The sequence below is a fragment of the Sulfitobacter sp. 1A13368 genome, assembly GCF_043557275.1.
Classification (GTDB): Bacteria; Pseudomonadota; Alphaproteobacteria; order Rhodobacterales; family Rhodobacteraceae; genus Sulfitobacter; species Sulfitobacter faviae.
In genome coordinates this window covers 612,426-716,480 of sequence record NZ_JBIFFR010000001.1, presented here as the reverse complement: position 1 = coordinate 716,480, position 104,055 = coordinate 612,426, and the positions used below count along the sequence as shown (strand labels likewise).

Here is a 104,055-nt window from a genome sequence, read left to right as displayed (position 1 = left end):
GTGTCCTTCGGCGTTGAGCTGATCGCACCGATCGCCATGGAAAACGGCCTGCGCTTCGCGATCCGCGAAGGTGGCCGGACTGTTGGCGCGGGCGTCGTTTCCAAAATCACTGAGTGATTTTGGATCGGGCTCTCAAGCCTGACGTCTGAAGGAATCGAAAGGCCGCAGCGTTTGCTGCGGCCTTTTGCGTTGGCGGGAGGGGGTACGGAGTGCGCCTGATACGGAGGGGGCGGCGCGTTTTCCGGTTGTGATTGAACGCTGACGGGGTGCGCGGTCACGCCGTGTCCGGCATGACTTTGCGCACGGGTTCTAAAAACACGGGGGTTTTTAGAACCCTCTTGCCACTTGCTTTGATTCCCCCTATAGGACGCGCATCGAACCGGGGTGCGTTAGACGCGCCCCGTTTGATTTATTACCAAGGCGCGAAGAGGGGGTCGGATGAGCCTGCTTCCTCCAATCCGTTAGAATCCCAAAACAAGGGATATGCATATGGCCGTTCAAAGCCAGAACATCCGCATTCGCCTGAAGGCGTTTGACTACCGGGTGCTCGATGCCTCCACTCAGGAAATCGTCAGCACCGCCAAGCGCACAGGCGCTTCGGTTCGCGGTCCCATTCCGCTGCCGAACAAGATCGAGAAATTCACCGTTCTTCGTGGTCCCCACGTCGACAAGAAATCCCGTGACCAGTTTGAAATCCGCACGCACAAGCGTCTGCTGGATATCATCGATCCAACCCCCCAGACCGTGGACGCGCTGATGAAGCTCGACCTCGCCGCTGGCGTGGACGTCGAGATCAAGCTGCAATCGTAAAGCCGGGAGGGTAATCATATGTTGCGCTCAGGCGTTATTGCAAAAAAAGTCGGCATGACCCGGCTGTTCATGGAAGACGGCAAGCAGATTCCTGTGACCGTTCTTCAGTTGGACAAGCTTCAGGTTGTCGCACAGCGCACCGCGGACCGTGACGGCTACACCGCCGTTCAGCTCGGTGCCGGTTCGGCGAAAGCCAAACGTACAAGCCAAGCCATGCGTGGTCACTTCGCCGCGGCGAAAGTGGAACCCAAGCGCAAGCTAGCCGAGTTCCGCGTCGACGCAGACGCGATGATCAACGTGGGTGAGGAAATCACCGCTGACCATTACTTCGCCGGTCAGTATGTCGACGTTGCGGGCACATCCATCGGTAAAGGTTTTGCCGGTGCGATGAAGCGTCACAACTTCGGCGGTCTGCGCGCCTCGCACGGTGTGTCGATCTCTCACCGTTCGCACGGCTCCACAGGCCAGTGTCAGGATCCCGGCAAGGTTTTCAAAGGTAAGAAAATGGCCGGTCACATGGGTGCTGCCCGTGTCACCACGCAGAACCTTGAAGTCGTCAAGACCGACAGCGCGCGTGGCCTGATCATGGTCAAAGGCGCCGTTCCCGGCTCCAAGGGTGGCTGGGTCACCGTCAAGGATGCGGTCAAAAAGCCGTTTCCGGAAGACGCGATCCTGCCCGCCGCTCTGAAATCCGCCGCTGACGAAGCCGCGAAAGCTGCCGAAGAGGCCGCCGCCGCAGCCGCCGCAGAGGCAGAAGCCGAAGCCAAGCGTTTGGCCGAAGAGCAAGCCGCACAGGAAGCTGAAGCGCTGAAAGCCGCAGAAGCCGAAATCGCAGCTGAAGGTTCGGATGCCGACAATTCCGATGCCGACGCTGACAAGAAAGAAGGTGACGCATGAAACTCGATGTCATCAAACTCGACGGTGGCAAAGCCGGGTCCGTAGACCTGGACGAAGCCCTGTTCGGCCTGGAGCCGCGTGCCGATATCCTGCACCGCGTCGTGCGCTGGCAGCGTAACAACGCGCAGCAGGGTACGCACAAGGTCAAGACCCGGTCCGAGACCAGCTACTCGACCAAGAAGATCTATCGCCAGAAGGGCACCGGCGGCGCACGCCACGGTGACCGCAATGCGCCGATCTTCCGCAAGGGTGGTATCTACAAAGGTCCGACCCCGCGCAGCCACGGCCACGAGCTGACCAAGAAGTTCCGCAAGCTGGGCCTGCGCCACGCGCTGTCCGCCAAAGCAAAAGCCGGTTCGCTGGTCATCATCGACGAAGCAACTTCCGAGGGCAAAACCGCCGCTCTGGCCAAGCAGGTCTCGAACCTGGGCTGGAAACGCGCGCTGGTCATCGATGGCGCTTCGGTCAACGAGAACTTCGCACAGGCCGCGCGCAACATCGATGGGTTGGACATCCTGCCGTCGATGGGCGCAAACGTCTATGACATCCTCAAGCGTGACACCCTGGTGATCACCAAAGCGGGGATCGAAGCATTGGAGGCACGCCTGAAATGAGCGCCAAGCATCAACACTACGACGTGATCCGCAAGCCGGTCATCACCGAGAAGGCAACCATGGCGTCCGAACAGAACGCCGTCGTCTTTGAAGTCGCGATCGACAGCAACAAGCCGATGATCAAAGAGGCCGTCGAGGCGCTCTTCAACGTCAAGGTGAAGGCCGTGAACACGACCATCACCAAAGGCAAGGTCAAGCGTTTCCGGGGCCAGATGGGCCGCCGCAAAGACGTGAAAAAGGCTTATGTGACGCTCGAAGAGGGCAACACGATCGACGTCTCCACCGGGCTCTGATTGCCGGTTAGACATTTGGAAGAGGCCTCCGCATTGCGGGGGCCTTTTTCGTTTCGGGGATGCGCCGGGGCCCGGGACAAGCCGCAGGCGCCGGGCCATCGCCTGCTCCCCCGGACGGGTAGGCGATTTGGTGAGGCTGGACGTGACCTCGCAAAAGCACATCTCGGTTGAACCATAAAGTGGCACCAAGGTCCATCAGATCGCCGACCCGCGGGCAGGCGCTGGCCCTCGGACCATGAATGCCACACCGGCCATGGACTAGCCGCAGGCTCAACCCTCCCCCAAAGGAGGCTGTTTCCAGCCTAAATGCCGCGACGTAACGGCAAAGGGTGACGCGGGCGTTGCTTGCGGCGTGCTTTCCTCTACAAGACTTCGGATAACGACAAAAAGCAGGTCCATGTCCCACGAAAAATCTACCTCCGGCGCGTCTGTGGACGTGTCGAACGCGCGCGACTGGGTGCGCGTGCTGGCCCGTTACCGCGAGCCGAGCACTTGGCGCAGCAGTTTTGAACTGGCGATCACGCTCGGCCCCTTCATCCTCCTTTGGGCGCTGGCTTGGTGGGCGCTCTCGATCAGCGGCTGGTTGGCCCTTGCGATCTCGCTGATGAACGCGGGCTTCTTGCTGCGGCTCTTCGCGATCCAACACGACTGCGGCCATGCGGCCTTTTTCAGCAGCCGTCGCACAAGCGATTGGGTGGGCCGCGTGTTGGGGGTGCTGACGCTGACGCCCTATGATGTCTGGCGACGGACCCATTCGATCCACCATTCCTCGGCCGGGAACCTTGGCCGTCGCGGAATCGGCGACATCCATACACTCACCGTGGCGGAGTATCGCGAGCTCGGGCTGTTCGGGCGTTTGCACTATCGCCTCTACCGCAATCCGATCGTGCTCTTCGGTCTTGGGCCGAGCTATCTGTTTTTCGTGCAGAACCGCGTCCCGCTGGGGCTGATGGCGCAGACACGCTATTGGCTGAGCGCGATGGGCACCAACCTGACGATCCTCGTAGCACTTGCGGTGATCTTCTGCTTCGGGGGGATCATGCCCATTCTGCTGATCTTCGTGCCCAGCACCCTTCTGGCGGCCACGGCGGGCATGTGGTTGTTCTATGTGCAGCACCAGTTCGAGACGACCCATTGGGAGGAGAACGACGCTTGGGACCTGCATGATGCGGCTTTTCACGGCTCTTCGCATTACATCCTGCCGCGCCCGCTGCAGTGGCTGAGCGCCAATATCGGCATTCACCATGTGCACCACCTCTACAGCCGCATTCCCTTCTATCGCCTGCCGGAAGTGCTGCGCGATCATGTCGCCTTGGCGGAGGGGAACCGGATGACGATCCGCGAGAGCCTCGCCAACGCGCGGCTGCATCTGTGGGATGAGAAAAGCAAGCGCCTGTTGTCCTTCGCGCAGGCGCGCCGGGTCGCCTGAAGAAGCAGGATTTGGCTATGATCTAGGCCCCCGCTTTGGCGGGGGTCTTTGCATTTGGAGGGCTGTCATTACCTTTGCGGGATCCTCTCGGCTGCGCGTTCAATCATGCGGCGACCCCGGAAAAGTTCCGAAAAAAAGCCATCAATTTATTCGGAACAGAGCAGAAAGCTGCCGGTTGTCTCACCGTGGAAGACGGGGTGCTGCGCGCCTCATTTATCGTAAACGAACACGGGAGAGACCTAATGATCTATACCAAAACACTCATGGCTGGCGTATCCGCCGTTGCCCTTTTTGCGGCCGCTCCGGTTCTGGCGCAGGATGCGACAGAGAACGTCGAAGAGACCATCGAGCGCAATGCCGAAGTCGAAGCCGAGATGGAAGCCGAAGTCGAAGGTGGCGCAGCCGCGACCGCGAATGTTGCTGGCGGCCAAGTGGTTGTCGAGCAGGAAGACGCCGAAGTTGACGTGACCGTTCCCGAGCCCGATGTGAATGTCTCGCAGGACGCGCCCGTTGTGACCGTTGAGCAGGGCCAGCCCGAAGTGAACGTCGCCGTTCCCGAGCCGACCGTTCGCGTGCAGCAGCAGGCCCCAATCATCACGGTAGAGCAGGCACAGCCGCAGGTCACCGTGCGCATCCCCGAGCCGGTCGTGACCGTTCAGGTGCCGAAGCCGCAGGTTGACGTGGACACCGGCGAGCCGATCGTTGATCTTGAGCAGCCCGAACCCGTCGTGAAGTTCGTGCGCCCCGAGCCGAAAGTCACCATCGAAGAAGCCGAGCCGCGCGTGACCGTTGAGCAGGCCGAAGCCGATGTGAACGTGGCCGAATCCGAAGAAGCCCGCGTCGACGTTGAGCAGCAAGAAGCCAACGTGAACGTGCAGCAGGGCGAAGACGCGAATGTCGTCGTCGAAGAAGCCGAAGCACCGCAGGTTAACGTTGAAGGTGCCGAGGGCGCCGAGATCGACGTCGAGCAAGAGCAAGCGCGCGTGTTGATGGAAGACTTCAACGCTGACGAGCAGGGCAATATGGCCGAAGAAGACCGTGCCCGCTATCAGGAGAACGTGCAGCGTCTGCCGATCTTCAACCTGACCGCCGAAGAACTGACTGGCCGCAGCGTTGCAACCGAGACCGGTGAAGACGTTGGCGAAATCGACTTCATCGGCGTCCGTGGTGACACCGTTGTTGCGATCATCGGCGTTGGTGGTTTCCTTGGTATGGGCGAAAACGAAGTCGCCATTCCGGTTGAGAAGCTGATCATGCGTGAAGACGAAGTCATCGTCCCCGGCGTGACCGAAGAGCGTCTGGAAAGCATGCCGGAATTCAACGAAGCCGAAGTTGAAATCCTCGACCCCGGTATGCGTCTGGCCGAGAGCGTTGGCCTTGACTAATACCCACCTTGGGTAACTGCTAAACCAATAGAAGAAGGCGCTTCGGCGCCTTCTTTTCTTTTGTGCGGGGCAGGGGAGAGGATTTTCGCCATGCCCACTGGACGGGCTGTTGCGAACCTGTTAGGTCGCCACATCGGCTCAGACCCCGGATTCGTCCGGGGTTTGGCTATTTGAACGATCCCGGTGGTTGGGATGCCTGCCTCGCAAGAGATTTAAACCCATCCACCACTCCCACAGGGGACCTTCGGGGCCCTATAACCAACGCGCTTTCACCTCGGTGCGAGCGTGCCTAGCAAACGGAAGACAGAGAACATGGCACTCAAGTCGTACAAACCGACGACGCCAGGCCAGCGTGGACTGGTACTGATCGACCGTTCGGAGCTGTGGAAAGGCCGCCCGGTCAAAGCCCTTACTCAGGGTCTGACCAAATCCGGTGGCCGGAACAACACCGGACGAATCACAATGCGTCGTACAGGTGGTGGTGCAAAGCGCCTCTACCGTATCGTTGATTTCAAGCGTAACAAGCTGGACATGTCCGCTGTTGTCGCGCGGATCGAATATGACCCCAACCGCACAGCCTTCATCGCACTGATCCAGTACGAAGACGGCGAGCAGGCCTACATCCTGGCCCCGCAGCGTTTGGCCATTGGCGACAAGATCATCGCCGGCGCCAAAGTGGACATCAAGCCCGGCAACGCGATGCCTTTCTCGGGCATGCCGATCGGTACGATCGTCCACAACATCGAGATGAAGCCCGGCAAAGGCGGTCAGATCGCCCGTGCCGCCGGCACCTACGCCCAGTTCGTGGGTCGTGACGGTGGCTACGCTCAGATCCGTCTGAGCTCCGGCGAGCTGCGTCTCGTGCGTCAGGAATGCATGGCCACCGTTGGTGCCGTCAGCAACCCCGACAACTCCAACCAGAACTACGGTAAAGCGGGCCGCATGCGTCACAAGGGCATCCGTCCCTCTGTGCGCGGTGTGGTGATGAACCCGATCGACCACCCGCACGGCGGTGGTGAAGGCCGGACCTCTGGTGGTCGTCACCCGGTTACTCCTTGGGGTAAGCCGACGAAGGGTGCCAAGACCCGCAACAAGAACAAAGCGTCCAGCAAGCTTATCATCCGCTCGCGTCACGCCAAGAAGAAGGGGCGTTAATCAATGGCTCGTTCAGTATGGAAAGGTCCTTTTGTTGACTCTTATGTCCTCAAAAAGGCAGAGGCTTCCCGCGAGGGCGGCCGTAACGAAGTGATCAAGATCTGGTCGCGCCGCAGCACGATCCTGCCCCAGTTCGTGGGCCTGACGTTCGGCGTCTACAACGGTCACAAGCACATTCCTGTCAACGTCAGCGAAGAAATGATCGGTCAGAAGTTCGGTGAATACTCCCCGACTCGCACCTACTACGGTCATGCCGCCGACAAAAAAGCGAAGCGGAAATAAGCCATGAGCAAGGATAAGAATCCCCGCCGCGTGGCAGACAACGAAGCAATGGCAAAGCTGCGCATGCTTCGTACGAGCCCGCAGAAACTGAACCTGGTTGCTGCCCTCATCCGTGGCAAGTCCGTGGACAAGGCGCTGACCGACCTGACCTTCTCCAAGAAGCGGGTCGCGCAGGACGTGAAGAAATGCCTTCAGTCCGCCATCGCCAACGCGGAAAACAACCACAACCTGGACGTCGATGAGCTGATCGTGGCCGAGGCCTATGTCGGCAAGAACCTGACCATGAAGCGCGGTCGCCCGCGGGCCCGTGGCCGGTTCGGCAAGATCATCAAGCCGTTTGCCGAGATCACGATCAAAGTGCGTCAAGTTGAGGAGCAAGCCTGATGGGTAACAAAGTCAATCCGATCGGTATGCGCCTTCAGGTGAACCGCACCTGGGACAGCCGCTGGTACGCCGACACCAAGGATTACGGTGATCTTCTGCTCGAAGACCTCGCAATCCGCGACTTCATCAAGAAAGAGTGCCATCAGGCCGGTGTTGCCCGTGTGATCATCGAACGTCCGCACAAGAAGTGCCGCGTCACGATCCACACAGCACGCCCCGGTGTCATCATCGGCAAGAAAGGCGCGGACATCGAGACGCTGCGCCAGAAGATTGCCAAGATGACAAACTCGGAACTGCACCTCAACATCGTTGAGGTCCGCAAGCCCGAGCTGGACGCACATCTGGTTGGTGAGAGCATTGCACAGCAGCTGGAGCGCCGGGTGTCTTTCCGCCGCGCCATGAAACGTGCCGTGCAGAACGCCATGCGCATGGGCGCACTGGGCATCCGCGTGAACCTCGCGGGTCGTCTGGGTGGTGCCGAGATCGCGCGTACCGAATGGTACCGCGAAGGTCGCGTGCCGCTGCACACATTGCGTGCCGACATCGATTACGCGCATGTCGAGGCGTCCACCGCCTACGGCATCATCGGGATCAAAACCTGGATCTTCAAAGGCGAGATCATGGAACATGACCCCGCCGCGCGTGACCGCAAGGCACAGGAACTCCAAGACGGCCCAGCACCTCGCGGTGCCGGCGGTCGTCGCTAAGGGGGAATGAGAAATGCTTCAACCAAAGCGTACTAAATTCCGCAAGCAGTTCAAAGGCTCGATCAAGGGTCTGGCGAAGGGCGGGTCTGACCTGAACTTCGGCACCTACGGCCTGAAGGCGCTGCAGCCGGAGCGGGTTACAGCCCGTCAAATCGAAGCGGCACGCCGCGCCATGACGCGTCATATGAAGCGTCAGGGCCGTGTCTGGATCCGCATCTTCCCGGACGTTCCGGTCACCTCCAAGCCCGTCGAAGTTCGTATGGGTAAAGGTAAAGGTTCCGTTGACTTCTGGGCCGCCAAGGTCAAGCCGGGCCGCATCATGTTCGAGATCGACGGTGTCGGCGAAGACGTGGCGCGCGAAGCCCTGCGTCTGGCAGCGATGAAGCTGCCGATCAAGACCCGGGTTGTGGTCCGCGAGGACTGGTAAGCCCGTAGCCCCGCAAGGGGCGGCTGAGAGAAAAGAAACCCCCGTCGAGCGATCGGCGGGGGTTTTGCTTTGTCAGTCTTCGCGGTCCAGTGCGAGCCAGAGTTTCCCGCCCCGGTAGCCGCCTTTCACCAGATGGCCCGGGGTGCCGATCTCGGGGTGGGCCTCGCTCCAATCCCGGAACTGGTCCCGGCTGACGATCCGGCCGCGGTGATCGCGGGCCGCTTTCAAAATGTAGGGGTCGGCGGGCGTGCCTTTCGGGACGACCATCACGCGGCTTGCGGGCAGGTCGAGTTGGTCGCTCAGCGCCTTGTCGTGTTGGTACCGGCCAATGAGGCGGTATCCCGCGTTGGCGTCGAAGACCACGCAAGGGGATTGTCCGCGCGCGCGGAGTGCGTCCACCACCTCGCGCACGGCGCGGATGTCAGGTGCTCCGGTTTTCCAGAACATGACGTTGGAGCCGTCGACGAAGACCCAGTCTTTTCGCCCTCGGCGGAGCGACCGCAGTAGGAGGATCGCGCTGGCGAAGGCGCAGGGCAGCGCAATGAGCAGAAGGTCGCGGAATGCAGGGTTTATGAAAGCAGCAGCCGTGGCGGCGGCAGAGGCGAGGAGAGGGATGCGGAGAAACATGGCGACGCGAATGACCTTTTAAATGCGATCAACTGTCGGGCAAGTTTTCCATCAGGGCAAGAAGCATGTCATGGCCACCCCGGCCCGGACTCAGGCCGCAGGTGCCGAACCTCAGCTCTCCCAGTTGTAGTTAAAACTGACCGACACCCGATCTTCCTCGATCATGTTCATCGGCACCTCGTGCCGCAGCCAGCTTTCCCACAGCAGCACGTCGCCCGCGTTGGGTGCCACATAGATGAAGGGCCGCAGTTCCTCGCGCGCGTCCTTCGCCCGGCCCGGCGCGGCCATCATCATCGGCAGGCGCGGGTCTTCGAAACGGATCGCGCTGGCGCCCTCGGGCATGGTCACATAGGTCGTGCCTGAAATCACCGAATGCGGGTGGATATGCGAGGTGTGGATGCCGCCCTCAGGCAGGATGTTCAGCCAAAGCGAGTCGAGCACCAACTTGCGGTCACCCAGATCGAACTGCAGATCCTCGACAAAGGCCGCAACATGTGCGTCCAGCACCTTCTTCAGATCCGCGAAGATCGGAAAGCGGTAGGGCAGGTCATCCAGCGAGGCATAAGAGGTGTAGCCCGCATAGCCATTCTCCTCGCACCAGTCCTGACCGGCCTCATCATCCTCGGCTATCGAGAAGCAGGAGGCGGCCAGTTCATCGGTGTCGATGGGCTTGCCGTGGTCCGACAAGGCGGCGTGATAGAGGCGGGTGGCGAAAAGCGATTTGATGTTTGACATGGAACCTCCTTACGCCGAACATACACCCATCGCCAGCCTATTTGCGCCAAAAGCGCAGATGCGGGCCAACGGGGGTTGCCATGTGCGACCTCAACGCGTATTGGCACCTTTCATCATGAACTCCACCAGAATCATGGTCACCCTGACAGGGGCCTACTGGTGATGTTGAAAGGAAGAGGCCGTGAAAGCCAGCGAACTGCACGACAAGACGCCGGACCAGCTCCGCGACGAACTTGTGAACCTGAAAAAAGAATCCTTCAACTTGCGTTTCCAGCAGGCCACCGGCCAGCTGGAGAACTCCGCACGTCTGAAGACTGTTAAGCGTGACGTGGCCCGTGTCCACACCGTGCTGAACCAGAAAGCCGCTGCTGCGGCAGCCGAATAATAGGAGCCTGAAACATGCCCAAGCGTATCCTTACAGGCACCGTGACATCGGACGCCAACGCACAAACAGTTTCCGTTTCCGTAGAGCGCCGCTTTACGCATCCGGTTCTGAAAAAGACCATCCGTAAGTCCAAAAAGTACCGGGCTCACGATGAGAACAACACGTTCAAGGTGGGCGACACTGTGCGCATCATCGAATGTGCCCCCAAGTCGAAAACCAAACGTTGGGAAGTTCTGACTTCGGACAAAGCCGAGGCCTGAGCCCCTTAAACGAAACCCTGGGATGAGGGCCGCATCGCCCCCCAGAAGGTCGGGAGAAACCAAATGATCCAGATGCAGACCAACCTGGATGTTGCTGACAACAGCGGCGCGCGCCGTGTTCAGTGCATCAAGGTCCTGGGTGGTTCCAAGCGTAAATACGCGTCCGTCGGCGACATCATCGTCGTGTCGGTCAAGGAAGCCATCCCACGTGGTCGTGTGAAAAAGGGCGACGTCCGCAAGGCCGTCGTCGTTCGCACCGCCAAAGAAGTTCGTCGTGAAGATGGCACCGCCATCCGCTTCGACCGCAACGCCGCTGTTATCCTGAATAACAACAACGAACCCGTCGGCACCCGTATCTTCGGGCCGGTCGTTCGTGAGCTGCGCGCGAAGAACTTCATGAAAATCATCTCGCTCGCTCCGGAGGTGCTGTAATCATGGCTGCTAAACTTCGCAAAGGTGACAAGGTCATCGTCCTGTCCGGCAAGGACAAAGGCAAGACGGGCACCATCTCGTCCGTTGACCCCAAGTCGAACAAGGCCATCGTTGACGGCGTGAAAATCGCCATCCGCGCCACGCGCCAGACACAGACATCTCAAGGCGGCCGCATCCCCAAGGCGATGCCGATCGACCTGAGCAACCTCGCACTGGTGGATGCCAATGGCAAAGCCACCCGCGTGGGTTTCAAAATCGAAGGCGACAAGAAAGTGCGCTTTGCCAAGACCACGGGGGACGTGATCGATGCTTGATACCGCAACCTACACACCCCGCCTTCAGGCCGAATACCGCGAGAAGATCCGCGCCGCCCTGAAAGAGGAATTCGGCTACAAGAACGACATGATGATCCCCAAGCTGGACAAGATCGTTCTGAACATCGGCTGCGGTGCCGAAGCCGTGCGCGACAGCAAGAAAGCCAAATCGGCTCAGGAAGACCTGACTGCGATTGCAGGCCAGAAGGCTCTGACAACCGTGGCCAAGAAATCCATCGCTGGTTTCCGCGTGCGTGAGGACATGCCTTTGGGTGCGAAAGTGACCCTGCGTGGCGACCGTATGTACGAATTCCTTGATCGTCTGATCACGATCGCAATGCCCCGTATCCGCGACTTCCGCGGCATCTCGGGCAAGAGCTTTGACGGCCGTGGCAACTACGCCATGGGCTTGAAAGAGCATATCGTGTTCCCCGAAATCGACTTCGACAAAGTTGACGAGACTTGGGGTATGGACATCGTGATCGCCACCACGGCGAAAACCGACGCTGAAGCCAAGGCGCTGTTGAAAGCATTCAACATGCCCTTCAATTCATAAGCGCGGGAAGGATTAGAAATGGCTAAGAAATCCATGATTGAGCGCGAGAAGAAGCGCGAAGCACTGGTTAAGAAGTACGCTGACAAGCGCGCGGCTCTGAAAGAGATCGTGAGCGACGAAAGCAAACCGATGGAAGAGCGTTTCCGCGCTTCCCTGAAGCTGGCGAAACTGCCGCGCAACAGCTCTGCTGTGCGTCTGCACAACCGTTGCCAGCTGACGGGCCGCCCGCACGCCTACTATCGTAAACTGAAAATTTCGCGGATCGCGCTGCGGGACCTTGGCTCTTCCGGCCAGATTCCCGGCATGGTCAAGTCGAGCTGGTAAGGAGCGCATCAGATGAACGATCCTATCGCAGATATGCTGACACGCATCCGTAACTCTTCGCTGCGCGGCAAATCCACCGTCATGACACCGGCCTCCAAGCTGCGTGCATGGGTTCTGGACGTGCTGGCCGACGAAGGCTACATCCGCGGCTATGAAAAAGTCACGGGCGCCGATGGCCACCCCGCCATCGAGATCAGCCTCAAGTACTACGAAGGCGAACCTGTTATTCGCGAGCTGAAGCGGGTTTCCAAGCCCGGTCGCCGCGTCTACATGGCCGTCAATGACATTCCCGTCGTCCGTCAGGGCCTCGGCGTGTCGATTGTCTCCACCTCCAAAGGTGTGATGTCGGACGCATCTGCACGGTCTGCCAATGTTGGCGGCGAAGTGCTCTGCACCGTATTCTAAGGAGAAGACAATGTCTCGTATCGGTAAGAAACCAGTCGCTATGCCTTCGGGTGTCTCGGCAGAGGTGAGCGGTCAGACCATCGAAGTGAAGGGCCCCAAGGGCACCCGCAGCTTCCGTGCCACTGATGACGTGAGCCTCGCGGTCGAAGACAACGCAATCACTGTGACACCGCGCGGCAAGTCCAAGCGCGCCCGTCAGCAGTGGGGCATGTCCCGCACCATGATCGAAAACCTGGTGACCGGCGTCACCACGGGCTTCAAGAAAGAGCTTGAAATCCAGGGTGTTGGTTATCGTGCGGCCATGAACGGCAACACGCTGAAACTGAACCTCGGCCTGAGCCACGATGTCGACTACGTTGCGCCCGAGGGCGTGACCGTGACGGCACCCAAGCAGACCGAAATCGTTGTGGAAGGCATCGACGAACAGCTCGTTGGTCAGGTTGCCGCGAACATCCGCGCATGGCGCAAGCCCGAGCCCTATAAGGGCAAAGGCATCCGCTATAAGGGCGAGTTCATCTTCCGCAAAGAAGGCAAGAAGAAGTAAGGAACGGATTGATGGCAAATACCAAACGACAGCTGTTCCTGAAGCGCCGCATGCGCGTTCGGAACAAACTCCGCAAAGTCAACGCCGGGCGTCTTCGCCTGTCGGTACACCGTTCGTCCAAGAACATCTCGGCCCAGCTGATCGACGATGTGAACGGCGTGACACTGGCCTCCGCCTCCTCCATGGAGAAGGATCTGGGCGTGGTTGGCAAAAACAACATCGAAGCAGCGACCAAAGTCGGTGCCGCGATTGCCGAACGTGCCAAGAAAGCTGGCGTCGAAGAAGCATACTTCGACCGTGGCGGCTTCCTCTTCCACGGCAAGGTGAAGGCTCTGGCCGACGCCGCGCGTGAAGGCGGTTTGAAGATCTGATTGTGCGGTGCGTGGGCAACCACGCACCCGCTCTCATACGAAGGCTATGCCCCGCGCATAGCTTTCCTGCGAAGAGGGCCCGGTTGGCCCTCTCGATGATCCGGGGGCCATCGGCCCACCAGGATTGATCCTAAGGGCCGCATAAGGCCACAGAAAAAGGAAGATGCCAGATGGCAAGAGATGACAACCGTGGGGGCAACCGCCGCAACCAACGCGACGAGACCCCGGAATTCGCTGACCGTCTGGTCGCGATCAACCGCGTGTCCAAGACCGTTAAGGGTGGTAAGCGTTTCGGCTTCGCCGCACTCGTGGTCGTGGGCGATCAGAAAGGCCGCGTCGGCTTTGGTAAGGGTAAAGCGAAAGAAGTGCCCGAGGCCATCCGCAAGGCGACCGAGCAAGCCAAGCGTCAGATGATCCGCGTTCAGCTGCGCGAAGGCCGCACTCTGCACCACGACATGCATGGTCGTCACGGCGCAGGCCGCGTCATCATGCGCACAGCACCTGAAGGTACCGGTATCATCGCCGGTGGTCCGATGCGTGCCGTGTTCGAGATGCTGGGCGTGAAAGACGTTGTGTCCAAATCGGTCGGTTCGCAGAACCCCTACAACATGATCCGCGCCACTTTGGACGGTCTGAAGAAAGAGCAATCGCCCCGTTCCGTCGCGCAGCGTCGCGGCAAGAAAGTGGCTGACATTCTGCCCAAGCGTGAAGACAACGTAGAGTCCTCCGCACAAGTGGCTGAGGAGGCATAAGCATGGCCAAGACACTCGTAATCAAGCAGGTCGGTTCGCCGATCCGCCGCCCCGCCAAACAGCGCGCAACGCTGGTCGGCCTCGGCCTCAACAAAATGGGTCGCACCCGTGAGCTGGAAGATACACCTTCCGTGCGCGGCATGATCAACAAGGTCTCGCATATGGTCGAGATCGTTGAAGAGAAAGGCTGAACCTAGGGTTCAGCGGTAGGGCGGGGGACCGTCCTACGAAGACGCCTCGCAGGGAACTGCGGGGCGTTTTGCGTTGTGGGATTTGCGGGTTTGGCAGGCGAATGCTGAGGCGCGCTTGGTACGCGTTCGGTCCGCTTACTGGGGGGATTCGAGAGGTCGGTTCCTTCGCCCACTCGTTTTCAACACTTGTTAATATTTCGTTAACATTTACCGTTGAATGGCCTCACGCATTTTTTCGGGGCGTAAACGGATAGGATTAACGATGAAACCCTTTGCTATACTCGCCGTTATATTTGTGGCGGCTGGTGGGCCGTCCTTCGCGTCGGTTCAGATGCAAACCAGCCAACTAAGTACCCCCGACGGCCCCGCCCATGGGGGCGGATGTAGAAAATCCTCACCGCCGGGGCGATGTTGCCATGCCGGATCAAAGCCATATCATTGCCACTAGCCGGTGGGATTAGGTCGACAGGGGGGAGGCGCTGGAGGTAGTCGCCACGCCCCCCTTGTCACGCCCCCCGCCATCCCCTATACGCCCCCGGTGGCCCGTGTTGGGTCGCAATGGAATCGCAACGCCGCGTTTGGCCACTCCCGTCGCTGGGGGCCATTTCCGGCATAAGGAGAAGCGACATGAAACTGCACGAACTTTCCGACAACGAAGGCGCAGCCAAGAAGCGTATGCGCGTTGGCCGTGGTCCCGGCTCTGGCAAGGGTAAAATGGGTGGCCGTGGTATCAAGGGTCAGAAGTCCCGCTCGGGTGTGAGCATCAACGGCTACGAAGGCGGCCAGATGCCCATCTACCAGCGTCTGCCCAAGCGCGGCTTCAACAAGCCGAACCGCAAGTCTTTCGCTGTTGTGAACCTGGGCTTGATCCAGAAATTCATCGACGCCAAGAAGCTTGACGCGGGCAACACCATTGACGGTGCGGCGCTGGTCGCTTCCGGTCTGGTCCGTCGTGAACTGGACGGTATCCGCGTTCTGGCCAAGGGTGACATCACCTCCAAGATCGACCTGAACGTCGCTGGCGCCTCCAAGTCCGCCATCGAGGCGGTCGAGAAGGCAGGCGGCAAGGTGACCGTGACCGCCCCCAAGGCGGCCGAGGCATCCGAGTAAAGCGGCCTTAAGGCTTGTGAGCGGCGCGCCAGCCGCTTACATAACCTCAAGTTTTCCCGAACGCCGCCCGCCGGAAAACGGCCCGGGCGGCGTTTTCGCAACAAAAGAAGAGACCCCTCATGGTATCTGCCGTCGAAAACATGGCCGCGAACACGAGCTGGTCCGCATTGGGCAAGGCAACAGACCTGCGCAACCGGATTCTGTTCACGCTCGGGCTGCTTATCGTTTACCGCCTTGGCACCTTCATTCCGGTTCCCGGCATCGACGGTGGCGCACTGCGTGACTTTATGGAGAGCGCGGGCCAGGGCATCGGCGGCATGGTGTCGATGTTCACCGGCGGCGCGCTTGGCCGGATGGGTATCTTCGCTCTGGGCATCATGCCCTATATCTCGGCCTCGATCATCGTTCAGCTGCTGACCTCCATGGTGCCTGCGCTGGAACAGCTGAAGAAAGAGGGCGAGCAGGGGCGCAAGAAGATTAACCAGTATACACGCTACGGCACCGTGGCGCTGGCGACTTTGCAGTCCTACGGCCTCGCCGTGAGCCTTCAGGCCGGTGACATTGTGGCCGATGGCCAGATGGGCTTCGGCTTTATCGCGGCCTGTATGATTACCCTCGTGGGCGGCACCATGTTCCTGATGTGGCTGGGTGAGCAGATCACCGCACGCGGCATCGGCAACGGCATCTCGCTCATCATCTTCGTCGGCATCATCGCCGAGGTTCCCGCCGCCATTGCGCAGTTCTTCGCCTCGGGCCGTTCGGGCGCCATCAGCCCCGCCGTCATCGTGGGCGTCTTGGTCATGGTGATCGCGACGATCATGTTCGTGGTCTTCATGGAGCGGGCCCTGCGCAAGATCCACATTCAATACCCCCGCCGCCAGGTCGGCATGAAGATGTACGACGGCGGCACCAGCCACCTGCCGGTGAAGGTGAACCCGGCGGGCGTGATCCCGGCGATCTTCGCCTCCTCGCTGCTGCTGCTGCCGGTCACGGTTAGCACCTTCTCGGGCAATTCTACCAGCCCAGTGATGTCTTGGCTCTTGGCGAACTTCGGCCCCGGTCAGCCGCTTTACCTGCTGTTCTTCGTTGGCATGATCGTCTTCTTCGCCTATTTCTACACCTTCAACGTCAGCTTCAAACCTGATGATGTGGCCGACAACCTGAAGAACCAGAACGGCTTTGTTCCCGGCATTCGTCCCGGCAAGCGCACGGCTGAGTATCTGGAGTATGTGGTCAACCGCATCCTTGTCCTCGGGTCGGCCTATCTGGCGGCGGTCTGTGTTCTGCCCGAGATTCTGCGCGGCCAGTTCGCCATTCCCTTCTACTTTGGTGGCACATCGGTGCTGATCGTCGTCTCGGTCACCATGGACACGATCCAACAGGTTCAAAGCCATCTGCTGGCGCACCAGTATGAAGGTCTGCTTGAGAAGTCTCAGCTGCGCGGCAAGGGCGCGGGCAAAGGCAAAGGTACACGCAAGAAACGGAGCCCCGTACGTCGATGAATATTATCCTACTCGGGCCTCCGGGCGCAGGCAAAGGCACCCAAGCACGTCATCTGGTCGAGACCCGCAACATGGTTCAGCTCTCCACCGGCGACATGCTGCGTGAAGCCAAGGACAGCGGCACGGAGATGGGCAAGATCGTGGCTGACGTCATGGACCGCGGCGCGCTGGTCACCGACGAAATTGTCATCGGCCTGATCCGCGAAAAGTTGACCGACAAGGCCGAGCATGGCGGCTTCATCTTTGACGGTTTCCCCCGCACGCTGGCGCAAGCTGATGCGCTGGCCGATTTGATGGCGCAAGAGGGCCAGACCCTCGACGCTGTGATCGAGATGAAGGTCGACGATGAGGCGCTGGTGGCGCGCATCACCGCCCGTTCCACCTGCGCAAGCTGTGGCGAGGTTTATAACGACCTGACCAAACCGATCCCCGAAGATGGTAAGTGCACCAACTGCGGCGAGACCGAGTTCAAGCGCCGCGCAGACGACAATGAGGAAAGCCTCAAAACCCGGCTGATGGCCTATTACAAACAGACCTCTCCGCTGATCGGCTACTACTATGCCAAAGACATGCTCAGCGGCGTGAACGGTCTGGGCCAGATCGAAGAAGTGCGCGGCGCGATCGCGCAGGTTCTCGACAAGTGATTTCCCGGCCGCGCGGGGCAGGGGGCGCTGTCCTTTGCCTTCGCGCGGCGGAGCAGCGTAGAGTTTTGTGCGGGCCTTGACGCCCTGCGCAAAACCTCATAGTCACCCCTATCTCGTAAGAGAATCAAACTGCGGCAAGGGTTCCGCCCGACCCCGCAAGATCACCTGATCAGCCTTAGCCCGATGGTCTTACCGCCTCGGGCTTGTGTTGTGAAAAAAGGGTCTGGAATCACGGACCCGCAACGAAAAGGAATAGCTAACGTGGCACGTATTGCCGGCGTAAACATCCCGACTGCAAAGCGGGTTCCCATCGCCCTCACCTATATCACCGGTATTGGCAGCTCCTCCGCCAAGGCCATCTGCGAAGCTGTCGGCATCGACGAGACCCGCCGGGTCAACGAGCTGTCCGACGCCGAAGTTCTGGCCGTGCGTGAGCACATCGACGCCAACTACACCGTCGAAGGCGACCTGCGTCGTGACACGCAGATGAACATCAAGCGCCTGATGGACCTCGGCTGCTACCGTGGCCTGCGCCACCGTCGCAACCTGCCGGTTCGCGGCCAGCGCACCCATACCAACGCACGCACACGCAAAGGCCCCGCAAAGGCCATTGCTGGCAAGAAGAAATAAGGGAGGGTCCGATCAATGGCACGCGATAAGACACGCACCAAGCGTAAGGTCTCCAAGAACATCGCCGCAGGCGTGGCGCATGTGAACTCGAGCTTCAACAACACCAAGATCCTGATCTCGGACGTGCAGGGCAACGCGATCTCCTGGTCGTCTGCTGGCACCATGGGCTTCAAGGGTTCGCGCAAGTCGACACCCTATGCCGCCCAGATGGCCGCCGAAGACGCGGGCCGCAAGGCACAGGATCACGGCGTCAAGACGCTGGAAGTCGAAGTGCAGGGCCCCGGTTCGGGCCGCGAGAGCGCCCTGCGCGCCCTTGCTGCCGCCGGTTTCAACATCACCTCGATCCGTGATGTGACCCCGATGGCCCACAACGGCTGCCGCCCGCCCAAACGCCGCCGCGTTTAAGCCGGGATTGTTTTACATGGGGTCGCGCCTTGCGTGCGGCCCCATACCGCTTTTCAGAAACCTCGAGCGTTTGTGTCATTTGGACATGAGGCACAAACAAGGATGGAGGGACGCATGATCCACAAGAATTGGGCTGAATTGATCAAGCCGCAACAGCTTGACGTCAAGCCGGGCAACGACCCCGCACGTCAGGCAACCGTCATGGCCGAACCGCTGGAGCGGGGCTTCGGTCTGACCCTCGGCAACGCGCTGCGCCGCGTGCTGATGTCCTCGCTGCAGGGCGCGGCAATCACCTCCGTGCAGATCGACAACGTGCTGCACGAGTTCTCCTCCGTCGCCGGTGTGCGCGAAGACGTGACCGACATCATCCTGAACCTCAAGGGCGTCAGCCTGCGCATGGAAGTCGAAGGGCCGAAGCGCCTGTCGATCTCCGCCAAGGGCCCGGGCGTCGTCACCGCCGGTGACATCTCCGAATCCGCCGGTATCGAGATTCTGAACCGCGAGCATGTGATCTGCCACCTCGACGATGGTGCAGATGTCTACATGGAGCTGACCGTTAACACCGGCAAGGGCTATGTCTCTGCCGACAAGAACAAGCCCGAAGATGCGCCTATCGGTCTCATTCCGATCGACGCGATCTATTCGCCGGTCAAGAAGGTCTCCTATGACGTGCAGCCCACCCGTGAGGGCCAGGTGCTGGACTATGACAAGCTGACCATGAAGGTCGAAACAGACGGCTCCATCACGCCGGACGACGCCGTGGCCTTCGCCGCGCGCATCCTGCAGGACCAGCTTGGCATCTTCGTCAACTTCGACGAGCCGGAATCGGCGTCCCGTCAGGACGACGACGACGGTCTCGAGTTCAACCCGCTGCTGCTGAAGAAGGTCGACGAACTGGAGCTCTCGGTCCGTTCGGCGAACTGCCTGAAGAACGACAACATCGTCTACATCGGCGACCTGATCCAGAAGACCGAAGCCGAGATGCTGCGCACCCCGAACTTCGGCCGCAAGTCCTTGAACGAGATCAAGGAAGTGCTGTCGGGCATGGGTCTGCACCTTGGCATGGACGTCGAGGACTGGCCGCCAGAGAACATCGAAGACCTCGCCAAGAAGTTCGAGGATTCGTTCTAAGATACGGTGCCCGGAAACTTTCAAAGTTTCCGGGGCCGATTTCTTTCAAAGAAATCGGGTGCCGTGAAGACCGGGCACACGCCCCAAGGAGAGCTCGTGACACGCATCGCGGGCCAGACAAAGCAAAACCGCCCGTAGAGGGCATCACGATTGGAGTAAGACAATGCGTCACGCACGTGGATACCGCCGCCTGAACCGTACACATGAACACCGCAAGGCGCTGTTCTCGAACATGGCAGGCTCGCTCATCGAGCATGAGCAGATCAAGACCACCTTGCCGAAAGCCAAGGAACTGAAGCCGATCATCGAAAAGATGATCACGCTGGCCAAGCGCGGCGACCTGCACGCCCGCCGTCAGGCCGCGTCGAAGCTGAAAGAAGACCAGTATGTCGCCAAGCTGTTCGACGTGCTGGGCCCGCGCTACAAGGACCGTCAGGGTGGCTACGTCCGTGTTCTGAAGGCCGGCTTCCGCTATGGTGACATGGCGCCGATGGCGATCATCGAATTCGTCGACCGCGACCGCGAAGCCAAGGGCGCTGCTGACAAGGCGCGTCTGGCCGAGGAAGAAGCGGCAGAATAAGATCCCCGCCTATCGCGGATCGGAAAGCCCTGCCATTCGGCGGGGCTTTTTCTTTTCCGGGCCCTCGCGCAGAGAAATCGCAGTTGCACCGGGCCGGGACCCTGCGCATATCTGGGGGTATGAGATACCTCCTGCTGATCCTGATGTTGCTCGCCGCCCCCCTGGCGGCGCAGCAGGTGCCAAGCTCGGCCGCGCAGATGCAGTTGAGTTTCGTGCCGCTGGTCAAAGAGGCCGCGCCGGCGGTCGTGAACATCTACGCCCGCACCATCACCGAAGCGCGCCGCACGCCGCTGCAGGCCGACCCTTTCTTCGAAAGGTTCTTTCGCGATCCTTTCTCCGAGCGGCCCCGGGTGCAGAACTCGCTCGGCTCGGGCGTGATCCTCTCTGCTGACGGGATCGTCGTGTCGAACTACCACGTCGTCGGCACCGCCACCGACATCCGCGTCGTGCTGAACGACCGGCGCGAGTACAGCGCCCGGGTGCTTCTGGGCGATGCCGACAGCGATCTTGCGATCCTCAAACTCGAAGGCTCGGAGGACCTGCCCTTTCTCAAGCTGCGCGACAGCGACGCGGTAGAGGTGGGCGAGTTGACGCTGGCCATCGGCAACCCCTTCGGCGTGGGCCAGACCGTGTCGAGCGGGATCGTCTCGGGGCTGGCCCGCTCTGGCGCCGCGGGCGGGGGAGGTCAGGGCTATTTCATCCAGACCGACGCGCCGATCAACCCGGGCAATTCCGGCGGGGCGCTCATTGACATGGGCGGAAGGCTCATCGGAGTGAACACCTCGATCCTGACCCGCTCGGGCGGCAGCAACGGCATCGGTTTCGCCATTCCCGCCGATCTGGTCGCCGCCTTCGTCGCACAGGCCCGCGCCGGGGAGACCGCTTTCCAGCGCCCCTGGGCGGGGCTTTCAGGCCAGCCAGTCGATGCCGACATGGCGGGGCCCTTGGGGCTGGACCGTCCGGGCGGGATCATCGTTTCCGGGCTGCATCCCGCCAGCCCCTTCAACGGCGCGGGGTTGAAGGTTGGCGACGTGATCGTCAGCGTCGACGACCAGCCGGTGAATACGCCCGCCGAGATGATCTACCGCATGTCGGTGGCGGGGCTGGGCCATTCTGCGCGCGTGGGTGTCATGCGCGAGGGGCGGCTGCAAGAGGTGACCGTGGCTCTGATCGCCGCGCCCGACGTGCCGGACCGTGCCGAGGTCACCTTGGGCGCGCGCAGCCTGCTGCCGGGCCTCAAAGCGGCGCGGATCAACCCGGCGGTCATTGCCGAGATGAACCTGCCCTTGGAAAGCGCGGGCGTCGTGGTGCTCGACGCCGGACGCTTCGGCCCGCGCGTGGGGCTCAGCGATGGCGACGTGATACTCTCGGTCAACGGCGTGGCGGTGGAAGATACCGCCGCCCTCGCGGCGCTGCTCTCGGGGCAGGTGCGCCGCATCCAGATGGTGATACAACGGGGCGACCGGCGCATGGCGCTGCGGTTCAGGGGGTAGCGTGGCGGATCTGTTCGGAGAGACGGGAAAAGCGGAAGAGGGCGGCCACCGCCCTCTTGCCGACCGGCTGCGGCCGAAATCCCTTGCCGAGGTGATCGGGCAGGAAAAAGTGCTGGGGCCCGACGCGCCGCTGACGGTGATGCTGGCAGCCGGCGCGTTGTCTTCGTTGATCTTCTGGGGCCCGCCCGGCGTGGGCAAGACCACCATCGCGCGGCTTTTGGCGGATGAGACCGATCTGCATTTCGTGCAGATCAGCGCGATCTTCTCGGGCGTGCCGGAACTGCGCAAGGTCTTCGAGGCCGCCAAGATGCGCCGCCGTCAGGGGCAGGGGACGCTTCTTTTCGTCGACGAGATTCACCGTTTCAACAAGGCCCAGCAGGACGGCTTCCTGCCGCATATGGAGGATGGCACCATCCTTCTGGTCGGCGCCACCACCGAGAATCCCAGTTTCGAGTTAAACGCCGCCGTGCTGAGCCGCGCACAGGTGCTGGTGCTGGAACGCCTGCCGCATGAGGATCTGGAGCGTCTGGCGCAGCGGGCGGAACGCGAGCAGGGCAAACCCCTGCCGCTGCAACCCGAGGCGCGCGAGGCGCTTTTGGAGATGGCCGACGGCGACGGGCGGGCGCTTCTGAACCTGATCGAACAGGTGACCGCCTGGAAGGACGACGGCCCGCTCGACAAGGCGGGGCTGTCAAAGCGCCTCATGCGCCGTGCCGCGCAATACGACAAATCGGGGGATTCGCATTACAACCTCATCTCGGCGCTGCATAAATCCATGCGTGGATCGGACCCAGACGCGGCGCTCTACTGGCTGGGCCGAATGCTCGAGGGCGGGGAGGACCCGCGCTACCTGATGCGGCGGATCACACGGATGGCGGTTGAAGATGTCGGTCTGGCAGATCCACAGGCACAGGCCTTCTGCCTTCAGGCCTGGGAGACCTACGAGCGGCTTGGCAGCCCGGAGGGCGAACTCGCGATCGCGCAGGCGCTGACCTACATCTGCCTCGCGCCGAAATCCAACGCCGTCTACAAGGCTTACAAGGGCGCGCGACGGCTGGCGCGTAGCACCGGGTCAGAGCCGCCGCCCAAGCACATTCTTAACGCGCCGACCAAGCTGATGAAGGAGCAAGGCTACGGCAGCGGCTATGCCTACGACCATGATGCCGAAGACGGGTTTTCGGGGCAGAACTACTTTCCCGACACGATGGAACGGCCGAACCTCTATGAGCCGGTCGAGCGCGGTTTCGAGCGGGAGTTGAAAAAGCGGCAGGACTACTTTGCCGGGCTGCGGGCAAAGCGGAAAACTTGACTCCGGCCCGCGCAAGCGCGATGGGGTGTCGATGATGAAAACACTGATCATGGTGGCGCTCGGCGGCGCTTTGGGCGCGTGTCTGCGCTACCTTGTCGGTCTCGCCGTCGGCTTCCCTTTGGGCACGCTGGCGGTGAACGTCGCAGGGTCGCTGGCGATCGGCGTCGTTTGGGTATCCTTGGCCGACAAGACGCTGCTGCTGCCCTTCTTGATGACTGGTCTTCTGGGCGGCTTCACGACCTTTTCGGCGTTTTCACTCGACACGCTGCGACTGCTTGAGGCAGGCCGCGCCGCTGTTGCATTTTCATATGTGGGGGCCTCGGTGATCTTGTCGCTGGCCGCCTGTTTGCTGGGCCTCTGGTTGGCCCGAGAGGTATTGGCATGAGCCGCGTACAGACAGTGACCGTCGCCGAGGGTGATGGCGACCAGCGGCTCGACCGCTGGTTCAAGCGGATGTTTCCGCAGATCAATCAAGGCCTCATCGAGAAGATGTGCCGCAAGGGCGAGATCCGTGTCGATGGGGGCCGTGTCAAGGCTAACACCCGGCTCGAGGCGGGCCAGCAGGTGCGCGTGCCGCCGCTGCCCGATGCCGCGCCGCCCCCGCCGCCCAAGCGGACACGCATCACCGAGGCGGATGCCAAGATGATCCGCAACTGCGTGATCTACCGCGACGACCATGTCATCGCGCTCAACAAGCCCGCCGGTCTGGCGGTGCAGGGCGGTTCGGGGCAGGCGGATCGGCATGTCGATGCTCTGTCCGAGGCGCTGACCTTCGACGCCGAGGAGAAGCCGCGCCTCGTGCACCGGCTCGACCGCGACACCTCGGGCGTGCTGCTGCTGGCGCGGACCCGCGCGGCGGCCAAATCGCTGACGGCGGCGATGCGGCACCGCGAAACCCGCAAGATCTATTGGGCCATCGTCGCGGGCGTGCCGACACCGTACTTGGGCGAGATCAAATACGGTCTGGTCAAGGCCGGCGGCCATGGCCGCAAGGGCGAGGGCGAGAAGATGATCGCCGTGCACCCGCGCGACATGGACGACACGCCGGGCGCGAAACGCGCGCATACGCTTTATGCCACGCTCTTCCGCGTCGGCTCGCGCGCGTCTTGGGTGGCGATGGAGCCGGTCACGGGCCGCACCCACCAGCTGCGAGCGCATATGGCTGAGATCGGGCATCCGATCGTCGGTGACGGCAAATACGGCGGCTCGGGGCAGGAGAACCTCGGCGATGGCTGGGGCGCGCAACTGGGCGGGATCATCTCGAAGAAGCTGCATCTGCATGCGCGGATGATGCGTTTCGAGCATCCGCACACGCGCAAGGTGGTCACCATCACCGCTGAACTGCCCGACCACATGGCGCATAGCTGGGACACCTTCGGTTGGACCGAGGATCTCGCCGAAGAAGACCCTTTCGAGTCGCTGCAATGAGCAAACCGCTCCGTTTGGTGATCTTTGACGTCGACGGCACGCTGGTCGACAGCCAAGGCGATATCGTCGCGGCGATGACGGCGGCCTTTGCGGCTGTGGAGGCGCCCGCGCCAACGCGGGCCGAGATCCTGTCGATCGTCGGCCTATCGCTGGATGTGGCGATGACGGTGCTGGCCCCCACGCGCCCGGCGGGGGATCACCTTGCGATGGTTGAAGCCTATAAGGCTGCCTATATGACACTGCGGGCTGAGGCAGGCGTGGCGCAATCTTCGCCGCTTTACCCCGGCGCGGTTGAGACGTTGCGGCGTCTTCACGCAGAGCCGGAGGTGCTGTTGGGCGTCGCCACGGGAAAGTCGAAACGCGGGTTGGACAAGTTGATCGCCGGTCACGGGCTGGAGGGTCTTTTCATCACGCAGCAGGTGGCGGATTTCCATCCCTCCAAGCCGCATCCGTCGATGATCCATCAGGCGATGGCCGATGCCGGGGTGGGGCCTGAGGCCACGGTGATGATCGGCGACACCTCTTTCGACATGGACATGGCCGCCGCTGCCGGGGTGACCGGGATCGGCGTCAAATGGGGCTATCACGGCCCGGAACGGCTGGCCGCCGCCGCGCATCTGGTCGAGGATTTCGCGGCGCTGCCCGCCCTACTGGAACAAATCTGGAGCATTCCCGCATGAGTGACTGGAAAGCCAAACGCTTTTGGAAAGACGCCGCCGTGGTCGCGGTCGAAGACGGTTTCACCGTCGAGTTGGACGGCCGCCGGGTGAAAACCCCGGCCAAGCGCCCGCTGACCCTGCCGACCCGCGCCATGGCCGAGGCCGTGGCCGCCGAATGGCAGGCGCAGGAGAAACAGATCGACCCGCGCACCATGCCGGTGACCAAGACCGCCAATGCCGCGATCGACAAGGTCGCGGTGCAAAAGGCCGAGGTCGTCGAGATGCTCGCGGCCTATGGCGACAGCGATCTTCTGTGCTACCGCGCCGACAGCCCCGAAGGTTTGGTCGCCCGGCAAGCGTCTGAGTGGGATCCGATGCTGGATTGGGCGGCGCAAACCCTTGGCGTGCGGTTGGAGACGCGGGAGGGCATCATGCATGAGCCGCAAGCGCCCGAAGCCCTGGCCCAATTGCACCGGCGGACGGCGGCGCTTGATCCCTTTGAACTGGCGGCTTTTCATGACCTTGTGAGCCTCACCGGCTCGCTGATCCTTGGCTTTGCCGCGCTCGAACAGGCCTTTGACCCCGAGGAAATTTGGGCCCTGTCGCGGCTGGATGAGACATGGCAGGCCGAGCAATGGGGCCGCGATGACGTGGCCGAGCAAGAGGCCGAAATCAAGCGGCAGGCGTTTTTACATGCATGTGCAATAATAGTGCTTTGCAAAGCTGCTTAACTTGATAAAAGCTTTGCGCCGCGATGTGAAAACCCGCTCTGATTTTGCCCATCGCGCCCTTGACCTTCAAACCTGAATCCGCCCACACTGCTTTTCATTGAGCAAGGGAAACCCTGCACAAGATCGCTTTCGGCGTCATCTGGCGTCGGATTAACCGCCAGTGAACGTGGCGGACTATCAGGAAGAGGTAAAAATGAAAAAAACCGTAATTTTTGGCGCGCTGACCGTTGCTGGCCTTGCGGCCGGCGCTGCTGGTGCCGCCACGCTTGATGACGTCAAGGCCCGTGGCAAGCTGAACTGTGGCGTGACCACAGGCCTTGCAGGCTTTGCCGCGCCGAACGCCAACGGCGAATGGGAAGGTTTCGACGTGGCCGTGTGCCGTGCCGTTGCTGCCGCCGTTCTGGGCGACAAGAACGCCGTGGAATTCGTGCCGACAACCGGCAAGACCCGCTTCACCGCGCTGGCTTCGGGCGAGATCGACTTCCTCGCACGCAACACCACATGGACCTTCAGCCGCGACACCGACCTGAAATTCGATTTCATCGGCGTGAACTACTACGACGGTCAGGGCTTCATGGTCCCGAAAGCGCTCGGCGTCTCCTCGGCCAAGGATCTCGACGGCGCGACCGTCTGCATCCAGACCGGCACCACCACCGAGCTGAACCTCGCGGACTTCTTCCGCAAGAACAACATCAGCTACGAGCCCGTCCCGGTTGAAACCAACGCCGAAGGCCAGCAGCAGTACCTTGCCGGTGCCTGCGACACCTACACCACCGACGCCTCCGGCCTTGCCGCGACACGCGCGACCTTCGAAAACCCCGATGAGCACGTGCTGCTGCCCGAAATCATCTCGAAAGAGCCGCTGGGCCCGCTGGTCCGCCACGGCGACAACGATTGGGGCGACATCACCCGCTGGGTGCTGAACGCGCTGATCGCTGCCGAAGAACTGGGCATCACCTCGGCCAACATCGAAGAGATGACCGGCAACACCAACAACCCCGAAGTCGCCCGCCTCTTGGGCACCGAGGGCACATTGGGTGAGATGATCGGCCTCGACGCCGACTGGGCCAAGCGCGCCATCATGGCCGAAGGCAACTACGGTGAGATCTTTGCCAAGAACATCGGCGAAGAGACGCCGATCGGTCTGGCACGCGGGCTGAACGCCCAGTGGACAGATGGTGGCCTGCTCTACGCACCGCCCTTCCGCTAAATAGCGAAGCGAGGGGCGCGGGAATTCCTGCGCCCCTTGCGCCTCTGGCCGGTGGGGCTGCCTGCCTCTGGCCAACAAAAGCTCCCTACTGAAAAGAAGAACGGTCAAAAAACGACTGACGAAACCCCAACGAGACAATAAAAACCCACGATCGAGATAAATCGATCTACGACCAAAAATGATTCGGCCAAGGTGCGCCAAATGCACCGATAAAAAACAAGCCGGAACACAGGGATACATACATGACGACATTCTCCGACCCTCCCAAGGCGTCGTTCCGGCCATCTATGCTGTTGAGCGATACCCGCTATCGGTCGATCACCTTTCAGGTGATCGCGCTGGCGCTGCTGGTCACGGCGATCTGGTATCTGGGATCGAACCTTGCCGCGAACCTGCGCGCCGCCGGTTTGAACATCTCTTTCCAGTTCCTCGGCAATCCGGCGGGCTATGACATCAACCAGACGCTGATCCCCTATACCAGCCAATCGTCGAACCTTCAGGCGGCTTGGGTCGGGATCATCAACACGCTGCTGGTGTCCTTCCTTGCCTGTGTCACGGCCACGATCTTTGGCGTCATCGCCGGGGTTCTGCGCCTGTCGAACAACTGGCTGGTCCGCAAGCTCATGGCGGGCTACGTCGAGATTTTCCGCAACATCCCGGTGCTGATCTGGATCCTGATCATCTACACCATCATGACCGCCGCGATGCCCGCGCCGTCGGCCTTCCGGGGCGACGATCCGACGTCGAGCATGATGCTGGGATCTTTCGCATTTACCAACCGCGGCGTCTATATCCCGGGGCCTGTCTGGGGACCGGGGTCGATGATCGTGGTGGCGACCTTTGTCGCCTCGGTGATCGGCGTCTTTGCCTACCGCCGCTATGCGACCAAGCTGCTTTATGACACCGGTCGCCTGCTGCCGATGCTCTGGCCCTCGGTCGCGATCCTGTTGCTGCCGACGATCATCATGTTCTTCATCATGGGCATGCCGATCGGGCTCGACTACCCCGCGCTGAAGGGCTTCAACTTCCGCGGCGGCATCCAGATCGGCGCGCCGCTGATCGCGCTGTGGTTCGCCCTGTCGATCTACACCGGTGCCTTCATTGCCGAGAACGTCCGCGCCGGCATTCAGGCGGTCAGCAAGGGCCAGTCCGAAGCCGCCGCAGCCCTGGGCCTCCGGTCGGGCCGGATCATGAACCTTGTGGTGCTGCCGCAGGCGCTGCGCGTCATCATCCCGCCGCTTATTTCGAACTACCTCAACATCACCAAGAACTCCTCGCTGGCGATCCTCGTGGGCTATGCCGACATCACCGCGACGCTGGGCGGGATCACCCTGAACCAGACCGGGCGGGCGATCGAATGCGTGGTTCTTCTGATGCTCTTCTACCTCGTCATCTCGCTGGGCATCTCCATGGTGATGAACGTCTACAACAACGCAACGAAGCTGAAGGAGCGTTAAGCCATGTCAGACACACATGCTGAATCCATCGCCTTCGTGCGTGAAACCTCGCTGCCGCCTGCGGCCCCGCCGGATAAGGTCGGCGGCCCGCTGAAATGGGTGAAGGACAACCTTTTCCCGACATGGGCGAATGCGATCCTGACGATTGTAGCGCTCTATTTCCTCTATCTTCTGGTCTCCGGCTCTCTGCCGTGGCTGTTGAACGGCGTCTGGTCGGCGAGCAGCCTGTCGGAATGTCGTGAGATTTTGGACGGCGCGACCGGGGCCTGTTTCTCGGTGCTGAGCGAGCGCTGGCATCAACTGCTCTTTGGCTTCAAATATCCCAGCGACCAATACTGGCGTCCCACCCTCGCGCTGGTGCTGCTGTTCCTTGCCGCCGCACCCGTGCTCTTCATCGACCTGCCGCGCAAGCTGCTGCTTTTCACCGGCGTCTACCCGTTCCTTGCCTTCTGGCTGATCTGGGGCGGGCCGATCTGGGGGCCGATCTTCGCGCTTTTGGGCGTCGTGGCGGGCTATGTCGTCTATAGCCGTCTGGTGCAGAAGAGCTTTGCCATGGCGCTGGCGGGCGGCGTCGTCGCTGCGGTGATCGTCTGGTATATCGGTGGCTTCATTGGCGAGGCGCTGCGCCCCGCATCGCCGCTGCTGCAAGCGATCCCCAGCCGTGACCTTGGTGGTTTCATGCTTAACATGATGCTGGGCATCACCTGCGTGTCGCTGTCGCTGCCCATCGGCATCGCACTGGCGCTTGGCCGCCAGTCTCACCTGCCGATCGTCAAGGGCATCTGCGTGGTCTTCATCGAATTCGTCCGCGGCGTGCCGCTGATCACGCTCTTGTTCGTGGCGAACGTGATGCTGGCCTATTTCTTCCCGCCGGGTTCGGGGGTGGACCTCTTCATCCGCGTGGTGATCATGATCACCATGTTCTCCTCGGCCTATATCGCCGAGGTGATCCGGGGTGGCCTCGCCGCGCTGCCGAAGGGGCAGTACGAGGCCGCCGACAGCCTTGGCCTCGACTACCCGCAGGCGATGCGGCTGATCATCCTGCCGCAGGCGCTGAAAATCTCGATCCCGGGCATCGTGAACATCGCGGTGGGCCTGTTCAAGGACACCACGCTGGTCTCGGTCATCTCGCTGTTCGACATCATCGGCATGATCCGCGGCCCGATCCTCGCCTCGACCGACTGGAACGGCGTTTACTGGGAGCTTTTCCTCTTTGCTTCCGTGCTGTTCTTCATCGTCTGCTACGGCATTTCTCAATACTCGCAGTGGCTGGAACGCCGTCTTGCGACTGACCATCGTTAAGGGAGGGTTCTCGCATGGCTGAGACCGCACAAATGAAAGTATCCGACGAAGTCGCGATCCGCATCGACAACATGAACAAGTGGTACGGGGCCTTCCACGTGCTGCGCGACATCAACCTGACCGTGCACCGGGGCGAGCGGATCGTGATCTGCGGGCCATCGGGCTCGGGCAAGTCGACGCTGATCCGCTGCATCAACGCGCTGGAAGAGCATCAGAAGGGCACCATCGAGGTCGACGGCACGCTGCTGAGCTCGGACCTCAAGAACATCGACAAGATCCGCTCAGAGGTCGGCATGTGCTTCCAGCACTTCAACCTCTTCCCGCATCTGACGATCCTTGAGAACTGCACGCTGGCGCCGATCTGGGTCCGCAAGACGCCCAAGAAGGAAGCCGAAGAAACGGCGATGCATTTCCTTGAAAAGGTGAAGATCCCCGATCAGGCCAATAAGTATCCCGGCCAGCTTTCGGGCGGTCAGCAGCAGCGTGTGGCGATCGCCCGTTCGCTCTGCATGCGCCCGCGGGTCATGCTGTTCGATGAGCCGACATCTGCGCTCGACCCCGAGATGATCAAAGAGGTGCTCGACACGATGATCGAGCTTGCCGAAGAGGGCATGACCATGCTCTGCGTGACCCATGAGATGGGCTTTGCCCGTCAGGTGGCGAACCGCGTGATCTTCATGGACGAAGGCCAGATTGTTGAGCAGAACGAGCCTGAGGCCTTCTTCAACAACCCGCAAAGCCCGCGCACGCAGCTGTTCCTGAGCCAGATTCTCGGGCACTGAACCGGGCAAATCGGACCAAGGTAAGACATGCGCCCCGGCCATTTGGTCGGGGCGTTTGCGTTTCAAACCAGTTGTTTGGGGACGGTGAAGGCGTGCAGCAGGCCGCTGCTGGGGGCCACATCGGCCCAGCTTTCAACCGCGAAATCCAACACCGTCGTCGCGCCCGAGGGGTAGCGATCAAAGGCTTCCTGTTCGGGCGGCTGCTGCAACAGCCCTGCGGCGGCAGCGGCGATGCCGGGGTTATGCGCGACCAGCAGCAGGGTGTTGCCCGTGCCGCGCTGGCACAGGCTGGTGATGATCTGATCAGGCTCGGCGAGGTAGAGTTCGCGCAGGTACTCCACCCGACAACCCTCAGGCAGCGCCAAGCGGGCGCAGGTTTCGCGGGTGCGGGCCGCCGTTGAGCAGAGCACCGCATCAGGCAGCAGCGTCTCTGTGCGCAGCCAGTTGCCAAGGGCTTGGGCCGCCCCGCGCCCGCGGGCGTTCAAGGGGCGGTCATGATCGCTGGTCCCATGGGACCAGTCCGATTTCGCGTGTCGCATCAGGATCAGGCGGCGCATGTCGTTCCTTTCACTGCTCGGCCCATCATAGGCGCGAAGCAGGGGCAGGGGGCAAGCGCTTTGGGGCTAGCCCTTGCGAATGATGCTGCCCGCGCCGTGTTCGGTGAAAAGCTCCAACAGGCAGGCATTGGGCGCGCGCCCGTCGAGGATGACCGCCGCCCGCACACCGCCTTCGAGCGCGTTCAGCGCGGTCTGGACCTTGGGAATCATCCCGCCTGCAATGGTGCCATCGGCGATCATCTCGTTGATTTGGCTCGCTGTGAGGTCGGTCACAACCTCACCGTTGCCGTCCTTGACGCCCGCCACATCCGTCAGCAGCAGCAAGCGGTCGGCCTCCAGCGCGCCCGCGATGGCGCCAGCGGCGGTGTCGCCGTTGATGTTATAGGTCTCCCCCCCGTGGCCCATACCGAGCGGCGCGATGACGGGAATGATGCCCTTGTCGGCAAAGTCCCGCAGGATGCGCGGGTTGACCTGTGTCGGGTTGCCCACGAGGCCCAGAGCGGGGTCTTCGGGGTCGCAAACGATCAACCCGCTGTCTTTGCCCGAAACACCAACCGCGCGGCCACCTTGCTCCGAGATCGCCTGCACGATCCGCGCATTGACGAGGCCCGAGAGCACCATCTCAACCACTTCCATGGTCGCGGCATCGGTCACCCGTTTGCCGTTCACGAATTCGGATTTTATATTCAACCGCGCCAGCATGTCGTTGATCATCGGGCCGCCGCCATGGACGATCACCGGGTTCACCCCCACCTGCCGCATCAGCGCGACATCGCGGGCGAATTCGTCCATCGCTTCGTCGCTGCCCATCGCATGGCCGCCCAGTTTGATGACCACGGTGGCATCGGCGTAGCGTTGCAAAAAGGGCAGAGCTTGGCTGAGGGTTTGGGCGGTGGCGATCCAGTCGCGGTTCATGTCTTGCGTTCTCATCTGTTGACCCATGGGAAGCCGATAGCGGCGGGAGGTGCTATACCAGCGTGGCGATGATGGCACGCAGCGTAGGGATGCCCCAGCCCTTTTCCGAAGATGTCACGACAATCTCCGGGTAGGCGGCGGGGTGTTTGCTCAGCGCGTCTTTCACCTGCGAGAGGATCTTTGCGCGTTCGGCTTCTTTGACCTTATCCGCCTTGGTCAGCACGACCTGAAAGGTGACGGCGGAACTGTCGAGCAGGGACATGATCTCATCATCGACCTTCTTGACCCCATGGCGCGCGTCGATCAGCACGAAGGCGCGGCGCAGGGTCTGGCGGCCCGAGAGGTATTGTTTCAGCAGGCGCTGCCACTTCTCGACCACCGGCAGCGGCGCATTGGCATAGCCATAGCCCGGCAGGTCGACGAGGTAGTGCTCTTCTCCCGCGGTGAAAAAGTTGATCTCTTGCGTGCGGCCCGGCGTGTTCGAGGCCCGCGCCAGCGCTTTCATCCCGGTCAGGGCGTTGATCAGCGTCGATTTCCCGACGTTGGAGCGCCCAGCAAAGCAGACCTCCATCCGGTCGGGGGGCGGCAGCCCGTCCATCGCCACCACGCCTTTGACGAATGTCGTCTCACCGGCGAAAAGCATCCGGCCCTTCTCGGCGCTCGGGGCGTCCGGCTCTTCGGCGATGGTGTAGTTCACTTGCATCAGATCAGCTCCAGTTCGTCGCCCACGGCGATCTCTCCGCCCTTGGTGACGGTCAGGGTAACACCGAAATCCCGGTGACCCAATTGGTCGAGCGCGGCGAGCGTGTCCACGTCGCGTGCGCCGGTGTCGGTGTTTACGGTGGTGGCAAGGCAGCGGGTGATGCGTTTGGACACATGCAGCCGTGCTTCGCCGATTTTCAAATCGCGCCCCAGCCAGTCGAACTCGGCCCAAGGGGCGGCGCCGTCAAACCAGATGTTGCCGCGCCAGCGGGCGGTTTGCAGCGGGGCAGCCGCCAATTCTTCGACGGCGCGATGGGAGGTGAGGCTGTTGAGCGACAGCGTCGGCTCCGCGCTGTCGGTATAGCCGCGGCCATCGAGACGGAGGATATCCACCGGGGCAGCGCGGCCTTCGGCCACCAGCGGGCGGACCCAATCGAGGAAGGCAGCCTGTTCGCGATCCGGGTGGAAGGCGATTTCGCCGCACGTCGGGTGGCGCAGGGTGAGCATCTCAGTGGTCTCATCTAGCTTGGCCGTGATCGCCTGCAACTGCGGCGAAGAGGCCCCCCGGGTGAAATTTAAACACCGCGCCCAGTCTCCCGGCGCGGCTTTGGAGGCGTCATGGGCCACGGCCCAAAGCCGGTCATAGGGCATGGATTGCCCGGCGCGCAGGGTCACACGCTCAACCGTCTCGCGGCCATGGGCCTTCAGCGGATGCCGGTTGAGCGCGGTGACCTGCATCACTTTTTCGACTTGCCCGATTTGGGTTTGGCATCCGCATTGGCGGCAGCGCTCTTGGGCGTGCGTTTGAAGCCGCCTTTGATGTTGCCCCAGAGGTCAGGTTTGTACCCCTGGCTGCGCATGATCAAATATTGCTGGGTGAAGGTGATCGTGTTGTTGGCGATCCAGTACACCACCAAGCCGCTCGCGAAACCGCCCAGCATGAACATGAACACCCACGGCATCCACGCAAAGATCATTTGCTGTGTCGGATCGGTGGGCGCCGGGTTCAGCTTTTGCTGCAAGAACATGGAGATACCCAAGAGCAGCGGCAGGATGCCGATGAAGATCAGCGCCAGCATCGAACCCGGCTCGGGCGCGGCATAGGGCAAGAGACCCCAGAGGTTCATGATCGAGGTGGGATCGGGCGCGCTGAGGTCTTGGAACGGGCCAAAGAAGGGGGCATGGCGCAGCTCGATCGTGACGAAAATCACCTTGTAGAGCGAGAAGAAGATCGGGATTTGCAGCAGGATCGGCAGGCAGCCCGCCGCAGGGTTCACCTTGTTCTTCTTATAGAGCTCCATCATGCCCTGTTGCATCTTCTGACGGTCGTCGCCCGCTTCTTTCTTCAGCTTTTCCATCTCGGGCTGAAGCTCTTTCATCCGCGCCATGGAGACGTAGGATTTGTACGCCAGCGGGAAGAGGACCGCCTTGATCAGCAGCGTCAGGCCGATGATGGCGACACCCATGTTGCCGATAAGTTTGTTCAGCTCATGCAGCAGCCAGAAGATCGGCTTGGTCAGGAAGAAGAACCAGCCCCAGTCGATGCTGTCGATGAATTTGGCGACGCCGGAGGATTGGTAATCCTGAAGGGTTTCCCACTCCTTGGCACCGGCGAAGAACTTGCTGGAGGTGCTTACGCTTTCGCCTGCCGCGACCGAGCGGGTCGGCTGGCGGGTGAAGGCGCGGTAGGTGTCCGCGCGCGGATCATAGGTGAGCGCCTGTTCAAAGGTTTCGCCCGCATCGGGGATCAGCACCGCCTGCCAATAGTGATCGGTAAAGCCGACCCAGCCCTCGGTGACGCCTTCGGTGACCACGGCGGGGCGGCCCCAGGTGCTGTTCACATCGGCTTCGGCGATATCGTCCCAATCGACTTCGGCAAGTTCACCATTGGCCATGGCCACGGCGCCCTCATGTAGGATGAAGAAGCTTTTCAGGTCTTCGGGCAGCCCGTGCTGCGCGATCATACCGAAGGGGGCGAGGTTCACCGCGCCTTCGCCGTTGTTGGTCACGCTCTGGGTGATGTCGAACATATATTGGTCATCGACCGAGATGGTGCGGGTAAAGACCTGCCCGGCGCCATTGTCCCAAGTGAGGGTCACGGGGCTGTCGACGCCCAGCGTTTCGCCCTCGCTCAGGGTCCAAAGCGTGTCGACACCCGGGACGGCATCGGGGGCGAGGCCCGAACCGGCGGCCCAACCGTGCAGCGCATAGTAAGCATCGCTCGACCCTTCGGGGGAGAGCAGGGTCACGATTTCGGCATCTGCGTCGAGCGTGGTTTGGTAATCGTTCAGTTTCAGATCGTCGATCCGACCGCCCATGAGCGAGATGGAGCCGCTGACCTTGTCGGTCGCGATTGCCACGCGGGGCGCTGCTGCCAGTGCCGCGCGGCGGCCTTCGGGGGCGGCGCCTTCGCCATCTTCCGTGCCAGGTGCGGCAGCGGTATCGGCGGTGGAGGCGGGAACCGAAGTGCCCTCGACAGTTTGGCTGACCTCACTGCCAGGCTCCAATGCTGGGTCGGCTTCAGGGGGCGGGAACAGAAGGAACCACACGAGGATGACGGCAAAGCTGAGCGCCGTGGCAAGGATGAGATTCTTGTTCTGTTCGTCCATGGGGACCGCCACCTGATGTCTTTGAATATCACGGGGGTTCAACAGAGTGCGGGGCCAAAGGTCAAGTGGAATCGGGCGGGATGAAGGGGGATGCAGGGTGGTTTTGGTCCATCTGGCATGGGTTTTGCGGAGTTTCGCCGGGGGCGGTTGCGGGGGAGCGGTGGCCTCGGCATTGAACGGGGCAGGGGGCGAAGGGTGTGACCGTAATTCGGGGCGCGGGGTGTTCTCCTCTGCCTCGGGCCTCTTCGGCAGTCGCGACCTCCGTCGCTTAATGCCCCCGGGCCCGGGCTAAGCGCAGAGCCCGCTAGGTGGCACGCCCATTCATGATGCGCGGCACGTCTTGCAGTTTCGCGTTGTGGCGGGCGATCCAATCGAGTGTTTGCTCAAAGGGCATGGGGCGGGCGATGCCGAATCCCTGCACATGGTCGCAGCCGAGTTGGGCGAGCAAGACATGCTCCCCCACCGTTTCCACCCCTTCGGCGAGGGTCTCAATGCCCAGTCGTTCGGCCATGGTGAGAATGGCGCTGATCATGCGCTGCTGGTCGGGGTCGCGGTCGGCTTTCATGACGAAAGAGCGATCGATCTTGATCCGGCTGACGGAAAAGCGGCGGATGGATGCGATGGAGGCATGGCCCGTGCCGAAGTCGTCAAGATCGATGCGGCATCCGAGCTTGCGCAGGGCGTTGATATTGCGGGTGATCACATCGTCGGCGGTTGAGGCGACGACGGTTTCCAGTACTTCGATCGCGAGCCGGTCGGGGGGCAGGTCGAACCGGTCCAACTGCCAAGTGATTTTGTCGATGAGCCGGGGGTTGGCAAGTTCGCCCCCGGCGAAATTCACCCCGATCTGCGGCACCACGGTGCCGGACCCATCCCAAGCTTTGAGGGCGGCGAAGGCGTGGTACATCATGACTTCGGCCAAACGCTCCAACAGGCCGGCCTCTTCGACGGCGGGCAGGAAATCCGAAGGGGGGATCATGCCCTGTACCGGATGGTTCCAGCGCGCCAAGGCTTCAAAGCCGGTGATCTGGCCTGTGTCGGTTGAGATTTGCGGCTGGAACCATGGTTGTATTTGGCCGCTGCCCAAAGCCTGCGCGACCTCTTCGCGCAGTTCGGCGCGGCTTTCGGTTTCCCGGCGCATCTGGTCGGAAAAGGTGCGAATGGAGGATGGGCCGCGCCGCTGCGCGCTGCGCAGGGCGGTGGCAGCGGCGGCGAGCCATGCGGCGCCATCCCCGCCCGGGGTGCGGGTGTTAAGGCAAAAGCCGACGGAGGCCGTGAGGTAGATCGTAACCCCATCGACGAAAAACGGTTCTTCCAAGGCGGATTGCAGCCGCCCCGCCAGTTGAATGCAAAGCTCAAGATCGAGTTGTCGGACCGGGGCGGTGCAGACGGCGAACCGCGCCTCTCCCATCTTGCCGATGAGATCATCGTCGCGCAGGGCGCCCTGCAATCGTTCGCCGCTTTGCCGCACGAGCGTGTCGGCGGCGGTTTGACCGTGGCGTTCGATGATTTGGTCAAGCCCTTCGAGCGCAATGAAACATGTGGCCGACAAACGCCCCCGCGAATGGGCGGTTTGAAAAACTTGTTCGGCGAACTCCTCAAAAGCGCTGCGTTGTAGGATGCCGCCGAGCGCGTCTTGGGGTGCCTGAGAATTCCCGCCAAAGCGCTGCCCCGCAAGGAAAAGAAGCGGCAGCGCAGCGGAGGCGGCGATCAGGGCCATTTCGCCGCCGATCCAAAAGGCCAGCAGCGTCATCGCGGGGAGGAAGGCCAAAGCAGCCTGACCGCTGAGCAAAGCGGCGAACGATTGGCGCAGCTGCGTGAGCCCGGAAAGCCGGTGAATTGCCATCGCGATATCCCTTCCCAATACGCGCAATGCCTGCGCTGACGGGGGAGGGATATCGCCTTTAGGGTGTGCTGTGGGTTAACAGAACCCGCTTTTTTGCGGATTATTATCTAAAATTGTTCTTGCTCCGTACCCTCAACGTTCCGCATGAGCCCGGCGAAGTCGAAAAGCTTGGGATCCAGCAGATGCGAGGGGCGGGCGTTCATCAGCGCGCGGAACATGACTTGCCGACGACCGGGGCTGTTGGCCTCCCACCCGTCGAGAATCGCCTTTACCTGTTGGCGCTGAAGCCCGTCCTGCGAGCCGCAGAGATCGCAGGGAATGATCGGGTAGTTCATCGCCGTGGCAAAACGCTCGCAATCGCTTTCCGCGACATGGGCGAGGGGGCGGTAGACAAAAAGATCGCCTTCTTCGTTAACCAATTTGGGCGGCATGGTCGCCAGTCGCCCGCCGTGGAAAAGGTTCATGAAAAAGGTTTCGAGGATGTCATCCCGGTGATGTCCCAATACCACGGCAGAGCAGCCCTCCTCCCGTGCGATCCGGTAGAGATTGCCCCGGCGCAGGCGGGAGCAGAGCGCGCAGAAGGTCCGCCCGGCGGGGACCTTGTCCATCACGATTGAATAGGTGTCTTGATATTCGATGCGATGCGGCACGCCCATCTTTTCAAGGAATTCCGGCAGCACGGTCGCCGGGAAATTTGGCTGCCCCTGATCGAGATTGCAGGCCAAAAGCTCGACCGGCAGCAGGCCGCGCCATTGCAGTTCATGCAGAACCGCCAGCAGGGTATAGCTGTCTTTGCCGCCTGACAGGCAGACCAGCCATTTCGGCTTGGGCGCACCTTGGGCGGTCGGCTCCACCATGCCGTATTGATCGATCGCCTCGCGGGTCATGCGGACGATGCGTTTGCGCAGTTTCTTGAACTCGGTGCTTTGCGGTGCACCGGCAAAGAGGGGGTGAATCTCGTCGGTTTCGTCCAGCATCGTCGGTCTCTCACTATCAGCTTGGCTTCACCTAGGGCATTTTGCCCCTTTGCCGCAAGCGCGGCGCTAATCGGGAACGTTGTCGATCCCGCTTTGCCCCCAAGGGTGGCAGCGCGCGATCCGGCGGGCGGCCAGCCATCCGCCCCGTAGCCCGCCGTGTTTTTGCAAGGCTTCCAGCGCATAGGCGCTGCAGGTGGGCTGATAGCGGCAATTATGCCCGACCCATGGGCTGAAGATCAGCCGATAGCCGCGCACGGGCAGGGCAAGAAGCGCGGCCAGGGGTGTCATTTTCGGACCCCGTGCAGAATATCCAGCGCGCGGGCCAGATCGGCGAGCAATTGGTCGAAGGGCAGGGTGGCTGTCGCCTCGCGCCGCCCGACGAAGACATAGTCCATGCCCGCGCGCCCGGCCTGCGGCAGGGTGAGCCGCGCGATCTCGCGCAGGCGGCGCTTGGCGCGGTTGCGGGCCACGGCATTGCCGACCTTCTTGGAACAGGTGAATCCCACGCGAATGGGCGCCGCGCTGGGCTCATCCTCCCGGCGGGGTCGCATTTGTAGAATGAAGCCGGGGGTGGCCACGCGTTTGGCGCGGCTGGCGCGTTGGAAATCCGCCCGTTTGGCCAGGGTCTCCAGACGCAGAGAAACCGCCGGGGCAGGGTTCCCCTTCGTGGCGCAAGTGCCATTCAAGGGTGCCTCCGGCGGTGTCATATTCTGGTTCCGAAGATCGAGGGCGCTTATGCGCTCAGCGATTTCCGGCCCTGTGCGCGGCGTGCGTTGATGATCTTACGGCCGGCTTTGGTGGCCATGCGCGCGCGGAAACCATGGCGCCGCTTGCGCACGAGGTTCGAGGGTTGAAAGGTGCGTTTCATCGCTCCGTCTCCATCTAAAGCTGGCTGGGCACGGAATCACTTGAAGGTTCCACCGCGGCCAGCGTCAATTCAAGCCCGTCCTCTAATGCGGCGTGACGCGCAAGTCAAACCCCCTGATAGGGAAAAACCGCGCTTTGCAACAAAATGCCGGTTTGCGGGGCCGGAATTGTTTCAGTTCACCCCGTAACTTTGCAAAAACGCCCTTTCCCGCACAAGTCCCATCAAGCGCGCGTGAGGAGCCTGTTCCCGCGGCCCGCTTCACGCCATCATTGAGGAAAGCGAAATTGGTCTGATGCAGGCCCAAGGAAGTGTGAAAATGAGCCGCAATGACCAAAGTAAACCCGCGCTGATGCGCTATCTGCCCCTTGCGCTGATCGCCGTCATCGCAGCCATCGGGGCTTTTACCCTGCGCGATTACCTGAGTTTTGACGCGCTGCGTGACAATCGGGAGGCGCTGATCGCCTTTCGCGACAGCAACTACCTGCTGACCGCGCTTGTCTTTGTCGCCGCCTATGTGGTGATCGTGGCTTTCTCCCTGCCGGGGGCCACGGTGGCCACTTTGACGGGCGGTTTCCTCTTCGGGCTGTTTCCGGGCGTGCTTTATAACGTCAGTGCTGCGACCTTGGGCGCGGTGGTGATCTTTCTGGCCGCGCAATGGGGCCTTGGCGCACGGCTGAAAGAGCGGATGGACGCCTCTGAGGGCATGGTGCGCAAGATCAAGGCGGGGATCGACGACAACCAGTGGTCGATGCTCTTCTTTATCCGGCTGGTGCCGGTGGTGCCCTTCTTTGTCGCGAATCTGCTGCCGGCCTTCCTTGGCGTGCCGCTGTTTCGCTTTGTGATCTCGACGTTTTTCGGAATCATGCCAGGGGCCTTGGTCTTTACCTCGGTGGGCGCAGGGCTAGGTGCGGTTTTCGCCCGGGGTGAGTCGCCCGACCTTGGGATTATTTTCGAGCCGCATATTTTATTGCCCATTCTGGGCCTTTGCGTGCTGTCGTTGCTGCCCGTAGCGATCAAGACATTTACCGGTAAGAAGGATCTGCTGAAATGACCAACCGTATCAAGACCGACGTTCTGATCATCGGCGCAGGCTCTGGCGGGTTGTCGGTGGCAGCGGGGGCCGTGCAGATGGGCGCGGATGTGACCCTGCTGGAAGGGCACAAGATGGGCGGCGATTGCCTGAACTATGGCTGCGTGCCCTCCAAGGCGCTGATCAAGACCGGCAAGACGGCCTATACCCAGCAACACAGCGCGCAATACGGGGTGGAGGCCGCCGCCGGGGTGGTCGACTACGCCGCTGCCAAGGATCACGTGGCCGATGTCATCTCGCAAATCACGCCGGTCGATTCGGTTGAGCGGTTCGAGGGCTTGGGCGTGCGGGTGATCCGCGAATACGGGCGTTTCATTTCCGATAAAGAGGTGCAGGCGGGCGATACCATCATCACCGCGCGGCGCATCGTCGTGGCCACCGGCTCCTCCCCGCTGGTGCCGCCGATTCCGGGGCTGGCGGATGTGCCCTATGAGACGAACGAGACCCTCTTTGATCTGCGCGAGAAGCCCGAGCATCTGATCATCATCGGGGGCGGCCCCATCGGCATTGAGATGGCGCAGGCCCATGTGCGGATGGGCTGCAAGGTCACCGTGATCGAAGGCAGCCGCGCGCTTGGCAAGGATGACCCCGAGCTGTCCGAGGTGGTGTTGCGGACCATGCGGGACGAGGGGGTGGTTTTCGAGGAAGGCAGCGATGCGGCTAAGGTCAGCGGTGCGGCGGGGGCGATCACGGTCGAGACCAAGGATGGCCGCGTGATCAAGGGCTCGCATCTGCTGATGGCCGTGGGGCGCAAGAGCAACATCGACCGGCTCGATCTGGAGAAGGCCGGGGTTGAGACCACCAAGGCAGGCATTAAGGTCGACGACAGCCTGCGCAGCAGCAACCGCCGGGTCTATGCCATTGGCGATGTGGCGGGCGGGCTGCAATTTACCCATGTGGCAGGCTATCACGCCGGGGTGGTGATCCGCTCGATCCTCTTTGGTCTGCCGAGCAAGACGAAGCTGCACCATATTCCATGGGTCACCTATGCCGCGCCGGAACTGGCGCAGGTGGGGCTGACCGAAGCGCAGGCGCGCGAAGAGCATGGCGACAAGCTGGAGGTCGTGCGGTTCCACTATAACCACAACGACCGCGCGATTGCCGAGCGTCAGACCAAGGGGTTTATCAAGGTCATGGTGGTCAAGGGCCGCCCGGTAGGGGCCAGCATCGTCGGCCATCAGGCGGGCGAATTGATCACCCTGTGGTCGCTTGCGCTGGTCAATAAGATGAAGATGAGCCAGATTGCTGCTATGGTTGCCCCTTATCCTACGATCTCGGAAATCAACAAACGCGCGGCGGGGGCTTATTTCAGCCCGCGCCTGTTCGAAAGCACACTGGTCAAAACGGTGGTGCGCGCCGTGCAACGCCTTTTGCCCTGAGAGCGCCGATGATCCACTCGCTCTCTGGCCGTCTGCTGATCCTCACCACCATCTTCGTGATGCTGGCCGAAGTGCTGATCTTTGTCCCCTCCATCGCGCGGTTCCGCGAGGAATATATGCTGACGCGGCTGGAGCGGGCGCAGATCGCCTCGCTGGCGCTTTTGGCCGATGATATGCTCGACCCGGAGCTGGAAGAGGAGCTGCTGCGCAACGCCGAGGTGTTCAACGTGGTGCTGCGCCGGGATGAGGCGCGGCAATTGGTGCTGGCCTCCCCCATGCCGCGCATGGTGTCGCAGACCTATGATCTGCGCGATGCCTCGGCGACGGTCTTGATCCGGGATGCGATGCTGCGGCTGTTCCGCCCGGGGAATGAGGTGGTCCGCGTGATCGGCGCGCCGGTGCGCGAGGCGGGGCTGCTGATTGAGGTCACGATGCAAACGGCGCCCATGCGTGTCGCCATGCTCGACTACGGGATTCGCATCCTCATCCTTTCGGCGGTGATCTCGGTCATCACGGCGGTGCTTTTGTTCTTTGCCATGCGGGCCTTGCTGCTGAAACCGATCAAACGGGTCGCAGGACATATGCAGCGCTATGCCGCCGCACCCGAAGATGCGCGGCGGATCATTGAACCTTCCGCCAGCGTGACCGAGTTGCGCGAGGCCGAAGAAGCGCTTCAGAAGCTGCAAACCGACCTCACGCAGGCGCTTAAACAGAAAGAGCGTTTGGCCCAATTGGGCAGTGCCGTCAGCAAGATCAGCCATGATCTGCGCAACATCCTCACTTCTGCCCAACTGTTCACCGACCGGATCGAAATGTCCGAAGACCCGACCGTGAAACGCATGGCCCCGAAACTCGTAGGCTCGATCACCCGGGCGGTGCACCTATGCGAATCGACGCTGGCCTTCGGCAAGGCCGAAGAGCCGGGGCCGACGCTGACGCTCATGCCGCTCGAAGAAGTGGTGGAAGAGGTCATCGACGGCGAACGCCTTGCCGATCCCGAAAGCATCGTGCGCTTTGCCGCTGATATTCCCGCGAATCTCACCGTGCGTGCGGATCCTGAACAAATGTACCGCGTGCTGGCAAATCTCATGCGTAACGCCCGGCAGGCGATCACCGCCACCGGCAAACCGGGCGACGTCTACCTGCGGGCCGAGGATATGGGCGAGGCATGGTGCATCACCGTCAGCGATACCGGCCCCGGCCTGCCGCCCAAGGCGCGGGAGCATCTCTTTACCGCCTTTCAGGGCGGGGCGCGCAAGGGTGGCTCCGGTTTGGGGCTGGTAATCGCCTCTGAACTGGTGCGCGGCCACGGCGGCACCTTGGCCCTGCGCAATAGCGGGCCGGAGGGCACGGTTTTTGACATAACGCTGCCCAAGGGGGATGGCGCCCTGTAGATTTTTGAAGAAAATTGCATTTCCTTGAAACGAGGGCTTGCAACTCCCCGGGGCTAAGACTAAACCCCCGCTCAGTGGACCGATAGCTCAGCTGGATAGAGTACCTGACTACGAATCAGGGGGTCGGGGGTTCGAATCCTCCTCGGTCCGCCACTACCCAAAATTGAAGAGCACGGCGCTTTTGGGGCGTCTTATCCGTCTCGCGGCGGGTTGTAGAAGCCCGTGTCGCGGTAGGGCTGGTCAAAGGCGTGGTCCATTAGTTCCAGATGGTCTTGGCCGTAATACATGTCACCATTCAGAAAATAGCTGGGCGAGCCAAAGATGCCGCGGGCAATGGCCTCTTCAGTGTTTTGGGCGTGGATTGCCTGCACATCCTCTTCCATCGCCCGTGCGATCAGCCCGTCGCAATCGGGATCGACCGTTTCAGTCGCGCGGCGCAGATGCTCGGGATTCGCGAGATCGATATCATCGCGCCAATGGGCCTGAAGAATCGCAAAGGAAAGCGCGTCGACATCCCGCCCCGCCTGAGCGGCGGCGATCAGGTAGCCGTTTGCAAGGTTCAGCGGGTTGTCATGGTGGGTCGGGCGGTGGTTGAGAATCTCCAGCCCGCGATACTGCGCCCAACGCTCAATCTCTCGGCCGAAGAAATAGTCTATGTAATGGGGCGTGAAGCCGCGGAAGTGGTCCACACGGCCTGAGGCGATCACGGGGGTGAGGTCAAAGGGGCGATGCACCAGCCGCGCACCGCGGGTCGCGCAGATTTCCAAAAGCTTGCGATGCCCCAGATAGGCATAGGCGGAATGGGCGGAATAGAAATATTCAATGGTGTCCAAGGTCGGCTCCCTCCGGTTTTGCCAGCATCATGGCGGAAACCGGCGGGGAGACAAGGACGGGGGCCGAAAGCCGAGTGCGGAATCGCGGGAGTGCCCGTAACGGGGCGCTTCTAGCCGCGCTGACGCCTCAATACCGGCGGTTATGCAATTTGTTCGCCCGTGGCCGGGGCGCGATTGCGCGGACCTTCCGAGGCTGGGGGCGTTGCTTGGCCATGAATGCCAGTGCCGCCACCGCGGCCATGATCAGGATCAAGAGTTCGTAAGTCCACATGAGCCATTCCTCCTAGGGCATGTTCATAAGATTAACCTTAGCGATGCCCGATGGGTTCCGTCTTGGCCGGGATGGTGGCGGCCTTTGGCCGGGGCCGCAAGTCAAAAAGGCCGCCGCATTTTAGCGACGGCCTTCTTTCGGCAGCGCCCGCTCCGGGCGTCAGCCCATTTGCCGCACCACGGCCATGGTGGCGATGGCAGGCAGGGTCAGCAGCGCTTTGACCTGTTCCACGCGGGGGGGGGTGTAGTAGCCCTCTTCGTGCAGGATGTTGACCGTGGCGACCATCTTGCCGCCGATGATGATCGGCAGGTTTACGACCGAGGCGCAGCCCAAACGGCCAATCAGTTCCGCATCGGGAAAGACCGCGTCGATATCGGCCAAGGTGTTGGCGACAAAGCATTCCTGCCGCCCGTGGACCTGTTCGAACCAAGTGTCGATGGTGATCTCTTTGGTGCCGGAGGTGGGATAATTTTCGGCGTCGTCAGTATAGACCCGCCGCGCCAGCATCGCGTCCATATCCGCGGTCATCACGGTAAAGAGTTTGGCCCCCGCGGTGGCCTTGGTCAGCGCGCAGAGCGCGTCGAAGGCCTGTGTTTCGGTGGTCGCCTGCTCAAGCGCTGTCTGAAAGCGTTGCATTGCGTCGGTGGTATCGGTCATGGGGCTTCCTTGCGGTCTGGATTGCCGCCCGAGGCGGCGTAGAGGGCTTGGGTATAGGGATCGGTAAAGCTGCCGTCATGCAGCGCGCTGGCCGAGGCGATCTCAACCACGCGGCCTTTGTTCATCACCGCCATGCGGTCGCACATGAAACTGACGACGGGGAGATTGTGGGTGACCATCAGATAGGTCAGCCCCTGTTCGCGACGCAGCCGTTTCAGCAGGTTGAGGATCTCCGCCTGAACCGAGACATCCAGCGCTGAGGTCGGCTCATCCAGCAGCATCACCTTGGGCTCAAGCATCAGCGCGCGCGCGATGGCCACCCGTTGCCGCTGCCCGCCGGAGAGCTGATGCGGAAAGCGGAAGCGGAAACGTTTGTCGAGGCCGACGGCCTGCAACATCTCCACCACGCGGGCGCTGCGATTGCCAAGCCCGTGGATCATCAGCGGCTCGGACAGCACGCCGTCCACCGTCTTGCGGGGATGGAGAGAGGCATAGGGGTCTTGAAATACCATCTGGCATTGCCCGGCAAAAGCGCGGTCGACTTTGTGACCGCGCGGCTGGCCGAGTACGGAAATCTCACCGGTCCAATCGGGGGCCAGCCCCGCGATGGCCTTGAGCACCGTGGATTTGCCCGAACCGCTTTCGCCCACCAGCGCAAAGCTTTCGCCCTCGGCCACGTCGATGTTCACCCCGGTGACCACTTTGGTTTGCCCATAGGAGATGTCGAGGTTCTTGAGTGTAATCGCGCTCATGTGCCGCTCCATGCGCTGCGGTCGAGGACGGGCAATTCATCGCGCGTCTCTTCCATTTTCGGAACCGCGGCCAAAAGGCCCTTGGTATAGGGATGGCTGGCCTTGTGCAGATCGGCGGCGGCGCAGCTTTCCACCACCTGACCTGCGTGCATCACAAGGATCCGGTCGCAATAGCGCGCCACCAGGTTGAGGTCATGGGAGATCAGGATCAGCCCCATGCCGTGGTCGCGCACCAGCTCGTCGATGAGGTCGAGCACTTGAGCCTGCACGCTCACATCCAGCGCCGAGGTCGGCTCGTCCGCGATCAGCAGATCGGGGCGCGGGATCAGCATCATGGCGATCATGATGCGCTGGCCCATGCCGCCCGAGACCTCATGCGGGTAGAGGTCGATCACCCGCTCGGGCTCGTTGATCCGCACCGATTGCAGCATTTCGATCACCCGGGCCTTCACATCGCGCCGGGCGAGGCGTTCGTGGGTCAGCAGGGCTTCGGCGATCTGCGCGCCTACGGTCATCACCGGATTCAGCGAGAACTTTGGGTCCTGCATGATCATCGAAATCCGTGCCCCCCGTAGGTGGCGCATCTGTCTTTCCGACTGGCTTTGCAGGTCGATCCCGTCAAAGCGCATGACTTCGGCCTGCTGCCGCCCCGGATGACGCACAAGCCGCAGGATCGCGCGCCCGGTCATGGATTTTCCCGAGCCGCTTTCGCCGACGATCCCAAGCCGTTCACGCCCAAGGGTGAAAGACAGCCCCTTGACCACCTCGACCCGGCCCTTTGGGGTGGGGAAGCTGACGGAGAGGTTTTTAAGTTCCAGCAGGGGCGCGGTCATGATTTGCCTCCTTGTTTGGGGTCGAGCACGTCGCGCAGCCCGTCGCCCAAAAAGCAAAAGCCGAGCGAGACAAGGATGATCGCAAAGCCGGGCATCGTCGCGACCCACCATTGATCCAAGATGAAGGCCCGCCCGCGCGAGATCATCGCGCCCCATTCCGGCAGCGGCGGCTGCGCGCCGAGGCCCAGAAAGCCAAGGCCCGCGGCGGTCAGGATGATCCCCGCCATATCCAGCGTCACCCGCACGATCATCGACGAGGTGCACAGCGGCAGCACGTGCCGCGTGATGATCCGCCCGTGCGACGCGCCGAGCAGGCGCATGGCGGAGATGAACTCGGAATTGCGGAAGGTCAGCGTCTCGGCCCGGGCGATACGCGCATAAGCGGGCCAAGAGGTGATGGCGATGGCGATGATGGCATTCTCGATCCCCGGCCCGAGGGCGGCGACGAAGGCCAGCGCGAGGATCAGCTTGGGCATGGACAGAAACACATCCGTCACCCCCATCAAAACCTTGTCGGTCCAGCCGCCGAAATAGCCCGAAATCGCGCCGATCAGCAGCCCCAGCGGGGCGGCGATGATGGCGACCAAGGCCACGATCATCAGGGTGATCCGCGCGCCATAGATCACGCGGCTGAAGATGTCGCGCCCCAACTCATCCGTGCCCATCCAATGCGCCGCCGAAGGCGGCAGCAGTCGGGCGTCGAGGTTCTGCCCCAGCGGGTTTTGCGGCGCGATCCAAGGCGCGAAGAGCGCGGCGAGGATTAGCATCAGCAGGATCACCGCCCCCACCACCGCTAGCGGATTGCGCAACAATTGCATCAGCATGCGATAGGCGTTGCCCATATTCGCCTGCAATTTCGAGGCGGGGGAGTCGTCCAAAAGCCAGTTTCTTGCAGTGGTCATGACGGCCTCCTAGCGGCTGCGCGGGTCAAGGATGCGGTAGAGCACATCCGAGAGCTTGTTGATCAGGATGAAGACCGCGCCGATCACCAGCGTCGCCCCCAACACGGCATTCATATCGGCATTGAGCAGCGCCACGGTCAGGTAGTTCCCGATGCCCGGCCAGCTAAAGACCGTCTCGATCATCACTGACCCTTCCAGCAGGGCGGCGTAAGACAGGCCGATCACGGTGATCAGCGGCACGCGGATCGGGCGGAACCCATGCACCCAAAGCACCCGCCATTCGGCCACGCCCTTGACCCGCGCGGTGGTGATGAATTCTTGCCCCAGTTGGTCCAACATGAAGCTGCGGGTCATCCGCGCGATATAGGCGAGCGAGAAAAACCCGAGGATCGCCGCAGGCAGGATCAGGTGATCCAGCGCGTTCCAGAAGATGTCCCACTCACCAGCAAGGGCCGAATCCATCAGCATCAGCCCACTGCGCGGCGCTACCATGCCTTCGTAAAAGATATCGACACGGCCCGGCCCCGCGACCCAGCCCAAATTGGCGTAGAAGATGACAAGTCCGACAAGACCCAGCCAGAAGGCGGGCACCGAGTAGCCCAGCAGCGCGAAGACGCGGATGATCTGATCCACCCAAGTGCCCTGCCGCGCGGCGGCCCAGACACCGCAGGGCACGCCAAGGCCGATGCCAATCAGAATGCCCAGCGTTGCCATCTCAAGCGTGGCGGGAAAGACCTGGGCAAGGTCCTGCGCCACGGGCCGGTTGGTCGAGACGGAATGCCCGAGGTCGCCTTGGAACACATCGCCGACATAGGAGAAGAATTGCATGATCAGGGGCCGGTCCAGCCCCATCGCCACGCGGGCGGCGTCATATTGTTCTTGGGTCGCACGGTCGCCGACCACGGCCAGCACCGGATCAATCGGAATGACCCGCCCGATGAAAAATGTGATCGCCATCAGCCCGATGAAGGTGAGCAGGGTCACCACCGCAAAACCGCCGAGAGAGGAGACCCCCTGCGCCAGCCTGCGGGCTTTTGTCATATTCGTATTCACGGGCCACGCCCTCCCTTCCTTCGCCGATGCCATTGATAAGCAAGCCATTTCCTGCGCCGACATGCGGCCTCAGGGTGCGGTGGCACCGTTCTGGATGCTTTGTGCATAAAACAAATTTCGCCATTTGCAAAAATTTTTTTGCCAGACAAAATAATTTTTTGTAACGTCGGCACAGAACAGGGGAGATGACCAAGATGCCGCGCGACAAAGCCAAGCCCGAGCCGACCCTCGGTGCCGCGATCCGCAAAAGGCGTAAGCAGATGCAGATGACGCTGCAAATGCTCTGCGACAAATCCGGCGTGTCGATGGGCTATCTCAGTCAGGTGGAGCGGGGCAATGCCACGCCGTCGCTCGGCACGTTGGCGCAGATCGCCGATGGGTTGGATGTGGCTTTGGAGTATTTCATCGCCGCACCCAAACCCTCGGACGGGCTGACCCGTGGCAATGAGCGCACGCAGTTCGCGCTGGCCAATTCATCACTGACCTATGAAAGCCTTGCCGCCACTTTCCCGGGTGCGGAACTGTCGAGCTATCTGCTTCACGTCCCGCCCGGCTACGAATCCGAGACGGTGAGCCATGAGGGCGAAGAGATGGTCTTTGTCCTTGAGGGAGAGATCGAGCAGACCCTCGACGGGCAGAAATTCCGCATGAGCGCGGGCGACTGTCTGCATTACAGCGGCCAGCTTCCCCATGCTTGGGCAAACCGAACCGACACGACTGCGCGCATCCTCTGGACCGGCACTTTGGCCGTGCTGAACCGGGCAGGTGCCATCGAGCTGCCTGAACTGATCAAGAAAGCCTAGGCGGGCTGGGCAAATGACATTCCAACTTCAACGATCCAACAAGGAGACAACCATGAAAACACTTAGATCAACCCTATTGGCGAGCGCGCTGGCGCTGCCCTTGGCCGCGCCGCTGGCCCTGGCCGACACGCCCGAAGGCGTGCTTGTCGTGGCGCAGAACATCGACGATATCGTGGCGCTTGACCCCGCGCAGGCCTATGAGTTCACTTCCGGTGAATTGGTCACCAACCTCTATGACCGTCTGGTGCAATATGACGCCGAGGACACCACGGTTCTGGCGCCGGGGCTTGCCGCGGAATGGAAAGCCGATGCCGAGGCCAAGACGATCACCTTCACCCTGCGCGACGGCGCGGCATTCGCCTCCGGCAACCCGGTGACCGTGGATGACGTGCTGTTCTCTTTCGCACGCGTGATCAAACTGAACCTTACCCCGGCCTTCATCCTGACCCAATTGGGCTGGACGGCTGAGAACATCGACCAGATGGTCACCGCCGAGGGCAATACCGTCACCGTGAAATACGACGGCGACTTCTCCCCGGCCTTTGTGCTGAACGTGCTCGCCGCGCGTCCCGCCTCCATCGTCGACAGCGTGCTGGTGAAAGAGCATGAAGTCGACGGCGACATGGGCAATGCTTGGCTGAACGAAAACTCCGCCGGTTCCGGCCCCTTCAAGCTGGACCGCTATGCGCCCGCGCAGATGGTTCGGATGAGCGCGAATGAGGGCTATTTCAACGGCGCCCCCGAGATCGACAGCGTGATCATCCGCCATGTGGCCGAATCCGCCACCCAGCAGTTGCTGCTTGAGAAGGGCGATATCGACCTTGCACGTAACCTGACGCCGGACCAGATCGCCTCGATGGACAACGCGGAGATCAAGGTCGAAACCTACCCGCAGGCGGCGGTGCATTTCCTATCGTTTAACCAAAAGACGGAAAGCCTGACCCCGCCCGCCGTTTGGGAAGCCGCCCGCTATCTGGTGGATTACGAAGGCATGACCAATTCGATCATCAAAGGTCAAATGGACGTGCATCAGGCCTTCTGGCCCAAGGGCTTCCCCGGCTCGTTCGACGAGACGCCTTTCACCTACGATCCTGAAAAGGCAGAGCAAATCCTCGCCGATGCCGGGATCGAGACGCCGATCACCGTCTCGCTTGACGTGATCAATGCGGCCCCCTTTACCGACATGGCCCAGTCGCTTCAGGCGAGCTTTGCCGACGCGGGGATCAACTTTGAAATCCTGCCCGGCACCGGCAGTCAGGTCATCACCAAGTACCGTGAGCGGAGCCACGAGGCGATGTTGCTGTACTGGGGCCCCGACTTCATGGACCCGCATTCCAACGCCAAGGCCTTTGCCTATAACTCGGACAACTCCGACGACTCCTATGCCGCGACCACCACATGGCGCAACGCGTGGGCCGTGCCGGAAGAGCTGAACAAGCAGACCATGGCGGCGCTGTCCGAAGCCGACCCGGAAAAGCGGCTCGAGATGTACCGCGACCTTCAGCAGAAGGTGCAAAAGGACTCGCCCATCGTGATCATGTTCCAAGCAGCCTATCAGGTGGCGATGGACGAGGCCGTGACCGGCTATGTGAACGGCGCGACATCGGATTTCGTCTTCTACCGCTTGGTGGAAAAGGACTGATCCCCCTTTCTTGATCTCTGCGCGGGCCGGTGGCCCGTCTTTCGGCCCGCGCATCCCAATACCCCTTTTGAATACCAAGGTCTTTGCCCATGTCCGCTTCCTCCCCCTTCGATACCCGCCTTGCCAACCTGCGCGCGCGCATGGCCGAGACGGGCACCGATCTTGTTGCCCTCGGCCCGTCGAGCCATATGGCCTGGCTGTCCGGCGTGCACCCGCATGGCGATGAACGCCCGGTGATGTTGCTCGTCAGCGCCAGCTACGCGGGATTTCTGATGCCCGCGCTGAATGCCGCCGCCGCGCGCAAAGACACCGATCTGCCGTTCCACCCGTGGAGCGATGATCAGGGGCCGGAGGCCGCCTTGACCGACCTGCTAGGCGCCTGCGGAGCCACCGCGCCGGGCCTGTCGGTGGTGCTGGATGAGACCATGCGCACGGATTTCGCCCTTCGGCTTTTGGATGCGCTCGACAACCCGCGCCGCCGCTTTACCGATGACACCGTCGGTCTGTTGCGCGCCAGCAAGGACAGCGAAGAATATGCCGCGATCAAAGCCGCGCATGTGTTGAACGACAGCGCCGTTCGGACCGCTTTCGCCGCGTTGAAAGAAGGCATCACCGAGCGTGAGGTCGTGGCGCTGATTCAGGACCATTACAAAGCCAATGGCGCGCACCTTGAATTCTGCTCGGTCTGTTTCGGCGAATCCGGCGCTTTCCCGCATCACTACCCCGGCGATACGGCATTGGCCCAAGGCATGGCCGTGCTGATCGACACCGGCTGCCGGTTGAACGGCTACCCCTCCGACATGACCCGCAGCGGCTTTTTCGGCACGCCGGATGCCGAGTACGAAGCGGTTTTTGCCACGGTTGAACGCGCAGTACAGGCCGCGCTTGATGCTGCCCGCCCCGGCGTCGCGGCGAGCGAGATCGACCGCGCGGCACGCGACGTGATCACGCAGGCGGGCTATGGTGCACACTTCCTGCACCGCACCGGCCATGGCCTTGGCATCGACATCCATGAGCCGCCCTATATCGCCGCGAACTCCGATGCGGTTCTGGCCGAAGGCAATGTCTTCTCAATCGAGCCGGGCATCTATCTGGAAGGCAAATTCGGCGTGCGTCTGGAAGAGATCGTGATCCTACGCGCCGATGGGCCTGAAATCTTCTCGGAAATGCCGCGCGAGATGCAGCGCCGCGGCTAAAAAGGTGGCCAAAGCGGCGAAAATACGCGCGCTTTGGCCTGGAGGGAGACGGAGAGAGAGAGAAGAGAGTGAGGCGCGCGGTCAGGAGGTGCCGCGTGCCGTGTTTTCAAAGATGCTTTTCATATGGCTGTCGAACTCGTTCCAAGTGATGACAGCCCGGTTGCCCGCATGGCCGTGATAATAGGACCGGCCCGTCGAAGTGGGCAGCCCGGCCCAGATGCGGGCGAGGTTTTCCATGAAACGATGGCGGCTGATCTTGCCTTTCATGAAGGGGGTGAATCCCGCATCTTCGAGCAATAGATCGGCCAGCAGGTCTTGAACCTGTGGGGTAAACCGGTCGCTTTGGCTTAGCCCCGCTTCGGCGACGAGCGTTTTCAAAGTGTTGGGGATGAACTGGTAGCGCCCGATGGCATGGGGCTGGCCGGGGGTCGCCTTGATCCAGCGATAGATTTCGCCGATGGTCATGCTTGTGGGGCGCTTGGGCGGCTTGATCCGCGCCCCATGCTGCACCGCGTCATAGCCTTTCGCGCCCGCCTCGGCAGAGGCGATGACATGACGCACCGCCGCCGATGGGCCGCCGCGCGGGGGCAGGGTCAGTTTGCGGCGGGCCTGTGCATGTTTGACAGGCGTCTGGATCATGGCCCGGTTAAGGTGGATCCGCGCATCCGAGGCGGAGGGCGACAGGGCGAAGTTCAGGCCGGTGACGGCGATCTTGCGGCTGTCGAAACGGGCGAAATCATTTGCATTTGCCGCGCCGGAGAGGGTGGCGGCGATCAGGCAAAAGGCAGTGCTGGCAGCGAGCTTTTTCATCGGAGTTTCCCATCGGGCTGGAGGTTTGCATTGTCCCTGATCATGCGCCTCTAAAATCGATATTTCATTAATGCGGACAGCTAGTTAGCGTCTCGAAAGGATAGTCGGCCCGGCGCTTGGAATAGGCCGGGTCGACTTTGGAGCGACGCCGCGCTCTGAAAGAGAAATGAGCCACGTTCCAGATGCGCTTGGAACGTGGCTCTCCCTCGGGGCTGAGTCTCCCGGTCAGCTTCCGAGGAACTGGTCGAACTGGGTCCAGAGTGAGTTGTCCAACAGCAGGTTGAACCGGAAATAGAACCCTTCGTCATAGAGGCTGCTTTGTCCTGCCACCCGGCCACGGGCCTTGTTGTAGCCGAGCGCCAGCAGGACACCTTCGCGCGGGGTGAAGCCAAACTCGGCGCCGATCCCGTTGGAAGAATTGCCCTCGCTGTCCCACAGATGCGTGGCGTTGAGGCCGAGTTGGAAACGGTCGTCGCCAAATTCGTAGTTCAGACCGCCTTGGATCAACTGCGTGGTGGTGTTGGCCCGCGCGCCGGCATTGGTGCCGATCTTCTGGTACTGGCCGGCATATTTGCCGTTGATCCGCAGGTCGGCGTCGATCTCGTAATTTGCGTCGATCGACCACAGATGCGTTTCCGTGCTGGCGTGTTTCTCTTCCAGCCGGTGCTCATACCAAGCCAGCACATTAAGGCGGGCGTTGTCCTTGGGGCGATAGGCGGCCCCGATGCGGGTGCGCATGCGGCGGGAGTCCTCGCCCTCGCGGCGGTCGAGCGCGGCACGGCTGCGGGCCAGAACGGTCAGCTCAGGGGTGACTTTGCCCGCGATGCCGAAGCTGGCGTAATGGGTCTTGCCGCTCTCTTCCCAAGTGGTTTCCAGCTCGGCATCACCGACCCAGTCACCATCCGCTGATTCCCAGCTTGTGCCGATGGCAAAGGAGGTGAGCTCCCCGTCATTGGTCTCAAGGTTGCGCGAATGCTCAAGGTCAGCGCGCAGATTGGTGCTTTCGTTGATGTCCCAATCGACCGACAGGCCCTGAACCATGGTGGTGTCGCTGGTGCCGCTGGCCTTGGTCATCTCGGTCCGGCCGGTGACCCATTCGTTCATTGTATAGGTGAAGCCATAGGCCGCGCGGGTGACCAGAGCGTCGCTGCCGAACTGAAGCTCGATCTCGTTATAGACGCGCCAGCCGTTCTTAGGCTCGTCGTAAAGGCCGAGGGTCAGTTCGGTGGGGGCGTCGCCGCTGAGCGGGGCGCGCAGCTTGGCCTCGATCACGGTGCCGGGGCGGGCCGCTGGGGTCCAATGCGCGCCGAGGATCAGGGCGGTGTCGCTCTCGCTGCCGCTGGCGGTGCGGTCCCGGCTGTACTCAAGGCCGATCTCGCCGCGCAGGGTCTTGCTCAGATGCCGGGAATAGATCGCATCCACGGTCAGCCGCGTGCTGTCGTTGATCCGGTCGCGGGTGTATTCCGCGCCGAAGGCGATGTCGCTGCGCCGGTCGATCTCTTCGCCATAGCTCAGGCGGACCTGCGTGGTGCCGGGGCGGGCCAACCCGCCTTGAGCGTAGAAGTCGCGGCCCGTGTGGATCGCCTCGAAAGCGAAGTGGCGGGTTTCGGTCTTCAGCTCATAAGACAGGCGTGCAGCGTTGTCCTTGTCGCCCATGGCGTTCTCCGACCGGGCCACCTCGGCCTCCCACAGGCCGCCTTGGCGGTCTTCGTGCTGGAGGTAGGCAGAGTGCATCCGCTGGCGGGCCGCGTTGCCCAGGGGGGCGTCAGCATGGACCGCGCGGGCGCCGATCGAGGTCCGCTCGGACAGGGCATAGTTCACTTCACCACCGTAGAGCCAGTAGGCCTCGGCACCTTCGGCTTCGACCTCATAGGTCACGCGGATCGACACGGGGTTGCCGTCAAGGTCGAACTGGCGCACCGGGCTGTCGAAGGTGATGGTGTTGCGGAAGAAGTCGAGCAGGTAGTCGGTGCCGCGCAGCAGGGGCGTGGCCGACAGGATATCGCCGCCGTCTTCGTCCCGCACGAGGATTTCCACCCGCTCGGACCCTTGCACATAGCCGCTGAGATCAAGGTCATAGGGGCCCGAGACACCGCGCCCGCGGATTTCCTGAATCTGCTGCTCCTGCGCCGTCCGGGCGGCGAAGACGGTGACCGAGACGCGGTCGTTCTCCCAATGGCCCTTGGCGCCGGTGGCGACACGTTGCAGGCCGCCCAGTTTCAGCGCGCTGGCCTCGGGCGCGATGGCGATATCGCCGTAGAGCACATAGGAGCGGCCTTTCTCTACCTTCACGAAGAGGTTGGACGAAGATTGCGCATCGGCCCCGCGTTCGGAATTGTCGCCGTAGACGGGGTAGTATTCCTCTCCCCGGATGTCGCGGAACAGGCTGTCTTCGGTGTCCCGGTCCGAGCTGTAGCGCAGGGTCAGCAGGGCGTCGCCACGGATCACCCCTTTGAGGTAGAGCTCACCCCGGATCCCGGTGGTGGTGTCCTCGAAGGCGCTGATGCGGTCTTCTTCGATAACATTGCCCGCATCGCCGCTCAGCGAAACCGCGCCTTCGATCACACCGATCAGCACACGTTCGTTCAGGTCGGGGGTGAAGGTCACCCGCGCCTCGGCCTCGCCAAAGGAGGAGCGCACGGTGATCAGATCGGGGCCGGAGGCCTGCGGCGGGATCAGATTGAAGGTCGCCTCGCCATTGTCGAGATAGGCCTGCACGCCGGGCGCGCTGCTGCGGATGTCGGTCACATCCCAAAGCGACCGGCGAGCGGCGAGGGTCACGGTGCCCGAGGCGGGCACCGGGCGGCCCCCGGCGTCAAGTACGCGCACCACGACCGGCACCACCGAGGCGGGATTGGCCGAAGCGGTTTCCGGCATCAGGATCTCGATCCGGGCAGGTTTGCCGGGGGCGGTCAGGCGCAGCTCTTTGCGGACACGTTCGATGCCGAAACCGTCACGGCCCACCAGCGTCAGCACATTCTCGCCCGAGGCCAGTTTCACGGCCACATATTCCAGCGCCTGCACATTGTTTTTCGCCAGATTGGTGCGTTCGCCCACCCGGTCGCCGCCCAGCTCGCGCCCGTTCACCAGAAGCGACAGCGTGAGATCGGCCTTGCCCTTGATCCGGATGTTCTGTGTGGCGCGGGTGACAGACGTGTCTTCGGCAAAGTCGACAAAGCCCGGCGCGCTATCGAGGTTCTGGATCATGCTGTCGAGCGATTGACGCTGGGCCGAGGCACGCGCCGCTTGCGCGACAGAGGAGGGTTCACGCCCGGCCTCTTCGCTTTGTGCCGCGATCATGCCGGGGGTCAGCTGGGTGGTGGTGGCGATGCCAGCCTCACCGCGCACCGAGCGGGTGCTGCTGCGCTGGCCGTCGATCGGCAGATCGGCTGAATTCATGCCGGGGGTCTGACGTTTCCCGGCGAAATGGTCGCGGCGTTTGCCGACTTCCTCAAGCGCTTCGGGGGTGCATTGGGCCACGGCGAAGTTCTCGGTCCGCAACTCGCCCTTCTTCAGCGGCACGATGCGCGAGCCACCCCGGCGCAGATCGTTGGTGCGGGTCACCTGCACCGCGGTTCCGGCGGGCAGGGTTTCGGGCTGCACGAGGAAGGCATGGGTCACCGGGCGCATGCCGTTGAGCGAATAGGCGCCATCGATATCGGTCACGACAAAGAGCCCTTCTTGGGTCGCGATGCGCACACCGGGAATGCCCGGCTCATCCTCGACGCGGTCGCGCAGGCCGTTGCCGTTGCAATCCATGAACACAGCGCCCAGCACGGTGCCCTGGCGGGCAAAGACGCCGCCCGAATTGTCGAGCCGGACCATGGCGCGGGCGGTCTGCGATTGTTGCAGTACCCCGGTGCCTGCTTGGCGGCCCGACAGGATCGCGGTGTTCTCGTTGCGGCCTTCGCGGGCGGCAGCAGAGAATTGCATCACATAGGACAGTTCATGGCTGGAAAGCGGCTCCAACATGCCCACGTCAAAGCGCAGGTCGCCGTTGCCGATCTCCTGCGGATCGTCCAGCAGCTCACCATTCAGGGTCACCGTGCCGGGCACGAGGTTCACGCCATAGGCGGGCCGGTCGAGGATTTCGCCGCCGATCAGCGCTTGATGCATGTTGTTGGTGAAGCTCAGCGTGTAGGTGACGAATTCACCGTGACCCACGCGGTCGAGGTCGGCGGCTTTGTCCAGCGCCAGCGGCGTGCCATAATTCGGATCAACCGGGATGTCGGAGACGAACAATGCGCCGCCTGCGTGACTGAACGCGCGGCCCCAACCGGCATCCATCACATTGCGGCCCATACCGGCATAGTCCAGACGCGCGGAAGGGAAGATCCATGCGGGCGCGTCCATCACGGCATAGCGGTAGTCGCCTGCGGGCATTTCGGTGAAGGTGAAAAAGCCGCGCTGGTCGGTCTGGGTGCGGGCCATTTCGTTGCCCGAACGGGCATCGACAAGCGCCACGGCCACGCCGTCAATCGGGGCGTTGGTGACGGAGTTGAACAGGAAGTTGCCGGGGTTGATCATCAGATCATCCTCAAGCACCGCGCTGTCGCAAGAGGCCGTCGCGATGAAGCTATCGCCAAAGTCGGTGGCCATGACCTGATCCCCGGCAATGGCGGGCGACATCTGCGCCATCGGCAGGGCGGGGGTGAGGAAGACACCGGTGTTGGCCCCGGTCTCGGTCGCGATGATGGTCTCCACATCGCCGGTCAGCATGCTGCGGATGGTCACCGCCGTGCTGTCGACTTCGGTGCTGATGTTGCAGGCGCCCGAGGTGAGGCGCAGGCGGGTGTCGCTGCCCGGCGTGCCATAGGGCTGATCCGCGCCGGTCTCAGGGTGTTCGAAGACCAAGGTGCCGACCGTTTCTGTATCGCGGTCATAGACCACGGTGTTGGAGGTCAGCAGCAGGGTGCTTTCTTGGTTGTTGTAAAAGGCCGAGGCGGTGTTCTGCACCTCTACCTTGCCCAAGTCGGCAGGCACCCGCACCGAGAAGCTGGGATCGGTCGCATGGCCGACGGCGTAGTCGCCCTCATGAAAGAAGGCCACCGCATCCACGTCATGGGAAAGCCCGGCGGGGGCGACGCTGACATAGTGGTGGTCAGGCGCGCCGCGCATGTGAACCAGCGCGGTCATGGTGCCCGAATCCTGCACCGCGTGGAACACGGTGTTCAGCGGGATCGCATCGCGCAGCAAGACGCCGGTCCGGGGCGTGCCGTCGATCACGATCGGCTGGCCCTCAATCTCAGGGTAGCCAAAGGCGTCCCGCTCGGAGTCGTTCCGCAGCCGCAGGGTGTAGGTGATGAGCGCGCCCGCGTCACTCTCGGCGACGACCTGCTCTTTCGAGACTTCAAGCCCGCCTTCCTCAACCCGCGAGACGCCCATCGCGTCGTCGGTCAGGCTTTGGCCATCCTCGGTCACGGCAGATGCGGTCAACATGCTGGCGAATTGGGTGCTTACGGGGGTCTCGGCAGAGATGCGGAATTCATAGATCAGCTGCAACCGCTCGCCCACGGCGAGCATGAAGGGCGCGGACATATCGAAGGCGCGGTCTTCGGTGTCGATCAGGCCGTTGCCGTTCAGGTCAGGGAAGAGCGATTGGCGCGACATCATTCTGGCGCTGCCTTGCTCGCCGATGCTGACCGATGTGGAAAGCGGCACGTTGCCGCTGTTGATGACGTCGAAATGGTAACGGCCAAAGGCACCGCGGGTCAGCAGAAGGTCGGAGTAGCCGGTCACTTCCAGCCCGGGAACCGCGGCGACTTCGGCCCGCACGGGGTTCGAAAAGACGCGTTCCATGATGCCAAGGGAGGTGTTGAAATAGCTGACTTCTGCCACGTTGCGGATGAAAGACCCACCGGGGGCCGGGGCGGCGGTGGCGGTCTGGGGCAGAAGGCTCAGGCCCAGTGCGGAGGCGCTGATCAGGGCCAGAGCCGGGCGGGCTTTAGACATAAGGAAACTGCGCATCAGCTTGCTCCTGTTGCGATCCCTGGGAAGGGCGTGAAAAATGGGGGAGACGGAAACGGGGGGAGGAGGGGGCGCCCCCGGGAGAGCATCGCTCAGCCCGGGGGCGCCCGAGAGGTCGCTTAGTCGTCGACCCGCACGGTGAACTCTACCCGGGCAAAGCCGCCGGGAAGGATCGTGCCATGCGTGCTCGATACGTTGGTCGAGGTGACGGTGGCCGTGCTGGTGCCCGGGAACAGGCTTTCAGGGCAGGCGCCGCCACAGTCCGTGATCGCGGTATAGGCCGGGGCCGCGTCCGTGATGATCACATTGTCCGCCGCAGAGGCACCTGTGTTCTCGGCTTCGACCATGTAGCGGATGCACTGGCCGGGCTCGACATCAAGACGCGTCTTGGTGAAGGTGCCCACGGTGCCATCGCAGCCCGCGTCGATGTACTGATACTTGCTCAGTGTGACATCGCCCGAGATGATGACCACGCGGTCTTCGACGGCGTTGTTGGTCTGGTCGATATCGGTCCCGACACCGTTCAACGTGTTGTTGATGGTGATGGTGCCGACTTCGGACACACCTTGGGTGGCTGTCGACGGCGTCTGCACACGGTAGATCAGCGAGATGCTGTCGCCCGGGGCAAGTCCGTTCACACCCGGCGAGACACCGTCGGTCAGGTCATCGAAGTTGTCGATCACCGGTTCGGACGGATCGATCACACCGTCGCCGTTCTGATCCCAGAAGATCGCGCCGGAGAAGTTGGTCAGACCCGATTGCGTGATCGACGCTTCGGTGATGGCCACGTTCCCTTCGTTCGAGATGGTGTGGAGGATGTCCACGATACCACCCGGCGAAGCCTGCGCGCTCTGATCCTCGATGATCTTCACGTCGTAGATTTCGTTGACCGTGACTTGGTTGACGATACGGTCACCCTGACCCGAGACGGAAGATACGACCGCGACGTCAATCAATGTGTCCCCGGGCAATGCGCCATCGGCTGGCGTGATCACGGCGCGGATGGCCTGCGATGCGCCTGCTGGAATGGTGCCTGTGTTCGACACGATCGAGCCGTCGGGCAGTTGGAACTCAACGGTCCAGCCTGCGGGCAGGGCTTGATCCAGCGACAGGTTGAAGCTGTCCGAGGTGGGGCCGTTGTTTTCGACCAGCATCTCGAAGACGGTCGGCTCGCCCGGGTCTGTCGCCTGCGTGACCCATGGGTTGCCACCGTTCGTCGGTGCCGCGCCATCGCCTTCGGAGCCGAGCACGGCGTTCTCAAGATCGACCGAGGCCGCAAGAACCGCGCCGGTGAATTCGGCAGTCGACACATCGCTGACGCCGGAGTTGTCCGAGGTCGTTGTGATGACGGCGGTGTAGTTGGTGGTGGCGGTCGGTGCGACATCGGTTGGCAATGTGGCGATCAAGGTCACCTTGGCGCTGTCACCGATACCCAAGGGTCCGACAGAGCCGACCACCGGTGTGATACCGTCGGCGCCGACAAAGCGGAAGGTGGTGCCAGCCGGGAAGTCGCCATTGGTCACGTCGAGGGTCAGGCTGTCCGGGCTGTTGGAGAGGTTGGTCAGCACGAATTCCTGACGGATCGTGCCGCCCTGATAGACATCGCCGGATTCCGTGACGACATCGTTGTTGGCCGCGTCATCGTCGGTGGCCGAGGCAATCGCCGGGTTGGCCGTGCCGTTGGAGTTGATCGCCGTATCGGCAACCGCAACCGCATATTGGTTGTCCACGGTGACAGAGGCGGTGTTCGATGGCGGGAAGGCCACGCCGTCAACGTCCTGGGTCGCCACGTTGGTGATGATGCCCGCATTGGCGGTATCCGCGATCACGGCACGGAAGGTCACCTCACCCGAGCGGCCAGAGCCGACAGAGGAGATCAAGAAGTTAACGTTCTGAGCGTCGTCATAGTCCCAAGCAATCGTTTCGCCAGAGCCGTTTGAGGCGTCGACCACGGTGGAGCCGTTGTCATCGTTCAGCGGTGCGGCGGAGTCGGACCAACGGGCCGAGCCGGGTACATAGGTCAGGCGGCCATCAAGCACGTCCTGCACAGAGTAGTTGTTGGCCGCGGCCAGACCGGTGCTGGAGTAGGTCAGCGTGATCGTTACCGTATCGCCTGCGTCGATGATATTGGGGTTGCCGCCCGAAGCCGGGTCCGCGGTCATCGATTTGACCAACTCGACAATCGCGTCGTTGGAGATTGTCAGCGTGTCTGTGTTGGTGCTCAGCACGGTGCCATCGAGGGTCGAGGCCGCCGTCACGGTGATCGTGTCGGAACCGGTGGCCGTGGAGGCGACGGAGGCTTCGATCACGATGCCGAACTGCTCACCGGGGGCGAGGGTCGGGGTCTCGGTCAGCGGGGTGGCGCTATCGGCCACGCCGTCCATGTTGGCGTCGGGGTAGAAGACCAGTTGCGAGGTGTCGAGCGTGCCGCTGTTGGTCTCGACCGCGGTCAGGGCGAAGGCATCCGGGCCGTTGCCATCGTTGGTGATGATGTGCGGCAGGAACGCCTTACCGCCGGGGGCGATGGTTTCGGTGTTGTCGGAGGTCAGGGTGACGCCGGCAACTTGCTGAACGACTGTTTCAACGGTGTTGGAGGTTACCGTGATCGTGTCGCCCGCGGCGTTGGTATAGGTCGCCACGGCTTGGTTGCCGATGACAGAGCCCGCTTCGGGTGCCGCGAAAGCGACAGTGCCGATAACGGCGGTCAGAGCAACGGCGCTTACGGAGCGCAGGAAGGTTGTTTGGTGTTTCACGTTAATATTCCCTAGTTCTATAGTAGTTGGAGAGAGAGTGGAGAGAGAGGCGCCGGGATTAGTTCAGGCGCACGCGGTAGCTGTTGAAGGCGGAACCGCCTGCTTCGAGCGGTTCGGAGAGGGTCCAGCGCACGGCGGCGACAGCCTCTTCGGGGAGCGGCTCTTCGGTCATGTTGCCATCGGCATCGACGACCTTGCGGATGGCGGGAACGGTGGACCATTCCAGCCCTTCCTGTTCGGGGTCCATCTCGGCCTGGACTTCAAAGACCGCGGCGACAGAGGTCACTTCGGCACCCAATGTGATAGAGACGCCTTCGGGGACCGGTGCGGCGATGACGAGCCCTTCCATGGCGCCGTCGGTCATGTTCTGGTGACGCAGCTCATAAGAGATGACCTCGCCCGGGCGGACCGTCTCACGCTCTACGAGGACTTCTTCGCCCTCGGCATTGGTTTCCACCACGCGGAAGGAGAATTCGCTCGTGAGCGCGTCGGCGGCAGCCGCGAAACCCGCGAGCGACAAAGCCGTGCTCGCGATGAGTGTCTTGGACAATTGGGAGATATGGATACGCATCTAGTAGTTCCCTTGTTGGCCGGTGAAGAGCCGGCGATTGCAATGAACGGACACGCTCATTGCGTTGTCCTGTTCTCATCTTCGGGGAACCGGATACCGATATCATCTGAGCGAAGGGTTAACTCGCTGAGCCTGTGGTCAGGCGCTTAGCCGAAAGGATAGGTGGCCCTATCAGGTCGCGCCGCGGCCTATCATTTGGCGCGGAAATGGGGCCGGGCGCGGGCTCCGCAGATGGTTAATTTCGCTGGGAAAAACGGGGCTTCCGAATCTTTGATTCGTCGCGGGCCGCTATAGGCCGAACGCAAAAACGCCCGCACGAGGCGGGCGATTATGGTTTACGCTCAGGGGGAAATCGGGGGGCGCTACAGCGCACGCGCTGGGCCGATGCCGGGGGTGGTTCAGGGGTGTGAAACGGGCGTCAAACGAAGCCCGCGTCGCGCGCAATGATCGCCGCATCGGTCCGATTCTTTGCGTCCAGTTTTCGGCAAAGTGTTTTGACATGCAGTTTGATCGTTACTTCCTGCAGATCGAGGTCGCGGGCGATCTCTTTGTTGGACTGCGCGTTCATCAATCCGCGCAGCACTTGGCGCTCCCGCTCGGACAGGGATTTCTCGAAATCCGTCTCTTCGGGATTGTCCTTGCCCGACATGAAGGTGACCGGGGCATAGGTCTCTCCCGCCGCCATGAAACGCACCGCGTTGACCAGTGACTTGGCGGGCAGCGTCTTGGGCAGAAAGCCGATCGCCCCCATTTCGAGCGCCTGTTCAGCAATCAGCCGGGTGGCGGTGCCGGAGATCAGCCCGACCGGGCGACCCTCATTGATATCAAGAACGGTTTGCAGACCCTGCAAGCCCTTCATGCCGGGCATCGTGTAATCCAGCAGCACCAGATCGTAGGGCGGCTCTGATTTGATCTTGTCCAGCGCTCCGGCCAGATCGCTCGCCGCTTCGGTGACAGTGGCCCCATCCGCATCAAGAAACATGGCGATGGTCTCTCGGACCATGTCGTGATCATCGGCAATTAAAATACGCAAAGACATAATAGATCTCCTGAAGCCAAAATGGCCGGCGTTCTCTAATTGGTAGAGTGTGCCCTTTTCAAAAGAAAGATGAAAGCCCAAGGGGAAAGGGGGGCAAAGGCATGCGCCGCTATCCTTTGGTATGGCAATGCGGGGCGCGCGGGGACAGGCGCACCTATCCTTTGGTATAGGGGGGATGCGCTTCTGCGCCTTCGCGCCTGTCATTCGGGCAGGGTATGGTCAGGTCACAACGCCAGATAAGGAAATTTGACATGACCTTTCAGTACCTCAGCAAGACCATCACCGCGGCCGCTCTCTCTCTGGGCCTAGCGTCGGCGGTTGCCGCCCAAGACGAAGAGGCCGTGCTCGAAGTGACGCTGGCCGAGGAAACCCATAGCTTCACCCTCTCAGATCTCAAATCCATGCCTGTCTCTAGCTTTGAGACAACGACGATCTGGACCGATGGCACGCAGGCATTCGAAGGCGTGTCCCTGAAAGACCTCTTTGAGACGCTGAACGTCGAAGAGGGCACGATCACCGCGACGGCGATCAATGACTATGCGGTGGAAATCCCCATGTCCGACGCCGTCGAAGACGGGCCGATCATCGCCTACCATACCAATGGCGAGGAGATGTCGCGCCGGGACAAGGGGCCGCTTTGGGTGGTCTACCCCTATGACAGCGACATCGCCTATCAGACGGAACTGGTCTACAGCCGGTCGATCTGGCAGCTTGACCGAATTAGTGTCGAGTAACTGACAATGGCGCAGAGGGCTTGGATGAACGACGCAGGAAAATTCGGGCCCGCGCGCGCAAGAAGCCGACAGGTCTTGATGCTTATCCTCGTGGCGGGGATGAGCATCGCCGCCTATCTGGCCTATAACGTCTGGGATCGGATTCAAGCGCTCGACAGTGCGCAGCAAGACCATGCTGAATGGGTCTTTACGCAGATCGAGATCGAATTCCTCAAGACCGACCGCGCCTTGGCTGAGGCGAAATCCGCCACGCCCGAAGCGTTGGACGAGTTCCGCAAAAGGTTCGACATCTTCTATAGCCGCGTTCTGTTGGCCGAACGGGTGCGCAACAACGCAAAGGCCAAACCGAAAATCCGTGAGTTGCGGGCCCAGCTGGACGGGTTCCTGCCCGCGATTGACGGGTCCGACGCCGAACTGATCGCGGCATTGGACGATATCGACGCCATGTTGCGCAGCATCGAAGACGTGCCCCGCGAGATTGCCCTCGCCTCCATCGCCATTGCCAGCGAGCTGTCCCAAAACGAACGCCATGAGATCGTGCGGCTGATCGAGGTGATGGCGGCGATCGTCTTGATCGTCACCCTTGCCTTGGTCGGGGCGGTCTACCGCCTCTCGCGGCAGGCCAGCCGGTTGAACCGCACATCGCAACTGGTCGAAGAAAACCACCTGCGTCTTGCGACCACCCTTCAGGCATCGCTCGATGCCATCGTCGTCATCAATGAGCGGGGGGAGATCGAAGATTTCAACGGTTCCGCCGAAGAGATCTTTGGCATCACCCATGAGGCGGCGAAGGGAAGGGACTATATCAGCCTGTTGATCCCCCCGGCCGACCGCAGGATGCACCGCGAGCGGCTTGAGAGGTTCCGCATCACCGGCGAGACGGAGGTCGCCGACAAGGGCCGCCGCGAGTTTGAGATGATCGACCACGCCGGGCGCATTTTCCCGGTCGAGATGTCCGTGTCGCAATCGCCCATGGGGCAGGGGTCGCTCTTTATCGCCTATATTCGGGACATCACCGAAAAGCGCCTCCGCGAGGCCGAGATCATTGCCGCGCGGGACGAAGCGCTTGATGCCTACCAGGAAAAATCGCGTTTCTTCGCCATGATGAGCCACGAGATGCGCACGCCGCTCAATGGTGTGATCTCGGCCCTGCAACTGCTGCAAGATGACCGGCTTGATGATGAGCAAAAGCGCTATCTCGATGCGGCGATGACCTCGGGCGAGATTTTGTTGGGCCATATCAATGACGTGCTGGCCATTGAGCGCAGTGAGGCGGGAACCTATGAACAGGTGCGTCAGACCTGTGACATGACCGTGCTGATGGCGGGAATCATCAACACGATGGACCCTCTGGCCGAGGCCGGGGGCACCCGGCTGCATCTTGATCTGACACAGCTAGACGACAAGGCCATCGTCACGGACCCGCGGGCGATCCAGCAGATTTTGGTCAACCTTTTAAGCAACGCGATCAAGTTCAGCCCCGGCGGCGATGTGACCCTGCGCGGTTGGTTCGCCAAACCCGCGGGCGAGGGAGAAGCGTTCCACCTGCAGGTCGAAGATGACGGCTCCGGCATTCCGGCGGGGGATATCGACCGTATTTTTGAAGATTTCGTCTCGCTCGACAGCCGCTATGAGCGCCGCACCGGGGGCACCGGTCTGGGGCTCGGGATCGTGCGCCGTCTGGTCAAACGTCTGGGGGGTGAGATCACCTGCGAGTCAACCGTGGGGGAGGGGACATGTTTCACCTTGCGCCTGCCGGTAGAGCTTGCCGATCTGGCCGAGATCGACAGCGATGCGGCGCCCGACCTGCAAAAGCGCGCCGAACCCGCGGCGGCCCAGCGGCTTAACCTTCTGCTGGTGGACGACAATGAGATCAACCGCGAGCTGATCAAGGCGATGCTTGAGAAGATTGGCCATGACGTCACCCTCGCCACCGGCGGACGCGAGGCGATCGAACTGGCCGGAGACGCGCCCTTCGATGCGATCCTGATGGATATCTCCATGCCCGAGGTGAATGGCATTCAGGCGACCAAGGCGATTCTTTCCGGCGAGGGCCCCAACCGCGAAACGCCGATCATCGCCGTGACCGCCCATGCGATGCCGAAAGAACGGGCGGAGTTCAGCGCCGTCGGGATGTCGGGGTTCATGCAAAAGCCGTTGGATATGAAGGTACTGCGCGCCAAGCTGCGCGAACTTTCGGGGCGCGCGGTAATGCCGGAGCAGGCTCTGCCCGAGCGTTTGGCCAGCGCCCAGTCATCGGTACAGGCGAAATCCGCGAAACGGCCCCTGTTGAACGAACAACAAATCGCAGATCTGCTCGACCTGCTGGGCGCGGAGAAACTGCGCGAGAGGGTGGAAAAGCTCGACCAACAAGTCGCGACCGATTTGCCCGATCTGATGGCAGCCGATGCTCTGCCCGACCTACAGGCCCGCGCCCATGCCATGGCCGGGATGTGCGGCATGCTCGGCGCCGACCGGCTGCAGGGGCTGCTCAAAGAGATCGAGACCGCCTGCAAGACCGACAAGGACGAAGAGGCCCGCGCGCTGGCTGAGGCTTTGCCCGCCACCTGCGACGCGACGCTGGCGGCGATGAAGGCGCAGCTTGACCTCTGACAAGTCCGTTGAGCGGGGCGGCGGAAACCTATCCTTAAGACTAGTCCGATTATACCCCCGCCCAGATGCAACGATGCGAGACGCGACCTATAGTTAGTTATGCCCGCCGATAGACGGGTCTGCACGAAGGCGTCATTGACCAGACCAATGACCGCGTCCCAAGCTGGCAACCGGTTCATTTCGACCGTTTCGCCTGAAAATATGCTTCACGACGCGGGCCTTCTCGGGAGCTGCTGCCCGTTCCCCTACCCCAGGGAGCGGCTCCCTGATAGCTTTGCAGCGATGCGCCCCACCGGTTTTCCCCGTCCTCCCCTCGGGGGGAAGACCGGGGGCGCATTTGGCGATCTGGCCAGAGCTGTTTCACCTATCCGTAAGTATATCGCGCTATCCGCAGCGGCATCTGCTTTGACCGGACGCACCTTCGCATTGGCAACGACAATTCGCGATAAATGTCCGGTAGATATTTGTTCGTATTCTCGCTGGGGGCCTCGTTGCGCGGGCTCTCCGGTTCGGACCGAAAGGTGAATTGTGAAACGTCTCTCTAACCGAAAAGCGCTGCGCGGTGTCTCCCTCGCCGTTTGCGCCACGCTTACCGTCTCCTCCTCTCCCGCGGATGCCGGGGATTTCTCGATCGATTGGTCCACTTTCGATTGGCCCGCAGGCTTTGCCGGGCCTTTGTTGCGGACTCTGTCGGACCAATATGGTTTCGAGATCGACACGACGGTCGAGATCACCGGCAATCTGCGCCCCTATAGCACTGATGCGCAGGGCAATCCGATCTTCACGCCCGACGATGTGAATGTTCTGGGCGGCGGTGTCGATTCGCTTGTCATCGTGGGCGATGCCGCGCCGAATGCGGGGCGGCGCGGCGATGACCGGATCACCGCCAGCGTCTCGGCCAGTTCCGGCGGCGTCGCGTTTCAGGTCGACAACCTTACCGTCGACATCCTCGACATTGACCCCACCGACAACCACAGCACCGGGGACCGCTGCGATTTTGTGACGGCCTTTGGCGATAACGGCAACCCGAGTATCACCACATTGGGGCCGGCGCCCACCGTCGTGGTCGGCCCCGGGCCGGGGTCCGGCGACACCGGCCTGCTGAACGGGAACGAGGCGCAATGTCTGTTCATCGACGGCAGTGCCTTCCTCTCTCCCGGTTCGGGCGATGATACCAACGGGTCGATCCGGCTGAGCTACCCCAATGCGACCTCACGGATTGAGCTTTGGTACGACGAAAGTATTGGCGAGGTCCGCAGCTACTACAATCCGGTGACCCTGCCCTATGATGCGGGGGCGCGGGGGATCGGCATCTTCGCCGATGTGAACTTTACCACCAAACAGACAATCAGCCTTGCACGGTTTACCAGCCCGCTCTCCGCGCTTCAGGGCACGACGGTCACCTTTATCTATGAGGTGACCAATACAGGGGAGCTGCCCTTCAACCCGAACCAAGACGTGGTGATCGAAGACAGTCTTGTCGGCACGGTTACGTGCCCGGCCATCACCGCACCCGTGGCGCCGGGGGGCAAGGTGACCTGTACGGCGGAATATACCGTGACGGCGGCGGATGCCCTTTCAGGCGCGGTCGACAGCACCGCCACGGCGGGGATCGGCGCGATTGGCACGCCTTTCGTGTCGCGCCTGCAGTCCAATCCGCAAAACGCCAGCATCGTCGCCAATGTCCTGTCTACCGACACCGGCCCGCAAACCTGTACCCCGCGTTCGGTTTTCGCGCAGCCGCGCACGCAGCTGGCCGGGGCGGGCAGCGCGGCGGCGCTGACGACCTCGGACATCTTCGTCTTTGATAATGTCACCACCGACATCAATGGCAACGATCTGGATGTCGTGTTCCAAGCGACCCAGATCAGCAACGCCACTGCGGTCAATATCGACGGCTCGCTCGAAGCGCGGATGACACCCGCTGACAACGGCTTCGTCACCTACCGTTTGCGCCTGGTCGAAGACGGCAGCGCTACCCCCTCGAACCCCCAAGGGCGGGCGGTCGAGCAAAGCCGTATCAACGGGGTGATCGTTCAGCAGACGGATGTGGACAGCCGCGGGACATCGGATGACAGTTCGGATGTGGTCGGCCCGCTGCTCGCGCCCGATGGCATTTCCTATTTTCACACCGCCCCGCTCGCCGGTTTTCCCGCCGGGGGGCAGGCGATCACGATGGACCCCGCCAAGGTGGGTGACCCGACCAATTGGACGGAAGAGCCGAACGAGACTGGCTTCGACAACTATGCCACCTATGAATATGGCACCTTCACCGAGGGGGAGTTCATCCACGGCTATACCGGCAGTTCGCTGAACAACGCGCGGCGCGGCTCGTCGATCCGGCTTTGCGCGGTGGCGAATACCTCGGCCAGCGTGGTGGCGGGCGACGATGACTATACCGCGACGCCGCTCAACAGCCTGCTTGGCGGCACGGCGGGAGAGGTCATGTCCAACGACACGATCAACGGGCTGCCTGCCGCGTTCCCCACCGCGACGCTTGCGGTGCTGACTGAAGCCGTACCCCAGAACAGCGGTGATCCGGTGCCCGTGCTGGAAACCCAAGGCGCGGATGCGGGCCGGGTGATCGTCCCGCCGGGGGTGCCCTCGGGCACCTATCTGATCGACTATGAGCTTTGCGACAGCATTGACCCCACGCAATGCGACCGGGCGCAGGTCACGGTCGCGGTCTTTGATGGGCTCGGGGTCGACTTTGGCGATGCGCCGATCTCTTACCTAACCGCCTCGCATGGGGTCAGCGATACGCCGCAGGTCTATCTTGGCGATGTGCCGCCCGATATCGAACTGGTGGCCCAGTCCGATGCCTCGGCCACGGCGGACGACCTGTTGGACAGCGATGACGAAGACGCGGTGGTCTTTCCGGTGATGACCCAAGGGATGATCAGCACGCTCAACATTCCGGTCAAAGGGGCGGGCTACCTTCAGGCGTGGATCGACTTTAACGGCGACGGGGTCTTCGAAGGGTCTTTCGGCGAAAACATCGCCCGCGACCTGCGTGACGATGGCACAGGCTTTGACGATGTGGCAGGCGACGGTGTGATCCAGATCGACGTGACCGTGCCCAGCGATGCCACCACCTCCACCACCTTCGCACGGTTCCGCTATTCCTCTGAGGCCGGGCTGCCGGTGGCGAGCTTTGCCGTCGATGGCGAGATCGAGGATTACTCCCTCATCATCGCGGCTGCCGATCTGGTGGACCGGGGCGACGCCCCCGCCAGCTATGGCGAGCCGCGCCATATCATCGTGCCGGACATCTACCTTGGCGGGGGCCTCCCCGATTCCGAGACCGAGAGCATGTTCAGCGCCAATGCCGATGGCGACGACCTCGACGGGATCGACGACGAGGATTCCATTGCCGAGTTCCCGGTGCTTGAGGCGGGCACCATCGTGCCGCTGACCATTCAGACCCATGAGACCCTCAGCGTGCAACTGGCCCTCGGCCTGCCGGTGACCGAAGGCATCACTAATCTTCAGCTCTGGATCGACTTCAACCAGAACAATGTCTTCGACCCGACCGAACAGGTGGCCATCAACTTTCGCGACGGCGGCTTGGGCGATACGGATGGCGCGTTCAACAACCAGATCAGCCTGAACATTCCCGTGCCGGTCGATGTGGGCAATGGCACCACCTATGCCCGCATCCGCTGGTCGACCTCTAGCGCGCTGACCCAAGATCCCTTCAGCGGTCTGAACTTCGACGGGGAAGTTGAGGATTACCTCGTGACCCTCGTCAATCTGTTGCCGCAGGGCCGGATCGGCGGAACGCTTTATGAGGACGCCGACAGTTCCGGCAGCCGCGACGGGGCCGAAGCCACGCTGCCCGCGGGCATCACCGTGACGCTTTTCGACGATGCAGGCACGCCCGGCGACCGGGCCGATGATACGCAGGTGGCGGTGACCGAAACCGATGCGGCGGGGGCCTATTCCTTCAGCAACCTCGACCCGGCACGTGCCTATCTGGTCGAAGTGGATGAGGCCGACCCTGAGATACCGGCGGGCCTCACCCTGACCACGGGAAACCCGATCGCGAGCCTTGCTGTTGATGCGGGCAGCGGCAGCCCGGTGACTTCTGATTTCGGTTTTGAAACCCTGCCGACTGAGGCCGATTTGGCCCTGACCCAAACCATCCTACGCGCGGCGGACGCCAGCCCCGCGACAGAGGCCACGGTGGAAGAGGCGCTCGACCTCGTGCTGACCGTGACCAACACCGGCCCCGGTAGCCCCTCGGAAGCGCGGGTGCTCGATCTCATCCCCGATGGCTTCGCCTATGTCTCGGACGATGCGGCGGCGCAGGGCGATAGCTATGATGCTTCGACCGGTCTGTGGCTGCTCGGCGACGTGCCCTCGGGCAGCAGCCACAGCCTGACAATCCGCGTCACTTTGCAGGGCGAAGGCGCCACGGAAAATCGGGCAGAGATCATCGGCGCGTCGCTTCCTGACCCCGATAGTGATCCCGGCACCGGCGCGCTGGTGGATGACCTCGGCGATGGTTTGGCCGATGATGACGAGGCGCTTGCCCGCGTGGCCCGACGCTCCAACGGTCCGGTGCTTTCGGGCGTGGTGTTCTTTGACATCGGCGCGGGGGCCGACGCCTATGACGGGGCCCAGCAGAATGGCGAGGCGGGCACGGACCGCGCCCTGGTCGAGATCTTGGACGCGGGCGGCGCTTTGTTGGTCACGCCCGATCTGGCGGCGGACGGCACATGGCGCGCGGCCTTGCCCGAAGGGTATAGCGGCGCCGTCACCGTGGTGGCCCAGCCCGGCGTGGGTCTGCTCAATGTATCCGAGGGCGGCGCGGCCTTGCCCGGCGTGGTCAACGGCGATCCCCATGACGGGCGATTCACCTTCACCCCCGCAGCGGGCACGGCCTACGCCGGGCTCGACTTCGGCCTCATCGAAGCGGCGCGGCTGAACCAATCGCAGGACAAGACGATCCGGGCCGGGCAGGTCTTGGCGCTGCGGCATGAGTATATTGCCTCGGCCCCGGGAAACGTGAGCTTCAGCGTCACCGCCGAAGCCTCGGCCCCCGAAGGGGCCTTCTCGACCGCGCTTTACGAGGATACGGATTGCGACGGCACGCCAGACCAAGCGATCACCGGAACGCTGCCCACCGAGGCGGGCGGGCTGATCTGTGTCCTTGCACGGGTCACCGCCTCGGGCGCGGCAACGCAGGGATCGACCTATCGCTTCGATCTGGTCGCCGACACCAGCTATGGCTCCAGCGGCCTCGCCCAGCGAAACGTCAACACCGACCGGTTGGTGGTTGAGGCGGCGCAGGGCACGTTGAAACTGACCAAAACCGTCCGCAACGTGACGCGCGGCACGCCCGAAGGGGTCAGCAACGGCGCCGCTGCCGGGGATGTGTTGGAATACCGCATCTATGTCGAAACCGTGGGCACCGTGCCCGCGCGCGACATCGTCGTCTATGACAAGACGCCGCCCTACACGGCTTTGGCCGCAGCGGTGCCCAGCCCGGTCACCCTGGCCGATGGGGTGACCTGCACCTTGGACGCGCCATTGGCAAATGCGCCGGGCTATGACGGGGCGCTGCGCTGGTCCTGTACCGGTGCGCTGCAACCGGGCGCGCAGGGCTTCGTCGCCTTTGAGGTCAGCATTCAATAACCACAGCCGGGGCCGCTTCACAGGCGGTCCCGTCACCGCTCGAACCCATGATCCGATGAACTGACCTGTTGCATCCCCGCCCGCAGCGGCATAACAGGAAATAGTTTACTAAAAGAATCGGATTAAGGGGGCCGCGGTGCTCAGAACGTTGTCATTCATTTGCTTGGCTTTTGGCGCGACCGCCGCCATGGCGCAGGACTTTCCCGTCACCGTTGAACACGCCTTCGGCGAGACAACCATCGAAGAGCGTCCCGAGCGGGTCGCCTCGGTCGGTTGGGCCAATCACGAAGTGCCCTTGGCGCTTGGTATCGTGCCGGTCGGTTTCGCCCGTGCCTCTTGGGGGGACGACGATGGCGACGGGCTGCTGCCTTGGGTGATCGAACGGCTGGACGAGCTCGACGCCGAAGTGCCCACGCTCTTTGATGAGGGCGACGGTATCGATTTCGAGGCCGTGGCCAGCACCCAGCCCGATGTGATCCTCGCCGCCTATTCCGGCCTGTCGCAGTCGGACTATGAAACCCTCAGCCGCATCGCCCCGGTCGTCGCCTACCCCGAAGCGGCATGGACCACGACATGGCGCGAGATGATCCGCCAGAACGCGGCGGGCCTCGGCGTGGCCGAGGAGGGCGAGGCGATGGTCGCCGAGATCGAAGAGCGGATCGCGACCGCCCGCGCGGCGCATCCCGAACTGGCGGGCAAGACCGGCATGTTCGTCACCCACCTCGATCCGCGCGACCTCAGCACCATCGGTTTCTACGCTGCCGCTGACCAGCGGGTGCAATTCCTGACCGACCTCGGCATGGCGACGCCGCAGGCGGTGCGCGAGGCCAGCGAGGCCGGGAAATACTCGGGCCGGGTGAGTGCCGAGCGGATCGACCTCTTTGAAGACGTGGACGTTGTCGTGACCTATGGCGATCAGGCACGGTTGGACGAACTGGCCAAAAACCCGCTGATCGCGCGTTTCCCGGCGGTCGCCCGCGGCTCGGTCGTGCTTTTGGCGAATGATCCGATGGGCACCGCCGCGAACCCGACGCCGCTGTCGATCGACTATGTGCTCGACGACTACCTCGCGCGGCTGAGCGCCGCCGCCACGCGCGACGAGTAATGCAGGTGCAGCGCCCCCAACGGCTGGCGGGCCTCGCGCTTTTGCTGGGCCTGCTTCTGCTGATGACCGGCCTATCGTTGACCGTCGGCGCGCGCGCGGTGCCGTGGGGCGAGATCTGGGCGGGCATGACCGGCCGGATCGAGACCATCGGCGCCGCCGCCGTCGCGGTGCGGATGCCGCGCACGGCGCTGGCGATCTTGGCGGGCGCGGCGCTTGGTCTTGCAGGCGCGGTGATGCAGGGCATCAGCCGCAACCCGCTGGCCGACCCGGGCATTCTGGGCGTCAACGCGGGTGCGGCACTTTTCGTCGTGGTGGGCATCGCTTGGTTCGACATCAGCGGCGCGCATAGCTTTCTGTGGCTCGGCATCGCCGGCGCAGGCGTTACGGCGGTTTTCGTCTATCTGATCGGCTCTGCCGGGCAGGGCGGGGCGACGCCGCTCAAGCTGACCCTTGCGGGCACCGCGACCTCTGTCGCGGTTTCGGCCTTCATCATCGCGGTGGTGCTGCCGCGCAATGACATCGCGGGTTCCGTGCAATCTTGGCAGGTCGGCGGCATCGGCGGCGCGAGTTTCGAGACCCTCTTGCCCGCCTTGCCCTTCGCGCTGGTGGGGCTGGCGCTGAGCCTCGCCTCGGCCCGGGTTCTCAACGCATTGGCCCTGGGCGAAGAACTGGCCACCGGCCTTGGCCAAAGCGTCGCCTTGGGCCGGGTCATGGCGGCGGCGGGGGCGGTGATCCTTTGCGGCACGGCGACGGCGCTTTGCGGGCCGATCGGCTTTGTCGGGCTGGTGGTGCCGCATCTGTGTCGGATGATCGCGGGTGTCGATTACCGGCTGGTGCTGCCGCTCTCGGCCTTGGCGGGGGCTTCCATGCTGGGGCTGTCGGACGTGCTGGGCCGTGTCATCGCCCGCCCGAATGAGTTGGACGTGGGCATCGTCACGGCCTTTGTCGGCGCGCCCTTCTTTATCTGGACGGTGCGCAATCACAGGATGCGCGGGCTATGAGTGATGTGACTGTCAGCGCACCCCGCCGTTTCCGCCCTGCCGCGACGCGGCGTGTTCAGGTGCTGGTCGCTTTGGCCGCGTTTGTTCTCGCGCTTATGCTTCTGACACTGAGCTGCGGGCGTGGGTGCCTGCCGCCGGGCGATGTCTGGGCCGCGCTGACGGGGGCGCCGGGGGCCAAAGCCTCATTCGTGGTGACCGATTTGCGCCTGCCGCGTGCGGTCATGGGGTTGCTGGCCGGGGCCAGCTTTGGCTTGGGCGGCGTGGCGTTTCAGATCATGCTGCGCAACCCGCTGGCCAGCCCCGACATCATCGGCATCAGCGCCAGCGCAGGTGCTGCGGCGGTCTTTGCCATCGTGATTCTGGCCCTCGACGGTTGGCTGGTGTCGTTCGTCGCGGTCGTGGCGGGGCTTGGGGTCGCGGCGATGATCTGGGCGCTGTCCTCGCGCCGTGGGGCCGCGGGAGCGCGGTTGATCCTGATCGGCATCGGCGTCTCTGCCATGCTCGACAGTGTGACGGCCTATGTGTTGCTGGAAGCGCCCGCATGGGACCGGGCCGAGGCGATGCGCTGGCTGACCGGCAGCCTCAACGGCATGCAGCTTGTCCAAGCGCTGCCCGTGGCCGGAGCGCTCTTGATCTTCGGCGGATTGCTGGCCTTCACGGCCCGCGATCTTGAGGTGCTGCGCCTTGGGGATGACACCGCCGAAGCCTTGGGCGTGCGCGCCGATGCCACGCGGTTGCGGGTGACGCTGGCCGCCGTCGGCCTTGTCGCCATCGCGACGGCTGCGACCGGTCCGATTGCCTTTGTCGCCTTCCTCTCTGGCCCCATCGCGGCGCGGCTGTTGCCGGGCACGACCGGATTGTTACTGGGGGCCGGGCTGGTCGGCGCCGTGTTGGTCATCGCGGGCGATTTCGTGGGGCAGTTCCTGTTGCCCGCGCGCTTGCCCGTGGGGGTCGTCACCGGCGCGGTCGGCGCGCCCTTCCTTTTGTATCTCATTGTTCGCGCCAATAGAAATGGGGGCACGCTATGACCCACGACCACCGTCTTGAAACGCGCGATCTGGGCGCGGGCTATGAAAAACGCGTTATTCTTGAGAATGTCACTCTCGCCGTGCCGGCGGGCAAGATCACGGCCATCGTGGGGGGCAATGCCTCGGGCAAGTCGACGCTTTTGCGGACGCTGGCGCGGATTTTGCAGCCCAAGTCCGGCGCGGTTCTGCTGGATGGCGAAGCGGTGCACCAAATGAAGTCGCGCAAGCTGGCGCAGGTCATGGGGCTGCTGCCGCAATCGCCCATCGGGCCTGAGGGGATTGCCGTGGCCGATCTTGTCGGGCGTGGGCGGCATCCGCATCAGGGGCTGTTCTCGCGCTGGTCGGCAGAGGATGACCGCGCCGTGGCCCGCGCGCTGGCCGCGACAGGGACCGAGGAACTGGCCGAGCGTGATCTCGACACGCTGTCGGGCGGTCAACGCCAGCGGGTCTGGATCGCCATGGCCTTAGCACAAGAGACCGACCTGTTGCTGCTGGACGAGCCAACGACCTTTCTGGACGTGGCGCATCAGGTCGAGGTGCTGGACCTGCTGGTCGATCTCAACATGGCGCAGGGGACGACGATCGTCATGGTGCTGCATGATCTGAACCTCGCCGCGCGCTATGCCGATCACCTGATCGCCGTGGGCGATGGCGGCATCCGCGCCGAGGGGCCGCCCGCCGAGGTCCTGACCGAGGAATTGGTGAAAACCGTCTTTGGCCTGTCGTGCCGTATCGTCAACGATCCGGTCTCGCAGACCCCCTGCATGGTGCCGATTGGGCGTCACAAGATCGGGCCGCCACGCAAAGATGCCGCGGCCTGAAAATAACTGACTAATTTGGTCAGATTGACTCTGGTTTCCTCCGTATCATAGGGGTAAGGGAATCCCGACAGATTCACTAGGTTATTACGGAGACCGCCATGTCCTCTTCCAAACTCATCCCCCTGCAACTGGGGCGCGGCTCTCTCAAGACGGCGCTTTTGTGCTGTACGGCGCTGGTGCCGGGCACGCTTTACGCGCAAGAAGCTTACCAGTTGGATGACGTGATCCTCGAAGCCGAAGCGCAGACTTCGGGCGCGGCGGATGCCGAAACGGTTGTCGCCAGCGAGATCAGCAGCGGCGGCAAACTGTCGGGTGAGATCATCGACATCCCGGCCAGCGTCTCGGTCATCACCAGCCGTGAGATCGAAGCCCGCGGCGCGGATAGCGTGGAGCAGGTGTTGAACTACACCGCCGGTGCCAGCACCGACAGCTATGGCGCAGATGACCGGTTCGACTATTTCATCCTGCGCGGGTTCGAAGCCTATACCTACCGCGACGGGCTGACGCTGGGCGCGAACTTCGGATCGGTCCGCGAAGAGCCTTTCGCCTATGAGCGCGTCGAGGTGATCCGCGGCGCGTCGTCGTCGACCTTCGGCCTCTCCGATCCCGGCGGCTCGGTCAACTATGTCAGCAAACGCCCCCGCGACGAACGTTTTGGCAGTGTCTACACCTCGGTCGACTCCTATGGCAGCTTGGAAACCGGTGTGGATTTCGGCGACAATCTGGATGAGGAAGGCACGCTCAGCTACCGTTTCACCGGTCTGCTGCGCAATGGCGAGCTTGAGTATCCCTATTCCGAGAACGATGAGATCTTCGCGATGGGCGGCCTGACATGGCGCCCCTCCGATGCGTCTGAGCTGACCGTGATCGTCGACCACCTTGACCGGGACTCCGTGCCCGGCAGCGGCGGTTTCCCGGCGGGCGGCGATTTTGACCGCAGCGATGTGTTCTATGGCGAGCCTGACTACAACTACCGCGGCACCGAGCGGACGACCGTCTCTGTTCTGGGCGCGCATGATTTTGGCAACGGGCTGAGCTTTGGCGGCACCCTGCGCTACAGCGACAGCGCCGATGACTTCGGCTATGCCTATGTCAGCGATGGAACCCCGAATGACAGCACGGTGGACCGCGCCTTTTTTGCCAGCGATGGCACGAGCGAGAGCATGATCTCCGATCTGCATCTGACCTATGAGGGGTTCCTCGGCGGGGCGGCCAGCACCACCACCACGGCGGGCGTCGAATTCTCGTGGTCCGACGAGTCTGACCAACGCTTCTATGGCCCGGCACCGTCGGTTGACCGCGACAACCCGACCTATACGGGCCGTCCGACCAGCGTGCCGATGTTTGCCGATCTTGACACCGAGACGGAGGGCAAGGCGATCTACGCTCAGCAAGAGCTGAACTGGAACGAGCGTTTCATCGCCTCCTTCGGGCTGCGGCACGACTGGATCGACGTGACTGAGACCAACAACCTTGCCGGCACGGTGCAGACCAACGACATCAGCGAGACGACAGGCCGCTTGGGTCTGACCTATAAGATCAAACCCAACCTCTCGGTCTTTGGGAACTACGCGCAGTCGGTCGTGCCCGCAGGCTTTGGCGTCGAGCCGGAAGAGGGCGAGCAGTTCGAGCTCGGCACCAAATGGCAGCCCATGGGCACAAACGCGCTGTTGACGGCCTCGGTCTATGACCTGTCGAAAAGCAACATCACCCGCACCAACCCTGCGACCAACCTGCCGGAAACCATTGGTGAGATCGGCGTGCGTGGTATCGATCTGGAAGCCAAGGCCGAGATGGGCGCCTATACTCTCACCGCCGCCTATAGCTATCTGGATGCCGAGATCAAAGAGAACGGCACCTCTGGCAACGTTGGCAACCGCCCCGGTCTGGTGCCTGAAAACGTCGCTTCGATCTGGGCCAGCCGGACTTGGGAAAACCTTGGCCGCGGTGATCTGACCGTCGGTTTGGGCGCACGGTTCAACAGCGGCTACTACTACAGCGACAGCAACGCCACAGGCGAGACGGGCAGCTTTGTCGTGGTGGATGCCGCGGTCAGCTATGATCTGTCCGAGCAGACCACCCTCTCGGCCAATGTCACCAACCTGTTCGACGAAAAGCACACCTCCTTCGGCGGCTCTTACGCTGACTTCTACAGCCCCGGCCGTGAAGTCACCGTGAAGCTGGCCCATAGCTGGTGAGCCTAGAGCGCGGCACTCCCCTCGTGTGCCGCGCTTTCTTTTGACCGGGAGGAGCCACGGATGACCATCGCCAAAGCCAAGACCACCATCCTCATGGACGCCCCGCAGGAGATGCTGTCGCAAATCCTGTCGCATCTTGTCGATGATCACGGCATGGCGTTTCGCGCCAAGGGGCCGACGGGTCATGTGTTTGAGCAAGACGGCTACCGGGTGGAGTTCGATCTTTGCCCGCGTGGGCTGGAGGTCAGCCTGCAAGCTCCCGGCGAAAACGCCATGCAATTCTCGAAAGAGGGCATGGTCCATCATGTGGCGGAGTTTGACCCCGCGCTGGCCGATCGCATCCGCTGGCAGGGAGTGCCGCAACAGGCCGGAGAGACGCCGCAGAACTTCCGCTTGTTGGAGGTGCTGAACAGCGAAATCCTCTTCGAAGGGATGCAACGCGTCACCCTGCATTACCCGGATATTGCCGAGCTTGCCCCGCAGGGCATCCATCTGCGCCTGATCCTGCCGCGCGATGCCAGCCGCACACCGGTCTGGCCGGTGATGGGGGCCAATGGCGCGCCGGTCTGGCCCAAGGGCGCAGATGAGTTGCACGCGCGCTATGTCACGCTCAAGAACATCCGCCCCGAGCGCGAGGAGGTCGATATCGACGTGGTCCGCCACGGGTCCGGCCTGATCTCGCAATGGGCGCAGAATGCTCATGCCGGGCAGCGGATCGGTGCAATGGGGCCGGTGGGCATCAGTGCCTTGCCCGAAGCCTCTTCCTATTTCCTCGCCGCCGATGGCACGGGGCTGCCCGCCGTGGCGCAGCTTTTGGCGCGGCTGCCCGAGGATGCTGTGGGCGATGTGGTGGCGGCGCTGCCGCGCGGGGTGTCTTATCGCGACTACCTGCCCAAGACCAAGCTGCGCGTCCATGCCCTGCCGCCCGCCACCTTCGAGGCCGAAGTGCTTGGCCATGCGCAGGCGCTGACGGATGACGGTTTGGGCTATGCCTTTTTCGCCGGGGAGTTCCAGAACGCGCAGCAATTGCGCGGGCATTTCAAAACCCAGCTCGGCATGGATAAAACCCGCCAGATTTGCACCGCCTACTGGCGGCGGGGCTAAGCGCGGCCTAGCGCCACGGCCCCGCGTCGCGGCGTCTGCCAGTTTTCGGGATCCGGCTGCTGCTGGTTGGGCGGGCGCTCTGTGTTCGTGCGGGGGCAGCGTCAGGTGTCATCGCACGCAGAGCCGCGATGCGGTTCTCGGTCGCCGGGTGCGTGGCGAAAAGATTGTCGTGTTTATGTGCGTGTAGCGGGTTGATGATGAACATATGCGCCGTGGCCGGGTTGCGCTCTGCCGCGTGATTGTCGATCCGCGCAGCCCCCATGGCGATCTTCTCGAGCGCCGAGGCGAGCCAGAGCGGATGGCCGCAGATCTCGGCCCCCGCCTTATCGGCGGCATATTCCCGCGTCCGACTGATTGCCATCTGCACCAGCGCGGCGGCCATGGGGGCGAGGAACATCATCATCAACGTCCCGATCATCCCCATCCGCTCACGCGCGCCGCCGAAGAACAGGGCGAAATTCGCCAGCATTGAAATCGCACCGGCGAAAGTCGCGGTCACGGTCATGATCGCCGTGTCGTGGTTGCGGATATGCGCCAACTCATGCGCTATGACGCCCGCCAGTTCCTCGCGGCTGAGGCTTTGCATCAGCCCTTTGGTCACCGCCACGGCAGCGTTGGCCGGATTGCGCCCGGTGGCGAAGGCGTTGGGCTGGGGCGTGTCGATCAGATAGACCTTGGGCTCGGGGAGGCCCGCATTCCGCGCAAGCTCTGCCGTCATGGCGTAGAGCCCCTCGCGGTCCCCCGGCGAGACGGGCTGCGCATTGTGCATCTTGAGCACCATGCGGTCGGAGTTCCACCAGGTGAAGGCGTTCATCCCCGCCGCCACCACCAGCGCGATCAGCGCACCGCCTGATCCGCCGATCAGATAGCCGACCCCCATGAAAAGCGCGGTCATCGCCGCCATCAGCATCGCTGTCTTCACATAGCCCATCTTGGCCTCTCGCGGTTGTCCTTTGCAAAGAGATATGGGGCAGCTTCCGCGCGGTGCAAGGCAGGCGGGGGGAGGGGACACGGTTCCCCCCGCCGGATGTTATCCGGGGATACGAGAGGCCATCACGCAGGCGACGCCCGTCGACACACTGCCACTACTGACTGGCCATCCCCGCCAGCATCGCCCCCATGGCAACGAGGTGAACCAGCGTGATCGCCCGGTCATTCCAAAGCAGCCCGACGATCAGCCAGCCCAGGACCCCCACCACGAAGAGGTAGAGGTTCCACGGCGTCCAGCCGAAACCTGTGGCGGCATAGCCGAGGATCTGGATCACCGAGGCGATCCATTTGACCCAAAAGGCCAGCCGCTGCGGCGTGGCGGGCGCAAGCGCTTCAGACGCCACGGGTCAGCCCGCCGTCGATGCGCCAGTTCTGCCCGGTGACATAGGACCCGCCCTCGGAAGCGAGCCAGCCGATCAGCGATGACACCTCGGCCTCCGTGCCGTAGCGCCCCATGGGAATGCGCGCGCGCCGGTCCTCGGTCTCGGGCAGGCTGTCGATAAAGCCGGGCAAGACGTTGTTCATGCGGATGTTCTGGCCCGCATATTGGTCGGCGTAGAGTTTGGCGAAACCCGCCAGCCCGGCGCGGAAGACGCCCGAGGTCGGAAAGAGCGGGTCCGGCTCGAAGGTGGCGAAGGTCGAGATATTGATGATCGCACCGCCGCCCTGCGCCGCCATGATCGGCGTTACCAAACGGGTGGGTCGGATCACGTTCATCAGATAGACGTCCATCCCATCGTGCCAATCTGCGTCGCTCATTTCCAGAATGTCGCCCTTCGGCCCATGCCCGGCGGAGTTCACCAGCACATCGACGCGGCCCCAACGGTCCATCGCGTCATCCACCAGCTGCGCCAGCGCGTCTGGCGATTGGTTCGAGCCGGTGATGCCAAAGCCGCCCAGTTGGGTGCCGAGCGCCTCCCCCTTGCCGGAAGAAGACAGGACACCGACCTTAAAGCCGTCTGCCGCCAGTTTGCGGGCCGCGCCCGCCCCCATGCCGCTGCCGCCTGCGGTGATAAGGGCTACTTTTTCTGCTGTCATCGGGTATGCTCCATATACTAGGCAGCGATTGTGCTGCGGGGATATGCTGCGTCATTTAGGTGCTGTGATCCCGTGCAGCCAGCCGGATGCTTTGTTGTGTGACTGTAGGAAAACTATCGTGTCGAATGAGATGCCTCTGCCGCCCTTGAACGGGCTTCGTGCCTTTGCCGCCGCGGGGCGTCACCTGAATTTCCGGGCCGCGGCGGATGAGTTGGGCGTGACCCAAGGCGCGGTCGCCCAGCAGGTGCGCGGGCTGGAGGATCATCTGGGGCTGCGTCTGTTCCTGCGCGAGCCGCGGGGGCTGGCCTTTACCGACGAGGGGCGCGCCTATCATCTGTCGGTATCGCGTGCTTTCGAACAATTGGCCGAGGCGACGGATGCCCTGCGCCACGCGCCCGCGCGGGTGACGATCAGTGTGACGCCGACCTTCGCATCGAAATGGCTGATCCCCCGGCTTTCGGATTTTACCCAAGCGCACCCCGGCATTGATTTGCGCATCACGGCGACAGAGCGGGTAGCGAGTTTTCATGCCGATGGGATCGACCTTGCCGTGCGGCAGGCGCGTCCGCCCTTTGGGGCGAGCCTGAGGGCGAACCTGCTCTTCGCGCAGGAGGTGGTGGCCGTGTGCTCTCCGGCGCTGCTTGCGGGGGAGGGGGCGGTCGATGCCGCCACACTGGCGCGCATGACCCTGCTTCACGATACCCATGACCTCTGGCCGCGCTTTGCCGAAGAGGCTTTTGGCAGCAGCGTCAAACCGGCCCGCACGCTGCGGTTCAATCAAACGACCCTAAGCCTCGATGCTGCTTTGGCGGGCCAGGGGGTGGCGCTGGCAAGCCGCTTTCTGGTGCAGCGCGATCTTGAGGCGGGGCGGCTGCTGCGCCCGGTGCCGCATGTGATGGAAGGCGGGCTGGATTTTTACCTGCTTTCGCCCCGGCAGGGGGTGTCGAGCGCGGCGATCATCGTGCGCGATTGGCTCTGTACGGTGGCCAAGGGCGAGGCGGGTTAATCCTGCGCGCGGGCTTTCAGCCGCAAGAAGCTATCCTCTCCAGCCAGAACGTAGCGCAGCAGCAAAAGCTCCACCTTGGCCGCATCGCGGGCGGTAAAGGCGCGCAGCATGTCGCGGTGCAAATCGACGAGGGTTTCATGCGCGACGGCGTCGCGCAGCGTGGCCATGCGAACGGCCTGAATTTGGGCCATGTAGCGCAGGATCGTGTCGCGCAACTCGATGTTAGGCACGGCCATGATCCAAGTGCGGCGGATGTCTTCGGAGGCGGCATAGAGGCTTTCGATATCGCCGGTTTCCAACGTGCGCTCGGATTGTTCCACCGCGCGGGTCAGGGTGGCGATGTCCTCATCGGTCAGCTGATTGGTGGCCAGCGCCGCGGCGCGCGGTTCCAGCAGGCGGCGCAACTCGAAAATCTCGCAAATCTGGCGCATCGACAGGTTGGGCAGGGTGAAGCCCCGTGTCGTGCTGTCGAGGTAGCCCTCATGCGACAGGCGCATCAGCGCATCGCGCACCGGCATCCGCGAGACGTTGAACTCTTCGGCGACGGCGGTGTCGACAAAGCGGTCCCCATGGCTGATCTCGCCCCGCTGAATGCGCCCGAGGAAGATGTCGTAAATCTGATCTTTCATGTGGCGCTTGGCTGAGCGGGGCATTCCGACCTCTTTGAAAAGTATGCGATTGCAGCTCGAGCATGCGCAAGAAATACGCTTATTGCTAGGTATAAGTTTGCATACTTGTAAAATTCAATTGAATTCGTATACGAAAACTGGCAGCCAATAGGGGAAAGCTTGCCGCGCTGCGCGGGGGTGTTCACAGGGAGCAAAACATGAATCTGAAAAATAATCTGATCGTTGGCCTCACCGTCGCGGCGCTGACGACACTGTCGGGCGTCTCTGCCATGGCGCAGGACGTGCTGAAAATCGGCTCTTACCCGGCGAACCCGCCGTGGGAGTTCAAGAACGAAGCGGGTGCCTTCGAGGGGTTCGAGGTCGACATCATCAATGAGGTCGCCGCCCGGCTTGGCAAGACGACCGAAATCAGCGGCTACGACTTCCGCGCGCTTTTCGTGGCCACCGCCTCGGGCCGGGTCGATGCGGTGATTTCATCGCTCACCATCACCGATGAACGGCTTGAGGCGCAGTCTTTCACGCAGCCCTATTTCTCGGGCGCATTGGGGGTCGGGACCAAGACCGACGCCGGGATTGCCGATCTCGACGGGCTGGAGGGCAAACGCATCGGTTCCATCGCCACCTCTTTCCCGGAGAACTGGTTGAAAGAGCGGGAGGATGAGCTCGGCTATAAATCCTATTCCAGCTATGACACCACCGCCAATATGCTGACCGATCTGCGCAGTGGCCGGATCGATGCCGCGGTGAATGATATCGTCAGCCTGCGCTACGCCTTTGCCCAGCCGACGATGCAGGGCTTGCAGGTCTCGGTCGAGATTCCGACGGGCGATAAATTCGCGATCATGATGCCCAAGGGCTCTGAGCATCTGGAGGCGGTCAACGATGCGATCTCTTCCATGAAAGAGGACGGCACCATGGCGGCGCTCTATGAAAAGTGGCTCGGCGTGGCACCTGCCGAAGGTAGCCTTGCGGTGACCCCGTTGCCGGTGCCGACCTCGGCTGACTGATACCCATCGGGCCGCGGGTGGGGCGTTGCCCTACTTGCGGCCCATGGCTGGCTCCCTGCGATCAAACTGACGGACTGCGCAATGGAAATCATCGACATCTTCTTCAATCTCGACGTGATGCGCCGCGCCTTCCCGATCTTGATGCGCGGGCTTCTCAACACCATTCTGCTGGGCGCTTCGGCCATTTTCTTTGGCGGAATCCTCGGCGTTCTGGTCTGTCTGGTGCGGCTTTACGCGGTCAAGCCGTTCCGGCTGCTGGCGGTTCTGTATACGGATATCTTCCGCGCCATTCCGGTGCTGGTGGTGCTGATCCTCGTCTATTACGCGCTGCCCTTCGCGGGCATCGTCTTTTCCTCATTCGTGGGGGCGACCATTGCGCTGGCGCTGGTGCTGGCGGCCTATACGGCAGAGGTCGTGCGCGCCGGGATCGAAGCCGTGCCGCGCGGCCAGTTTGAGGCCTGCGATGCGCTTGGCCTGTCTTTCTTCACCACCATGCGCAAGGTGATCCTGCCGCAGGCGTTTCGGATGATGATCCCGCCGCTGGCCTCCTATGCGGTGGCGATCATGAAAGACACTTCGCTCGCTTCGGTCGTGGCGATGGATGATTTGCTGAAACAGGCCACCGACGCGCAGGCGCTTTTCGCCAATCCGACGCCGCTGCTGCTGGCCGCGCTGATCTACATCGCGATCCTTTGGCCGATGGTCCGTTTCACCGGCTGGCTAGAGCAGCATTACAAGCGCGGCTACCGCTGAGCCGAAGCGGCCCCGTCCCCCACAAAATTACCGTCCCGCGCGCCTGCGCGGCCAACACCCTACGGAGATTACAATGTCCACAGAAACAGGAACGGGCGACGCCTATCTCCTTTATCACTCCATCGGGCAATATCCCGGCAAACATGCGGATATGCTGGCCGGGCTCACCGATTTTACCGATGCATGGGCCGCGCCCAACGGCGACCAATGGGCCGATGTCTTGCCCAAACGCCAGCAGTTCATTGACCTCTGGGCCGAGTTGATCGGCGCGCCGAAGGGCACCGTCACCACGACAGAGAGCGTCACCACCGGGCTGATGGCCGTCATCGGTGCGTTGCCCGAAGGCACCCTGCGCGGCAAGAAGGTCTTGGTGGCTGAGGATGGTTTCCCCTCTCTGCACTTCCTGCTTACCGGCCTGTCGAAGCGTTTTGGTTTCACGTTGAACACTGTGCCGATCCGGCAAGGGGGGCACTGGGTCGAGGCCGAAGACATCATCGCCCATTGGGACGAGGAGGTGGCGCTGGCCCTGCTGACTTGGGTCAGTTCGACGACGTCGCACCGGTTGGACATCCCGCAATTGGTGGCGCATGGCCGCAAGATGGGATCGCTCATCGGGGTGGATATGACGCAGGCCGTGGGGCTGCTGCCCTATGACGTGACCGCGCCGCGCGTCGATTTCGCCCTGTCGACCAGCCTCAAATGGATGTGCGGCACGCCGGGCGCGGGGATCGTCTATATGGACGCCGATCTGATCCCGCAGTGCCAGCCCGAGATGCGCGGCTGGTTCTCGCAAGGCAATCCGTTCTCATGGGATCTCGACGCTTTCGAATTCGCGCCTGACATTCGGCGGCTCGACAGTGGCACGCCCTCGACCGTTCCTGCGGTGGCCAGCCTGCCGGCGATGAAATGGCGCATGGGGCAGAACACCGAAGTCTTGGCGGCGCATAACCGCAAGCTGACCGCGCAGCTACAGGCGGGGCTTGAGGGGATGGGCCTGACCCTGGCCAGCCCGGTAGACCCGGACCAGCGGGGCGGCAGTCTCATGGTGGTTCTGCCCGATCACATCGACGCGGCGGATGTGGTGGCGCAATTGGCGGCGCTGGAGATTTACGTCGACAACCGCAGCCAGACCCTTCGCATGTCGCCGGGGGTGCTGACCACCGCCGCCGGGATCGATCGCACGCTGCACGCGCTTCGGGCTTTTCTGACCTGACCCCCCGCCGGTGCCGCGATGCGCCGTCAGGAGGCGGCCATCGCATCCGGCCGCCCTTCGAGCGGCGGGAAATCCACGAAAAAGGTCGTGCCTTCGCCCTCGGCGGTTTCAAAGCGAATTTCCCCAAGGTGCTGGTCGACAATGGCTTTGACGATGCTCATGCCCAGCCCATGCCCCTCTTTGACCCGGTAGCTGGAGCCGCGGGAAAACCGTTCGAAAAGAACCGGTTGCAGCTCCAAAGGCAGGCCGCTGCCGTGGTCTTTGACCCAGAACCCCGTGCCATCCTCCGAAAGACCAAGCTGAACCGTGCCGCCTTCGTCCGAGGCTTTGATCGCGTTGGACAGCAGGTTTGACAACAGCCGCGTGAGCCGCCCTTCGTGCAGCCGCAACAGCGGTGCGGGGGCCTCGGAGGGGGTCATTTCCAAGCCAACGCCGCGCTCTTTCGCGTAGGAGACCAAGGTCTCCGAGGCTTGGGCCAAGAGCGGTGCCAAGGCGCGTTCGGAGAACCCCGATTGATCCGGTCTGCGCAGGGTTTCGACATCCAGAATATCCCCCACCATCTGATCGATCGCCCGGGCGTTGCGCATCGCAAGCTGCAACAGTTTGCGCTTTTGCGGCGGCAGATCGTCCGGGTTCAACTCAAGCAAGCGCAGCGCCCCGGTCAGCGCGGTCAGCGGTGTTTTCATCTCATGGCTGACGGTGGCGATAAGCTGGTCCTTGGCGCGTTCGAACTCGCGCTGCTCACTAACGTCGCGCACCACGCCGAGATAGCCCAGATGCTCACCGCGGTCAGTCTCGACCTTGGCGGTGGCGACTTGGCCTTCGAAGGTCGTGCCATCGGCGCGACGACAGGCAACGGAAAATCCGCTTTCTTTGCTGGTGGTGCCGGCATTTGACAGCTCTTCGCCGACACGTTCATAGCTGCCGAGGGTCTCGTAAAGAACCGCCGTTTGCCGCCCCAAAAGCGCGTCGGGGGCGTAGCCGAACAGCGTTTCGACCGCCGGGTTCACCATGGCCACGCGGCGGTTGGGATCGGCCATGATGATGGCCTCGGGCACGGCATCGACCATCGCCTTGAGCAGCCCGCGCTGTTCGCGCAACGCGCGGCGCTCGGATTGCCGCGAGAGCTCGCTGCTCAGCCAGCGGGCGAGGAACTGGACGAATTGGGTCTGCGCCTTGCTGAACGGGGCGGGGCGCGGGGCGGTGCCGGAAAAGTTCAACGTCCCAAAGAGCGCATCCCCGATTTTCAGCGGTGCCCCAATGTAGCTTTCCAGCCCAAAGTTCTCATAGCAGGGGTGGGCCGAAATCTCTTGCTGGCCCGCGTGGTGAAAAGACGTCACATCGTCGTTGCCAAGCGTATGCAGGCAATAGGTGCCATTGATGTCGAAGGTGCTGCCGGGGGCGGGTGCCCAATCGGGCCCATGGACATAGACGCATTCATAGACCGGGTGATCCACGCGGGAGACGATGCCAAGTTCGAGGTCGAGCGCCTCTGTGCCCAGTTGCAAAAGCTTGGCGATCTTGTCTTCGACAGAGAGGTCAGGTTCGACAGCAAGCATATAGAGGTGCCGCAGCGGATCGTCGAAATCCGCCAGAGCGTTGTAAAAGTCGTTCATATTTGCCTCTGTCGTGATCTTTGCATCTGTCTTGGCGCGTGGGCAGATGTTCACCCAAGGTATCCCCCTCGGGCACCGCTGCCAATGCCGCAACGGCTAAATTGGGGCAAGAACAAGACTTTTCACCCCGATAGGCAGACCGATGCCGATTGGCAGAGCCGGCGTGCACCCCATTGCAAAGCGGTGGCCATCGTAAATCGAGCAGCTATGGTACGGCCAACGAGGGTTGCGAAGAGGGGAGATTTGACCATGCGATTGATGCGATACGGGGCGCGGGACAGCGTGAAAACGCCGGTGGTGTTGGATGCGGCAGGGCAGGCGCGGGATGTCAGCGCCCTTGTGCCAGACTTCACGCCCGAGACGATCCCGACGCTGCGCGATGTGTTTAAGGGCGTCGATCTGGAAGGGCTGCCGCTGGCCCAGACCCAAGGCCAGCGCATCGCCGCACCGGTCAGCCCGCCGCGCAACATCTGGGGCGTCGGGTTGAACTATTCCGACCATGCGGCGGAGTCGGGCATGGAGGTCCCGCGCGAGCCGATCCTGTTCAACAAGGCCAGCCGCACCTATTGCGGGCCGAACGATCCGCTTCTCTATTCCAAGCAGATGAGCAAACTTGATTGGGAGGTCGAGTTGGGCGTGGTGATCGGGCGTACCACCTTGAACGTCAGCCGCGATCGGGCGTTGGATCATGTGCTGGGCTATTGCGTCGTCAACGACGTGTCCGAGCGCGCGTGGCAGGCCGAGCGGGGCGGGCAATGGGTCAAGGGCAAGAGCTTTCCCAACTTTTGCCCGACAGGGCCAGTGCTCGTGACAGGGGATGAGTTGGGCGATCCGGGCAAGCTGTCGCTTTGGACCGAGGTCAATGGCGAACGGCTGCAAGATGGTTCTACCGAAAAGATGATCTTCGATGTGGCGACGATTATCTCCTATATGTCCGAATTCATCCAGTTGGAGCCGGGCGATCTGATTTGCACGGGCACGCCGCCGGGCGTGGGCATGGGGCTGAAACCGCAGCGCTATCTCAGCCCCGGCGACCGGGTTCGGCTGGGCGTGCAAGGGCTGGGTGAGCAGGAGCAAGTGGTGGAGCACCTGCCCGCGCGGTGAATCGCGATCTCGAAGAGCTGAGGCGCGGCGTTCAGGCCACCTCGGCCTCCCGCGCTTCGGCGGCGGCGAGGGCAATGGCAGGGCGCAGGGGCAGGGTCAGCAAAAAGCTACTGCCCTTGCCCATGATGCTGGTGGCGACAAGGCTGCCGCCATGGGCGGTGGCGATGTCACGCGAAATGGCAAGGCCCAGCCCGGTGCCGCCAAAGCGCCGGGTGGCGGTGGAATCGACCTGATGGAAGGGTTCGAAAACGCGCTCTAGCTCATCTTCGGGGATGCCAATGCCGGAATCCGTCACGCGGAATTCCACCACCTCCCCCCGGATGCGGCAGGTCAGCGAAATGGTCCCTTCGTCGGAGAATTTCGTCGCATTGCTCAGCAGGTTGATCAACACTTGCTGAATGCGTTTCCCATCCGCCAGCATCACGCCGCTGGCCGATTTTACTTTCAGTTCCAGCCCTTTGTCTTCGACCATCGGGCGCAGCTGATCTGCGGTCGGGGTGACGATATCGTCGATCTGCACCGGCTCCATCGCGATGGACAGGCTGCCCGCGTCGATCTTGGCAAAGTCGAGCACCTCGTTGATCAGGGTCAGCAGGTGATTGCCCGACCGCTCGACCGTTTGCATGATGTCGCCCAGTTTGGACATCGTCGCCGAAAGCTTGGGAGAGAGCGTTTCGCGGGTCTGGGGATCAGCCTCGATGGCGTTGCATAGGTCACGCGCCGCCGGCGTCCGGTCGAAATGCCGCGCAAGGCGGACATGGCCCAGAATGACGGTCAGCGGCGTACGCAACTCATGGCTCAGCACGCCCATGAAGTCGGTCTTGGCCTTATTCGCGTCCTCGGCGGTCAAAAGCGCCTTCTTCAGGTCGGTCACGTCGATCCGTAGGCCCACGACGCTGCCATCTTTCATCCGCCGGTCCGAGGTGCGGATGATGCGACCATCGGGCATGCGCTGCTCGGTCTCGAAGGCGCCGTTTTCTCGCTTTTCCAGCCAGATGCGGATCCATTCCTCTTCCTTGCCGATGGCATCGGGGACCATGCCGCGGCGAATGCTGTCCCGCACGATCTGTTCATAGGTCGAGCCGGGCTTCACCACGTCGCTATAGCCATGAATCTCGCGGTATTTTTCGTTGCAAAGCACCAAGGTACCCTTGGCGTCATACATGACGAAACCGTGGTCCAAGGCTTCGACACCGGTGCGCAGCCGTTCTTCGGCAAGTTTGCGGTTGTCGGCCAGCCGCATGATGTACCACGCAAAAATCGTAACGCCGAGCGCGCCTTGCAGACGCAAGAGCCAGTTCAGCCAGAAGTCCGGGCGGTGCTCTGGCCAGCCGTCTTTGACCGTGGCGGCCAGTTGCCACGTGCCAAAGGCAAAGCTGAAGTCGAGTTTGATCGGGTCGTCCAAGGTCATTTCGGGGTCGCCGATGATGGTCTGTTCGACCTCTCCCTCTGGCGTCAACTCGCGGATGGCCAGATCGTATTTCTGGGTCAGTTCGGGGATTTGCAACCGGGTGACGAGGGCGTCGTAATCCACCACCATCGAGAGGATGCCCCAAGGCGTGTCCGGCGCGGCATTGGTGCCGGTTGAATCAAAGATCGGATGTCGCAGGATCAACCCGCGCCCGCCCTGCACCAGATCGACCGGGCCGGTCACCAGCCCCTCACCGCTTTGCAAAGCCTGTTCGACTTTCGGCAATTGCGCCGCGTTCTGGCGGTAGTCCAGCCCCAGCACGCCGCGATTGGCCTCATAGGGGTGGACGATGGTGACAACGAGATCGGGGGCCACGGCGAGGTTGATGACATCCGGGTTCTCGGCCATGAACTCTGCCGCGCGGGCGCTAAATTCGGATTGGGTGATCGTCGGGTTCTCGCTGATGACGGTGGCCAATTCGCGCAGTTTCAGGATCTGCTCGAAGATATCCGCGCGGATCCGCTCGCGGACTTCGATCAGCTCCAAGGTGGTGTCGAGCTCCAGATCCTGCATGTAGGTCTGGTAGGACAGCGTCTCGATCCGATGGCCAAAGCCAAGGACAACGGCGCAGAGCGCGACCAGCACGACAATCCGTTTCGCACGCTGAGACAGCGCATTTCTGATCTTTTCCATGCCGGCTTTGCCCAAAATGGTCCCTGTCCTCCACGCTCCGGCCTTCTGAGGGCCGGATACGCCCCGGGGGCATTAGACCGCACAGTTCTTTGTTGACGCAAGAAAAATACCCGGATGCATGCAAATGCCGGGGCAGTAGCGTCAATTTTGCATAAATCGCGCCTATGAGGGTGCGGATTGTCCCAGCAATTCAACCAGAATCCGACGCAGCAGGGCAATGTCTTGGGGGTTGGACATGCTGGGGGCATGGCCGCAGCCGGGGAATTCGGTCATGCCGGGCCGGGGGCCGCTTTGCGTCATGCGCTGTGCGGCCTCGGGTTGCAGCAGGTCCGACTGCGCGCCGCGCAGCAGATGGGTGGGCGTGCGGGTCCGTGACCAACGGGCCCATGTCGACAACTCATGCGCCGAGGCGGTGAATTGCACGGTGATGCGCGGATCATAATGCAGGGTCAGCCGCCCATCCCCACGGCGGCGCAGCGACGACCGCGCCATGCGCTGCCAATAGGCATCGGCGGCCGGGCCGAAGGGGGCGTAGGTCTGGCGCAGCCACGCCTCCCCTTCGGCGAAACTGCCGAAGTCGGGCAGGCTGCCCACATAGGAAAGGATCCGCTGCACCGCGGCCTCGGGCAGTTCGGGGCTGATGTCGTTCACCACCAAGGCGCTGACCCGCTGCGCCTCGGGGCTAGAGGCCACATGCATCCCGATCATGCCGCCCAAAGAGGTGCCGAACCACGCGGCGCGGTCGATCTGGAAGTGATCCAAAAGCCCCGTCGCGATCTGCGCGTAGTGTTTTACGGAATATTCCACCTCAGGGTCTCGCGCCCAACTCGACCTTCCGCGCCCGATTATGTCGGGACAGAGCACATGGAAATCCCGCGACAGGGTGGCGGCGGCCTCATCGAAATCGCGCCCGGTGCGGGCCAGACCGTGCAGCATTAGCACTGCGGGCTTCTGGCGATCACCCCATTCGGCGACATGCACCTCATGGCCCATTACGGGGACAAAGTGGAAATGGGGGGCGGTCATTGGCGCGTGCCTTTCCGGGTCAGCATGGGCATAGCGCGGGTGATGCCACCCGCGCCCTTGCCCCCTGCCAGCCGTACCCGCGCGACCGCGGCCCGCGCGATCATGGCGCGTCCGCCATGCGCTTGCGTGTTAGCATCGCGTCCTCCCTGCACGGGCCAGCGCCGTGTTGCGCCGCCTCCTCCCGTCGACTAGCTTGCGGTTTCAGCATCGGAAATAGAGTTAAACGGAGCAAGATGGTGGAAATACGTACCGACGATTGCTTTGCGCAGGGGCGCTTTGAAGAGCTTGCCTTTGTTCATGCGCCCGTCGGGCTTGTCGTGACCGAGAACCGCTGCATCCGTGATTGCAACAACGCCTTCGCGGCGATGTTCGGCTATGCGCGCGGCGATCTGCGCGACCAGCTTTTCGCCATTCTCTACCCCTCGGATGAAGAGTTCGTAAATATCCGCGACCGCGGCGTGGACCAGCTGCGCAAGACCAATACCTATTGGGACGAGCGTATCATGGCACGGCGCGACGGCAGCCTGTTCTGGTGCCGGGTGCGCGGCCATTCCTTCACTCCCGAACGCCCGCTCGACCGTGCGGTCTGGAGCTTTGCGGACCTTTCTGCCGAACGGCCCTATCTGCCGCTGACCCGGCGCGAGCGCGAGATCCTGAGCCATCTGGCAGAGGGGCTGACCAGCAAGCAAATCGCGCTCAACCTCGATATCTCGCACCGGACAGTAGAGGTCTATCGCGCCAAATTGCTCAAGAAATTCGGGGTCAGCAATACGTCTGGCCTGTTTCATTCGCTGGGCGGGATCGACAGTGACCATGTGGTGTCCAACAGTTCGAAGTGAGCAGTCTCGGCGCTTAGCCCGCGTCATTTCGTTCATCACCCTGTTCGGCGTTTGGTGGGGGCGGGGCCGCGGCAGGCTGCTCTTCACCGTCGGATTTGCCCGATTTCTCAGCGGCTTCGGCCATCGCGTCGGCCCGAGCGTAGAGGCTGCGGATCTCCATCAGATCGGCCTGCGTGGGCGTCTTGCTTTCTGCCTTTGCGTCAGAGGGCTTCGAGGGTGGGGTTTCACTATCTGTCACTGCAAAATCCGCGTTTTGACCATGTATCACACGGCCAATTCCGTGGGGTGAGCACAAGCTACCGGCCTGAAATTGCGCCGCCAATTGGGCAAAGCCCCAGCCGGGTCAGGGTTATCCCCTATAGTCGGGAACAAGCTGCTGAAATTGGGGGAGATATTTTCACGAATTTATGGCGCGGCATCGTATATCCGTATTGCGAGGCAGATTAATCGCTCTTTGTCAGGGTTTCCCCCAATAGACAGGGGGGCGGAAAAAACAGACCTTTCGAGGGAAAGTAGAGGTGCGCATGAGCTTGGTCGCGGCGTTTATATTGATTGCGCTGTGCGGGATCGTCTTGTCCGGCGTGATGATCGCCAAGCAGATCGGCGACGCGATCAACCGCTTCGCCGTGGGGGGCGCGGTTGCGGTCTTGGCGCTTTATGTCGCCGTGGTGTCGGCATCGGCCCCGCGCGGCGGCGCCTATAGCGATCCGATCGCACTGGTCTTTGCGGTGGCGGCGCTTGCGGTGCTGGTGGCGCAGGTCTGGCGCGTGATGCGCAACCGGCGCAAGCTGCAAAACACCGCCAATACCGATGAGACACGGCGCAGATTGCCCGACTTCCTCGACCATTTGCCGGTGCAGGCGGCCTTTCTCACGCCCGATATGACCTATGCTTTTGTCAATGACGCCTATAGCGCGTCCTTCGGCAGGCCAGCGGATGAGATCGTGGGCAAACACCTGTCGCAGATCGTCCCACCGGACCTGCTGGACGAGATTTCGGACAACCTTGAAAAGGCCTTGGCCGGGCGGCAGGTCACATGGCATTTCGATTTCTCGCGCCCCGTGCTGGACCGCACTCAAGGGGCGGCGGTCTATCAGCCGCTGTCCGACCGGGGGCAGGTGGTGGGGGTGCTGGTCATGATCATGGACCGCTCTGCCGTGCAGGACGCGGTGCATGAGGCAGAGGTCAGCGCGGCGAAACATGCGCTTGCGGCAGAGGTGGCGGGGATCGGCTATCTGGAGTGGGATCAGCAGGGCGCGCTGGTCGATGCTTCGCCCGAGGTGGAAGCGCTTTTGGGCCGCGACGCGCAAGACCTGCGCGAGATGTGGCAGCAGGGACAGAGTTTCGTGGAGCCGCGCAGCCGCGCTACGATCCGTAACAACCTGCATATGGTCCATATGGCAGGCAGCCGCCCGCGCGATGTGGTGGAGAACGTCAAGTTTCGCGCCGCCAGCGGACGCCAGATCGAAGCGCGCGCCTGCATTCGCCGTTTGGACCGGGGCCGTCATGTGCATCTGCTGGCCGCGATCCAAGATGTGACGGATCAGCAAAACGTGCTGACCGAACTGGTGGAAAGCGAAACCCGCTTTCGCGACTTCACCGAAAGCGCGACCGATTGGGTCTGGGAAATGGACGCCGAAGGGCGTTTCACCTTTCTATCAGGCGGGGGCCGTCAGACCAATGCGGAGACCCCGATCTTCGATCTGGGCAAGCCCCTTGCCGAAGCCGATGTGGCGCAAGACCAAGGGGATTACGACGTGCTGAAACAACGCTTCGCCGCGCGAGAAGCCTTTCGCGATCTGCGATTGGTCCTGCCCTTGGGCGAGGGGCGGGCGCGGCAGATCGACATGTCGGGCAAACCCTTTTTCGATGCCCAAGCGGAACTGGCAGGCTATCGCGGCACCTGTTTCGACATGACCGAAATCGCCACCGCCGAGACCGAGCGCAAAAGCGCATTGGAGGCTCTGGCGCTGGCTTTCGAGAATATCTCGACCATGGTGGCGCTTTTCGACAGCAGCGACCGGCTGGTCTATTGCAACGAGGAATATCGCGCGACGTATGCCGGGATGGAGGGCGATATCATCGGGAAACATTTCGATGAATTGCTCGCCCATTTTACCCAGACCGGCAAAATGGCAACGACCACCGAAGGCAAGACCCGCTGGAGCGCGCAGCGGCGCGACCGGCGCAACACCCCGGCCAAGTTCTTTCGTGCGCGGACATCGACGGGCCGTTGGTTAGAGGTGACGGATTACCCCGTCGCCGCGGGCGGGCTTTTGACCATCGCCTCCGACATCACCGAAAAGGTCGAGCGCGAAGAGCGGCTGCACCGGCATGAAACGGCGCTGCAACTGCTCAACCGGCGCGAAACTCTGGGCCAGATGACCGCCGCCATTGCCCATGAATTGAACCAGCCTTTAGCCGCTATTCACAATTTTGCCGCAGGCTGCGTGCTGCGTGCCAAGAACGACCAGCTTGAGAGAGAGGATATGATCGCCGTGCTCAACAATATGCAAAGCCAATCTGAACGGGCCAGCGCCATCCTGCGCTCCATGTCGAACTATCTGCATAGCGACGATGCCGACCGCAATGCGGTCCGCTTTGATGAGATCCTCCGCTCGGTGCAACTGCTGATCCAGCCCGAAAGCTCGGCCACCGGGGTCACCGTGGCCATCGACGATCAATGTGGGGAAGTCGCCCTGCATTGCGCGCGGATCGAGATTGAGCAGCTGTTGATCAACCTGATCAAGAACGGCATCGACGCCTGTCGCGAGGCGGAGCGTGAGGATGCCGAAGTGTCGGTCACCGCGCGCTGCGAAGCCGGTGAGATCGTGATCGACGTGGCCGACGCGGGGCGCGGCTTTGCCCCGGACATGCCCGCGCAGACCGCTTTCAGCGCCTTCCGCTCGACCAAGGACAAGGGGCTTGGCGTGGGGCTGGCGATTTGCGAAACGATCGTTCTGTCCCATGGCGGAACGATCGCCGTGACGAAATCCGATGCCGAAGGCGCCTGCCTGACCGTGCGTCTGCCCTTGGAGGTGCAAAAGTAGAATGTCGGAAGAAGGGATCGTTTACGTCGTCGATGATGACGCCGCGGTGCGGGAGTCTCTGGTGTGGTTGCTGGGCTCCGTTGGGCTGCGCGCCATTCCCTTTGCATCGGCGGCGGCGTTCCTCGATAGCTATGAGGACAGCGGTTGCTGCTGCCTTGTGAGCGATGTGCGGATGCCGGGGATGAGCGGTCTGGAGTTGCAAAAGGCGCTGAACGCGCGGGGGATCAAACTGCCGCTGATCCTGATGACGGCCTTCGGCGATGTCTCTACCGCTGTGACGGCGATGAAGGCGGGGGCAGTGGATTTCATCGAAAAACCCTTCAACAACCAAAACATGCTCGACCTGATTAACGCCGCCCTTCAGTCCGATGCGGCCCGGCGCAAGAGCAAGGCGGCAGAGGTCGAAAATGCGCAGCTTCTGGCCCGGCTCACCCCGCAGGAGCATCGGGTGTTCGAGCGTGTGGCGGCAGGGCTGTCGAACCGTGAGATCGGCAGCGAGATGGACATCTCTATCAAGACGGTCGAGGTGCACCGCGCGCGGGTGATGCGCAAGCTTGAGGCGAATTCCGTGGCGGAACTGGTGCGGTTCCATATGCACAATGCACCATCAGGCGAAGGTGATGGCGGCGAGGGGACATAAAAAGCCCCGGCAGTGCAGGACCACCGGGGCAGGCTGCCCAGCCCCCGGCGAGGGCGAAGGGCTGGGGGCTTTCCGGCGGCATGAGGAGCGCCGGGAAGGCGTGGATCACGCCGGCTTGGGTTTCAGCGCGCCCACGGTCACGTCGAGGGTCTGTTCAGACCCTTTGCGCAGCACGACGACCTCTGCCGCGCTCTCGGGCGTGGTGGTGGCCACCGCACGGGTCAGGTCGCGCAGATCGTCCACCTCTGTGTCGCCGAAGGACAGGATGATGTCGCCCTTCTTGAGGCCCGCTTTGGCGGCGGGGCTGTCTTCGGTAATCGCTTCGATCACCGCGCCGCGCGGCTCGTCATAGCCCAACACATTGGCGACCTCGGGGGTCATGGGCCGGATCTGCACGCCCAGCCAGCCACGCTCGACCGACCCGTCATCGGCCAGATCGGCGACGATGGTCTGCACCAGATCCGAGGGCACCGAGAAGCCGATGCCGACCGACCCGCCACCCGGGCTCAGGATCGCGGTGTTCACGCCCACGACCTCGCCGTCGTTGTTGAACAGCGGCCCGCCGGAGTTGCCGCGGTTGATCGCCGCGTCGGTTTGGATAAAGTCATCGAAGGGGCCTGCCTGGATGTCGCGCGACAGGGCCGAGACGATGCCCGAAGTGACGGTGCCGCCAAGGCCGAAGGGGTTGCCCACGGCCACGACCTCATCCCCCACGCGCAGGGTTTTCGAGGTGCCAAAGTCCACTTTGGGCAGGTCCACATCCGCAGAGACTTTCAGCAGCGCGATGTCGGTCATCGCGTCACTGCCCACCACCTCGGCGTCGAACTTGCGGCCATCGGCGAGTTTCACGGTCACTGTCTCGGCACCTGCGACGACGTGGTGGTTGGTCACGATCTGGCCGTCCTCGGAGATGATGAAGCCCGAACCCAGACCCTGACGCGGGGCGGGGGCGGCGCCATCCTGACCGGGCAGCATGTGCTCGAACCGGCGGCGCAGTTCCTCGGGCATGCCAGGGGGCAGCTGTTGCTGGGCCACGGCCTGCTGCTGCTTGCCGGTCACTTCGATGAAGACGACGGCCGGGGAGACGGCCTCGACCAGGTCGGCATAGCCGCCCGGCGGGACCGCAAGCGCGGCCGAGGGGGCCAGCGCCAGCATCGGCGTGGCGGCCATCGCGGCGCTCAGCGCAAGGGCGGCGGCGCGGGGGGCTTTGGAAAGGGTCTTGGTCATTGCATGCTCCTTGCTGTGCATTCGGTCGTTCCGGGAGCCTATCTGGACCTGCGGTTTTACAGTGCCTTGCCGCGCCCTATACAAATTTGTGAGATTGCCGACTGCGGGCTGCAAGGGCGGCGAATTTGGCATAATTCATCGGCAATCCTACATGAGGACACGATGAAACTGCTTGTTGTCGAAGATGATACCACCACCAGCACCTATATCGCGCGTGGCCTGCGCGAGGAGGGGCATGCGGTGGATGTGGTGGCCGATGGCCGCGACGGGTTGGTGCAGGCCACCACCGGGCAATATGACGTGCTGATCCTTGACCGGATGCTGCCCGAATTGGATGGGCTGGCGCTGCTGAAAACCCTGCGCGGGGCGGGCAATACCACGCCGGTGCTGCTGCTGACGGCGATGGGCGCGGTGGAGGACCGGATCGACGGGCTCAATGCCGGGGCGGATGACTATCTGGTCAAACCCTTCGCCTTCGGAGAGCTTTCGGCGCGGGTCAACGCACTGGCCCGCCGCCCGCAGGCGTTGGAGCAGGAGACGGTCCTGCGCGCGGGCGACCTGACCATGGACCTCATCAGCCGCCGGGTGACACGGGCGGGCCAAGAGATCGACCTGCTGCCGCGGGAGTTTGCCCTCTTGGAGCATCTCTTGCGCCGCAAGGGCCGGGTGCAGACCCGCACCATGCTGCTGGAGGCGGTCTGGGACATCTCTTTCGACCCGATGACCAATGTGGTCGAGACCCACATCAGCCGGTTGCGGGCCAAGGTCGACCGGCCCTTTGACAGCGAACTCATCCAGACCGTGCGCGGCGCGGGCTATAGGATCGACGCGTGAGGGCGCGGCTGGCGGGGCTCTGGCGGTCGATGCCGCTGCGTCTGGCGCTTTTGCTGGTGCTTTTGTTCACCATCGTCAGCCTGCTCAGCCTCGCGGCCAGCTATGCGGTCACCCAACGGTCGTTCGAGCAAGCGATCCGCGCCGATCTGGCGCAGGACATGGCGGGCTTTCGTGCCGCCCCCGGCGCCGCCGCCCTCGCACGGCTGGTGGAGGCGGAATCGCGGGAGACCGACCCGAACCGCCTGATCCTCAGCTACATCGGTCCCAACGGGCGCATTTACGGCAACGGGGCCATCGCGCGGGATAACGAGGGCTATCACATCGTCTCGATTGGCGCGGCGCGGGCGGAGTATCGGGGTGTTTACCTGAGCCTGACCGACACGCTCTATGGCGGGCTTTTGACCATCGCGCGCAGCCGGGCCGAGATCACGGCCCTGCGCGAGGTTTTCGTCAATATTCTGCTGGTGAGCCTGCTGCCCACGGTGCTGATCGCGCTGTCGGGCGGGCTGATCCTTGCCCGCCGCTCCAAACGCCATGTGGAGGTGATCCGTGCCACGCTAGACCGGCTGACGACAGGGGATCTGGCCGCAAGGGTCGCGCCGGGGCCGCGCTGGTCGGATGACCTGCTGCGCATCGGTGAGGCGGTGAACCAGATGGCCCGGGCGCAGGAAACCTCCGTCGCGGCGCTGCGGCAGGTCTCTCTTGATATCGCGCATGACCTGAAGACCCCGATTCAGCGTGTCTCGGTTCATCTTGATGATCTGGATCGGGCCGAGGCTGCGGGCGCGGACCGCGCCGAACCGCTTGCCCGTGCCCGGGCCGAGTTGGAGGGCATCGCCGCGATCTTTCAATCGCTTTTGCAGCTGGCGCAGGTGGAGCAGGGCGAGGCCCGCGCGCATTTCGCCTCCGTCGACCTCACCGCGCTTTGCCGCACCATGGTCGAGCTTTACGAACCTGCAGCAGGGGAGCAGGGCAAACGCCTGCTTTGCGATCTGCCCGAACCCCCTGTTCATGTCACCGGTGACCGTGCGCTTTTGGGGCAATTGCTGGCCAATCTGATTGAAAACGCCCTGCGCCATTCCGGGGATGCCGAGGCGGTAGAGGTCGCGCTGAAACAGGCGGCGGGGCAGGTCACGCTCACAGTGGCGGACGGCGGCCCCGGCATTCCGGCAGAGGACCGCGACAAAGTGTTGCAGCGGCTTTACCGGCTGGATCGCAGCCGGGGCACGCCGGGTCATGGGCTGGGTCTGGCGCTGGTCGATGGGGTGGCGAAACTCCATGGGGCAAGGCTGGAGCTTGCCGACAACGCGCCGGGGCTGCGCGTCGTGGTGACGTTCGACAGCTAGAACGCGGGCCAAGCACTGCGGCAATTTAGCCTGTGCCGCTCCCGCCGCCCGGTCCTATATAGGTCAGGAAACAATACGCGGGGGCTTCATATGCTCGACGGTTACACCGCCGAAATCCTAGCGCGGGTGCAGTTTGCATTCACGGTTTCGTTCCACATCATCTTCCCGGCTTTCTCGATCGGGTTGGCGAGCTTTCTGGCCGTGCTCAACGCGCTCTGGCTGTGGAAACGCGAAGAGACCTATCTGAAGCTCTTCAACTATTGGAAGAAAATCTTCGCGGTGGCCTTCGGCATGGGGGTCGTCTCGGGCATCGTCATGTCCTACCAGATCGGCACCAACTGGTCGGTCTTCTCTGACAAGGCGGGGCCGGTGGTCGGGCCGCTGATGGCCTATGAGGTGCTCTCGGCCTTTTTCCTTGAGGCGGGCTTTTTGGGTATCATGCTTTTTGGCCGCAAACGGGTGGGCGACGGGCTGCATATGTTCGCCACAGCGCTGGTCGCGCTTGGCACGCTGGCCTCGGCCACATGGATCCTGTCGGTGAACTCTTGGATGCAGACGCCTGCGGGCTTTGCCATCAATGACGTGGGCCAATTCGTGCCCGAGGATTGGTGGGCGATCGTCTTCAACCCCTCCTTCCCCTACCGTTTGGTGCATATGGTGCTGGCGGCCTATCTCACCACGGCGTTGGTCGTCGGCGGGGTCGGGGGGCTGCACCTGCTGCGCGACCGTGCGGATGCGGCGGCGCGGCGGATGTTCTCCATGGCGATGTGGATGCTCTTGCTGGTCACACCGCTCCAAATCCTTGCAGGCGATATGCACGGGCTGAACACGCTGGAGCATCAGCCCGCCAAGGTCATGGCGATGGAGGGGCATTACGACAGCCACCCCGAGGGCGCGCCGCTGATCCTCTTTGGTATTCCGAACCCCGAGGAAAAGCGCATCGACTACGCGGTAGAAATTCCCAAACTGTCGTCGCTGATCCTCAAGCACGATCTGAACGCGCCGCTCGACGGGCTGGATACGATCCCGGACGCGGATGAGCCGCCGGTGGCCATCGTCTTTTGGTCTTTCCGCATCATGATCGCGCTTGGCTTTGCGATGCTGGGGCTGGGGCTTTGGGCGGCCTTCGCGCGGCTGCGCGGGTGGCTTTACGATGCGCCGATGCTGCACCGTCTGGCGCTGCTGATGGGGCCCACCGGCTTTGTCGCGGTGCTGGCAGGCTGGATCACGACCGAGGTCGGGCGGCAGCCCTTCACCGTCTACGGGCTGTTGCGGACCTCGGAAAGCCTCGCCCCGATTGAGGCGCCGGCGGTCGCGACCTCCCTGATCGCTTTCATTGTGGTGTATTTCTTCGTCTTCGGCGCGGGCACTTGGTATATTCTGGCGATGATGCGCAAGCCGGTTGTCGGTCATGTGCTGGAAGACGAGCGTGACGACGTTCAGGGGGAAGACGCGCAAGACGGGGCGGCGCAGAACGACCCGGCGCGCGGCGAGGGGCCGATCCTTGCTGTCGGCGAAGAGGCGGCGGTCAGAGACAAGACCGCGCATAACAAGGGCGAGGAGAGCTGAGATGTTTGGACTTGAACTTTCGTTCATCTGGGCCGGGATCATCGCCGCAGCGGTGTTGATCTACGTCATCCTCGATGGCTTCGATCTGGGTGTTGGGCTGCTCTTTCCGATGACCAAGGATGAGGGCGAGCGCAATGTGATGATGAACTCGGTTGCGCCGATCTGGGACGGCAATGAGACGTGGCTAGTCTTGGGCGGCGGCGGGCTCTTCGCCGTTTTTCCGCTGGCCTATGCGGTGGTGATGCCCGCGCTTTACATGCCGATCATCCTGATGCTGCTGGGCCTCATCTTCCGCGGCGTTGCCTTCGAGTACCGCTGGCGCACGAAACGCTGGAAACCGCTGTGGGACATGGCGTTCTTCGGCGGCTCGCTGGTGGCTTCCTTCTGTCAGGGCATCGCCTTGGGCGCGCTGGTGCAGGGGATCGAGATCGAAGGCCGCGCCTATGCGGGCGGCTGGTGGGATTGGCTCACGCCCTTCTCGATCCTGACCGGTGTGGCGGTGACCACGGGCTATGCGCTCTTGGGCGCCACATGGCTCAACATGAAGCTTGAAGGCCGCATCCAAGCGCATATGCGCCGCCTTGCATGGCCGTTGGCGGTGGCGACACTGGTCTTCATGGGGCTGGTCAGCCTTTGGACGCCCTTCACCGATGCGGTCTATTTCGAACGCTGGTTCGCGTGGCCCACCGCGCTCTTCAGCGGCATCGTGCCTCTGCTGGTGGCGCTTGCGGCCTTCGGCATGCTGCGCGGGTTGCAACGCCGCGGCGACAAGCAGCCGTTCTTCTGCGCGCTGGCGCTTTTCGTGCTGGGCTTTATCGGCATCGGGATCAGTTTCTACCCCCATATGGTCCCGCCGAGCCTGACCATTGCAGAGGCTGCCGCCCCGGATGAGAGCCTGATGTTCGCGCTGGTCGGCACCTTGGTGCTGCTGCCGCTGATCCTGAGCTACACCGCCTATGCCTATTGGGTGTTCCGCGGCAAGATCGACCCCGAGGAGGGCTATCACTGATGCGCCATTGGCTGAAACGCGCGGGCTGGTTCGTGGCGCTTTGGCTGGCCAGCGTCGCTTTGCTGGCGGTGGTGGCCTATGGCATCCGGCTGGTCATCATGCCCGGCTGACGCAGCGGCGCGGGCCACGGGCCTTGCCAAGCGCGCTGGCTTCTGGCCTCTTCAGGCCAAAGCAGCACGAAAGGACAGCCCGATGCGCGCAATGCAAGTCACCGCCTATGACGAACCGCTTACCCTGCAAGAGCTTGAGATGCCGATGCCGGGGCAGGGCGAGGTGCTGGTTCAGGTCGAGACCTGCGGGCTGAACTTTGGCGATCTGTTGATCATCAAGGGCACCTATCAAGAAAAACCGCCGCTGCCCTTCACGCTGGGGATGGAAATGGCGGGCACGATCACCGCTCTGGGCGCGGGGGTGGATCACCTGAAGGTCGGCCAGCGCGTGGCGGCCTATACCGGCTTTGACGGTCTGGCCGAATATGCCGCCATTCCGGCGGCGGTCTGCGTGCCGATCCCCGAAGAGATGACAGCGGTCGACGCGGCGGCCTTTCTCATTGCCTATGGCACCAGCCATGTGGCGTTGGACTATAAGGCGCGGTTGCAGCCGGGCGAGCGGCTGCTGGTCTTGGGCGCATCGGGCGGCATCGGGCTGACGGCGGTGGAACTGGGCAAGCTGATGGGGGCCGAGGTGATCGCCGTGGCGCGCGGCGAAGATAAGCTCGCCGTTTGTAAAGAGGCGGGCGCCGATCACCTGATTAATTCTGAGACCGACGACATCCGCGCCATCGTCAAGGAATTGGGCGGGGCGGATGTGGTCTATGACCCGGTGGGCGGTGATCAGTTCAAAGCCGCCATGCGCGCCTGCAACCCCGAAGCGCGGCTGATCCCCTTGGGCTTTGCCAGCGGCGAGGTGCCGCAGATTCCGGCCAATATCCTGCTGGTGAAAAACCTCACCGTTTTGGGCTTTTACTGGGGCGGCTATGCCAAGATCAAACCTTCGGTGCTGACCGACAGTTTCGCCGAGCTGATCAAATGGTATGTCGCGGGCAAGCTGAAACCCCATGTCAGCAACGTGATGCCGCTGGAACAGGCGAATGAGGCGCTGGCCCTGCTGCGCGACCGCAAGGCGACCGGCAAGGTGGTGGTCGAGGTGGCGGCTTAAGCCCGCCGCCCGCCCTGCAAACGGGTCACGCGCAGCGCCTTCTGGCGCTCGCGCAGGTAGACGAACAGACCCGAGGCAAGGATCAGCGCGATCCCGACCCAGACCTCCCAGACCGGGAGGTCGCCAAAGATCACGAAACCCCAGAACACCGCCAGCGGCAGGCCGATATATTCGAACGGGGCGACGGTGGCGGCATCCCCCAGCCGGTAGGCTTGGCTGAGGCAATAGCCGATCAGCGCGATGTTCAACCCAATGCCGAGGAAGGTGAGGTAATCCTCACGGGCAGGCCAAATCCACGCGCGCAACAGAAACTGGAGCGAGGCACTGCTGCCCTCATCCACGAACCGCCCATCGCCCGCGATCAGGAAAAACCCCAGCGACACGGCGACAAAGGCGGCTTGGATATAGACCATCAGCGCCGAGGCTTTGGAGTTCACCCCAAGCTTGCGGGTCATCAATTGGTTCAACGCATAGGTCAGCGCCGCCAGCACCGGCAGCAGCAGCACCCAGCGGGAGACTTCGAGCGTCGCTGTGCTGGCCCAAGGGCGCATCATGATCACAACGCCGATGAACCCCACGATC

At 62.6% G+C, this 104,055-nt stretch carries 102 protein-coding genes and 1 tRNA gene (1 of these 103 cut by a window edge); 70 read left to right on the top strand and 33 right to left on the bottom strand.

Translation table 11 applies throughout. The annotated features are described in order from the left end of the window. From ACGYK4_RS03535 to rplP, 12 genes are all read left to right on the top strand, one after another. The coding region (locus ACGYK4_RS03535) for a hypothetical protein (RefSeq protein ID WP_394377493.1) at positions 1-117 on the top strand (117 nt) is incomplete at its 5' end. Positions 118-489: 372 nt separating this feature from the next. Then, complete coding sequence (gene rpsJ, locus ACGYK4_RS03530) at positions 490-810, top strand: 30S ribosomal protein S10 (RefSeq protein WP_067267998.1); 321 nt, start codon at positions 490-492, stop codon at positions 808-810. A gap of 18 nt (positions 811-828) precedes the next feature. Beyond that, the gene (gene rplC / locus ACGYK4_RS03525) at positions 829-1,707 is read left to right on the top strand and encodes a 50S ribosomal protein L3 (protein ID WP_082852159.1); all 879 of its coding nucleotides are present in this window, start codon (positions 829-831) and stop codon (positions 1,705-1,707) included. Continuing rightward, a complete protein-coding gene (gene rplD, locus ACGYK4_RS03520; protein WP_067267960.1) occupies positions 1,704-2,321 on the top strand; it encodes a 50S ribosomal protein L4 in 618 nt (205 codons plus the stop codon). The genes rplC and rplD overlap by 4 nt, the downstream gene beginning before the upstream one ends. Beyond that, a complete protein-coding gene (locus ACGYK4_RS03515) occupies positions 2,318-2,614 on the top strand; it encodes a 50S ribosomal protein L23 (RefSeq protein WP_067267962.1) in 297 nt (98 codons plus the stop codon). Before rplD ends, ACGYK4_RS03515 begins: the two co-directional genes overlap by 4 nt. Before the next feature lie 397 nt (positions 2,615-3,011). Beyond that, positions 3,012-4,043: a fatty acid desaturase gene (locus ACGYK4_RS03510; protein ID WP_394455099.1), complete on the top strand. Its 1,032-nt coding sequence runs from the start codon at positions 3,012-3,014 to the stop codon at positions 4,041-4,043. Positions 4,044-4,285: 242 nt separating this feature from the next. Then, complete coding sequence (locus ACGYK4_RS03505; protein WP_271688303.1) at positions 4,286-5,428, top strand: PRC-barrel domain-containing protein; 1,143 nt, start codon at positions 4,286-4,288, stop codon at positions 5,426-5,428. A 312-nt stretch (positions 5,429-5,740) separates the two neighbouring features. Continuing rightward, positions 5,741-6,583 (top strand): 50S ribosomal protein L2, encoded by an 843-nt coding sequence (gene rplB / locus ACGYK4_RS03500; RefSeq protein WP_067267965.1) that lies wholly within the window; start codon positions 5,741-5,743, stop codon positions 6,581-6,583. A 3-nt stretch (positions 6,584-6,586) separates the two neighbouring features. After that, positions 6,587-6,865, top strand: coding sequence for a 30S ribosomal protein S19 (gene rpsS, locus ACGYK4_RS03495; protein ID WP_067267967.1), 279 nt, complete (start codon positions 6,587-6,589; stop codon positions 6,863-6,865). Positions 6,866-6,868: 3 nt separating this feature from the next. Further along, the gene (gene rplV, locus ACGYK4_RS03490; protein ID WP_067267968.1) at positions 6,869-7,249 is read left to right on the top strand and encodes a 50S ribosomal protein L22; all 381 of its coding nucleotides are present in this window, start codon (positions 6,869-6,871) and stop codon (positions 7,247-7,249) included. Further along, complete coding sequence (rpsC, locus tag ACGYK4_RS03485; protein WP_067267970.1) at positions 7,249-7,956, top strand: 30S ribosomal protein S3; 708 nt, start codon at positions 7,249-7,251, stop codon at positions 7,954-7,956. The genes rplV and rpsC overlap by 1 nt, the downstream gene beginning before the upstream one ends. Before the next feature lie 13 nt (positions 7,957-7,969). Then, entirely contained in the window at positions 7,970-8,383 is a 414-nt protein-coding gene (gene rplP, locus ACGYK4_RS03480) for a 50S ribosomal protein L16 (RefSeq protein WP_007118841.1), read from the top strand. A gap of 72 nt (positions 8,384-8,455) precedes the next feature. Here the strand turns inward: rplP and ACGYK4_RS03475 are convergent, their stop codons facing one another. Then, positions 8,456-9,010, bottom strand: coding sequence for a hypothetical protein (locus ACGYK4_RS03475; RefSeq protein ID WP_394455098.1), 555 nt, complete (start codon positions 9,008-9,010; stop codon positions 8,456-8,458). Positions 9,011-9,121: 111 nt separating this feature from the next. Beyond that, positions 9,122-9,745 (bottom strand): TIGR02466 family protein, encoded by a 624-nt coding sequence (locus tag ACGYK4_RS03470; protein WP_394455096.1) that lies wholly within the window; start codon positions 9,743-9,745, stop codon positions 9,122-9,124. 181 nt (positions 9,746-9,926) lie between these two features. Here ACGYK4_RS03470 and rpmC point away from each other — a divergent pair, with 181 nt between their 5' ends. The 28 genes from rpmC to ACGYK4_RS03330 all read left to right on the top strand — a co-directional run bounded on the left by rpmC (position 9,927) and on the right by ACGYK4_RS03330 (position 30,652). Beyond that, complete coding sequence (gene rpmC, locus ACGYK4_RS03465) at positions 9,927-10,130, top strand: 50S ribosomal protein L29 (RefSeq protein WP_209218384.1); 204 nt, start codon at positions 9,927-9,929, stop codon at positions 10,128-10,130. Between the two features lie 14 nt (positions 10,131-10,144). Beyond that, positions 10,145-10,390 carry a 30S ribosomal protein S17 gene (gene rpsQ, locus ACGYK4_RS03460; RefSeq protein WP_067267977.1) on the top strand — a complete coding sequence of 82 codons (246 nt, stop codon included), beginning with the start codon at positions 10,145-10,147 and terminating at the stop codon, positions 10,388-10,390. A 63-nt stretch (positions 10,391-10,453) separates the two neighbouring features. Next, positions 10,454-10,822 (top strand): 50S ribosomal protein L14, encoded by a 369-nt coding sequence (gene rplN / locus ACGYK4_RS03455; protein WP_005621870.1) that lies wholly within the window; start codon positions 10,454-10,456, stop codon positions 10,820-10,822. Between the two features lie 2 nt (positions 10,823-10,824). Beyond that, positions 10,825-11,136, top strand: a complete 312-nt coding sequence (gene rplX / locus ACGYK4_RS03450; protein ID WP_067267981.1) for a 50S ribosomal protein L24 — start codon at positions 10,825-10,827, stop codon at positions 11,134-11,136. Next, positions 11,129-11,692, top strand: a complete 564-nt coding sequence (gene rplE, locus ACGYK4_RS03445) for a 50S ribosomal protein L5 (protein WP_209218383.1) — start codon at positions 11,129-11,131, stop codon at positions 11,690-11,692. The genes rplX and rplE overlap by 8 nt, the downstream gene beginning before the upstream one ends. An 18-nt stretch (positions 11,693-11,710) precedes the next feature. After that, positions 11,711-12,016, top strand: a complete 306-nt coding sequence (gene rpsN / locus ACGYK4_RS03440; RefSeq protein WP_136720403.1) for a 30S ribosomal protein S14 — start codon at positions 11,711-11,713, stop codon at positions 12,014-12,016. 12 nt (positions 12,017-12,028) lie between these two features. Further along, entirely contained in the window at positions 12,029-12,421 is a 393-nt protein-coding gene (gene rpsH, locus ACGYK4_RS03435; RefSeq protein ID WP_067267987.1) for a 30S ribosomal protein S8, read from the top strand. Positions 12,422-12,431: 10 nt separating this feature from the next. Further along, positions 12,432-12,965, top strand: coding sequence for a 50S ribosomal protein L6 (rplF, locus tag ACGYK4_RS03430; protein ID WP_067267988.1), 534 nt, complete (start codon positions 12,432-12,434; stop codon positions 12,963-12,965). An 11-nt stretch (positions 12,966-12,976) separates the two neighbouring features. Beyond that, positions 12,977-13,336 (top strand): 50S ribosomal protein L18, encoded by a 360-nt coding sequence (gene rplR, locus ACGYK4_RS03425; protein ID WP_271692971.1) that lies wholly within the window; start codon positions 12,977-12,979, stop codon positions 13,334-13,336. Positions 13,337-13,506: 170 nt separating this feature from the next. Next, positions 13,507-14,088, top strand: coding sequence for a 30S ribosomal protein S5 (rpsE, locus tag ACGYK4_RS03420; protein WP_067267992.1), 582 nt, complete (start codon positions 13,507-13,509; stop codon positions 14,086-14,088). 2 nt (positions 14,089-14,090) lie between these two features. Further along, positions 14,091-14,279, top strand: coding sequence for a 50S ribosomal protein L30 (rpmD, locus tag ACGYK4_RS03415; protein ID WP_067267994.1), 189 nt, complete (start codon positions 14,091-14,093; stop codon positions 14,277-14,279). A gap of 627 nt (positions 14,280-14,906) precedes the next feature. Further along, positions 14,907-15,389 (top strand): 50S ribosomal protein L15, encoded by a 483-nt coding sequence (rplO, locus tag ACGYK4_RS03410; RefSeq protein WP_394455094.1) that lies wholly within the window; start codon positions 14,907-14,909, stop codon positions 15,387-15,389. Between the two features lie 119 nt (positions 15,390-15,508). Beyond that, positions 15,509-16,891 (top strand): preprotein translocase subunit SecY, encoded by a 1,383-nt coding sequence (gene secY, locus ACGYK4_RS03405; RefSeq protein WP_209218380.1) that lies wholly within the window; start codon positions 15,509-15,511, stop codon positions 16,889-16,891. After that, a complete protein-coding gene (locus tag ACGYK4_RS03400) occupies positions 16,888-17,535 on the top strand; it encodes an adenylate kinase (protein ID WP_394434160.1) in 648 nt (215 codons plus the stop codon). The genes secY and ACGYK4_RS03400 overlap by 4 nt, the downstream gene beginning before the upstream one ends. A gap of 261 nt (positions 17,536-17,796) precedes the next feature. Further along, a complete protein-coding gene (rpsM, locus tag ACGYK4_RS03395) occupies positions 17,797-18,165 on the top strand; it encodes a 30S ribosomal protein S13 (protein WP_067263150.1) in 369 nt (122 codons plus the stop codon). Between the two features lie 15 nt (positions 18,166-18,180). Beyond that, positions 18,181-18,570, top strand: coding sequence for a 30S ribosomal protein S11 (rpsK, locus tag ACGYK4_RS03390; RefSeq protein ID WP_067263152.1), 390 nt, complete (start codon positions 18,181-18,183; stop codon positions 18,568-18,570). 114 nt (positions 18,571-18,684) lie between these two features. Continuing rightward, entirely contained in the window at positions 18,685-19,701 is a 1,017-nt protein-coding gene (locus tag ACGYK4_RS03385; protein WP_007118862.1) for a DNA-directed RNA polymerase subunit alpha, read from the top strand. Between the two features lie 163 nt (positions 19,702-19,864). Continuing rightward, positions 19,865-20,281, top strand: coding sequence for a 50S ribosomal protein L17 (gene rplQ, locus ACGYK4_RS03380; RefSeq protein ID WP_394455093.1), 417 nt, complete (start codon positions 19,865-19,867; stop codon positions 20,279-20,281). Between the two features lie 119 nt (positions 20,282-20,400). Then, complete coding sequence (locus ACGYK4_RS03375) at positions 20,401-21,774, top strand: trypsin-like peptidase domain-containing protein (protein WP_394455092.1); 1,374 nt, start codon at positions 20,401-20,403, stop codon at positions 21,772-21,774. Position 21,775: 1 nt separating this feature from the next. Continuing rightward, the gene (locus ACGYK4_RS03370; protein ID WP_394434156.1) at positions 21,776-23,083 is read left to right on the top strand and encodes a replication-associated recombination protein A; all 1,308 of its coding nucleotides are present in this window, start codon (positions 21,776-21,778) and stop codon (positions 23,081-23,083) included. A gap of 31 nt (positions 23,084-23,114) precedes the next feature. Beyond that, positions 23,115-23,468, top strand: a complete 354-nt coding sequence (locus ACGYK4_RS03365) for a fluoride efflux transporter FluC (RefSeq protein ID WP_394434154.1) — start codon at positions 23,115-23,117, stop codon at positions 23,466-23,468. Beyond that, positions 23,465-24,511, top strand: coding sequence for an RluA family pseudouridine synthase (locus ACGYK4_RS03360; protein ID WP_394434152.1), 1,047 nt, complete (start codon positions 23,465-23,467; stop codon positions 24,509-24,511). Before ACGYK4_RS03365 ends, ACGYK4_RS03360 begins: the two co-directional genes overlap by 4 nt. After that, entirely contained in the window at positions 24,508-25,191 is a 684-nt protein-coding gene (locus tag ACGYK4_RS03355) for an HAD-IA family hydrolase (protein WP_067267245.1), read from the top strand. Before ACGYK4_RS03360 ends, ACGYK4_RS03355 begins: the two co-directional genes overlap by 4 nt. Continuing rightward, positions 25,188-25,901: an ATP12 family chaperone protein gene (locus tag ACGYK4_RS03350; protein ID WP_394434148.1), complete on the top strand. Its 714-nt coding sequence runs from the start codon at positions 25,188-25,190 to the stop codon at positions 25,899-25,901. The genes ACGYK4_RS03355 and ACGYK4_RS03350 overlap by 4 nt, the downstream gene beginning before the upstream one ends. 193 nt (positions 25,902-26,094) lie before the next feature. Next, positions 26,095-27,111 carry an amino acid ABC transporter substrate-binding protein gene (locus tag ACGYK4_RS03345; RefSeq protein ID WP_209218372.1) on the top strand — a complete coding sequence of 339 codons (1,017 nt, stop codon included), beginning with the start codon at positions 26,095-26,097 and terminating at the stop codon, positions 27,109-27,111. Positions 27,112-27,353: 242 nt separating this feature from the next. Further along, on the top strand, positions 27,354-28,568 hold the full coding sequence (locus tag ACGYK4_RS03340; RefSeq protein WP_394455091.1) for an amino acid ABC transporter permease: 1,215 nt from the start codon (positions 27,354-27,356) through the stop codon (positions 28,566-28,568). A 3-nt stretch (positions 28,569-28,571) separates the two neighbouring features. Further along, entirely contained in the window at positions 28,572-29,870 is a 1,299-nt protein-coding gene (locus tag ACGYK4_RS03335) for an amino acid ABC transporter permease (protein ID WP_271692981.1), read from the top strand. A 14-nt stretch (positions 29,871-29,884) separates the two neighbouring features. Beyond that, complete coding sequence (locus tag ACGYK4_RS03330) at positions 29,885-30,652, top strand: amino acid ABC transporter ATP-binding protein (protein ID WP_067263096.1); 768 nt, start codon at positions 29,885-29,887, stop codon at positions 30,650-30,652. 62 nt (positions 30,653-30,714) lie between these two features. Here ACGYK4_RS03330 and ACGYK4_RS03325 read toward each other — a convergent pair whose 3' ends face one another. The 10 genes from ACGYK4_RS03325 to rpmH form a co-directional block, all read right to left on the bottom strand. Next, on the bottom strand, positions 30,715-31,209 hold the full coding sequence (locus tag ACGYK4_RS03325; RefSeq protein ID WP_394455089.1) for a SixA phosphatase family protein: 495 nt from the start codon (positions 31,207-31,209) through the stop codon (positions 30,715-30,717). Positions 31,210-31,275: 66 nt separating this feature from the next. Then, the gene (gene argB / locus ACGYK4_RS03320; RefSeq protein WP_394455088.1) at positions 31,276-32,139 is read right to left on the bottom strand and encodes an acetylglutamate kinase; all 864 of its coding nucleotides are present in this window, start codon (positions 32,137-32,139) and stop codon (positions 31,276-31,278) included. 37 nt (positions 32,140-32,176) lie between these two features. Continuing rightward, positions 32,177-32,827 carry a ribosome biogenesis GTP-binding protein YihA/YsxC gene (gene yihA, locus ACGYK4_RS03315; protein ID WP_067263087.1) on the bottom strand — a complete coding sequence of 217 codons (651 nt, stop codon included), beginning with the start codon at positions 32,825-32,827 and terminating at the stop codon, positions 32,177-32,179. Continuing rightward, complete coding sequence (locus tag ACGYK4_RS03310) at positions 32,827-33,564, bottom strand: MOSC domain-containing protein (protein ID WP_394455119.1); 738 nt, start codon at positions 33,562-33,564, stop codon at positions 32,827-32,829. Before ACGYK4_RS03310 ends, yihA begins: the two co-directional genes overlap by 1 nt. Further along, positions 33,564-35,435 carry a membrane protein insertase YidC gene (yidC, locus tag ACGYK4_RS03305; protein WP_394455086.1) on the bottom strand — a complete coding sequence of 624 codons (1,872 nt, stop codon included), beginning with the start codon at positions 35,433-35,435 and terminating at the stop codon, positions 33,564-33,566. Before yidC ends, ACGYK4_RS03310 begins: the two co-directional genes overlap by 1 nt. A 304-nt stretch (positions 35,436-35,739) precedes the next feature. Then, the gene (locus ACGYK4_RS03300; RefSeq protein ID WP_394455085.1) at positions 35,740-37,281 is read right to left on the bottom strand and encodes a putative bifunctional diguanylate cyclase/phosphodiesterase; all 1,542 of its coding nucleotides are present in this window, start codon (positions 37,279-37,281) and stop codon (positions 35,740-35,742) included. A 107-nt stretch (positions 37,282-37,388) separates the two neighbouring features. Further along, a complete protein-coding gene (gene ttcA, locus ACGYK4_RS03295) occupies positions 37,389-38,258 on the bottom strand; it encodes a tRNA 2-thiocytidine(32) synthetase TtcA (protein WP_067267458.1) in 870 nt (289 codons plus the stop codon). 66 nt (positions 38,259-38,324) lie between these two features. Next, complete coding sequence (gene yidD / locus ACGYK4_RS03290) at positions 38,325-38,546, bottom strand: membrane protein insertion efficiency factor YidD (RefSeq protein ID WP_067267460.1); 222 nt, start codon at positions 38,544-38,546, stop codon at positions 38,325-38,327. Beyond that, positions 38,543-38,965, bottom strand: a complete 423-nt coding sequence (gene rnpA / locus ACGYK4_RS03285; RefSeq protein WP_394455084.1) for a ribonuclease P protein component — start codon at positions 38,963-38,965, stop codon at positions 38,543-38,545. The genes yidD and rnpA overlap by 4 nt, the downstream gene beginning before the upstream one ends. A 26-nt stretch (positions 38,966-38,991) precedes the next feature. Beyond that, on the bottom strand, positions 38,992-39,126 hold the full coding sequence (rpmH, locus tag ACGYK4_RS03280) for a 50S ribosomal protein L34 (protein WP_007118882.1): 135 nt from the start codon (positions 39,124-39,126) through the stop codon (positions 38,992-38,994). Positions 39,127-39,442: 316 nt separating this feature from the next. On the opposite strand from rpmH, the gene ACGYK4_RS03275 reads away from it, so the two are divergent. From ACGYK4_RS03275 to ACGYK4_RS03260, 4 genes are all read left to right on the top strand, one after another. After that, positions 39,443-40,177 (top strand): TVP38/TMEM64 family protein, encoded by a 735-nt coding sequence (locus ACGYK4_RS03275; protein WP_209218364.1) that lies wholly within the window; start codon positions 39,443-39,445, stop codon positions 40,175-40,177. Beyond that, entirely contained in the window at positions 40,174-41,595 is a 1,422-nt protein-coding gene (locus ACGYK4_RS03270) for a dihydrolipoyl dehydrogenase family protein (RefSeq protein ID WP_394455083.1), read from the top strand. The genes ACGYK4_RS03275 and ACGYK4_RS03270 overlap by 4 nt, the downstream gene beginning before the upstream one ends. Positions 41,596-41,603: 8 nt before the next feature. Beyond that, positions 41,604-42,989 carry a sensor histidine kinase gene (locus tag ACGYK4_RS03265; protein WP_394455081.1) on the top strand — a complete coding sequence of 462 codons (1,386 nt, stop codon included), beginning with the start codon at positions 41,604-41,606 and terminating at the stop codon, positions 42,987-42,989. Between the two features lie 76 nt (positions 42,990-43,065). Continuing rightward, positions 43,066-43,142, top strand: a tRNA-Arg gene (locus ACGYK4_RS03260). Positions 43,143-43,180: 38 nt separating this feature from the next. Here ACGYK4_RS03260 and ACGYK4_RS03255 read toward each other — a convergent pair. The 6 genes from ACGYK4_RS03255 to ACGYK4_RS03230 form a co-directional block, all read right to left on the bottom strand. Next, complete coding sequence (locus ACGYK4_RS03255; protein WP_394455080.1) at positions 43,181-43,822, bottom strand: 2-hydroxychromene-2-carboxylate isomerase; 642 nt, start codon at positions 43,820-43,822, stop codon at positions 43,181-43,183. 430 nt (positions 43,823-44,252) lie between these two features. Beyond that, the gene (locus tag ACGYK4_RS03250; RefSeq protein ID WP_271688277.1) at positions 44,253-44,750 is read right to left on the bottom strand and encodes a GAF domain-containing protein; all 498 of its coding nucleotides are present in this window, start codon (positions 44,748-44,750) and stop codon (positions 44,253-44,255) included. Next, on the bottom strand, positions 44,747-45,502 hold the full coding sequence (locus ACGYK4_RS03245) for an ABC transporter ATP-binding protein (RefSeq protein ID WP_394455078.1): 756 nt from the start codon (positions 45,500-45,502) through the stop codon (positions 44,747-44,749). Before ACGYK4_RS03245 ends, ACGYK4_RS03250 begins: the two co-directional genes overlap by 4 nt. Next, a complete protein-coding gene (locus tag ACGYK4_RS03240; RefSeq protein WP_394455118.1) occupies positions 45,499-46,338 on the bottom strand; it encodes an ABC transporter ATP-binding protein in 840 nt (279 codons plus the stop codon). Before ACGYK4_RS03240 ends, ACGYK4_RS03245 begins: the two co-directional genes overlap by 4 nt. Beyond that, a complete protein-coding gene (locus ACGYK4_RS03235) occupies positions 46,332-47,237 on the bottom strand; it encodes an ABC transporter permease (RefSeq protein ID WP_394455076.1) in 906 nt (301 codons plus the stop codon). The genes ACGYK4_RS03240 and ACGYK4_RS03235 overlap by 7 nt, the downstream gene beginning before the upstream one ends. 9 nt (positions 47,238-47,246) lie before the next feature. Then, positions 47,247-48,278 (bottom strand): ABC transporter permease, encoded by a 1,032-nt coding sequence (locus ACGYK4_RS03230; RefSeq protein ID WP_394455075.1) that lies wholly within the window; start codon positions 48,276-48,278, stop codon positions 47,247-47,249. A 206-nt stretch (positions 48,279-48,484) separates the two neighbouring features. Between ACGYK4_RS03230 and ACGYK4_RS03225 the strand changes: the two genes are divergently transcribed. From ACGYK4_RS03225 to ACGYK4_RS03215, 3 genes are all read left to right on the top strand, one after another. Next, entirely contained in the window at positions 48,485-49,093 is a 609-nt protein-coding gene (locus ACGYK4_RS03225; protein ID WP_394455117.1) for a helix-turn-helix domain-containing protein, read from the top strand. A gap of 52 nt (positions 49,094-49,145) precedes the next feature. Beyond that, the gene (locus ACGYK4_RS03220; RefSeq protein ID WP_394455074.1) at positions 49,146-50,735 is read left to right on the top strand and encodes an ABC transporter substrate-binding protein; all 1,590 of its coding nucleotides are present in this window, start codon (positions 49,146-49,148) and stop codon (positions 50,733-50,735) included. 89 nt (positions 50,736-50,824) lie between these two features. Next, positions 50,825-51,931 carry a M24 family metallopeptidase gene (locus ACGYK4_RS03215; RefSeq protein WP_394455073.1) on the top strand — a complete coding sequence of 369 codons (1,107 nt, stop codon included), beginning with the start codon at positions 50,825-50,827 and terminating at the stop codon, positions 51,929-51,931. Positions 51,932-52,012: 81 nt separating this feature from the next. Here the strand turns inward: ACGYK4_RS03215 and ACGYK4_RS03210 are convergent, their stop codons facing one another. From ACGYK4_RS03210 to ACGYK4_RS03190, 5 genes are all read right to left on the bottom strand, one after another. Further along, on the bottom strand, positions 52,013-52,741 hold the full coding sequence (locus ACGYK4_RS03210; protein WP_394455072.1) for a hypothetical protein: 729 nt from the start codon (positions 52,739-52,741) through the stop codon (positions 52,013-52,015). 225 nt (positions 52,742-52,966) lie between these two features. Continuing rightward, positions 52,967-58,708: a hypothetical protein gene (locus tag ACGYK4_RS03205; protein ID WP_394455071.1), complete on the bottom strand. Its 5,742-nt coding sequence runs from the start codon at positions 58,706-58,708 to the stop codon at positions 52,967-52,969. Between the two features lie 119 nt (positions 58,709-58,827). After that, positions 58,828-61,461: a beta strand repeat-containing protein gene (locus ACGYK4_RS03200; RefSeq protein ID WP_394455070.1), complete on the bottom strand. Its 2,634-nt coding sequence runs from the start codon at positions 61,459-61,461 to the stop codon at positions 58,828-58,830. Positions 61,462-61,519: 58 nt separating this feature from the next. Beyond that, on the bottom strand, positions 61,520-62,032 hold the full coding sequence (locus ACGYK4_RS03195) for a hypothetical protein (protein ID WP_394455069.1): 513 nt from the start codon (positions 62,030-62,032) through the stop codon (positions 61,520-61,522). A 418-nt stretch (positions 62,033-62,450) separates the two neighbouring features. After that, entirely contained in the window at positions 62,451-63,071 is a 621-nt protein-coding gene (locus ACGYK4_RS03190; protein WP_067267389.1) for a response regulator transcription factor, read from the bottom strand. 251 nt (positions 63,072-63,322) lie between these two features. On the opposite strand from ACGYK4_RS03190, the gene ACGYK4_RS03185 reads away from it, so the two are divergent. The 9 genes from ACGYK4_RS03185 (at position 63,323) to ACGYK4_RS03145 (ending at position 79,315) form a co-directional block, all read left to right on the top strand. After that, positions 63,323-63,805, top strand: a complete 483-nt coding sequence (locus ACGYK4_RS03185) for a molybdopterin-dependent oxidoreductase (RefSeq protein WP_209218349.1) — start codon at positions 63,323-63,325, stop codon at positions 63,803-63,805. A 78-nt stretch (positions 63,806-63,883) separates the two neighbouring features. Continuing rightward, a complete protein-coding gene (locus ACGYK4_RS03180; RefSeq protein WP_394455067.1) occupies positions 63,884-66,418 on the top strand; it encodes an ATP-binding protein in 2,535 nt (844 codons plus the stop codon). A gap of 528 nt (positions 66,419-66,946) precedes the next feature. Further along, positions 66,947-72,058, top strand: coding sequence for a GEVED domain-containing protein (locus tag ACGYK4_RS03175; protein WP_394455066.1), 5,112 nt, complete (start codon positions 66,947-66,949; stop codon positions 72,056-72,058). Positions 72,059-72,245: 187 nt separating this feature from the next. After that, positions 72,246-73,163 (top strand): iron-siderophore ABC transporter substrate-binding protein, encoded by a 918-nt coding sequence (locus ACGYK4_RS03170; RefSeq protein ID WP_394455115.1) that lies wholly within the window; start codon positions 72,246-72,248, stop codon positions 73,161-73,163. Next, on the top strand, positions 73,163-74,164 hold the full coding sequence (locus ACGYK4_RS03165) for an iron ABC transporter permease (RefSeq protein ID WP_276154275.1): 1,002 nt from the start codon (positions 73,163-73,165) through the stop codon (positions 74,162-74,164). Before ACGYK4_RS03170 ends, ACGYK4_RS03165 begins: the two co-directional genes overlap by 1 nt. Beyond that, positions 74,161-75,192, top strand: a complete 1,032-nt coding sequence (locus tag ACGYK4_RS03160; protein WP_394455064.1) for a FecCD family ABC transporter permease — start codon at positions 74,161-74,163, stop codon at positions 75,190-75,192. Before ACGYK4_RS03165 ends, ACGYK4_RS03160 begins: the two co-directional genes overlap by 4 nt. Then, entirely contained in the window at positions 75,189-76,013 is an 825-nt protein-coding gene (locus tag ACGYK4_RS03155) for an ABC transporter ATP-binding protein (protein ID WP_394455062.1), read from the top strand. The genes ACGYK4_RS03160 and ACGYK4_RS03155 overlap by 4 nt, the downstream gene beginning before the upstream one ends. A 98-nt stretch (positions 76,014-76,111) precedes the next feature. Continuing rightward, positions 76,112-78,211 carry a TonB-dependent siderophore receptor gene (locus ACGYK4_RS03150; protein ID WP_394455061.1) on the top strand — a complete coding sequence of 700 codons (2,100 nt, stop codon included), beginning with the start codon at positions 76,112-76,114 and terminating at the stop codon, positions 78,209-78,211. A 60-nt stretch (positions 78,212-78,271) separates the two neighbouring features. Then, positions 78,272-79,315, top strand: coding sequence for a siderophore-interacting protein (locus ACGYK4_RS03145; RefSeq protein WP_394455060.1), 1,044 nt, complete (start codon positions 78,272-78,274; stop codon positions 79,313-79,315). 7 nt (positions 79,316-79,322) lie between these two features. Here the strand turns inward: ACGYK4_RS03145 and htpX are convergent, their stop codons facing one another. From htpX to ACGYK4_RS03130, 3 genes are all read right to left on the bottom strand, one after another. After that, positions 79,323-80,246 carry a zinc metalloprotease HtpX gene (gene htpX / locus ACGYK4_RS03140; RefSeq protein ID WP_394455059.1) on the bottom strand — a complete coding sequence of 308 codons (924 nt, stop codon included), beginning with the start codon at positions 80,244-80,246 and terminating at the stop codon, positions 79,323-79,325. A 154-nt stretch (positions 80,247-80,400) separates the two neighbouring features. Then, complete coding sequence (locus ACGYK4_RS03135) at positions 80,401-80,649, bottom strand: DUF6552 family protein (RefSeq protein WP_394432345.1); 249 nt, start codon at positions 80,647-80,649, stop codon at positions 80,401-80,403. After that, complete coding sequence (locus tag ACGYK4_RS03130; RefSeq protein WP_394455057.1) at positions 80,639-81,343, bottom strand: SDR family oxidoreductase; 705 nt, start codon at positions 81,341-81,343, stop codon at positions 80,639-80,641. The genes ACGYK4_RS03135 and ACGYK4_RS03130 overlap by 11 nt, the downstream gene beginning before the upstream one ends. Before the next feature lie 130 nt (positions 81,344-81,473). Between ACGYK4_RS03130 and ACGYK4_RS03125 the strand changes: the two genes are divergently transcribed. Continuing rightward, positions 81,474-82,349: a LysR substrate-binding domain-containing protein gene (locus tag ACGYK4_RS03125; protein WP_394455113.1), complete on the top strand. Its 876-nt coding sequence runs from the start codon at positions 81,474-81,476 to the stop codon at positions 82,347-82,349. Here ACGYK4_RS03125 and ACGYK4_RS03120 read toward each other — a convergent pair. Continuing rightward, positions 82,346-83,002 carry a GntR family transcriptional regulator gene (locus ACGYK4_RS03120; protein WP_209218339.1) on the bottom strand — a complete coding sequence of 219 codons (657 nt, stop codon included), beginning with the start codon at positions 83,000-83,002 and terminating at the stop codon, positions 82,346-82,348. The two genes, ACGYK4_RS03125 and ACGYK4_RS03120, sit on opposite strands and share 4 nt — an antisense overlap. A 173-nt stretch (positions 83,003-83,175) precedes the next feature. Between ACGYK4_RS03120 and ACGYK4_RS03115 the strand changes: the two genes are divergently transcribed. The 3 genes from ACGYK4_RS03115 (at position 83,176) to ACGYK4_RS03105 (ending at position 85,951) form a co-directional block, all read left to right on the top strand. Next, on the top strand, positions 83,176-83,985 hold the full coding sequence (locus ACGYK4_RS03115; RefSeq protein WP_394432349.1) for an ABC transporter substrate-binding protein: 810 nt from the start codon (positions 83,176-83,178) through the stop codon (positions 83,983-83,985). An 81-nt stretch (positions 83,986-84,066) separates the two neighbouring features. Next, the gene (locus tag ACGYK4_RS03110) at positions 84,067-84,738 is read left to right on the top strand and encodes an amino acid ABC transporter permease (RefSeq protein ID WP_394455055.1); all 672 of its coding nucleotides are present in this window, start codon (positions 84,067-84,069) and stop codon (positions 84,736-84,738) included. A 73-nt stretch (positions 84,739-84,811) separates the two neighbouring features. Continuing rightward, complete coding sequence (locus ACGYK4_RS03105; protein WP_394455053.1) at positions 84,812-85,951, top strand: aminotransferase class V-fold PLP-dependent enzyme; 1,140 nt, start codon at positions 84,812-84,814, stop codon at positions 85,949-85,951. 26 nt (positions 85,952-85,977) lie between these two features. Here the strand turns inward: ACGYK4_RS03105 and ACGYK4_RS03100 are convergent, their stop codons facing one another. Further along, complete coding sequence (locus ACGYK4_RS03100; RefSeq protein WP_394455052.1) at positions 85,978-87,567, bottom strand: ATP-binding protein; 1,590 nt, start codon at positions 87,565-87,567, stop codon at positions 85,978-85,980. A 249-nt stretch (positions 87,568-87,816) separates the two neighbouring features. On the opposite strand from ACGYK4_RS03100, the gene ACGYK4_RS03095 reads away from it, so the two are divergent. Then, positions 87,817-88,671, top strand: a complete 855-nt coding sequence (locus tag ACGYK4_RS03095) for a fumarylacetoacetate hydrolase family protein (RefSeq protein ID WP_394455050.1) — start codon at positions 87,817-87,819, stop codon at positions 88,669-88,671. Between the two features lie 31 nt (positions 88,672-88,702). On the opposite strand, the gene ACGYK4_RS03090 is transcribed toward ACGYK4_RS03095, so the two are convergent. Next, complete coding sequence (locus ACGYK4_RS03090) at positions 88,703-90,775, bottom strand: ATP-binding protein (RefSeq protein WP_394455049.1); 2,073 nt, start codon at positions 90,773-90,775, stop codon at positions 88,703-88,705. Between the two features lie 162 nt (positions 90,776-90,937). Then, positions 90,938-91,801 carry an alpha/beta fold hydrolase gene (locus tag ACGYK4_RS03085; RefSeq protein ID WP_394455048.1) on the bottom strand — a complete coding sequence of 288 codons (864 nt, stop codon included), beginning with the start codon at positions 91,799-91,801 and terminating at the stop codon, positions 90,938-90,940. 233 nt (positions 91,802-92,034) lie between these two features. Here ACGYK4_RS03085 and ACGYK4_RS03080 point away from each other — a divergent pair, with 233 nt between their 5' ends. Next, positions 92,035-92,640 carry a helix-turn-helix transcriptional regulator gene (locus ACGYK4_RS03080; RefSeq protein WP_209218332.1) on the top strand — a complete coding sequence of 202 codons (606 nt, stop codon included), beginning with the start codon at positions 92,035-92,037 and terminating at the stop codon, positions 92,638-92,640. A gap of 13 nt (positions 92,641-92,653) precedes the next feature. Here the strand turns inward: ACGYK4_RS03080 and ACGYK4_RS03075 are convergent, their stop codons facing one another. Then, positions 92,654-92,878, bottom strand: a complete 225-nt coding sequence (locus ACGYK4_RS03075; RefSeq protein WP_394455046.1) for a hypothetical protein — start codon at positions 92,876-92,878, stop codon at positions 92,654-92,656. Between the two features lie 286 nt (positions 92,879-93,164). On the opposite strand from ACGYK4_RS03075, the gene ACGYK4_RS03070 reads away from it, so the two are divergent. Together ACGYK4_RS03070 and ACGYK4_RS03065 are read left to right on the top strand one after the other, a co-directional pair. Further along, positions 93,165-95,690 (top strand): PAS domain-containing protein, encoded by a 2,526-nt coding sequence (locus ACGYK4_RS03070; protein ID WP_394455045.1) that lies wholly within the window; start codon positions 93,165-93,167, stop codon positions 95,688-95,690. Between the two features lies 1 nt (position 95,691). Further along, entirely contained in the window at positions 95,692-96,330 is a 639-nt protein-coding gene (locus ACGYK4_RS03065; protein ID WP_394411626.1) for a response regulator transcription factor, read from the top strand. Positions 96,331-96,435: 105 nt separating this feature from the next. Here ACGYK4_RS03065 and ACGYK4_RS03060 read toward each other — a convergent pair whose 3' ends face one another. Continuing rightward, positions 96,436-97,557: a Do family serine endopeptidase gene (locus ACGYK4_RS03060; protein ID WP_394455044.1), complete on the bottom strand. Its 1,122-nt coding sequence runs from the start codon at positions 97,555-97,557 to the stop codon at positions 96,436-96,438. Positions 97,558-97,719: 162 nt separating this feature from the next. On the opposite strand from ACGYK4_RS03060, the gene ACGYK4_RS03055 reads away from it, so the two are divergent. The 6 genes from ACGYK4_RS03055 to ACGYK4_RS03030 all read left to right on the top strand — a co-directional run bounded on the left by ACGYK4_RS03055 (position 97,720) and on the right by ACGYK4_RS03030 (position 103,473). Beyond that, complete coding sequence (locus tag ACGYK4_RS03055; protein ID WP_394432367.1) at positions 97,720-98,391, top strand: response regulator; 672 nt, start codon at positions 97,720-97,722, stop codon at positions 98,389-98,391. Beyond that, entirely contained in the window at positions 98,388-99,737 is a 1,350-nt protein-coding gene (locus ACGYK4_RS03050; RefSeq protein WP_394455042.1) for an ATP-binding protein, read from the top strand. The genes ACGYK4_RS03055 and ACGYK4_RS03050 overlap by 4 nt, the downstream gene beginning before the upstream one ends. 90 nt (positions 99,738-99,827) lie before the next feature. Further along, entirely contained in the window at positions 99,828-101,306 is a 1,479-nt protein-coding gene (locus tag ACGYK4_RS03045; RefSeq protein ID WP_394455040.1) for a cytochrome ubiquinol oxidase subunit I, read from the top strand. 1 nt (position 101,307) lies between these two features. Further along, positions 101,308-102,315, top strand: a complete 1,008-nt coding sequence (gene cydB, locus ACGYK4_RS03040; protein ID WP_209218325.1) for a cytochrome d ubiquinol oxidase subunit II — start codon at positions 101,308-101,310, stop codon at positions 102,313-102,315. Then, on the top strand, positions 102,315-102,425 hold the full coding sequence (locus ACGYK4_RS03035; RefSeq protein WP_136720396.1) for a DUF2474 family protein: 111 nt from the start codon (positions 102,315-102,317) through the stop codon (positions 102,423-102,425). Before cydB ends, ACGYK4_RS03035 begins: the two co-directional genes overlap by 1 nt. 82 nt (positions 102,426-102,507) lie before the next feature. After that, positions 102,508-103,473, top strand: a complete 966-nt coding sequence (locus tag ACGYK4_RS03030; protein WP_394455038.1) for an NADPH:quinone oxidoreductase family protein — start codon at positions 102,508-102,510, stop codon at positions 103,471-103,473. On the opposite strand, the gene ACGYK4_RS03025 is transcribed toward ACGYK4_RS03030, so the two are convergent. Then, positions 103,470-104,055: the 3' portion of a DMT family transporter gene (locus tag ACGYK4_RS03025; protein ID WP_394442742.1), read on the bottom strand. Its footprint extends 395 nt past the window's final position; 586 of the gene's 981 nt are visible here — the last part of the coding sequence; its start codon lies off the right edge, out of view — the gene reads right to left on this strand; the stop codon is at positions 103,470-103,472. The genes ACGYK4_RS03030 and ACGYK4_RS03025 overlap by 4 nt on opposite strands.

What these genes read in the sequence shown, in the direction of transcription:
- rpsJ (WP_067267998.1), top strand. Translation starts at nt 490, where the DNA reads ATGGCCGTTCAAAGCCAGAACATCCGCATTCGCCTGAAGGCGTTTGAC.
- rplC (WP_082852159.1), top strand. Translation starts at nt 829, where the DNA reads ATGTTGCGCTCAGGCGTTATTGCAAAAAAAGTCGGCATGACCCGGCTG.
- rplD (WP_067267960.1), top strand. Translation starts at nt 1,704, where the DNA reads ATGAAACTCGATGTCATCAAACTCGACGGTGGCAAAGCCGGGTCCGTA.
- ACGYK4_RS03515 (WP_067267962.1), top strand. Translation starts at nt 2,318, where the DNA reads ATGAGCGCCAAGCATCAACACTACGACGTGATCCGCAAGCCGGTCATC.
- ACGYK4_RS03510 (WP_394455099.1), top strand. Translation starts at nt 3,012, where the DNA reads ATGTCCCACGAAAAATCTACCTCCGGCGCGTCTGTGGACGTGTCGAAC.
- ACGYK4_RS03505 (WP_271688303.1), top strand. Translation starts at nt 4,286, where the DNA reads ATGATCTATACCAAAACACTCATGGCTGGCGTATCCGCCGTTGCCCTT.
- rplB (WP_067267965.1), top strand. Translation starts at nt 5,741, where the DNA reads ATGGCACTCAAGTCGTACAAACCGACGACGCCAGGCCAGCGTGGACTG.
- rpsS (WP_067267967.1), top strand. Translation starts at nt 6,587, where the DNA reads ATGGCTCGTTCAGTATGGAAAGGTCCTTTTGTTGACTCTTATGTCCTC.
- rplV (WP_067267968.1), top strand. Translation starts at nt 6,869, where the DNA reads ATGAGCAAGGATAAGAATCCCCGCCGCGTGGCAGACAACGAAGCAATG.
- rpsC (WP_067267970.1), top strand. Translation starts at nt 7,249, where the DNA reads ATGGGTAACAAAGTCAATCCGATCGGTATGCGCCTTCAGGTGAACCGC.
- rplP (WP_007118841.1), top strand. Translation starts at nt 7,970, where the DNA reads ATGCTTCAACCAAAGCGTACTAAATTCCGCAAGCAGTTCAAAGGCTCG.
- ACGYK4_RS03475 (WP_394455098.1), bottom strand. Translation starts at nt 9,010, where the DNA reads ATGTTTCTCCGCATCCCTCTCCTCGCCTCTGCCGCCGCCACGGCTGCT.
- ACGYK4_RS03470 (WP_394455096.1), bottom strand. Translation starts at nt 9,745, where the DNA reads ATGTCAAACATCAAATCGCTTTTCGCCACCCGCCTCTATCACGCCGCC.
- rpsQ (WP_067267977.1), top strand. Translation starts at nt 10,145, where the DNA reads ATGCCCAAGCGTATCCTTACAGGCACCGTGACATCGGACGCCAACGCA.
- rplN (WP_005621870.1), top strand. Translation starts at nt 10,454, where the DNA reads ATGATCCAGATGCAGACCAACCTGGATGTTGCTGACAACAGCGGCGCG.
- rplX (WP_067267981.1), top strand. Translation starts at nt 10,825, where the DNA reads ATGGCTGCTAAACTTCGCAAAGGTGACAAGGTCATCGTCCTGTCCGGC.
- rplE (WP_209218383.1), top strand. Translation starts at nt 11,129, where the DNA reads ATGCTTGATACCGCAACCTACACACCCCGCCTTCAGGCCGAATACCGC.
- rpsN (WP_136720403.1), top strand. Translation starts at nt 11,711, where the DNA reads ATGGCTAAGAAATCCATGATTGAGCGCGAGAAGAAGCGCGAAGCACTG.
- rpsH (WP_067267987.1), top strand. Translation starts at nt 12,029, where the DNA reads ATGAACGATCCTATCGCAGATATGCTGACACGCATCCGTAACTCTTCG.
- rplF (WP_067267988.1), top strand. Translation starts at nt 12,432, where the DNA reads ATGTCTCGTATCGGTAAGAAACCAGTCGCTATGCCTTCGGGTGTCTCG.
- rplR (WP_271692971.1), top strand. Translation starts at nt 12,977, where the DNA reads ATGGCAAATACCAAACGACAGCTGTTCCTGAAGCGCCGCATGCGCGTT.
- rpsE (WP_067267992.1), top strand. Translation starts at nt 13,507, where the DNA reads ATGGCAAGAGATGACAACCGTGGGGGCAACCGCCGCAACCAACGCGAC.
- rpmD (WP_067267994.1), top strand. Translation starts at nt 14,091, where the DNA reads ATGGCCAAGACACTCGTAATCAAGCAGGTCGGTTCGCCGATCCGCCGC.
- rplO (WP_394455094.1), top strand. Translation starts at nt 14,907, where the DNA reads ATGAAACTGCACGAACTTTCCGACAACGAAGGCGCAGCCAAGAAGCGT.
- secY (WP_209218380.1), top strand. Translation starts at nt 15,509, where the DNA reads ATGGTATCTGCCGTCGAAAACATGGCCGCGAACACGAGCTGGTCCGCA.
- ACGYK4_RS03400 (WP_394434160.1), top strand. Translation starts at nt 16,888, where the DNA reads ATGAATATTATCCTACTCGGGCCTCCGGGCGCAGGCAAAGGCACCCAA.
- rpsK (WP_067263152.1), top strand. Translation starts at nt 18,181, where the DNA reads ATGGCACGCGATAAGACACGCACCAAGCGTAAGGTCTCCAAGAACATC.
- ACGYK4_RS03385 (WP_007118862.1), top strand. Translation starts at nt 18,685, where the DNA reads ATGATCCACAAGAATTGGGCTGAATTGATCAAGCCGCAACAGCTTGAC.
- rplQ (WP_394455093.1), top strand. Translation starts at nt 19,865, where the DNA reads ATGCGTCACGCACGTGGATACCGCCGCCTGAACCGTACACATGAACAC.
- ACGYK4_RS03375 (WP_394455092.1), top strand. Translation starts at nt 20,401, where the DNA reads ATGAGATACCTCCTGCTGATCCTGATGTTGCTCGCCGCCCCCCTGGCG.
- ACGYK4_RS03365 (WP_394434154.1), top strand. Translation starts at nt 23,115, where the DNA reads ATGATGAAAACACTGATCATGGTGGCGCTCGGCGGCGCTTTGGGCGCG.
- ACGYK4_RS03360 (WP_394434152.1), top strand. Translation starts at nt 23,465, where the DNA reads ATGAGCCGCGTACAGACAGTGACCGTCGCCGAGGGTGATGGCGACCAG.
- ACGYK4_RS03355 (WP_067267245.1), top strand. Translation starts at nt 24,508, where the DNA reads ATGAGCAAACCGCTCCGTTTGGTGATCTTTGACGTCGACGGCACGCTG.
- ACGYK4_RS03350 (WP_394434148.1), top strand. Translation starts at nt 25,188, where the DNA reads ATGAGTGACTGGAAAGCCAAACGCTTTTGGAAAGACGCCGCCGTGGTC.
- ACGYK4_RS03345 (WP_209218372.1), top strand. Translation starts at nt 26,095, where the DNA reads ATGAAAAAAACCGTAATTTTTGGCGCGCTGACCGTTGCTGGCCTTGCG.
- ACGYK4_RS03340 (WP_394455091.1), top strand. Translation starts at nt 27,354, where the DNA reads ATGACGACATTCTCCGACCCTCCCAAGGCGTCGTTCCGGCCATCTATG.
- ACGYK4_RS03335 (WP_271692981.1), top strand. Translation starts at nt 28,572, where the DNA reads ATGTCAGACACACATGCTGAATCCATCGCCTTCGTGCGTGAAACCTCG.
- ACGYK4_RS03330 (WP_067263096.1), top strand. Translation starts at nt 29,885, where the DNA reads ATGGCTGAGACCGCACAAATGAAAGTATCCGACGAAGTCGCGATCCGC.
- ACGYK4_RS03325 (WP_394455089.1), bottom strand. Translation starts at nt 31,209, where the DNA reads ATGCGCCGCCTGATCCTGATGCGACACGCGAAATCGGACTGGTCCCAT.
- argB (WP_394455088.1), bottom strand. Translation starts at nt 32,139, where the DNA reads ATGAGAACGCAAGACATGAACCGCGACTGGATCGCCACCGCCCAAACC.
- yihA (WP_067263087.1), bottom strand. Translation starts at nt 32,827, where the DNA reads ATGCAAGTGAACTACACCATCGCCGAAGAGCCGGACGCCCCGAGCGCC.
- ACGYK4_RS03310 (WP_394455119.1), bottom strand. Translation starts at nt 33,564, where the DNA reads ATGCAGGTCACCGCGCTCAACCGGCATCCGCTGAAGGCCCATGGCCGC.
- yidC (WP_394455086.1), bottom strand. Translation starts at nt 35,435, where the DNA reads ATGGACGAACAGAACAAGAATCTCATCCTTGCCACGGCGCTCAGCTTT.
- ACGYK4_RS03300 (WP_394455085.1), bottom strand. Translation starts at nt 37,281, where the DNA reads ATGGCAATTCACCGGCTTTCCGGGCTCACGCAGCTGCGCCAATCGTTC.
- ttcA (WP_067267458.1), bottom strand. Translation starts at nt 38,258, where the DNA reads ATGCTGGACGAAACCGACGAGATTCACCCCCTCTTTGCCGGTGCACCG.
- yidD (WP_067267460.1), bottom strand. Translation starts at nt 38,546, where the DNA reads ATGACACCCCTGGCCGCGCTTCTTGCCCTGCCCGTGCGCGGCTATCGG.
- rnpA (WP_394455084.1), bottom strand. Translation starts at nt 38,965, where the DNA reads ATGACACCGCCGGAGGCACCCTTGAATGGCACTTGCGCCACGAAGGGG.
- rpmH (WP_007118882.1), bottom strand. Translation starts at nt 39,126, where the DNA reads ATGAAACGCACCTTTCAACCCTCGAACCTCGTGCGCAAGCGGCGCCAT.
- ACGYK4_RS03275 (WP_209218364.1), top strand. Translation starts at nt 39,443, where the DNA reads ATGAGCCGCAATGACCAAAGTAAACCCGCGCTGATGCGCTATCTGCCC.
- ACGYK4_RS03270 (WP_394455083.1), top strand. Translation starts at nt 40,174, where the DNA reads ATGACCAACCGTATCAAGACCGACGTTCTGATCATCGGCGCAGGCTCT.
- ACGYK4_RS03265 (WP_394455081.1), top strand. Translation starts at nt 41,604, where the DNA reads ATGATCCACTCGCTCTCTGGCCGTCTGCTGATCCTCACCACCATCTTC.
- ACGYK4_RS03250 (WP_271688277.1), bottom strand. Translation starts at nt 44,750, where the DNA reads ATGACCGATACCACCGACGCAATGCAACGCTTTCAGACAGCGCTTGAG.
- ACGYK4_RS03245 (WP_394455078.1), bottom strand. Translation starts at nt 45,502, where the DNA reads ATGAGCGCGATTACACTCAAGAACCTCGACATCTCCTATGGGCAAACC.
- ACGYK4_RS03235 (WP_394455076.1), bottom strand. Translation starts at nt 47,237, where the DNA reads ATGACCACTGCAAGAAACTGGCTTTTGGACGACTCCCCCGCCTCGAAA.
- ACGYK4_RS03230 (WP_394455075.1), bottom strand. Translation starts at nt 48,278, where the DNA reads ATGACAAAAGCCCGCAGGCTGGCGCAGGGGGTCTCCTCTCTCGGCGGT.
- ACGYK4_RS03225 (WP_394455117.1), top strand. Translation starts at nt 48,485, where the DNA reads ATGCCGCGCGACAAAGCCAAGCCCGAGCCGACCCTCGGTGCCGCGATC.
- ACGYK4_RS03220 (WP_394455074.1), top strand. Translation starts at nt 49,146, where the DNA reads ATGAAAACACTTAGATCAACCCTATTGGCGAGCGCGCTGGCGCTGCCC.
- ACGYK4_RS03215 (WP_394455073.1), top strand. Translation starts at nt 50,825, where the DNA reads ATGTCCGCTTCCTCCCCCTTCGATACCCGCCTTGCCAACCTGCGCGCG.
- ACGYK4_RS03210 (WP_394455072.1), bottom strand. Translation starts at nt 52,741, where the DNA reads ATGAAAAAGCTCGCTGCCAGCACTGCCTTTTGCCTGATCGCCGCCACC.
- ACGYK4_RS03205 (WP_394455071.1), bottom strand. Translation starts at nt 58,708, where the DNA reads ATGCGCAGTTTCCTTATGTCTAAAGCCCGCCCGGCTCTGGCCCTGATC.
- ACGYK4_RS03195 (WP_394455069.1), bottom strand. Translation starts at nt 62,032, where the DNA reads ATGCGTATCCATATCTCCCAATTGTCCAAGACACTCATCGCGAGCACG.
- ACGYK4_RS03190 (WP_067267389.1), bottom strand. Translation starts at nt 63,071, where the DNA reads ATGTCTTTGCGTATTTTAATTGCCGATGATCACGACATGGTCCGAGAG.
- ACGYK4_RS03185 (WP_209218349.1), top strand. Translation starts at nt 63,323, where the DNA reads ATGACCTTTCAGTACCTCAGCAAGACCATCACCGCGGCCGCTCTCTCT.
- ACGYK4_RS03180 (WP_394455067.1), top strand. Translation starts at nt 63,884, where the DNA reads ATGCTTATCCTCGTGGCGGGGATGAGCATCGCCGCCTATCTGGCCTAT.
- ACGYK4_RS03170 (WP_394455115.1), top strand. Translation starts at nt 72,246, where the DNA reads ATGGCGCAGGACTTTCCCGTCACCGTTGAACACGCCTTCGGCGAGACA.
- ACGYK4_RS03165 (WP_276154275.1), top strand. Translation starts at nt 73,163, where the DNA reads ATGCAGGTGCAGCGCCCCCAACGGCTGGCGGGCCTCGCGCTTTTGCTG.
- ACGYK4_RS03160 (WP_394455064.1), top strand. Translation starts at nt 74,161, where the DNA reads ATGAGTGATGTGACTGTCAGCGCACCCCGCCGTTTCCGCCCTGCCGCG.
- ACGYK4_RS03155 (WP_394455062.1), top strand. Translation starts at nt 75,189, where the DNA reads ATGACCCACGACCACCGTCTTGAAACGCGCGATCTGGGCGCGGGCTAT.
- ACGYK4_RS03150 (WP_394455061.1), top strand. Translation starts at nt 76,112, where the DNA reads ATGTCCTCTTCCAAACTCATCCCCCTGCAACTGGGGCGCGGCTCTCTC.
- ACGYK4_RS03145 (WP_394455060.1), top strand. Translation starts at nt 78,272, where the DNA reads ATGACCATCGCCAAAGCCAAGACCACCATCCTCATGGACGCCCCGCAG.
- htpX (WP_394455059.1), bottom strand. Translation starts at nt 80,246, where the DNA reads ATGGGCTATGTGAAGACAGCGATGCTGATGGCGGCGATGACCGCGCTT.
- ACGYK4_RS03130 (WP_394455057.1), bottom strand. Translation starts at nt 81,343, where the DNA reads ATGACAGCAGAAAAAGTAGCCCTTATCACCGCAGGCGGCAGCGGCATG.
- ACGYK4_RS03125 (WP_394455113.1), top strand. Translation starts at nt 81,474, where the DNA reads ATGCCTCTGCCGCCCTTGAACGGGCTTCGTGCCTTTGCCGCCGCGGGG.
- ACGYK4_RS03120 (WP_209218339.1), bottom strand. Translation starts at nt 83,002, where the DNA reads ATGCCCCGCTCAGCCAAGCGCCACATGAAAGATCAGATTTACGACATC.
- ACGYK4_RS03115 (WP_394432349.1), top strand. Translation starts at nt 83,176, where the DNA reads ATGAATCTGAAAAATAATCTGATCGTTGGCCTCACCGTCGCGGCGCTG.
- ACGYK4_RS03110 (WP_394455055.1), top strand. Translation starts at nt 84,067, where the DNA reads ATGGAAATCATCGACATCTTCTTCAATCTCGACGTGATGCGCCGCGCC.
- ACGYK4_RS03105 (WP_394455053.1), top strand. Translation starts at nt 84,812, where the DNA reads ATGTCCACAGAAACAGGAACGGGCGACGCCTATCTCCTTTATCACTCC.
- ACGYK4_RS03100 (WP_394455052.1), bottom strand. Translation starts at nt 87,567, where the DNA reads ATGAACGACTTTTACAACGCTCTGGCGGATTTCGACGATCCGCTGCGG.
- ACGYK4_RS03095 (WP_394455050.1), top strand. Translation starts at nt 87,817, where the DNA reads ATGCGATTGATGCGATACGGGGCGCGGGACAGCGTGAAAACGCCGGTG.
- ACGYK4_RS03090 (WP_394455049.1), bottom strand. Translation starts at nt 90,775, where the DNA reads ATGGAAAAGATCAGAAATGCGCTGTCTCAGCGTGCGAAACGGATTGTC.
- ACGYK4_RS03085 (WP_394455048.1), bottom strand. Translation starts at nt 91,801, where the DNA reads ATGACCGCCCCCCATTTCCACTTTGTCCCCGTAATGGGCCATGAGGTG.
- ACGYK4_RS03080 (WP_209218332.1), top strand. Translation starts at nt 92,035, where the DNA reads ATGGTGGAAATACGTACCGACGATTGCTTTGCGCAGGGGCGCTTTGAA.
- ACGYK4_RS03070 (WP_394455045.1), top strand. Translation starts at nt 93,165, where the DNA reads ATGAGCTTGGTCGCGGCGTTTATATTGATTGCGCTGTGCGGGATCGTC.
- ACGYK4_RS03065 (WP_394411626.1), top strand. Translation starts at nt 95,692, where the DNA reads ATGTCGGAAGAAGGGATCGTTTACGTCGTCGATGATGACGCCGCGGTG.
- ACGYK4_RS03060 (WP_394455044.1), bottom strand. Translation starts at nt 97,557, where the DNA reads ATGACCAAGACCCTTTCCAAAGCCCCCCGCGCCGCCGCCCTTGCGCTG.
- ACGYK4_RS03055 (WP_394432367.1), top strand. Translation starts at nt 97,720, where the DNA reads ATGAAACTGCTTGTTGTCGAAGATGATACCACCACCAGCACCTATATC.
- ACGYK4_RS03045 (WP_394455040.1), top strand. Translation starts at nt 99,828, where the DNA reads ATGCTCGACGGTTACACCGCCGAAATCCTAGCGCGGGTGCAGTTTGCA.
- cydB (WP_209218325.1), top strand. Translation starts at nt 101,308, where the DNA reads ATGTTTGGACTTGAACTTTCGTTCATCTGGGCCGGGATCATCGCCGCA.
- ACGYK4_RS03035 (WP_136720396.1), top strand. Translation starts at nt 102,315, where the DNA reads ATGCGCCATTGGCTGAAACGCGCGGGCTGGTTCGTGGCGCTTTGGCTG.
- ACGYK4_RS03030 (WP_394455038.1), top strand. Translation starts at nt 102,508, where the DNA reads ATGCGCGCAATGCAAGTCACCGCCTATGACGAACCGCTTACCCTGCAA.